The organism is Marinobacter vinifirmus, from assembly GCF_002258215.1.
GTDB classification, from domain to species: Bacteria; Pseudomonadota; Gammaproteobacteria; order Pseudomonadales; family Oleiphilaceae; genus Marinobacter; species Marinobacter vinifirmus.
Map to the genome: position 1 here is coordinate 1 of NZ_NEFY01000007.1, position 114,204 is coordinate 114,204.

Sequence of the window (114,204 nt, forward strand, 5' to 3'; positions counted from 1 at the left end):
GGCCTGAATCAACACGCCGGTATCCAAAAGCACTTCAAACGCCAGGCCCGCCATCTCCAACTTGGTGTCCACAAAATCCCCAGGCTGTCCGGCCAAAACAACGGCTACATCGGCATCGCTTTCGTCGTGATAATCACCACGGGCCCGGCTACCAAACAGGATCAGCTGAACTGCATCGAACCGGCCAGCCAGTTTTTCGCCAAAAACCAGCACCGCCTCCCGAATATCCACTTGGTCACCCATAACGACCTGTTCCAGGCCAACCGGCGCAGCCAGATCCCACTCTCGGAGCGTCTCTTGTATGGGCGCCTCGGGGTTACACTGGGCCACCAAGTCACTCAAGCTGTACGATTTCTTATCCTTCATCATTTTACCTTCGAGAGCCTCTGCAACCCCGGATCACCGCAGCTTGCAGCACTCCGGTTTCTGGGTTGGAGAACCTGTCTGGCGCCTGGTATTCGCCATCCCACTCCTGAGCATGCCGGTACCGGACAACCTGTTCGGGTGTGAGCTCGACAATATCATCAAAGCCGGTTTCGTAGCCCTCGACCAGCACTGGCGTCTCCGGCGGCAACTTTTGTAGTTGCGTTATCAGCTCTTCTGCTGTCATTTCGACTCCCCGGTCAAATTTGACCGCTTCAAACTTCTATCACAATCGGTGCGTTCCGCGGCTCATACCGAGCGGTGCAGGTGCTGGCATTGATCAACGTCGTTTGCCCCTTCTGGTACTCCCCATAGCCTTCGTGGATATGGCCAAAAATGTGCGCTTTGAGTGAGAGTTGCTGGATTCGGTCAAGCAAGTCAATGCAGCCAACATTCTGGCATTTGAATCCAAGGTTTGCCTCATCGCCGATACCTTTGGGTGGGCCGTGGGTAATGAGCACATCGGTATCGCTCGGTATAAGCTGCCATTTTTTGTGCAACTGCTGGCCACGCTCCAGCATAAATGCCCAATCCATAAAGGTGGGCGTCCAGGGTGAACCCCAGAACCGAATACCCTCAATCTCCACGCCGCTGTCTTCCAGGTAAATGGCATTCGTTAGTGCCTGCCGTGCTAATTCCGGCGTTTCCTGGAAGGCCCAGTCGTGATTACCGGCAATCACAATCTTATACCGATGCGGTAGCGTTCCGAGCCATTCATTGAGCTCTTCTATGTTTTCCAGCGTGCCCAGGCCCAGGCAGTCACCGGCATGGATCAAGACATCGCCATCTGGAATATCTGGTAGGCGATGGTGCAGACTGTGAGTGTCGGAAATACAGACCAGTTTCATACTGGCACCTCCGGTGGCGTCAGCAACTCGGGTTCCAAAGACCAATCCATATACGGGAGGACTCGGGCCATATTTCGCGCATCGTCCACACCACGATGGTGATGGCCCTCAAAGTCCAATCCGTGAAAAGCTAGCGCGTGGGCAAATCCATTCTTTCTCTTCTGCCCCGTGGTGCGTCGCCAGATACGTTTCAAATTCAGGTGCGGGCGAGCCAGGATGACCGGCCAAGCACCATCCAGCTGGCTTTGGGCTTCCAGGTGCAGGCGGTCGTAGTTGCCCCAGCTGCACCAGATGAAGTCGTCCGGCAGATCACCCAGCCAGGCATTCATGGCCTCAATCGCCTCGGGGAGTGTGGGTGCGGCATCCACCATCGACTGGGTGATCCCGGTCAGCTCCATGCAGAAGTCGCTCAGCACAGGATTCCGGGTTGGTCTGACCAGAAACGAGCGGGCATCCACCAGGTTTCCTTTCCGAGTGGCGAGGGCACCACCGACTTCAATGATCTCCATGTTGTGGATACTCTGAGCATCACCTGCGGGTGTCGTCTGGTCTTCCCAACAGGTCGCCTCAAGGTCGACAACCAGGATTGTGTCGTCACGCATTTTACTCGCCCGGGCACTCGGCTTGGCATCTTAAAAGCGGATATTCCGCTCACCTAGAGTTTCACTTTTCTTGATTCGTAGATCTAGTTTACCGGAGTTATTGGCGCTTGAGGGCGACTCCTCACAAACGATGATTTTTCTGATTTCTTGCTCGATTTTGCTGGACGGGAGAGCTGCCTTTGCGGTCACTTCGCCTTTGTTTTGCTCCAAAGTCGAGATTAAAAGCGGGCTTTTTCGTACGCATTTTCCAGTACGACGCCAATGCCTGTTCCAGGTCCTTCCCAGCTTGGTGAAATAAACGGTTTTTTCTTGGGTAAAACATAATCATAAAAATCAGTTACTTACATATAATATTTTATGATTCGGTGGTCATTTATGGTTACATGGTAGGCGTTAAGCCTACCTAACTTGCTGAAAAGGCTCGGTTTTTTGACGGCCTGCGTGCTTGCGCACTTTCTGGGGCAGTGATACTCCTAAAAAAGGATTTTTGAGGGGCAAAGGTCGAACGCCCCTGATGTCGATTGAATTCAGTTAGGAGCAGAACGTGACCGGAACCAAAAGAACCCTAAAATTTTTACGCGTTGCGCAACTAAGAATTGAACGGTTAGATACCGAGGTTGAGGACGTGATCCTCGGCTCCTACTCTGGACTACGTAGGCCAGAACTCCTCACTGAAGACGCGCTTCTAGCTGTGGCCAGTCACTATCCTGTTTCGGTTTGCAAGACCAGGAATGGCGATTACCGTGTCGTCGGAAACGCGCACGTAGCTGCACTCCTGAAAGTGTTCGCTCCGGATAACAAGGTTCAGGTTCTCGTGTGGAAGCACCGAGAAGCTGAAAGTCAGCAGGTTTCGCGGTTACTGGCAGCATTGTTTTTCGGGCTGAGCTCGCAAAATGCTTTTCTTCGGTTGTGGGCCAGTCTGTCCGAGGACGAGCGCCGTTGGATTTCATCATCGCTCAACACTCGAGTGGGGCTGGAAGAGTTCGCCGGCATCAGCCGCAAGCTCAGAATCCAGGATGAGGAACCGGTTCTCGTTCCCGGGCTTGCACGGCACTTACTTCCGCCGGACGAGAGCGAGGAGCCTGAAGTTGACCATCATGACGCGCTGAGTGAGGTTGATCACCCCGATCTGGTAGAGGGCGCTTCTGAGGCGGTGGCTAGAATCTCAAGTGCCGATATCAAACCTGTATTTCTGGCCCCCCGCACCCGCTCAATTTTGGAATACCTACTAGCCTCCAGCTCTGAACAGCCAAGCCGCCAGAACTCATCGCCAGCTGTCCCTTACTACCTGAGCGATGCCCTAAGCCAGGTAGGGCTGCTGGGTCAGGATAACGATGGAACTGTTCAACCAGATGATGTAGCTGACGATGCCCCAGCATCGAAAATCCTCGACGCGGTCAAAGCTCATTTCACGGTTATGTGGCAACAGGCTGCTGAAGAAAGAGAGTCGGGGTTACGTCTACAGCTCTGCGCGACGCTCACCGCTTCTTGTATCGAGTGGCTGAATGATCTCCATAGCGACAGTCTCCTCAAACAGTTTTCCAATCCGAAGAATGCCTGGGCCGCTATTTCGGCGTTGTCACTCGACACCATCGGACAGTTAGCGCCGTTCTCACCCAACGCTGAAAGTCTGCTCCACAAAGTTCAGGACACATCTCAAAAGTGTGACGACGGTAACCCTGACAGCAAGGCCGAACGGCGGCACCTCAAGATTCTGGCGAAATACCTCAAAGGCTATTTAACGGCGAAGTCTCAACTCCGCCTTCCCCTCAACGACGCGGAGGTCGCGTGATGGCATTGAAATTTAACTCAGGAAACCCCGAGGCGCTTCTTAATGAGATCGTGCAACCTCGACCCGATTGGTTTGCGATGGACCTCATCGCAAACTTGTTGCCACGCCTGGTAAGCGCATTTGACCAAATTTCGCAGCCGATCGACGGTGCAGATGCCTTCCTGGAATGGTTGGAGTCTGGCGCCGTAGAAACAAAATACGAGGAACTTGCCCCTGACCGTCAGGGAATTCGGGGGCTTGTTGGTGAGTATCCCCGGCATGCGGGGTTGCGTGACCTCGCGGAGCGTGAGGAGTGCTCGGACAAAAGGCTCCAAGTTGTCGCATACGTCATCAACACCACCAGTGCCTGGCGACAGGAACTGGTGCCCTCTGAAAAAACGTTTTTCGAAAAACGGGTAGACGGCGCGTGGCGCGCCTTGAGGCTCTTATCGGAGCCGGCTTTGGCGAAGGTGCCGAAGTGCGCGGACGATGTAGAGCGCTTTGAAAAGCACTTTGCCCGAGTAAATGAGCACCTGGATCAACGGCAATTTGAAGAGCAGGACAGGCGTTACCTCGATGAACTGCACCGATTTTTCAAATTTTATTTGGGTGAAGGGAAATTCGTTACTTACCAATCCGACAAACCAAAGTTACAACGCAGGGAATTGCAGAAAATCGGTGACTGGAAGGGCTTAGACAGCGATGTTGACTCGGAGATAGAAAGCGTTCAAGGGCTGGTTCACATTACGCTGCCGCAGGACTCGGAACGTGCGCGTCAGGAGCACCACGACGCTGGCAATGCGCCAGAGGAATTGATGAATGAGAGCGTTCTGATCTCACAGCGCGGAGCCGCCCTGAATACCGAGCGTGGTGAAACCCCCTCCATCGGACTCAGAAAACAGCAACCGAAGCGCGCAGCATACCGGCGTGCAAACAGTTTTCTACCAGGTCGTTGGGAAAGCCTCAACGACTATGAGCGAGGGCTGGTTTTGAAAGCCCTGTTTGAGAACAAGATGGGCTCTGAGAATACGCGCCTACATGTCCTGTTGATCCTCCTCACCGGGCGCTCTCTGGAATCTATATCGGAAACTGTGGTCGTCCAGAACCGCTCTCAAGTACCGGATAATCCGCAAAAAAATAAACCGGGATGTATCTACCTCGTCAGAGACGATCAAGCTTGGGCAGGCTTTGTTGCGGAGCCTCCGGAGCGTCGAAAATTAGCGAAAAAATGGGCGCCTCATATGGAGGTCACAAATAAGCTGTTTATCGGTCCGATTCCGGATGTTTTTTGGCAAATACTCAGGCCGCGGGTAGAACCGGTTGCAAGGCGGGCTCGAAAGAAGGACCGGATTCTTTTCGCGAATAATCTTTCGACTGAGTCTGTGGCTGAGGAGATTGCGATTGAGATCAAAAAAATCAATAAGAGCACTGGTTCGAGGATTACCCTGAAACGAATTCAGACCTGCGTGTTTGAGGGGTTGATTCATCAAACCACGGATACGGTGGATGCGAGCCTGGTGACTGGGCGCACGCTACCCACCGGGCAATCGGCAAACCTCTACTACCACACCCGGGCGGTTGAGACGTTGGCGGCGGATTATGTCGATGTCGTGAATACCTGGCTGGTGAACCTGGGGCTCTCGTCGCCGTCGATGGCTCCTGCCAACCTCGATTTCGGTTTGCCGAGAGTGGGTTCTCCATTTTGCGTGCGTCTGGAGGTCATGCGAGACGTCGTAAGCCGATTGCGAGCGCAGATTGCCGAATACCGTAAAACGGCCTACTCCAGGGCCAACATCCGAAGATTTCATAATCTGTTTACAGCGTACGCCATCCTGCAGGTTATGTGGTCGACCGGTTTTCGGGCCGTTCGCGATCCGATCGCCCATCCATACGAGTTCAACGAGCGCCGGGGATTCGTAATTATTGCTGACAAAGTGGATGACAATCTCGGCCACTCTCGCCTGGTTTACCTGCCGGAGGTCGTTATCGATCAACTTCGCCGCTATGAGACGCACCGGCAGCACATGAAGCTGCGCCTGAATGAGGTAGGTGTCGAAGCTCCCATTGCAACCTTCTTCGTCTTTCTCGATGCGAAACTCCAGTCAGAGTTCGCGACCCCAAAACGACTGGCGGATGAAATTCAATGGACGTTTCCGTGGCCCCTGAACGTCAGCCGGCACACCCTGAGAGGCTTCCTGCGTGACCAGGGGGTTCCAGGTTATCTGGTGGATGTCTTCATGGGGCACTGGGGCGTGGGGACTGAGCCTCTCGCCAAGTTCTCATCGCTCGATCTTTTCGAGATGAAGAATCGGATTGTGCCGGCAACAGCGGCGTTTTTGGATGAGTTGGGATTCGAGGTGGAGATAGGTCTTGATGCGTGATGATAAAGCAGTGTTTGAGCCATTAAATAAACCGATTGATGCGTTGAAGAAGAGGCTGTCAGCGCGAAACCAAGGACCCTCAGTGGGCTCCGAGTACCGGGCCAATAATCGAAACGCCGAGAAACTCGGCCACCTGGAGGCGGTCCGGGATTATCTGCGAGAGCACCACCCGGAGCTGGCAAGCGGCCAGCGAGGATTGACGATGACAGCCGAAGAGGTTGCCCTGCTGATCGACAATACCTGTCAAACCGTTGAAGGTCGGGCGGTCAAGGACCGGCAGTACTACCTCGTGAAACTGTTGGAGGAAGGGGTGAAAACCCGGGGTTGGCAGCTCCCTGTCCCGATGCCTGTGCAGAGCGTCCAGATGTTTTCCTCGTTTACCACCCCTGACATGGGAGCCCGATTGGCCGACTACGATCAGATCAATGATGCGTTCCTGGCCAGCCTGGAAAGTGCCGCTCCTGAGCTGCAAGCCGAAGAGGCCATGGAGAGGGACGCTGGTGAGTTACTGTACAGCCTGGTTTTTCATAGTGGCGTTACCGCGCGCCGATGGTTCAACCGGCTGAGTGAGGCGATCCGGCAGGGTGCCGGTAGCGCCGGTGATTACACATGGCTGGAATTGGAATCGACCTCGCTTGGCGGGCGTACCCGTCCCTCAACCGACACCTGCCGTCGGGTCATTCTGGCGCCTATCACCGAGCTGCTGCTTCGACGCTGGTACCTGCGCTGGGGCAGCAATTGGCCAGAGGTAAATGAGGTAAAAGGTAAGGCGTCTCCGGATGAGGAACTGCTGAAACGCTTTGTCGGTGGGCTCATTGAGGCAAACCGGATTACCTTGAACCGGCCGTTGCATGTTTTTGCGGTTGCCGAGGCAAACCTGGTCATGGTCGCGCCAGGTTTCCTGGTTCACTACGCCCGAACACCTGACCTGGGCGCTTCTTTGCCACTGTCTAACTGGATGCGATTGTTGACCGGTGGGACGGTGGTCCAACCTGCACCGCAAGCATCTCAGGATGAGCGTGAGAACGAGATGGTCGGCTCTCCGGCTCTCATCATTCCTGAATTCCCGTTGATCGACCAAAAACCATTTTTCAAACGTCTGATGAAGCGGGTGCGGTTCCTGGCATCTGAAGCGTTGACCGCCCAGGGGGCCAGAGACCCTATAGGGACGGACAGGCAACGGAGGGATGTATTGGCAACCAAGGCGGAGGTGTTTAAAACGCTCGACAAGATTGCAGAAGAGAAGGGCTGCTCCATTCTGGTGCAGTTGATGTGTCACTACGTTCGAGCCCTTCTGAGAACTGACGAGAGTGTGTCACCGGCCTTGCAGCAAAAGATTTGCAATCTTCAACACCTGGAACTTTTGCTGCCCTATGCAACTGACATTCCGAACCCTGAAAGCCTGGACTCGGATGAGTGGCAATCGATCTATGAGACGGTGGTGAGCGGCTTTCCCGGTAACGGTGGAGCACTCAGACAGACATTATCCGAGTGGCACGAATTTCTTCACCGATATTACGGAATGCCTCGTATCCCAATGGAGGAGGGCTCAGGCTATGGCGTCGACGCGGCAATACTGACGCCTCTGGAGTATCACCGGGCAAAGAGCTTTTTGTTGGCTCGTGCCGACGATGAGCTGGCGGGAATACAGCTGGCCCTGTTGATTATGGGGTTCCGTTGTGGGCTTCGGCGAACCGAGTGTTGGGCCCGGCAATACGGAGATTTCCATGGCCTCGGGGATCCTACCGTTAACAATCCCGAGCTGCTCGTACGTCCCACCAAAATTGCCGGCGTAAAGTCGGACGCGGCAATCCGCCGACTTCCTTTACGCTTGCTTTTAACCGGAGATGAACTGGAGTGGTTGACCGGGTTTGTGAATGGGCGCAAGTTGCGGCGCGCCAACGATGAGGCGCGTGACGCCTTGTTCGAAGATCCAGTCAGCGGAACCTTTCGAATCCAGGAAAAATGGGCGTTTGATGGGCTGACGGCCCTGCTCAGGTCCGTGTCGGGTGATGAAAGTATACGTTTTCACCATCTGAGACACAGTTTTGCAACGCTGACCTTGCTGCGATTGCTGGAGCGCAAACCTTTTGACCTCTTGCCGGAAACTTGGGTTCGGTCGAATGACGTAGAACTCATGCCAGCCGTGCACGGCTCAGGCAACACGGTAAATGCTGGAGTCGCTAATGCCTGGCGGCCGCTTTCTCAGCTGGCTCAGTGGATGGGCCATTCGAGTGAAAGGGTGACCCTAAAAAGCTACACCCACCTGCTGGATCTCGCACTTCGCCAGTACTTGCTTAGCGATGATCGGTTTTACACGATTGCACAGCAGCAAACGCTTCTAGACAAAACTTCAGGTGCACTTGAACGATTCCGGCACCGTGCACAGCTAAAGGACCGAGTGACACCCGGAATAACATTGGCAGCTGTGGCTCGAATACCTGCGAAAGGCCTGATGGCGCTTCCGAAAATCAGCGATAAAAAGAAGGAATTTCCACCCGTTGTAAACCGGGTGTCTGAAGACGTCAATCCGCTGCTGCCGTATCGGGTTTCGTGCCAGGTTTTCATTCGGACGCAGGCGCAGCTTCATGAGCCCCTGCCTGTGGCATTGGAGAAAACGGCGGCCCAGTTGGATCTGGATTTGCCGATCGTGCAGCAGTGGTATGAGCGCTCGGCGTTGCTGATGAACAGCTCTACTGGCATGACCGGAACACCCTCACCGACTCGAAAGCTTGGCATTCGGTTGAGTTTTTCGTTGAGACCGAAATCAGAGCTAGCTAACACAGAATTGTATAAGGCCTTTACGCTGATCTTTCGGGCACCGGAATTGCCGACCTACATCAGCCCTCCCCAATCGAAATCCGCGTTTCAGGAGTGTATGCAGTTCTTCAAATGGTTGTCTGACTGGATGGCCGAAGATCCGGAGTCTGGGCGACGAGCGCTTATCGCAGCAGCCGAGAGCGTGCAGCGGAGTAAGGCTCCGCTCCGGCCCCTGGGAAGGTCAAGGCAGATTGCCTTTATGGCTCTGATGAAGAAGTTTCGCCTCGGAGCAAGGGCTACTATTACGCTGACGGTCAAAGAAGAGAACAGAAAAGCAGCTTTAAAGTTCTGGGGACAGAGCTTGGGTGTTGCGCAAAATGCCATCATTATCCGGCCGGCCGAGGACATAAGAATCCCTAAGCATGGCAATGTCAGCTTTGATTGGAAAGCCCCCCACAAGCTTGGCAAATATCTTTGGCCCACCATTCGGTTTGTGGTGTTCACCGGGTGTGTGCTCTATGACGCAGTGCCTGAGAGTTTCCGAGACGGGAGCTTTGATGCTGACACGCTGGAAGATGAAAGTGAGAAGGACGCCGTCCCTGGCTAAGATGTTCACGCTATTGAGTGTTTGAGGAAAGATCTAACGATTCCACGATCAGGCGGCCTCCCGAAGGAAATCTCAGCAGCTTTAGGCTGGCGGTCACTCGGTTGCCTAATACCGGTACGCCAGTCTGAACCGCCTGAGCCTGCGCGAGATAAGCCATCACCTGTCGTCCGCGACAGTGCAGGGTTAGTTGATAAATGGTTTTCTGAGTGCGAGCTGATTGGAAGGGATGCACTCCAAGAACCGTAAACTGATCTCTCCAAAACGCTAGGTGAAGGCCTGCTGGTTCAATCGCTGGGTTGGCCATTAGTATGTCCTCCATTCATGCTCCAGCTCCTGGAGCCGGTTGATCAGCATTGGAAGAGAGTCACGGCCCGCTTCCAGATTCTGCTTAACGAGTTCGCAGTACACCCAGGTTTCCATCGCCTCCTGGTTGGTGCGTTCTCCTCCCAGACCAAGGATGGCCACCAGATGACAGCCCTCTTGCAGGATGCCCATGGCCACACACAGGCTGCTAGCCAGATTACGAACGGTGCGCCGTTCGGCAGGTATCAGACGGTTCAACGGCATGGCCGCCAATAACATCAGCTCAGACCTCATCGCTTGCTGCCTCCTCTTCCGGTGTTACCTTGGCCTCGAACTCATTGATCAACAGCCGCTCAAACGCAGACCCATCCCGACGGGTCAGGTTCGGCACATACCGGCTATACACCCGGAACAGCATTTCGGTCGTGGTGTGCCCCATCTGCCGAGCAATCCATTCCGGGTTCTCACCCGCCGCAAGCCACAACGTGGCGGCAGTGTGGCGAGTCTGATACGGCCGGCGCTTTCGTAGGCCCAGATGGCTGAGCAGGGGGTACCACACCCGCTTGGTGACGTTGTTGTGCTCAAGCGGATTGCCTGCCCCATTACAGAACACAAAGGTGTTGTTGCCGGTGGCCTTGCGCTGATCCTTCAGGGCGTCGTAGACCAGTTGTGGCATTTCAATGTGCCGGTAGCTGCCGTCGGTTTTGGTCTGCTCGATTTCCCCATTCACCAGTGCCTGGCGAACCAGAATCTGCCGCCGCTGAAAATCGACGCAATCCCACTGCAGCCCGTCGATCTCGCCGGTCCGAAGACCGGTAAAGAAGCGAACGGTGTAGTAGTTCCTGAAATCTGCCCGAACCGTGGCGAGAATCAGCCGAACCTCCTCCAGTGAAAACGGCTCCACATCGGACCGGGGCACCTTCAGTGATTTGATCCCCTGAAAGGGTGAGGTAAACTCGAACCGGTTGGCTGCCTCTCCCAGAATCATGCGCAATGGCGTCATGATGCGGTTGATACGGCTGGCGGAAAGCGGCTTTTTGCTCCGGGTCTGAACTTTGGCGAGGGACGCCCGGAACGAAAGAATTTCCTGCCTGGTGATGTGGCCAACCTCCTTCTCCCCGAACTCCGGGATCAGGTAATTCTTCAGAGTGCCTTCGATGGTGGTGATGTGCGACTTTCGCCACTGCACCCGCATCTCATCCATCCAGGTTTCACAAAACTCACTGAACAACGGCGTGTCGTGAGCTTCGCGAGACCGCTGGAGCTCTGCTTGGCGGGTGAACTCCTGAGCACGAGGGCTGTTTGGGAAATACTTGTGGTACTCGAAAGTACCCAGTGTGATTTCCGCTTCGATTCGTTTGAGAATCGCCTGGAGTTTTTTCCGATTTATGGGCGTGTTGTCCAGAGCCGTTTGCTCTCGGCAGCGTTTGTCCCGGTAGCGGAAGTCAAAGAACAATTTGCCAGTCTCTGGCCGTTCTACAATCTTACCCACGACACACGCCTCCCCGTGCCATCGGCACGGCAAACACAGTGCTGCTGGCCTGGTCAAACATGTCTTGCTCGACTTTCTCCCAGATATAGAGAATCTTCCGGCCGCCAAAGGGGCGGAAATAATGGATGCCCTCAATCAGCACGGAATCCTTCAGCCGTTCACGGATGGTCCGAGCATCGTATTTGATGCGTTGAGCGAGCTCTTCAGTGGTCAGATACTCTTGTGACATAACAATTCACCTCTGCTATGGTTTGGTGCTGGAGAACATGGTGCGCTGCTAGCGCCTCAAAATGTCCTCCTGAAGATCATTATGCACTCATAAAGACCTTATGCAAGTCTTTTTGATCTCCTGCGGGTTAATTTGTTCTTTGGTGGGCCAAATGATTAAGTGCCATCTGTCCAAACTGATGGGTGAGAAGAAGCTCAAGATTGTTGATGTGGCGAGGGATACGGGGGTGAACCGGGGGACAATTACCCGGCTTTATCACGAGACTGCGAGCCGGGTAGAGCTGGAAACAATTGATGCTCTTTGTCGCTATCTGGGTTGCGATGTAGGCGATCTGTTCGAGTTTAAAGCAGATCAGTAAGCGAGTTCTGGTGAGGAGCAGTCCAGAAAATGGCAATTCCAGATTTCCAATCGGTCATGCGACCTGTCCTTTTGGCCGTCAGCGACGGTGCAGCAAAATCTTTGGGGGATGTGCGAGAAGCAGTCAAAGATCATTTTGGGTTGTCGGAGCAAGAGCGTAAGGAGCTCTTGCCGTCGGGCAACCAAACGGTGATCAATAACCGGGTTGGGTGGGCCAGGACTTACCTTAACAAAGCTGGGCTTTTGACCATTCCTGAAAGGGGAATGGTGCAGATCACCGAGCGTGGTCAAAACGCGCTACAACAGGGGCCAGACCGCATAAGTGTCGCTTGGCTTAAGCAGTTTCCGGAGTTCCATGATTTTCACTCCCATAAGTCGAAACCCGCCCCGAACAAGTCTGAAGACGAAGAGGAAAGCCTGGAAGAGGCAACGCCTGATGAGCAGCTTGCTTCTGCACACCAATCCTTGATGGCAAGTCTTGCTGACGAAGTGCTGGACAGTATTCGGCAGGCATCACCGGCTTTTTTCGAGAAGTTGGTAGTCGATTTAATGATCTCGATGGGGTACGGCGGCTCGAGGCGAGAGGCCGGTCAGGCTACGCAGTCCACGAACGATGATGGTATCGATGGAATCATCAAGGAAGACAAGTTGGGGCTGGATACCATCTACCTGCAGGCGAAGCGCTGGAGCAATACGGTCCACCGCCCCGAGATCGATAAGTTCATCGGAGCATTAACACGTCAGAGAGCACGAAAAGGGGTATTCCTGACGACATCAGACTTTTCTGCTGGAGCTCGTGATGCAGCGGCGGGATTGGATATGAAGGTGGTGTTGATCGATGGTCGCGAGCTAGCCCAGTTGATGATCGAGAATAACCTCGGGGTTAACGTGAAAGAGGTTTATGAGGTTAAACAAGTGGATACAGATTACTTCGTTGAAGAGTGAAATCAGCTTCAATGCGACCGTTCATGTCGTGGTCAAAGATCACAATGACATAAAGCGAGCCTATCGGGGCGTAAATCTTAGCAGTCTCCAAGCCTGATGCTTGGGTAAGTGAATAAGGAAGTTAACATGGTCAACCAAAATCCAGAGCAAAAGGCCCGTGACGAGATAGATGAGCTTCTCTGCCAAGCTGGATGGGCTGTGCAGGACAAGAAGAAAATAGATTTTTCTGTGTCGATTGGCGTGGCCGTGCGTGAGTACCAAACGGACGTTGGTCCAGCGGATTATGTTCTCTTCGTCAATAAACAAGCTGTTGGAGTAATTGAAGCTAAGCCGGAATCCTGGGGAGAGAAGATCACAATCGTAGAGGATCAGTCTCAAGGTTATGCAGCCGCCACCTTAAAATGGATAAATAACAGTCAGGTGCTTCGGTTTGTGTATGAAAGCACAGGCGTTATCACCCGCTTCACGGATGGCAACGATCCTCATCCTCGGTCACGTGAAGTATTCAACTTTCATCGCCCGGAAACACTGGCCAAGTGGGTCGTGGAACCCAAAAGTTTCCGTGGCCGGCTCCAAGATATGCCGCCCTTGAACGAGGATGGGCTGCGTAAATGTCAGATTAAGGCCATCACTAAACTAGAGGGCTCATTCAAGCAGGACAAGCCCCGCGCCTTGGTGCAGATGGCCACGGGGTCAGGCAAAACGTTTACCGCAATTACTGCCAGCTATCGTTTACTGAAAGAGCCGGTGAGCGCTAGTCGTATTCTGTTCCTGGTGGATACCAAAAACTTGGGCGAGCAGGCCGAGCAGGAGTTCATGAGCTTCGTACCTAACGACGATAACCGGAAGTTCACCGAGCTATACACAGTCCAGCGGTTGAAGAACCAATACATCGCGAAAGATGCCCAGGTTTGTATCAGCACCATCCAACGGATGTATTCGATATTAAAAGGTGAGCCGTTAGACGAATCACTCGAAGAGCAAAACCCGGCAGAGCAAATCACTAAACCCAAAGATCCGCTGCCGGTGGTTTACAATGAAAAGATCCCGCCCGAGTTTTTCGATGTCATCATCATAGATGAATGTCATCGCTCCATTTATAACCTTTGGCGGCAGGTGTTGGAGTATTTTGATGCCTACCTAGTTGGCCTGACTGCCACGCCAGACAACCGCACTTACGGCTTCTTCCGCAAAAATATCGTCAGCGAATACGACCATGAGAAAGCCGTCGCCGACGGTGTTAACGTCGGTAACGAGATCTTTGTCATCGAAACCGAAAAGACCACGCAAGGCGGTAAGATCGAGGCCAAACAGCAGGTAGAACGGCGCGAGCGCACAACTCGTCGCAAACGCTGGGAGCAACAAGATCAGGACGAAGCCTATACGGCCAAACAGCTCGATCGCGACATTGTTAACCCTGACCAAATCCGCACCGTCATTAGAACCTTCAGGGACGCACTACCGAGCATATTCCCCGGTCGACAAGAAGTGCCCAAAACCCTGATCTTTGCCAAAACCGACAGCCACGCCGATGACATCATTCAAACCGTGCGTGAGGAGTTTGGCGAAAGCAACCAGTTTTGCAAAAAGGTCACCTACCGCGTTGCCAATGACAAAACCGATGCCGAAGGTAACGTCATTCAAAAAGGCGAAGACCCAAAATCCGTGCTCGCCCAGTTCCGCAATGACTATTACCCACGCATAGCCGTCACCGTCGATATGATAGCCACAGGTACCGACGTCAAGGCACTGGAATGCCTACTGTTTATGCGCGATGTCAAAAGCAAAAACTATTTCGAACAAATGAAGGGGCGCGGTACCCGTACCCTAGATAAAGACAGCCTGCAAAAGGTCACACCATCGGCCCAAAGCGCCAAAACCCACTATGTCATTGTGGATGCTATTGGCGTTACCAAGTCGGTAAAAACTGCGAGTCAACCGCTGATCACTAAGCCAAGCGTGCCGCTGAAAGACCTGGCTATGGGCGTGATGATGGGGGCGAGTGACAGCGACACGGTTTCATCACTGGCCGGGCGCCTGGCACGACTAGACAAACAACTGGATGACAAAGAACGTGCCCGCATTGCGGAAAAAGCTGGTGGTACGCCACTCCTGATGATTGTGGGTGAACTCTTCAACGCCATCGACGGCGACCGCGTAGAGCAAAAAGCATTGGAAATGGTCGGCCAACCTGTTGGAACTGACCCCGGTGACGATGCTCGCAATAAGGCTCAGCAACAACTGGTCAGTCAGGTAGCCAATGTGTTTAACGGCGAATTGATCGAACTGATTGACTCTATCCGCCGCGATAAAGAACAAACCATCGTTCACGACGATCTGGATACTGTACTCAAAGCCGAGTGGGATGGTGAAACCACTAGAAATGCCAAGGTGCTTACCCAGGAGTTTGCGGACTACTTGAAAGAACATGCAGATGAAGTTGATGCGCTTGCCATCTACTTCAACACACCTGCACGCCGTAGCGAAGTAACCTACCCGCAAATCAAAGCCCTGTTGGAAAAGCTCAAGCAGGATCGCCCCAAACTGGCACCGCTACGCATCTGGCAAGCTTACGCTCACCTCGATAACTACCAAGGCGAAAACCCGCTGACCGAACTCACCGCCTTAGTCGCATTGGTTCGCAGGGTGTGCGGCATCGATGGCGCAATCACGCCCTTTGGCAGCACGGTAAGAAAGAATTTTCAGGATTGGATCATGAAGTACCACTCAGGTAATTCCGATAAATTTAATGAACAACAAATGCAATGGCTGCACGCCATTCGCGACCATATCGCCAGCTCCTTTCACTTTGAACGCGATGATTTGGATATGACACCCTTTGATGCCAAAGGTGGCTTAATGGGTATGTATCAGCAATTTGGCGACAAGATGGACTGGGTGATTGAAGAATTGAATCGGGAGCTAGTGGCCTAATGGAAGTTGAAGCGTTATGGCTCATCCCTGCCAATTGGGAATGGTCAAAAATATCAAGCCTTGGTGAGGTTGTAGCGGGAGGCACTCCTTCATCAAAAGAACCAAAATATTGGGGGGGAAGTGTTAATTGGATTTCCCCAGCAGATTTAACAGGCTATAACAATAAAACGATTAGTAAAGGTAATAAATCGATTACAGAAGAAGGATTGAAGAATAGTTCGGCGAAAGTGATGCCTGCAGGGAGTGTGCATTTTTCATCAAGAGCGCCGATTGGTTATGCCGCTATTAGCGCTGAGCCTTTAGCAACCAACCAAGGATTTAAAAGTCTGGTACCAGTACAAGGTATCTTAAATGAGTATGTCTACTACTATCTGAAAGCTTCGAAGCAACTCGCTGAAAAACGTGCTAGTGGAACAACCTTTCTTGAACTTTCGGGAAAGGCATTTGGTCTGTTACCCATTCCAATTCCCCCACTCAACGAACAAAAACGTATTGTCGCCAAAATCGAAGAACTCTTCTCCGAGCTGGATAACGGCATTGCCGCACTAAAAAACGCCCGCGAGCAACTCAAAGTCTACCGCCAGGCCGTGCTCAAACACGCCTTTGAAGGCAAACTCACTGCAAAGTGGCGTGAAGAAAATGCCGATAAGCTGGAATCTCCTGAGCAACTCCTCGCCCGAATTCAACAGGAACGCGAAGCCCGCTACCAGCAGCAACTGGAAGAGTGGGAAGCCGCTGTTAAAAAATGGGAAGAGAAAGGTAAAGAAGGGAAAAAGCCGGGTAAACCAAAAGAATTCACAAAGCAAGGTGAAATAGGCGCAGGCGCCGAAATAGGTTTCGATATTCCCGATACATGGAAATCTATGCTCTTGGGGCACGTTTTTTCGGTTCACGTTGGTGCAACCCCAAGTCGGAAAAAGAATGAATTCTGGAATGGCGATATATTTTGGGTGAGCAGTGGAGAAGTGGCTTTCTGTGAAATATATAAGACAGTTGAGACTATAACCGAGGAAGGATATGAGAACGCCTCAACTGAAATACACCAAGAAGGCACCGTTTTGTTAGCAATGATTGGTGAGGGTAAAACCAGAGGTCAGGCTGCCATTCTTCGAGCTCCAGCAGCTCACAATCAAAACACTGCAGCGATTAGAGTATCTGAGGTTGGTTTGCCGCCAGAGTATATCTATTACTTTCTCCAGTATCAGTATGAGCAGACCAGACGAGTAGGTTCCGGCAACAATCAAAAGGCACTGAATAAAAACCGGGTAGCAAGCATTCAGTTTCCACTTTGTTCCACCAAAGAGCAAATGGCGGTAGTACAAGCACTATCCGAGAAACTATCTTTTGTCGAAAACTTAGATAATGAATTAAATATTCAGTTAGCGAAAGCCGAAACCCTCCGTCAATCCATCCTAAAAAAAGCCTTCTCCGGCCAGCTGGTACCCCAAGACCCGAACGACGAACCTGCTAGTGAGCTGTTGGCACGTATACAAGCTGAAAGAGAAGCCATCAAGACAAAGAGCACTAAAAAGACAAGGAAGGCAAAATGACTATTGTCTGTTTACGTGGCGACACCGCTTTAGACGAGCAGGATTTACGGGCGCACTTGGCGGCTATGCTGCGCCTGGAAAACACAGCAGTGCTGCTTGGCGCAGGGGCGTCCGTTGCCGCTGGCGGCATGACCATTATGCAGCTATGGAAGGACTTTATTCGAGACTATGCAGATACCGCTCTGCGATTTTCAAATGACGGGTTTATCACTCAAGAAGATACCGTTCTAGACAACTTTGAAAGAGACAACCCCAGAGCGCTGCCTAATATAGAAATTCTTCTGGATCAGTTGGAAATGGCGCAGATTGACTGGCACCGCCGCAAACCCGCTAGTAGGAATTTAAAAACCCTCAAGAGCGATATAGCCCTACTACTTAAATGCGTGGTTAAAGCAGCCGTACTGGATGAAGATGCATGGGCAAAACCACCGGCATTTGATCGTTTTCCTTATCACGTTAAATTGTTGCAACGCTTGATTGGCGCTCGACAGCCTGGACAGGCAAGCCCATGGGTGTTTACTACAAACTATGATCTCGCGGTTGAGTGGGCAGCAGAATCCGTAGGGATACACACGCATACCGGGTTTGTCGGCATTCATAATCGCACATTCTCGCCACAATCCTTCGACTTGGGATATCGGAACATCAATGCCAAAGGTGAGGCCCGGTTTGGCTGTAATGATGTTTACTTGGCAAAACTACATGGCTCGCTAACCTGGCAATGTACTGACGGCGAATATCGTGAGTTGGCTGCACCTGAAGCTTGGCCGAAACTCAAAAAAATCGCTGATGGCGTGGAAGCAGTAGATGAGTCGCTGATGGTTTTCCCCAGGGCAGCGAAATATTTGCAGACCGTTGGTTTTCTGTCTGGCGAGCTGTTCCGCCGATTCTCCGACTTTCTGGCCAGGCCACAAAGCTGCATCATTTTGACAGGCTATTCGTTTGGCGATGACCATATCAACCGTCTTCTACGTTCCGCGCTGCTTAATCCAACGTTGCAAGTCATTGCGTTTTTGCCAGAATTTATAGGCACTGACCCAGCACAGATTGAGGCGCTAAAGCCTGAAGTGAAGCGCCTAATCGCTCTGAAATCTCCCCGCCTGACTTTTGTCGGCGGTGGCGCGAATGCATATTTCAATCACATGGTCGATTTTCTGCCGGACCCTATGCTCTACGATCTGAAAGAGCAGGAATTTCGCGACCGAATAAAAGCGATAAGTGGTGACGAAAATGCTGAGTAGAACCGCTATTGGCTATGTCGTTCAGATTGATGGCGGACAGGTCACCCTTAATCTGCTCGATCACCATCGCGGACAAATGGCGAGTCACTATCAAGGCGTCACTCCGGTAGGCGAAGTTGGTGGCCTGTTGGTTCTCGATGGGGGTTATCGGCTTTTTGTACTGAAAATTTCCGGCCTCAATTTTTCAGAGCCGAGAGAGATTCATCGCCCTTCCGCAAGCAACCAAGGTCAGAATGGCCAGCCATTGCGGCATTTGCACGGCACAGTAATTGGTTGGGTAGAGGCAGGAAGATTTGTATCCGACAATTTGGCATCGCCGCCTCTTGGAGCGGAAGCCTTTCCACTAACAGGTGAGGAATCGCAAATTGTACTTGGGGGGCCGGAGCCTGGCGGGCCCATTACACTTGGTACCGAGTATAAAACAGGGAATAGTGTTAGGACTGGTCTAAACCGACTCCTGGCGCAGCATATTGCTGTTCTAGGAAGTTCAGGCCAAGGTAAAAGTTGCTTTACTGCCGCTGTTTTACAGCAACTTGCAGATATGCCGAATTCCCGCATTGTTATATTCGATATCAATGGGGAGTACGATCGGGCTTTCAGAAAATCCGAGAGTGCGATAGCTGCGGGCGACATGGGTTGCAGACTGCCAGAAGGTGCCTATCAGCATACCGTTATAGGCGAAGATGCCGATGGTGCGGAAGGGTATCGTATTCCCTATTACGCGCTAGGCAGACAGGGCCTCAATCGACTTTTGTTGCCAAGTGAAAAAACACAACGACCTGCATTGTCATTTGCCATCGACAACTTGAAATATGTCCATTGGCATGCGGCCCAGCGAGGTGCGTCGATCGATGGCGTTAACCCTGTTCTTTTTGATGATTGTCGCCAAAATGGTGCTGCGGACGCTGATCGTGCAATCAATGCCCTGAGAGAACGCCAGGGCCAGCTCGCTCAAAATTGGCCTCACATGGCTGCTCTATCGGCTTTAGTTGCAGAAAGTCATAGCTTAGCTCCTAACAATAGAGGCGCAATCGAGCGAAATGGCTTTCAATATGGCAACGTCTCACCTCTTATCACACGAATCCATCGTTTGGTCGACGATGAAATGCTTCGAGCGGTCGTTGACGTAAGCGGTGGTGCTTCAGTCAATGGCGGCAACCTTGATATGCGGGCGGAGGGAGAACACCTGGTCGACAAAATCTTTGGCTGTGCGGATAGTCAGTGGCGTGTACACGTTGTAAATCTTCGCCAAGTACCGCAAGACTTAATGCCCCTTGTGCTAGGTTCGATGCTAGAGCTTTATTCTCAAGTCCTGTTCCGACGCGGACAGGGAAACAACCCTGCTACATTGCTTGTGCTTGAAGAGGCGCATCACTATCTGCGGCCCGTGCCTGATGGGGATTCAGGCACCTCATCGCTCGCTTACGAGCGACTGGCGAAAGAAGGTCGTAAGTTTGGACTTGCCCTATGGCTTAGTACACAGAGGCCGTCCGAGGTCTCGCCAACGGTTCTTTCTCAGTGCAACACATGGGTTTCCTTCCGTCTTACATCTGAGCAAGACTTGCGTGTGATTTCATCTGCTTGCGAATGGGCAGATAAGCGTGAGGTATCTCGTATTGCAGGTTTACCCAGGCAGCATGCCCTGGTAATGGGAGGAACTGTGGCCTTGCCAACCTGTATACGGTCCAAAAATGCAGAGCCAACTCCAAAGTCAGAGGATGGAAGATTTGACTCTTGGGCATTAAACGGCGAGCCAAATCACTATTTAATGTGAAAGCCATATTGATGCGCTTTCAACCTATTTATCAAGCTAGGAACATGTAACAGTGAATACCTCAACAATTATCTCCAGAGTCTGGAGTTTCTGCACTACCCTTCGTGACGATGGTGTGGGCTATGGCGACTATCTTGAACAACTGACGTATCTGATCTTCCTGAAAATGGCAGATGAATACTCCAAGCCACCTTATTCCCGTGATGTGGGTATTCCTGCAAAGTACAACTGGCAGGCGCTGACCAGTAAGAAAGGCGCGGAGCTAGAGGTGCTTTATGTGGAGTTGTTGCGTGAGCTGGGCAAGCAGAAAGGCATGCTTGGCCAGATTTTCACCAAAGCGCAAAACAAGATTCAAGACCCAGCCAAGCTGTACCGCCTGATTGATATGATCGATAGCACCCAGTGGATCATGATGGGGGCAGATGTTAAGGGTGACATCTATGAAGGGTTGCTGGAAAAGAATGCGGAAGACACCAAATCTGGTGCGGGTCAATATTTCACGCCGAGGGCATTGATTCGCACGATGGTGGAGTGCGTTCGCCCAGAACCAGGAAAAACCATCGCCGACCCTTCATGTGGTACGGGTGGGTTTTTTCTGGCCGCTTATGACTTTCTGACAGATCCAGAGAACTATTCACTCGATAAAGAGCAAAAGCAGTTTCTTAAGCACAGCACGTTCTATGGTAACGAAATCGTCGCCAATACCCGCCGCTTGTGCTTAATGAATATGTTCCTGCACAACATCGGTGAAATTGATGGAGACAGTCTGGTATCCCCCAATGATGCGTTAATCGCCGCCAGCCCTGTAAGCGTTGACTATGTGCTTGCCAATCCACCTTTCGGCAAGAAAAGCTCAATGAGCTTTACCAATGATGAGGGTGAGCAGGAGACGGACGAACTCACCTATAATCGGCAGGATTTTTGGGCAACTACGTCAAACAAACAGCTTAACTTTGTTCAGCATATCCGCAGTATGCTGAAAACGACCGGTAAGGCTGCCATCGTAGTACCGGACAATGTGTTGTTTGAGGGAGGGGCAGGAGAAACTATCCGCAGGAAACTTCTGGAAAACACAACACTGCATACCATTCTACGTTTACCTACAGGTATTTTTTACGCACAGGGGGTAAAGGCGAACGTTTTGTTTTTTGACAACCAACCAGCCAGTCCAAACTCCTGGACAAAGGAGGTCTGGTTCTATGATTACCGCACCAATACTCATCACACGCTGAAGAAAAAGCCGATGCGGTTTGCAGATCTGGCAGACTTTATCGAGTGCTATAACCCTAAAAATCCAAGCCGGCGCGAAGAGACTTGGGACCCGGAAAAGAATCCGGATGGTCGCTGGCGGAAATACAACGTTGATGAATTGCTTTCTCGCGATAAAACCAGCCTTGATGTTTTTTGGCTTAAAGATAAAAGTCTGACTGACTTGGATAACTTGCCAGAACCAGATGATCTGGCTGAAGAGATTATCGAAAATCTAGAGGCTGGGTTGAGCAGCTTTAGAGAGGTCCTGAGCGGCCTTTCAAAAGCATAGGTTAGGCTATTACTGATGGCGACCAGGAGATGCTATAGCTCTTGGTTGCCTACAGACGCGCATGACGGTTCGTTTTTCTGACAGTTTTTGTGTCCATTTTCGAAGTTTTCGGCTTCAGGGCAACGGTCAAAATTCCATGACTGTAAAAAATGCCCTGAAAACCGTGGACACACCATGGACACAATTTGGACACAGGAAATAAAAAAGGACCTGCGCTTTCACGCAAGTCCTTGATATTCATGGCGCGCCCGAGAGGATTCGAACCTCTGACCTCTGCCTCCGGAGGGCAGCGCTCTATCCAGCTGAGCTACGGGCGCATTCGAAACAGCGAGTTGCTCGTCAATTTCGAGTGCGCAATCTTACGTGCGCAGGGGGCGTCTGTCCAGCCCCCGAGCTCAACTCATCCCTCAGATTTTCGGCATTTTCTGTTCGGGAGTAATGCTCACCAGATTGCTGTCGTTGCTGAAGGTCACTTCTCCGTCCTGTACGGATACCTGAAAGGTCATGGAGCGCTCTGCCAGGGCGGCCAGCTGGCTGGTCTGTTCGGCTGCCAGGTCGACGATGGTGAGGTTGCCAAATCGTTCCAGCTTGTTATGGTGCTTGTCCCACCACACAGGCACGCCGCGCCCGCCGTAGGTGTACAGGATCACCCTTTGTGAGCGGTTGCAGGCTTTGCGAATGCGGTCTTCTTCCGGGAGCCCCAGGTCTATCCAGAGCTCGATTTCATCGCTCAGGGATTTCTGCCACAGCTCCGGTTCGTCATCGGTGCTCAGGCCTTTGGTAAACTCCAGAGTGTCGCTGGCGTTCAGCGCGAAGGCCAACAGGCGTATCATCATGCGTTCATCGGTTTCTGACGGGTGGCGTGCCACGGTCAGGTGGTGGTCGGCATAATAGTGCCTGTCCATATCGGCAATATGGAGCGTGGCTTTGAAGATGGTGGCTTTCAGTGCCATTGAGCGTCCTGTGATTTTGGTGAGCAGGGCATTAGTGTAAAGCAATTTCAGCGAGGCGGTGCATAGCGGCATGGTGTTGTTGCGGGGATTTCTGGTTTTGGTGGTGTTCTTCCTGCTGGGTGAGGCGCTGCGGGTGCTGGCGGGTTTGCCGGTCAGTGGCGGGGTGCTGGGGATGGTGATGGCCACCTTTACCCTGATGCTGCGTGGCCAGGTCAGTGATGAGCTGGCAGAGGCCAGTCGGGGTCTGATTTCGGTGCTGGTACTGCTCATTACACCGGGGGTGGTGGGCGTATTTTTTATTGTCGACCAGTTTTACGGCCACTGGACAACGGTCATTGTTGCCCTGATTGCCGGTACGCTGCTGAGTGTACTGACCACCTTGTGGCTGATGAAGAAGGTGTCGGAGAGCAGTGCAGGGGAGAATAGCCATGAATAATGCCTTTGCCGAACTGCTCTCGGTCTGGACGGCGGGCCCGATGCTTTCCATCGCGCTTACGCTGGCGGCGTTCCTGGCGGCGAACTGGCTGTTTGCCCGCTTCCGTCGCCCGTTGTGGATGCCGCCAGTGCTGATTGCTGCGCTGTTGCTGGCGGCCGTGGTGGCCCTCAGCGGCATCGGCTTTGAAGAGTATGAACAGGGCGCCCGCTGGCTCACGGTGTTGCTGGGCCCGGCCACCGTGGCGCTTGGGGTGCCCCTGTATCAGCAAATGCACCATATTCGTGCGCTCTGGAAACCCATCCTGGTCACCTTGCCCCTGGCGGCCACCCTGGCGGCGGTCTATGCCCTGGGGATCGCCTGGTTGATGGGGGCGTCGCCCCTGGTGTTGTCTTCCCTGGCACCAAAGTCGGTGACGGCACCCATAGCCATGGGTATTGCCGAGCAGCTGGGTGGCTCTGTGTCGCTCACCCTGGGCGGCTTGCTGATTACCGGCGTACTGGCCTCGGTGTTTGTAGACTGGTGTGCCCGCTGGCTCAACATCAAGGACGACCGGATTATCGGTTTCGCACTGGGCCTGAATGGCCATGCCATTGGTACCGCCCGGGCGTTTGAAATCAGCCCTACAGCCGGTGCTTTTTCGTCTCTCGGTATGGGGCTGACGGGGGTGTTTACGGCTTTGTTCCTGCCGTTTACCTTTCCGTTCTAGGAGTTCTGCTTCATCTATGCCAAACCAAGACATCCTCGACCTGCAGCCCACCCACATCCAGGAGCTGCAGAACCGGTACGACCAGGCGCTGACTGAACACGGATACGACAGCCTGCTGATTGCCTCCGGCGCTGCCCCCTACCGGTACCGGGATGATCAAACCTACGTGTTTCAGGGCTTCGGGCCGTTTCTGCACTGGACCGGCCTGGCCGGTCAGGAGCACAGCTGGCTGCTGATTCGCCCCGGCCACAAACCGGTGCTCTGGCTGTACCAGCCGGTGGATTTCTGGCATGCCAACCCGGCGATGCCTGAAGAACCCTGGCAAGAGGTTGTTGAAGTGCGCAGCCGGCAGCAGCCCGGCGCTCCGGAGCTGGACAACCCGGGCCGGCTGGCGGTGATCGGGGACCCGCTGGTGCTGGACGGCGTGCCGGGAGAGCATAACCCGGCGGCACTGGTCGCCGCCGTGGAAGAAACCCGGGTGCGCAAAACACCCTATGAAATCGAATGCCTGGCCCATGCCAACCGGATTGCCCTGGCTGGCCATAATGCCGCCCGGGATGCCTTCCTGGCCGGCGACAGCGAATTCGGGATCAACCTCGCCTACCAGCAGGCCACCGGCCAGCGTGAAGCCGAAGCGCCTTACCACAGCATCATCGGCCTGAACGAACACGCGGGCACCCTGCATTACCAGTATTACGACGTTCAGCCGCCGCGCCGGCCCCGCAGCCTTCTGATCGACGCCGGTGTGCGTTATCGGGGCTATTGCTCTGACATTACCCGCACCACGGCCGGCCCCGGAGAGTCGAGGTTTGCGGCACTGGTACACGGCCTGGAAAAACTGCAGCTGCGGCTGTGCGAGATGGTGGCTCCCGGCGTGGATTACGTGGATATCCACCGCAAGGCCCATCAGGGCATCGCGGCCTTGCTGTCTGCGTCCGGGCTTGTTTCCGGGTTGAGTGACGAGGCGATCGTAGAACAGGGCATCAGCCGGGCCTTCTTCCCCCACGGCATCGGGCATTTTTTGGGCATCCAGGTGCACGATGTGGCCGGTAAGCTGACGCCGCCCCCGGAAGATGCGCCGTTCCTGCGCCTGACCCGCACCCTGGAAGAGGGCATGGTGGTCACCATCGAACCCGGCCTCTATTTTATTCCGTCACTGCTGGAGCCTGTGCTGAACGGGCCGCAGGCAAAGTACCTGAACCGGAGCCTGCTTGATGAACTGCAAGGCTGTGGGGGCATTCGTATTGAGGACAACGTGGCGGTCACGGCCTCCGGCACCCGCAACCTGACCCGGGAGTGGGTGTAGTCACTTTCTGCTACAAAATGTTTCGCAAAAGGGTTGCAATGTCGTTTGGTAATGACAATAATTATCACTAACTTTAACGCGGTTAGTGAGAGCGCCCTATGTACGTTTGCCTGTGTTTCGGCGTAACAGACAGAGAAATCCGCCAGGCCGCCGATAACGGAGTGTCGTCCATGCGCCAGCTGGGCAAAGAGCTCGGTGTCGGCCGGCAGTGTGGCCGCTGCGCCTGCATGGCCCGGGAAATCCTTCGGGAGTCCCGTACTCCGGACTACCTGGCCCTCGCCAATATGCTCGCCCAGCCGGCCTGAACCGGCGCCGCTGGGCAGAGTCTTTCCTCTCGGCAATTTTTTATCGGCCCCAAACCGTCTATCCTTGTAGCCTGAGACATTCGTTAAACAAGGACTCCGGTTATGAAAGGCGATAAGAAGGTCATCCAGTATCTCAACAAGGTTCTTGCCAACGAGCTGACCGCCATCAACCAGTATTTCCTGCATTCCCGCATGTACAAGGACTGGGGCATCAGCAAGCTGGCTGCCAAGGAATACGAAGAATCCATCGACGAAATGAAGCATGCCGACATGCTGATCGAACGGATCCTGTTCCTCGAAGGCCTGCCCAACCTGCAGGATCTCAACAAACTGCTGATCGGCGAGAATGTGGAAGAAATGATCCAGTGCGACCTGAAACTGGAAGAAATCGCCCACACCGACCTGAAAGAAGCCGTCATCTACTGTGAGCAGGTACAGGATTTCACCAGTCGTGAGCTGTTCCGCACTATCCTCGACAGCGAAGAAGAGCACATCGACTGGCTCGAAACCCAGCTCGAAATGATCTCCCAGATGGGCATCCAGAACTACATCCAGCTGCAATCCTCGGCTGCGGAGTAAGCATCGACAATGGATCTTTCCTGCTTCAAAGCCTATGACCTCCGGGGCCGGGTTCCAGACCAACTGAACCCGCCCCTGGCAGAAAAAATCGGCCGGGCCTATGTGGAAATCACCGGTGCAAAAAAAGTCATCGTCGGCTATGACATCCGCCTGTCCAGCCCGGAAATCTCCGAGGCGCTCAGCTCCGGCCTGATGGCGGCCGGTGCCGACGTTTACGACATCGGCCTGTGTGGCACCGAACAGGTGTACTTTGCCACCAGCCACTACGGCATGGACGGCGGCATCATGGTCACCGCCAGCCACAACCCGAAAGACCACAACGGCATGAAAATGGTCGGCCCCCAGTCCCGGCCCATCAGCTCCGATAACGGCCTGAACGACATCCGGGACCGCGTGCGCGAACCCTTTTTTGATGCGCCGGAGCAGGGCAGGTACGAAACCCTGGAAGTGATGGCCGCCTACACAGACCACCTATTGGGCTACATCGACGCCAGCTCCCTCAAGCCCATGACCATCGTCTGCAACGCCGGCAACGGCGGCGCTGGTCTGGTGATTGATGAACTGGAACAACACCTGCCGTTCGAATTTATCAAAGTGCACCACCAGCCGGACGGACACTTCCCCAACGGCGTACCCAACCCCATCCTGCCGGAAAACCGCACCGCCACGGCAGATGCCGTCATCGAACAAGGCGCCGCCATGGGTATCGCCTGGGACGGCGACTACGACCGCTGCTTCTTCTTCGACGAAACCGGCCGCTTCATCGAAGGCTACTACATCGTCGGCCTGCTGGCGGACCAGTTCCTCAGAAAAACCGGCGGCGGAAAAGTCATCCACGACCCCCGCCTCACCTGGAACACCCAGGACCTGGTAGAAGCCGCCGGCGGCGAAGCCATCGAAAGCAAAACCGGCCACGCCTTCATCAAACAAAGAATGCGCGACGAAGACGCCGTCTACGGTGGCGAAATGAGCGCCCACCACTACTTCCGCGACTTCGCCTACTGCGACAGCGGTATGATCCCCTGGCTGCTCATCGCCGAACGCCTGTGCCAGAGCGGCCAAACCCTGTCGTCCCTCATCGACGCCAGAATAAAAGCCTACCCGGCCAGCGGCGAAATCAACCGCACCATAGCCGACCCCGCCAAAGTCCTCGCCGCGATGGAAGCCCTCTACAGCCCCGGCGCCAAAAACGTCAGCTACGTAGACGGCCTGAGCGTAGAGTTCGACAACTGGCGCTTCAACCTGCGCATGTCCAACACCGAACCGGTGGTTCGCCTGAACGTGGAAGCACGGGCGGACAAGGCCCTGATGGAAAAGAAAACGGAAGAACTTCTGGCGGAAATGGAAAGGTTAAACAGGGCCTGACTCTAGGCCTCTGTCACTTCGGAAGGCACGCGGCCGCAGGAAGGCCTAGTGTATTGTTCGGGGGCTGGGTGAGGGTACCCCTTTATGAAACTGTGCGGAGCCATGGATGGCGGAGCTCAAGCGTCACAAGGACGTGCCGCAAGGAGCGTGTTTCAGAAAGGGGTACCCTCACCCAGACCTTGCACCCAAGCCTAGCGTGACAAAGGCTTTGCACCCCACTCAAAGCCAGTCATTCAACATAATGCCGATACCAAACCGCTCAATCCGCTCATTGTAGTCAATCAAACTCTCCCCATACCCGTTGTAATACTGGAAAAACCCCTTCAACGTCTCCCCGATAGGAAAGCTGTACCCAAACTCCACCGACGTCCGGTTATCCGACCGCAAATTATTCAGCAACTTCAGCGAAAACGTCCGATCCTCCGTCAGCTTGTACACCGCGTTATAACTTGCGTGCCCAAGATACCGCTCGATATCCGCATTATCATTCTCGCTGGAACTCTCCGGCAGCCGGTACCACGGCTCCACCTGGAACAGCCATCGGTCATAGCTGTAGGCGGCGGACGCCTTAATCCGGTTCCAACTCCGGGACCGGGGGTCCGCCTGGCCGTTGGACTGGTGGTTGAAGCCGATGGTGATCCCGTTCAGGGTACCCGGCCCGATATCCCAGTCCAGCTGGTGCCGGAAAAACAGCTCGGGCTCGTAATTGGTCTCTCGGAAAGGCGCTGATTCGTCCTGGTTGTACACCTGCCAGAACGACTTCTGGGTATAGCCGAACCAGAACGTGGTGCGCTTATCAAAGAAGCCGGTCAGCAACGGTACCTTGAAACTGATCTGGTACTTCGCTTCCTCATTCTCCAGGAAGTAGTCGTAGCCAGTGGTGCCCAGCCGCGGGCTGACCGGGTTCGGGTTGGGGTGGTCTACCCAGGTCAGCGGAAGGATGTAGTTGGGCTTGTGGGTTACCAGGCTACCGGCAAAGGAAAACACCGCCTGCTCGGCCGCCAGGTAATTATTCACCAGTGACTTCATGACCCCTTCGTCCGGGTCATCCTCCAGGGCGTTGCCGACAATCTCCGCGCGGGTCTCCTTGTCGGCAGCCAGTTGTTCCGCCTGTGCTTCAGAGGTTTCCAGTGCCTCTTCGCTGGCGTTATCCCGGGCTGTCTGGGGATCATTCCGGGCGTCGTAGCAGGCCAGCCGCTGCACGCCGTCCCGGATCAGGGCGCAGTTTACGGAGCTGTCGCCGGTATCCTGGGCGAAACTCACCGGGCTTGCCGTCAGCGCAAATACAACGAAGGTAAGGGGAAAACGGGCGGTCAGGTGCATGGTGTGTCCTTACTGGCTGGCGGTCAGGCTGAGCCAGGTGTTGGCAATGCCATACACCCAGACGCCCAGCAGGGTTAAGGTCAGAAGCGCAAAAATAATCCGGTGCCGGGTGCGGCGGTCATCGCTGACCGAGGCTACCCAGCGCAGGTACATCAGGCCGATAAAGCTGAGAAAAACACCCAGGCTGGCCACCGCAGGAACCAGCAGCCAGGCCGGATGCACCGGGTTGCCGGCGCTGGACAGGTTGCTGAACCAGCCCATGGACACCAACAGGACAGCCAGGCTGGAGAATTCCAGGATCAGCAGGGATTTGCGTCGTTTATCCGGGCGTGGGGCGGGCGTCTGTGGCATGGTCGGGCTCTAGGTACCTGGTGGAGGAATGTCGGATGGCTATGGTAACCGGAAACGGTAACAGTTCAGATACACCCTACGAAACTGTCACTAAAATGGTTGAAATCAATTTCTGATTCTGCCAATTGGTTTTTTTGCCGGGGCACAGTCGCTATAATGCGGCGACCGAAAGATTATAACGCTCAAATGCGAGGTGCATTGTGAAGATGAAGAGAGTCCTGGCTGTAGTTCTGCTTGGTTTTGGCCTGGCCGCCGGCGCCGCAGTAGCAAGTGTTGAAGACGAAATCCGCGACCGCATCAAGCCCGTTGGTGAAGTGTGCCTGCAAGGTGAAGAGTGTGGTGAGGCGGTTGCCGCCCCTGCCCAGGCTGCCAGCTCAGGCCCGCGTTCCGGCAGCGACGTTTATAACTCCGCCTGTACTGCTTGTCACGCTACCGGTGCTGCCGGTGCGCCGATTGTGGGCAATGCCGACCAGTGGGCGCCCCGCATCGAGCAGGGCCTGGAAACCCTGATCAGCCATGCCATCAACGGCTTTAACGCCATGCCGCCGAAAGGTGCCTGTGCCAGCTGTTCTGATGAAGAAATTGTTGCCGCCGTTGAACACATGGTGGAATCAAGTCAGTAATCCCTGGCTTGTGACACAAAACCCCGCTCGTGCGGGGTTTTGTCGTTTTACAGGCCCAGGTCGCCAATCAGGGCGCTGAGAGTGGCCTTGCCCTTTTTCTGGTTGGCCTGCTGGTCTGATTCGCCCAGCCCCTCCCATTTCACATCGTCTTCCGGCAGTTCATCCAGGAACCGGCTGGGAATGGTCTCCAGTTTTTCCCCGTATTGCTTGCGTGAGGCAGCATAGGTCAGCGCCAGGGTTTCCCGGGCCCGGGTGATGCCCACATACATCAGGCGCCGTTCTTCCTCCACATTGCCTTCCTCGATGCTGCTCCGGTGCGGCAGGATCTCTTCCTCCAGGCCCATAATGAACACATGGGGGAACTCCAGCCCCTTGGAGGCGTGCAGGGTCAGCAGCTGAACCTTGTCGCTGTCATCTTCCTCTTCACGCTGCTCCATCATGTCCCGCAGTACCAGCTTGGCGATGGCATCCTCGATGCCGATCTCGTCGGCCGTGCCCTTGCCGTCGTCCAGCATGCGCTGGATCGACTCCACCAGGTACCAGATGTTCTCCATCCGCCGTTCGGCCTGCTTCGGACTGCCGGAATGCTGGTGCAGCCACTCCTCGTATTCGATGTCGGTGAACAGCTGCTTGATCACCGGAATCGGGTTCTCCGAAAACAGCCGCTCGCAGGTCTTGTCTACCCAGTGGGCGAACCGGCGCAGCCGGTCCAGGCCTTTTTCGGTGACATGGGTTTCCGCACCCATATCCCCCAGCGCCTTGAACAGGCTGACGTTGCGGGAGCGGGCATAGTGGCTGAGTTGCTCCAGGGTGCGCGGGCCGATTTCCCGGCGCGGCACGTTCACCACCCGCAGGAAGGCGGCATCGTCGTCCGGGTTGATCATCAGCCGCAGGTACGACATCGCATCCTTGATCTCGTTCTTGGAGAAGAACGACTGGCCGCCGGAGATGCGGTAGGGAATCTGGTAGGCCTGCAGCTTCATCTCCAGCAGTCGGGCCTGGTGATTGCCCCGGTAAAGAACGGCGAAATCCTTGAAATCCAGGCCGTTCTTCAGCTTCTGGTCGAGAATTTCGGTGGCCACCCGCTCGGTCTCGGCGTCTTCGTTGCGGCAACGTATGATGCGGATTTCGTCACCCACGGTGTGGTCGCTCCACAGGGCTTTCTCGAACACGTGGGGGTTGTTGGCAATCACCGTGTTGGCGCAGCGCAGGATTCGGCTGGTGGAACGGTAGTTCTGTTCCAGCTTGACGATTTTCAGGCTCGGGAAGTCTTCCTTCAGCTGGGCCAGGTTTTCCGGCCGGGCGCCGCGCCAGGCGTAGATGGACTGGTCATCATCGCCCACCACGGTGAAGGCCGCGCGCTCGGCCACCAGCTGTTTCACCAGCTCGTACTGGCACACGTTGGTGTCCTGGTACTCATCCACCAGCATGTAGCGGATTTTCCGGCGCCACTTGGCCAGCACCTCCGGGTTGTCCCGGAACAGCTGCACCGGCAGCAGGATCAGGTCGTCAAAATCTACCGCGTTGTAGGCTTTCAGGTATTCGTTGTAGTGCCTGTAAACGATGGCAATGCGCTGCTCACGCTCGTCTGCCGCCTTGCTGTAGGCCTCGGAGGGGCTGCGCATGGCATTCTTCCAGGACGAGATGGTCATCTGCACATCGTTCAGCTCGTCACCGGCCTCGGCGCTGGCTTCGCGCAGCATCAGGTCTTGCAGCAGGGCCTTGGCATCTTCGGCATCGAAGATGGAGAAGCCGGGGTGATAACCCAGGTGGGCATGCTCCTCCCGGATCATGTTCAGGCCCAGGTTGTGGAAGGTGGAGACAATCAGCCCCCGGGTCTTGCCCCGGTCAACAATGCGCCCGACCCGCTCTTTCATCTCCCGGGCGGCCTTGTTGGTAAAGGTGACGGCGGCAATGTGCCGGCCCGGGATGCCCAGTTCTTCAATCAGGTAGGCGATCTTGCGGGTGATCACGCTGGTCTTGCCACTGCCGGCGCCCGCCAGCACCAGCAGGGGGCCGTCGGCGTAGCGAACCGCTTCGCGCTGTCTGGGGTTGAGCTTGTTCACGATAAAGACGCCAGAGAATAAACCGGGGTGAGTGTTGCGTCCGGCTATTCTACACCACCACGCAGCATCCAGCTTGCCTGCAACACCAAGCCGCTGTACCTTTGCCCATTAATTTTGTAAGCAAGATAACAGAGGTCGCATGAACAGTATCTCCCGGCGCATTGCTGATGAACTCGGCGTACGTGAGCAGCAGGTAAACGCCACCGTCGCCCTGCTGGATGAAGGTGCCACCGTTCCGTTTATTGCCCGTTACCGGAAAGAAATCACCGGCTCCCTGGACGACAGCCAGCTGCGTACCCTGGAAGAGCGGCTGCGTTACCTGCGGGAGCTGGAAGACCGCCGGGGCACTATCCTCAACAGCATCGAGGAGCAGGGCAAGCTGACCGACGAGCTGCGCACGGCCATCGAAGCGGCAGACACCAAGAACCGCCTGGAAGACCTGTACCTGCCCTACAAGCCCAAACGCCGCACCAAGGCCCAGATTGCCAAGGAGGCGGGGCTGGAACCGCTGGCGGACGCCCTGTTTGATGACCCCACACTGGACCCGGAAGCCACCGCTGCCGGCTACCTGAATGCCGAAGCCGGTATTGACGACACCAAGGCTGCGCTTGATGGCGCCCGCTACATCCTGATGGAGCGCTTTGCCGAAGATGCCGAGCTGCTGGGCGCGCTGCGGGATTTCGTGTGGCAGGAAGGCCAGCTGAAAGTCAGCGTGGTGGAAGGCAAGGAAAACGAAGGCGCGAAATTCCGCGATTACTTCGACCACATCGAGCCGTTGAAGAAGGTTCCCTCGCACCGGGCCCTGGCTATTCTACGTGGCCGCAATGAAGGTATCCTGGCCTACAGCCTTGTGATGGGTGATGCCGAAGACGACCGCCGCCAGCCCCATCCGGCGGAGCAGCGCATTGCCGCCCACTGGCGCATTCGCGACAACGGCCGTGCTGCCGACAAATGGCTGGGCGAGGTGGTGCGCTGGACCTGGCGGGTGAAGCTCTCTACCCAGATTGAAACCGACCTGATGTCCCAGGTACGCGAAGCCGCTGAAGCCGAAGCTATTAACGTGTTTGCCGCCAATCTGAAAGACCTGCTGTTGCTGGCTCCCGCCGGCCCGCGCGCGACCCTGGGCCTGGACCCCGGCCTGCGTACCGGTGTGAAGGTGGCGGTGATTGACGGCACCGGCCAGGTGGTCGACCACGGCGCCATCTTCCCCCACGCGCCCAAAAATCAGTGGGAGCCCTCCATTGCTCAGCTGGCGGCCTGGTGCCAGAAGTACAGGATTGAACTGGTGGCCATCGGCAACGGCACCGCCTCCCGGGAAACCGAGAAGCTGGTGGGCGACCTTTGCAAGCGTTACCCGGAACTGAAGCTGGCCCGCATTGTGGTGAATGAATCCGGGGCGTCGATTTACTCGGCTTCCGAATTTGCCTCCAGGGAACTGCCGGACCTGGACGTCACCATCCGGGGTGCAGTGTCCATTGCCCGCCGTTTGCAGGACCCGCTGGCAGAGCTGGTGAAGATCGAACCCAAGTCCATTGGTGTAGGGCAGTACCAGCACGATGTGTCCCAGGTGCAGTTGTCCCGCAGCCTAGATGCGGTGGTGGAAGACTGTGTAAACGGGGTGGGGGTCGACCTGAACACCGCGTCTGTACCACTGCTCACCCGGGTGTCCGGCCTGAATCAGAGCATTGCCCAGAACATCGTCGATTTCCGCAACCAGAACGGCAAGTTCGTCAGCCGCAAGCAGTTGATGAAAGTCTCCCGTCTGGGCGAGCGCACCTTCGAACAGGCCGCCGGCTTCCTGCGCATTGCCGGTGGCGATAACCCGCTGGATCGTTCGTCTGTGCACCCGGAAGCCTATGGCGTGGTGGAAGCCATTGCCCAGCGCAATGGCAAGAAAGTCGACGAGGTTCTTGGCGACTCTGCGTTCCTGCGCAGCCTCAACCCGCAGGATTACGTGACCGAGCAGTTCGGCCTGCCCACAGTGAAAGATATCATCTCCGAGCTGGAAAAGCCGGGCCGGGACCCGCGTCCGGAATTCCGTTTCGCCCACTTCGAGGAAGGGGTGGAAACCCTGAACGACCTGAAGCCGGGCATGGTGCTGGAAGGCTCCGTCACCAACGTGACCAACTTCGGCGCGTTCGTGGACATCGGCGTGCACCAGGACGGTCTGGTACATATCTCTGCCTTGTCCCATACTTTCGTCAAAGATCCGCGCGAAGTGGTGAAGGCGGGTGATATCGTTAAGGTTAAAGTGATGGAAGTGGACATTCCCCGTAAACGGATTGCCCTGTCCATGCGTATGGATGACCAGCCCGGTGCCGAGGCGTCGTCCAAGCCGGCCCGTGGCGCCGATCGCAGTGGTGGCCGCGGTAACGAGCGCAAGCCCCGTGGCGGCCAGGGTTCCCAGCCTGCGCAGGGTGCCATGGCTGGCGCGCTGGCACAGGCACTGGCCTCTGCCCGTAAAGGCGGCCGTTAAACTACTTCCTTGAATCAATGGCGGCTGCCCCACGCAAGGGTAGCCGCTTCAACAGGAGCCAATCATGGCAGATTCCCGCCATTCCCTGCTTCAGCAGTTTGCCGCCAGTGACTGGAACGGTTTTCTGAAAGGTGTCGAGAAAGAAGGTCTGAGGGTGGATGCCAACGGCTTCATCGCCCAGACGCCCCATCCGGAGGCTCTGGGCTCTGCCCTGACCCATGGGCGGATTACCACCGACTACTCCGAAGCCCTGCTGGAGCTGATTACCCCGGTGTTCAACAGCACCGGTGCCATGCTTGCATCCCTGCGGGACACCCACCGTTATGTGCAGCAGAACCTGGGTGACGAAGTGTTCTGGGCCGCCAGCATGCCCTGCGAAATCGATGGCGACCAGAGCATTCCCATCGCCGAGTATGGCCGTTCCAACATCGGCCAGCTCAAGCATGTTTATCGTCAGGGGCTGGCGGTGCGCTATGGCCGGGTGATGCAGAGCATTGCCGGTGCCCACTACAACCTGTCGCTGCCCGACAGCTTCTGGCAGAAGTGGCAGGAAGTCACGGGCAATAGCGATTCCCTGCAGGATTTCAAATCCGACCAGTACTTCTGGCTGATCCGCAACTTCCGCCGCCGCAGCTGGCTGCTGATGCTGCTGTTCGGGGCGTCTCCGGCGCTGGATTCCAGCTTCGTTGCCAACATGAAGCACGATCTCAGCCGCTTCGACGACCGCACCTGGTACGGCCAGCATGCAACTTCCCTGCGCATGGGCGATCTGGGCTACCACAACAATGCCCAGGCCTCCCTGAATATCTGTTTCAACGAACTGGCCACCTACACCCGCACCCTGGGCCGCGCCATCCACACCAACTGGCCGGCCTATGAGGCCATCGGCACCCAGCGCGACGGCGAGTTCATCCAGATCAACACCAGCGTGCTGCAGATCGAGAACGAGTATTACAGCGCGGTGCGCCCGAAACGCACCACCGAACGGGGCGAAAAGCCGATACAGGCGCTGGATGCCCGGGGCGTGGAGTACATCGAAGTGCGTTGCCTGGACCTCGATCCGTTCTCGCCGGTCGGCGTGAACCAGGCGCAGGTTGATTTCCTGGACCTGTTCCTGCTCGATTGCCTGCTGACCGACTCGCCGCGTATTGGCGACGAAGAATGCGAGCGGCTGGATGACAACTACAAGGATGTTGTGGCTTCCGGCCGCTGGCAGGAACTGGCCCTGTGCCGGGCAAACGGCGAACGGGTGCCTGTCGGCAACGCCGCCCGGGAACTGCTGGACCGGCTGCAGCCGCTGGCGGAACAACTCGACGGCTGGGAGCAGGGTGAGACCTACCGCAACGCCCTGGCCGCACAGCGCGACAAGCTGCAGGGCTCAGACTGGGCGGTACCTTCTGCCCGGGTGCTCGATGCTATGTCTGCGTCCGGCCTTGGCCACCGGGACTGGACCCTGGAAATGTCCCGCCAGCATCAGCAAACCCTCCGTAATGAGACTCTGGCGCCGGATGTGCTGTCGGCCTACCAGGCCATGACCCGGGAATCGCTGGCGGAGCAGCAGGCGATGGAAGCGGCCGATACCCAGCCGTTCTCCGAATTCCTGGAAGACTATCTGAAAGCCTGAAAGCGACCTGACTCACAGAAAGTGCTTTTGCCGCTTGCCGCCTCCCTTACCTGTTGTTACGTTTATTAACATCAGGTAAGGGAGGCTGTACCGTGGCAAGAGACATCAAACTCGGATGGGACGTGGAAGCCTTGAACAAGGCGTACCGGCAGGGCTACATGGCCGGCTCCATGGGTATGGACAAAACCCGCTGCCCCTATCGCGGTGACGTTGTGATTGCGGCCTGGGAGGCCGGCTGGGACGACGCCGGTGAAGCCGTGCAGGCCGGTGGCCAGCAGGGCGACGACGATCTGTTTGCCCGCATCGCCTGATCCCCGATTTTTCTTCCCCTTTTGTTTTAACCGCTTATGCTCTGCCCGCGTCATGGGGTAGGATTGCTCACTGAGTTTTCGTGCAGTCCCTAACTGTGATGCGGGGTAGTGTTTTGACGAGCAGATGGATTTTCGGTCTTGTATTTCTGGTGTGCGCCGGGTTGCTTGCGGTGGCCTTTTACATGGAGCACGTGATGGGGCTTGAGCCCTGTCCCTTGTGCTGGTTGCAGCGCTTCGGCTTTATGGGTGCCGGACTGGTCAGCCTGCTGGCATTCCTGCATGGCCCCAAAGGCTTCGGTAACCGGGTTTACGGCTTCCTGATGGTGCTCAGTGCCGGTGCCGGGCTTGGCGTAGCCGGACGGCAGTTATGGCTTCAAAGCCTGCCGGAAGACCAGGTGCCAGCCTGCGGCCCCTCGGTGGATTATATGCTCGAAGTCCTGCCCTGGTTTGAAGTGCTGCAGACCGCCCTCAAAGGCACCGGAGACTGTGCAGCCGTGGTCTGGCGTTTTCTGGGTCTGAGTATTCCGGGCTGGACCGCTGTGTTCTTCAGCCTGGTCATTCTGGTTGGCTTGTTTGTCATGTTCCGGAGCTACCAACCCAAAAACTGGGTGAATAGCTGAAACAGTTGCGGCAGGCTGCAGCCATGGGGTAACTTGGTTGCCTGACGTAAAGACTGAGGGGAGACAGGCGTCATGTTGGAGAATTGCCGGAATGCCAGGGAGCGTTGGGGTGGCGTCAGTGAGCTGATCGACCGTTGGCTGAAAGAGCGCCAGGAACTGCTGGTTCATTACTGTGAGCTGTCAGCGCTGACGGATTACTCGCAAACCGACATGCTCCGGGAAAAGTTTATTCGCCTGTGCGAAGTGCTGGTGGACTATGTATCGACCGGCCATTTTGAAATCTACGAACAGCTGATCCGCGAAGCCCGGGAATTCAACGACGGTGGCGAAGAACTGGCGGCCAAGGTGTATCCCCGCATCCAGGAAACCACGGAAGTGGCGCTGAACTTCAATGACAACGTGGATGGCCGCATCCTGACCGAGCAGGATGTGAGCTTCCTGTTTGAAGAAGTCTCGAAGCTTGGCGAAGTACTTGAGAGCCGGTTCGAGCTGGAAGATTTCCTGATCGAACACCTGCACAACGCCCACGCCGGCAAAATGGCATCCGCCTGATCCGGGCAGGGGCGACAACCGAATCATAAAAAACCGGCCTGGGCAATCAGGCCGGTTTTTTGCTGTTCAGGGCCTTTGTTTATTCCTGGCCCGGATTCACTGCCAGCAGTTCCACATCAAACACCAGCACTTCGTTGGGGCCGATCGCCTGGTTGCCGCCCGGGCCGTAGGCCAGGTCTGACGGGATGTAGAGCTTGTAACGGGCGCCTTCGCTCATCAGCTGCAGGCCTTCGGTCCAGCCCGGAATAACCTGGTTCAGGCCGAAGGTGACAGGCTGGCCGCGCTCACGGGAGCTGTCGAAAACCTCACCATTGATCAGCTCGCCGGTGTAGTGCACCTGCACCTGGTCTTCGGCGGTCGGCTGGCTGCCATTGCCCTCTTCAATGACTTCGTACTGCAGGCCGGACTCGGTGGTCTCTACGCCGTCACGCTCGCCGTTTTCAGCCAGGAACGCCTCACCGGCTGCCTGGTTCTTCTGGGCCAGTTCCTCGACCTGCTGTTCCTGCTGGGCCTGCATATCCTGCTGATACGCCATCAGAGCTTCCTGGATTTCCTCGCGGCTCAGGCGCTTGGCATCTTCATCGCCGGCGTGGCCGTGCTGGATGCCCTGAAGAAACTGTTCCATCTGCAGGTCTGGCAGGTCGTTGCCCATGCGCTCGCCCAGTACCAGGCCCATGCCGTAGCTGACCTTTTCCGGAGTGGACTCCAGGGCGGGATCCTTGGCCGGTTCCTGGGAAGTGGAGCAACCGGCAACCAGGCCGGTCATGGCAACAGCTAACAGGGTTTTCTTCATATTTCCGTCCTTTATACGTGTATCAGGGCGCCGGGCCCTATTGGATTTGTTAAGAAAGACAAGGTAACGGGTTCGTCGCCAGTATGCCACTGAACATGTGGTAAGGGAGTTGTCCGGGGAGGTCAGGAACCGTTGCTGCCGGTGGAGCCGTTGAGGCTGAACGGCGCGCGGTAGGGTGCCTGCCAGTCGTTGGCGGAATCGGCGCCTGTGGCCTGGGGTGTCTGGCTCGGCCGGTCGATGGTCAGGGCGTTCCAGGAACCTTGCTCCGGAGGCTGGTCGGCGTAGTGCCAGTTGCCTTCGGTATCCTGCCACTTGAATACAATGTCGGGGCCCTCTACCGGAATGGGCGAGGGCAGCAGGCCCTCGAAGCGGGGCACCTCTTCAGTTTTTTTCTCTGCCGTGGGTTCGGATACCGTCTCCGGGTCGCCCAGGCCGAAAAACATCAGCAGCAACAGCAGGCCCAGTGCCGGAAACGCCAGGCGAATCAGCCATTTCATAAACATGGCTGGCTGTCTCCCCGGGCAGTATCGGCCAGATGTGCAGCCAGCGTATGTAATTGATTCATCTGATCGGGCTCCGGTGTCCGGGCCGGTGCTGCCGCATCCAGGTTTTGCAGGATGGCAGCGGTGGTGTCTTGCATGGTGCCGGTCTCCGGATTCAAGGTCATGATGGATTGCCAGGCCAGGGCCAGTTCTGTTTGTTCCGCCTGTAATTCGGCGCTGGCCAGGGCTTCCCGCAGTTGCCGGCAGTCTTCATGGTGCCGGGGAATGGATTTTCGCGCCGACCGGATGCTACCGGTTACACGGTCGCGCCACTCTGTTACCTTAGCGTCCTCGATACCGGTGAACACGCGCCCGTTCACGCCCAGCCACGCGGCGCATAAAATTCGGGTAACACTCCAGCCCTGTTTCTGAAGCTCCAGGCAGCCCTGTGCCAGCCCGGGGTTTCGCCAACAGGCCAGTGCATAACGCCAGAGTGGGTTATCCGGTTCCATTGTTACCGGCAGATTCAGCGGTTCAGGCTGGCAAGCGGTCATGGCAGGGCGCGTTCCGGCAGAATTCCATGGATAAAGTAAATCTATGTTAACGATAACCGATCTCAGTTTACAACGAGGCGGCGTCTGGTTGCTAGAAAACGTCAACCTGACAGTTCAACCCGGCCAGCGGGTGGCCATTGTGGGCGCCAACGGCGCCGGTAAGTCCAGTTTATTCAAGCTGTTACTGGGGCAGCTGGCGGCGGAGCAGGGTGGTGTATCCTTGCCCGGCGGTTGCCGGATTGCCCATATGGCGCAGGAAGTAGAAGCCTCGGCCCGCTCGGCCCGGGATTTTATCCTGGATGGTGATTTCGAACTGCGCCGGCTGGAACGGGAACTGGCCGAGGCCGAAGCCCGGGGCGATGACCACGCCATCGCCCACGCTCACGGCGATCTGGACCTGCACGAAGCCTGGTCTGCTCCACGGCGAGCAGAAGCCCTGTTGCGGGGCCTGGGCTTTGCGGACAGCGATGCGGAGCGTCCGGTATCGGCATTTTCCGGGGGCTGGCGCATCCGGCTGAACCTGGCCCAGGCGCTGATGCGCCCGTCAGACCTGTTGCTGCTGGATGAGCCCACCAACCACCTGGACCTCGACGCCTGCCTGTGGCTGGAGAACTGGCTGCGCCGCTACTCCGGCACCCTGCTGTTTATTTCCCACGACCGGGATTTCATGGATCGGGTGGCCACCCACCTGGTGCATTTCGACCAGAAGAAACTGGTGCTCTACACCGGCAACTATTCCGCCTTTGAGGTTCAGCGCAGCGAGCGGCTGGCCCAGCAGCAGGCGGGCTTCGAGCGCCAGCAGGCCCGGATTGCCGAAATCCAGCGCTTTATTGACCGGTTCAAGGCCAAGGCCACCAAGGCCAAGCAGGCCCAGAGCCGGGTCAAGGCACTGGAGCGCATGGAACGGATTGCCCCTGCCCATGTAGATTCGCCGTTCAGCTTCGAATTCCCCATGGCCGACAAGGTATCGAACCCCTTGTTGTCGATTCGACACGGCGTAGCGGGCCATGGCGATACCGCCATCCTGCGGAACATTAACGTCACCCTGTTGCCGGGGTCCCGGATCGGCCTGCTGGGCCCGAACGGCGCCGGCAAGTCCACCTTTATGGATGCACTGCGTGGCACCGGTACGCTGCTTGCCGGTGAGCGAACCTGTGGCGAACACCTGGCCATCGGTTACTTCGCCCAGCACCAGCTGGAATCGCTGGACCTGGACGCCAGCCCGTTCCTGCACCTGCAGCGCCTGGCCCCAAGGGCCTCCGAACAGCAGGTAAGAAATTTCCTGGGCGGCTTTGATTTCCACGGTGACGAGGCCCTGAGCCCGATCCGTTCTTTCTCCGGTGGCGAGAAGGCACGGGTGGCGCTGGCGATCATTGCCTGGCAGAAACCCAACCTGTTGCTGCTGGATGAGCCCACTAACCACCTGGACCTGGAAATGCGCCAGGCCCTGACCATGGCCCTGCAGAACTTCGACGGAGCCATTGTGGTGGTGTCCCACGACCGGCATCTGCTGCGCAACACCGTGGACCAGTTCTGGCTGGTGTCAGACGGTGCGGTGCAGGAATACGACGGCGACCTGGAAGACTACGAGCGTTGGCTGGCGGAACGCCGAAAGGATGATGATGAGCCTCCGAAACGTGAGGTGGTCGAACAGGAGGCAGAAAACAAAGTTGCCGCCGGGGCCAACGCCCTGACCGCCGATGAGCGCAAGGCCCGCAAGCGTCAGGAAGCCGAGCTGCGCCAGAAGCTGAGCCCCTGGCGCAAGAAGCAGGGAAACCTGGAAGCCCGGATGGAGCAGCTTCAGCAGGAGCTGGCCGGGGTCGAACAGCAGTTGTCCGATCCGGCCATCTACGACGACAGCGCCAAGGTGAAGCTGAAGGAGCTGCTGGCACAGCAGACAGGCCTGAAGCGGGAACTGGACGATGTGGAGGCCGAGTGGCTGGACGTCAGTGAAACCGTGGAAAACCTGGAGGCGGAACTGGTCGGCTGAGTGCCGGCCTCAGCGGGCGCTGATCTCCAGCACGAAATCCTGCCGGGCCAGGTAATCCCGCTCGTTTTTCAGGTCTGCCAGGGTCAGCGGCCGGTTGTCCAGCCAGCCCTGGGGCAGCTCCACCACCAGTTTGTTCTCGTGGCCATGCAGGGAAAATTCCGGCGGTTGTTCCAGGTTGCGGGGGTGCTGGATCAGCACCGCAAGCCGGACCAGTACACACAGGTAACGCAGCCGGGGCTTGTCTTCCGGCTCGATGCCTTCAAATACCGCCGCTGAAAATTTACGCCGGTGGCCGCGCACCAGGGTAGCCAGGTCTTTCTGGAACTGCTGGGTAAAGCCCGGCAGGTCAGAGTAACGCAGCAGGTAGGCGCCGTGTTTGTGGTACTGGCTGTGGGAAATGGTCAGGCCGATTTCGTGCAGCCGGCAGGCCCAACGCAGTACATCTTCGTCGGCATCGGTGCGCAGGCCCCACTGGTCGGCTACCTGCTCCCAGGCAGCCATGGCGGTCTGCTCAACGGCGGCACCGTGGGCCTGGTCGACATGGTAGCGTTCCTGCAGTGCGGAAATGGTCCGCTCCCGCACATCTTCATGCTGGATACGCCCGACGATGTCGTACAGCAGGCCTTCTCGCAGGGCGCCATCGGCGAAGGTCATCGCGTCGATATCCAGAGACCGGAAGGCAGCCAGCAGAATGGCAAAGCCGGCCGGGAAAATGCTCTGGCGATCCTGCCGGACACCCAGCTCGGCCAGTTTTTCCACCTTGCCCATATCCACCAGCCGCTTGCGCAGCTCTTCCATGGCGGTGCGGGTAATGGTGCCATCGGTAATCTTCAGGGCGGCCAGCACATTGGCGATGGCCTTGATCGAACCGGAGGAGCCTACGGCGCTTTGCCAGCCCACCTGCCGGTAGTGCTGGCGGATATTCTGCAGTTCCTGCTCGGCGTGGATGATGGCCTTGTCCATTTGCCTGCGGCTGATCTTGCCGTCCGGAAAATAGCGGTTGCGGAACGATACGCAGCCCATGTGCAGGCTTTCCAGTTCCTGGGGCTCGAAGCGCTGGCCGATAATAAACTCGGTGCTGCCGCCGCCGATATCAATCACCAGCCGTTTACCGGAATCGTCCGCCAGGGTGTGGGACACCCCCAGATAGATCAGGCGGGCTTCTTCCCGGCCGGCAATCACTTCCACCGGATAACCCAGAACGTCCTCCGCCCGGGCAATAAACTCGTGGGCGTTGCGTGCCACCCGCAAGGCGTTGGTGCCGACAATCTGCACCCCCGCCGCAGGCATGCCCTGAAGCCGCTGGGCAAACCGGCTCAGGCACTCCAGCGCCCGTTGCTGGGCGGCCTCGGTCAGGCGGTTGTACTGGTCCAGGCCAGCGCCGAGCTGAACCTTCTCGCCCATTTTTTCCACCGTGCGGATTTCGCCGTGCACCAGGCGGGCCACGACCATGTGAAAACTGTTGGAGCCCATATCAATGGCTGCCAGCATGTCCGGTGCGGTTGTTGCGTTCTCGGCGTTGGAGGTGGCCGTCACGTTGGTAGGAATCCTGTGTCGTGTGAACTTGGTCGTACTATAAGTGAAGAAACAGGGGTGTGTCAGTAACGGACTGCGGTCATTACTGACACGAATCAACCCTGAGCGGGATACTTCCCGCTTCACATTCAGGCGGCCAATCGCGTAAAGTATCCGTCTAACGAAATCCGGGCAGGCGGGATTTTCCCTTTCGGAAAAGTTCGTTTGCTACAGTCAACAGCGACTCCGCCGGGGCCGGCAAGAACGGCCCGGGAGCGCCTGAATCAGGAAAAGGTAATGAGCGGAAATATCGTTAATGTCACCGACGCTTCCTTTGAACAGGACGTACTGAAATCCGACGTTCCGGTACTGGTAGATTACTGGGCCGAGTGGTGTGGCCCGTGCAAGATGATCGCACCGGTTCTGGAAGAGATCGCCGACGAATACGAAGGCAAGCTCAAAGTCTGCAAGCTGAACATCGACGAAAACGAGCAGACCCCGCCCAAGTTCAACATTCGTGGCATTCCGACCCTCATGCTGTTCAAGAACGGCAATGTCGACGCCACCAAGGTAGGTGCCCTGTCCAAGTCACAGCTGGCCGCCTTCCTCGACAGCAACCTCTGATCTGCTGTTGAAAAAAACCGCCCCTGAACAGCGCTTCACGGGCGGTTTTTTTGTGCTTTGAGCTCGTCAGTCTGAAGACCAGGCCTGGGTCCGTTCACGATCAGACGCCTTCTGTTCCACCCAGTGCTCGCCGTCAGAGGTCATCTCTTTCTTCCAGAACGGAGCGGAAGTTTTCAGCGCATCCATGATGAACGAGCAGGCGGCGAAGGCATCGCCCCGGTGGGCGCTGCACACGCCAACAAATACGATCTGGTCGGAAAGCGCCAGCCGTCCGACCCGGTGAATCACCCGGGCATCACGGACATCCCAGCGGCGGGAAGCCTCGTCTATCAGCCCCTGAATAACCGCTTCTGTCATCCCCGGATAGTGTTCCAGAAACAGCCCCGTTACGCCGGACAGGTCTCCGGAATCCCGGACCAGTCCGGTGAAGGTGGCAATGGCACCGGTGCCTGAACCGCTTGCTCTCAGCGCGGCATATTCCGCGCCTGTATCAAAATCCCCGGTCTGCACAGAAATCATCTCAACCTCCGGTTACCGGCGGGAAAAACGCGACCTCATCACCGGCCTTCACCGCCGTGGCGGGTTTTGCCATGGCCTGGTTGACCGCCACCATGACCGGCTGGTCGCCCTTAAGCTGGGCCCACCGGCCGCCACGGCTGGCCAGTTGGGTCAGGAGGTCGTTGACGGTTTGCCCGTCATTGGCGGGCAGGCTCAGGGAATCGGTATCCAGCTCTTCCCGCAGGCGGGCGAAGAAACGAACGGTCAGGGTAGGCTCGGTCATCATCAGCTCAGCAATTCATTAAAGGAATAGAACGTAACCAGGTCGCCCCGGGCCACCTGGGTATTCTCGGGCACTATTGCCAATCCCGAAGCCCAGCAGGCGGAACTCATTACCCCGGAACTCTGGTTGGGGAAGGCCGCAACCTGCACTTCGGAGCCGGCATTCTCCTTGCGGGCCCTGACAAACTCGCGGCGCACCGATGTCTCGGTAATCTCGAACGCGGCAGGCAAGCGCTCACCGGTCAGCGCAACATCGGAGCGGCCCTGGCGCTTGCGGATGTAGGGCAGGGCCACGACCATAAAGGTAACCAGTACCGACGCCGGGTTGCCGGGCAGTCCGATAACCGGCGTGCCCGCCACTTCGCCAAACGCCAGCGGCTTGCCCGGTTTGATTGCCAGGCGCCAGAGTGACAGCTTGCCGGATTCCTCGAGCGCGGCCCGCACATGGTCTTCCTCGCCCACCGATACCCCGCCACTGGTGATGATCAGGTCGGCCTCTGCCGCAGCCCGTGCAAGGGTCTGGCGGGTGGCATCGCGGGTGTCTTCCAGGCTCTCACACAGGGTTACGTCGCAGCCAGCCTCGGCCAGCAGACCCAGCAGGGTATACCGGTTGGTGTTGTAGATCTGCCCCGGTGCCAGTGGCTGGCCCGGGTCTACCAGCTCATCGCCGGTGGTCAGGATGGCCACTTTCAGCTTCGCCAGCACCGGTACCCGGTTGATACCGGTGGACGCCAGCAGGCCCATTTCCTGTGGCCGGATTCGTGTACCCCGGGCCAGGGCCAGGGCCCCCTTGGTAAGGTCCTGCCCGCGCTGCCGGATGTTCTGGCCAGAGCTGACCGTAGCGTTGATCACGATGCTGTCGCCGGTACGCTCTACCCGCTCCTGCATCACCACTGCATCGGCGCCTTCGGGGATCTCCGAGCCGGTGAAGATGCGCACTGCCGTGCCCGGCTGCAGCGGCGCCGGGGCGGTGCCGGCGGGAACCCGGTCAGACACGGTCAGCGCTTCGCCATCACGTACATCACTGTGGTAAACCGCGTAGCCATCCACCGCGCTGTTGTCGGCCGGCGGCACATCGGCCGGTACATAATGGTTTTCCGCCAGGATCCGGCCCAGACATTCTGTCAGGTTGACGGCCTCGGCACGGGTAACCGGAGTGGCCCGGTCAAGCAGGTGGTTCAGGGCATCGTCCAGGGAGATCAGGTTCTGGCCAGCCATAACGTCTCCTTATCGCTCGGCCCGGGAGCCGATTACTTCGTGCAGCCGCTGGCAGGCACGATCCGGCTTGCGCAAGGTCAGCCCTGAGAAATTGCAGGGGCCGTGGCGGCTGTCGAGCTGGCTTTTCAGAATGCCTTCCCAGCCGGTGCGGCAGGCGCCGGTGGAGCCGGGCAGGCAGAAAATGACTGTATTATTGGCCATGCCGCCGAAGGCCCGGGACTGAATGGTGGAACTGGCGATCTCGGCGGCGGACAAACGGCGGAACTCTTCGCCGAAGCCGACAATTTCCTTGTCGAGCAGCGCACCAACGGCTTCCGGGGTGCTGTCCCGTTCCATAAAGCCGGTGCCGCCCGTGATAATGATTGAATGAACTTCCGGATCGGCAATCCACAGGGACATCAGCGCACGGATCAGGTAGACGTCGTCCGGCAGGATACGGCGGGCCAGAAGCCGGTGGCCGGCTTCAATAATCTGGTCTTCCAGGTACTGGCCGGAGGTGTCTTCGGCGGGGCCGCGGGTGTCTGATACGGTTAACAGAGCGACGTTCAGGGGGTTGAGTTCGCTGGTAAGGTCACTGCTCATGGAAAGACTCCAGAAGGCTGTATCAATAATATAGTCAGTATCCGGATTGGCGCTGGTAAATGGAAGAGGGTGCCTGCCAGAGAGATTTCCGGTGTCGACATTGGTCTGATGCAGGGCAAGCCACTGGTTTAAATTTGGTCACAGGTCTTGACATCAGCCTTCAAGGTGGTCGATTATGCCGCTTGCCCGGCGAACGATTGTTCCCACTCTCTGGCTTCAGCATACTTAATCCGGATTTCATCTGCACCGGTAGCTCCATCGAGCCAGCACCTTGTTTCAGCTTAATCAGATCAATGCGTTCAGGGGCACCCCTGTCATTCCAACTGTCGTTTACTTCCATTCCTGAAAATCCAACAAACTATGAATCTTACTGAACTCAAGCAGAAATCCGTGCCCGAATTGCTCGATATTGCGCAAGAAATGGGTCTGGATAACCTGGCTCGCTCGCGCAAGCAAGACGTGATCTTCACCATCCTGAAGAAACACGCCAAAAGCGGCGAAGACATTTACGGTGATGGTGTACTGGAAATTCTGCAGGACGGTTTCGGCTTCCTTCGTTCCGGCGATGCCTCTTACCTGGCCGGTCCGGACGATATCTACGTCTCTCCCAGTCAGATCCGCCGTTTCAACCTGCGTACCGGCGATACCGTTTCCGGCAAGATCCGCCCGCCGAAAGATGGCGAACGTTATTTTGCCCTGCTGAAAGTTAACGAGATTAACTTCGACAAGCCGGACAACGCCCGTAACAAGATTCTGTTCGAGAACCTCACCCCGCTGTTCCCCCAGGAGCGTCTGACCCTGGAGCTAGGTAACGGCAGTACCGAGGATCTCTCTTCCCGGGTACTGGACCTGGTAGCTCCGATCGGTAAAGGCCAGCGTGGCCTGATCGTATCTCCGCCCAAGGCCGGTAAAACGCTGCTGATGCAGGGCATCGCCCAGTCCATCACCCGCAACAACCCGGAATGTCACCTGATGGTGTTGCTGATTGACGAGCGCCCGGAAGAAGTGACGGAAATGCAGCGTACCGTGCGCGGCGAGGTTGTGGCCTCTACCTTTGACGAGCCGCCGGCCCGCCACGTTCAGGTAGCCGAGATGGTGATCGAAAAGGCCAAGCGCCTTGTGGAGCACAAGAAGGATGTGATCATCCTGCTGGACTCCATCACCCGTCTGGCCCGTGCCTACAACACCGTGATTCCGTCTTCCGGCAAGGTGCTGACCGGTGGTGTGGATGCCCACGCCCTGGAAAAACCCAAGCGCTTCTTCGGTGCAGCCCGGAATGTAGAAGAGGGCGGCAGCCTGACTATTCTGGCCACAGCGCTGGTGGATACCGGTTCCAAGATGGACGAGGTTATCTACGAGGAGTTCAAGGGCACCGGTAACATGGAAGTGCACCTGGACCGCAAGATTGCCGAGAAGCGGGTTTACCCGGCCATCAACATCCGTCGTTCCGGCACCCGCCGCGAAGACCTGCTGATGAGCGAAGCGGAAATCCAGCGCGTGTGGATCCTTCGCAAGCTGCTGCACTCCATGGACGATGACACTGCGTCTCTGGAATTCCTGCTCGACAAGCTGCGGGATACCAAGACCAATGACGAATTCTTCCAGTCTATGAAGCGTCGTTGATGCGAGTTCCTATACTCGGCTGAACTGTCGGAGGTTCACTCCGAAAGTTCAAAGAACAAGGCCGGGAGGGGGTGTCAAAACAATCAGGAAAACCACTGTTTTCCGTTTTGACACCCCCTCCCGGCTTTGTTCCAACACCGAACAGAAAAAGTATCAAGACCAACTACAAGGGCAGTCCGGAAAAGCCCGAACTCCGTAGTACCGTAGATCAGAAGCGGAGCACAGCATGAAATACAACGACCTGAGAGACTTCATCGCCCAGCTGGAAAAGCAGGGCGAGCTCAAGCGCATCAGCGCAGAAGTCGACCCCCACCTGGAAATGACCGAAATCTGCGACCGCACGCTGCGGGCCGGTGGGCCGGCGTTGTTGTTTGAGAATCCCAAGGGCTATGACATGCCGGTGCTGGCCAACCTGTTCGGCACGCCAAAGCGTGTAGCCATGGGCATGGGCCAGCAGGATGTTTCGGCATTGCGGGAGATCGGCAAGCTGCTGGCGTTTCTGAAGGAGCCGGATCCCCCCAAGGGCTTCAAGGATGCGATCGAGAAGTTGCCGCTGTTCAAGCAGGTGATGCGCATGAGCCCGAAGGTGCTCCGTTCCGCGCCCTGCCAGGACGTGGTGATCGAGAAGGACAAGGTCGACCTGTACCAGATTCCGGTGCAGCACTGCTGGCCCGGGGATGCCGGCCCGCTGGTGACCTGGCCGCTGGTGATTACCCGTGGCCCGAACAAGGAGCGGCAGAATCTGGGTATTTACCGGCAGCAGCTGATCGGCCGTAACCGGTTGATCATGCGCTGGCTCAGCCATCGCGGTGGCGCGCTGGATTACCAGGAGTTTCGCCGGGCCAATCCGGACAAGCCTTATCCGGTTGCGGTTGCCCTGGGGGCTGATCCTGCCACCATCCTGGGCGCTGTTACGCCGGTGCCGGATACCCTGTCTGAATACGCCTTTGCCGGGTTACTGCGGGGCAGCCGTACCGAGCTGGTGAAAGCCGGCCTGAGCGACCTGCAGGTTCCGGCCAGTGCCGAGATTGTGCTGGAAGGTTTTATCTATCCGGATGATATGGCGCCTGAAGGCCCGTTTGGCGACCATACCGGTTATTACAACGAGGTGGACCAGTTCCCGGTGTTTACCGTGGAGCGTATTACCCACCGCAAAGACCCGATCTACCACAGCACCTACACCGGCCGCCCGCCCGATGAGCCGGCGGTGCTGGGTGTGGCGCTGAACGAAGTGTTCATTCCCATCCTGCAGAAGCAGTTCCCGGAGATTGTGGATTTCTACCTGCCCCCGGAAGGTTGCTCCTACCGGCTGGCGGTGGTCACCATGAAGAAGCAGTACCCGGGCCACGCCAAGCGGGTGATGATGGGCGTTTGGTCGTTCCTGCGTCAGTTCATGTACACCAAGTTCGTGATTGTGACCGACGACGATGTGAACGCCCGCAGCTGGGAAGATGTCATCTGGGCCATCACCACCCGTATGGACCCGGCCCGGGACACCACGCTGGTGGAGAACACCCCCATCGATTACTTGGACTTCGCGTCGCCGGTGTCTGGCCTTGGCTCGAAAATGGGGATGGATGCCACCAATAAATGGCCCGGCGAGACCGACCGGGAGTGGGGCACTGCCATTACCATGACCGATGAGGTCAAACAGCGGGTGGATGAGATCTGGGACAGTCTCGGTATTGAAAATCGTGACACCCGCCCCGACTGACAAGGCACAGGCTGCATACCGGGTTGAGTTGCAGCCGGCCGGGTTGGGCTACGGCGTAGCGGGCAATGAGGATTTGCTGTCCGCTGCCGCGGCTGCGGGTATCCAGGCGCCGGCAGCCTGCCGCAACGGTGTCTGCGAGATCTGTGAGGCAACCCTGATAACGGGGCAGGCCCTGAATACCCGGAACCAACAAACCTTATCGGAGGGTGATCGGCTGATGATGTGCCGGACGCTTGCCCTGACCGACCTGAAACTGGAGATACCTGCCATTATGGCAACTGCGAACCATCTGCCCCGTCAGTATGCAGCCAAAGTAGTTGATGTGCGCTCGATCAGTCACGATGTGTTCCGGGTTGAGCTGAAGCTGCCGAGGCGCCGCGATGTGGCCTTCCATGCCGGTCAGTATCTTTCGGTCATCCTGCCGGGGGAAGATCCCTGTTATTTCTCCATCGCCAGCAGCCCCGCCGCCGAGCATATCGAATTGCACATCCAGGCTTCCCCGGACTGGGTTTCAGCCCGCAAGGTGATTGATGCGCTCACCTCCGGCCAGGATGTGACGGTGGAACTGCCCAATGGCAAAGCCTGCCTGGCTGCGGCGCCGGACAAGCCTTTACTGCTGGTAGCGGCCGGAACCGGCTTTGCCCAGATGAAAAGCCTGGTGGAATTCCTTCAGGAAACCCGGTACAGCCACCCCGTGACCCTGTTCTGGGGCGTGCGCAAGCACGAGGACATGTACCTGAGGTCGCTGGCGCAACAGTGGCATGAAGACTGGAGCAATTTCAGCTTTGTGCCTGTCGTCGGGGATGACGAGGATAATGACTGGGGTGGTCACCATGACCAGTTGGTGCGGGCTGTACTGGCGTCCGGGGCCGACTGGCAGAACGTGGAAGTTCATGCCAGTGGCTCGCCCACCATGGTGTATACCCTGATGGATGCGCTGCTGGAAAAAGGCCTGCCTGTGCAGGCGTTTTTCTCGGATGTGCTGGAGTACGCCCCCAGGGCCTGATTGCTTGGCCTGACTCTCTCAGAGTGTGGCGCTGATGGCTTATGTTGTGGCGCTGAAGGCTCATGTTGTGCGCTGAGGGCTCAGGCCCGGGGCATCGGCAACTCGGGCAGGCCGTTGTCGGTCTCCAGCCCCTGCATCAGCAGCTTGATGCTGGCTTCTTCATGGCCCATATGGGCGCTCAGGCGGCTCAGTTCCGCCAGGGTTTCACGGCTGCGTTTCAGGCGCAGGCTGGTTTCGAAATATTCCCGGGCCTTGCCCCACAGTTCGTTGCGCAGGCTCAGGCGGCCCAGTGCCAGCAGCAGTTCCGGATTGTTGGGGCGGTCTTTCAGCCACTGTTCGGCAATGATTAACTGCTCATCCGGCTGGTGGCCCTCAAGCCGCCCGTAGAGGTTGATCAGCTCGTCGCTCCAGTGGTTACGCAGCACTTTTCTCAGCAGGGTTTCGGCCTGCCCCTCATCGCCCAGACGGGCCAGTAACCCCGCGTAGTCCCGGATGGTGTACTCTTCGCGCCGAACGAACCGGGGCAGTTCGTCCCATAGCCGGGTCAGCGGTTCCAGGGTCGCTTCCGGATCTTCCTTGCGTCGGCGCTCGCAGTCGGCGGCAGCCTGTTCCAGCAGGTTGTGCCATACCTGTCGTTCCAGGTCATCCAGTTCTTTTTCCGTCAGCACGCTGCGCTTGCGCAAGTCCGGCAGGAGTTTTGACAATTCCCGCCAGTCTTCCAGCCGCAGGTAGGTGTTCTTCAGCAGCTTGAGCACGAACGGATGGTGCGGTGCTTCTTTACGCAGGCGCAGCAGGGTGGCTAGGGCCTGTTCCAGCCGGTTGCCCGCCAGCTGCAGCTGGGCCTGGGTCAGGCCGACCGCCAGGCTGGAGCCGGGGGTGCTTTCAAAGGCCTGGCGCAGTAATTGGTCGACCGAGTCGTGGTCACCGGATTCGAACGAGGCCTGTGCTGCCGCCAGGTAGTTGATCAGCGGTGTATCGGCATGGTTGGCGGAGCTCACCAGCAGTTTCCTGGCTCGTGGCCAGTTGCCTTCGGCCAGTGCCAGCAGGCCCTTGGTGGTGCGCCGGCGGGCACGGCGTTCGTTGCCGCGGCTGACCCAGGTGGCCATCAGGCCGGTACCCTGGCGGAACCGCTTCAGCAGGCCGATCAGGAACAGGCTCAGCATCACCAGGACAACGATCAGCCCGAGGCCAACCCAGAAATTGGTTTCGATCAGATAGTTGCCGAGGCTGACACGGATATAGCCGAGATCATAGGCCAGCCCCAGAGACAGCCCGGTGCCCACCAGCAGGGCAATCAGCAGGATCAGCAGTAGGCGGATCATGATTCATCGCCTCCGTTGCTGCCGGCAGCGGTGCGTCCTGCCAGGCGCTCTTTCAGCAGGTCCAGGGACTTGCTGATATCGGGCAGCTGGGGATCCACATTCCGGTCTGCCAGTTCGGTCAACGTGCCGCTGATGCCCTGGATAGCCGGGTTGGTGTTGTCATACCAGTCTTTGACGGTGCTGATAGCTTTGTTCAGCGCCCGTTCGTACAGCGGTTGGTTGCCCCGCAAGACCGCCATTTCGGCTTCTTCCAGCATCAGTTGCAGGTTCAGCCGGGCCCAGGCGCTCTGGTCAGGAGACAACAGCGGCTTGACCGGCTCGTCCAGCCGGCGCACCACAACCACCTGTTTCATGGTATCGGCGAACCGGTTCCAGCCGCGGGTGAGCATATTGCTGCCGTCTTCCGGGGCCTGGTCGTCTCCGACCATGCTGAACCCGGGCGCTCGGTCGTGGATCAGGGCCTGGTCGGTCAGGTCATGCAGGCTGGCAATGGCGGCTTCCAGTTTCAGGTACAGGCCGGTGCGGTCGACCCCCTCGATACCTTTCAGGGACAACACTTCCTTAGCCAGTTGCTGTCGCACCGGGAACACGCCGATGTCGTCAGACTCTGCCAGCACTTCGTCAGCAGACTCCAGGGCCGACAAGGCACCCTTGATGTCTTTTTCAATCAGCAGGCGCTGGTTGGCAATGCGCAGCAGGTATTCGGCCTCGGCCAGCAGCCAGTCGGTACGGGTGCGGTTCCCCGCTTCCAGCAGTTCCCGGGCGTTGTGGTCAATCTGGCGCTGCTGGGTGGCAATCAGCTCACGCTGTTCGGCCAGCTTCTGCTCCATGGCCTGCATGCGCTGGCTCTGCTCGCTGCCCCGGCTGCCGTAGAGGTCTTCCAGCTGGGCGGTATCCTGGCGCAGGTCGGTAATCACCTGCAGGGTGGCCTGGTGGTTGTTCCACTGCTGCCAGCTCCACAGGGCCAGTATCAGCGTAATGAGCAGGGCAATACCGGCGACCACCCAGATTGGCCAAAGGCGCGGTTTTTCGGCGGTGTTGTCGGGCTCGACGGTGGCGGGTAGTTGTTCTGTTGTTTCAGTCACGGGCATCCTTACTTGGTTATCCGTTGTTACCGGCCTGCGGCCCGAGCCGCACAGCCACGCAATTCACCAGTTCCCGGTCGGACAGGCCATCCGGAACCACCGGGTTGCTGAATCCGGCTGCCCTGGCCTGCTCGGCCACCCGGTTGGCCGGGACAACCACCAGGGCAGTGTCCAGGGCATGCGGGTATTCCCGGGCCATGTCTTTGAGATTGTTCAGGGTTTCGCCGGACAGGGCGATCACCGCTTCGGGCCGGAACCCGGTAAAAATCTCGCTTAGCTTATCTGCAGGATAGTACGGCTGGAGGCGTCGGTACAGTGGCAGAACCGTTACCCGGGCTCCCCGTTGCTCCAGGGTCTGGCGAATCAGCTCCCGACCCTGCTCGCCCCGGGCCAGCAAAACCTTTTCGTGTTCCAGGTGCTGCAGCGACGGGTGCGCCAGCAAGGCTTCGCTGGTCCAGCCGTCATCCGGCTTCTCGGCCGGCAGCCCTGCTTCGGCAAACGCCGCCGCAGTGCCGGCGCCTACGCCATACCAGTGCACGCCAACCGGTGGCTGCGGCCACCACTGATCTACCTCATCCAGCAGCAGCCGTGCGGCATAGGGGCTGACGGCAATGATATGGTGGAAATTATCGAGTTCCTGCAGCAGGCTGCGGCGTTCCGGGGTTTCCGGCAAGGGTTCGCGAACCACGGTGGGCAATACCCGAACCCGCGCGCCGGCCGCCCGGAAAGCTTCGGCCAGCCTGTCGGCTTCCGGCTCCGGCCGGCAGATCAGTATCCGCCGGCCAGCAAGTTCCGGTTGAGCCAGGTGGGCTTCAGCTCGGGGTGTGGCCATAGACTTCAGCCAGAACCTTGTCGGCACCCATGGCCAGCAGCTGTTCTGCCAGTTCCCGGCCCAGGCGTTCACCTTCAGCGCGGGGCGCACGGCCTTCCACCCGGAAAATCCGGGTGCCGTCGACTGCACCCACCAGGCCTCGCAGCCAAAGGGTGTTGTCGTCTTCCAGCAGGGCATAGGCCGCAATGGGTACCTGGCAGCCACCTTCCAGCCGGCGGTTCAGGGCGCGCTCGGCCTTTACCCGGTCTGCGGTGTCGGTATGGTTCAGTGGCTCCAGCAGGCCCAGCAGTTCGTCATCGCTCAGGCGGCATTCGATGCCCAGTGCGCCCTGGCCGACGGCCGGCAGCGAGACGGTATCCGGCATGCAGTAGCGGATGCGATCGTGGAAACCCAGACGCTTCAGGCCGGAGCTGGCCAGCACGATGGCGTCGTATTCTCCGGCATCCAGCTTGGCCAGCCGGGTGTTCACGTTGCCTCGCAGCATCTTGATTTCCAGGTCCGGGCGGTTGGCCCTGAGCTGGGTTTCACGACGCAGGCTTGAGGTGCCAACCACGGCGCCCTGGGGCAGCTGGTCCAGGTTGTCGTAGTGGTTGCTGACGAAGGCGTCGGTGGGGTCTTCGCGCTCACAGATGGCGACCAGCCCCAGGCCTTCCGGGAACTCCATGGGTACGTCTTTCATGGAGTGCACGGCAAGGTCGGCGCGGCCGTCCAGCATGGCTTCTTCCAGTTCCTTCACAAACAGGCCCTTGCCACCGATCTTGGCCAGGGGAACGTCGAGGATCTTGTCGCCCTGGGTCTTGATCTTGACCAGCTCCACGGTGACGTTGTCGTGCAGCCGCTCCAGCTCGGATTTGATGAATTCTGCCTGCCACAGCGCCAGTGCGCTGCTACGGGTTGCGATGCGAAGGGTTCGTTTGGACATGGCACTCACTGTCGTTCGGGAAAATGTGCCCCAAGGTTACCTTGTGGCAGTAAAAAAGTCCCGTGGTTGCCCCGGCATACCCCGTCAGGGGGAGGGCTGGTGTTCCTGTAACCACTGGCGCACGTGGCCGGTATGGCGCCGGCTCACCGGCAGTTCCGCAGGCAGCCCTTTCAGCGCAAGGCTATGGTGGCCGTCGCTGCTGCGTTGCAGCCCACGGATAAAGCGCACGCCCACCAGGGTATTGCGGTGAATGCGCAGCAATTGCTGCGGATAGGCCTGCTCCAGTTCCTTCAGGGTGTAATCGCACAGGGTTTCACCCCGGGTATGGTGCAGGGTGACGTACTTCTGGTCGGCTTCGCAGTACAGGATGGTGTCCAGGTCGATCAGCTCGGTACCCCGGTGGGTGCGAACCGCCAGCTGGCTGGAGTCCTGGCCGGTCTGTCCGGCCAGGCTGCGGCGCTGCACCCGGTTGGTGCGCCCGGCCCGGGCGAGGGTCTGGGCCAGGGCTTCCTTGCGTACGGGTTTGAGCAGGTAGCCGCAGGCCTGTACGTCAAAGGCCTGGATGGCAAAGTGGTCGTAGGCGGTGCAGAAAATCACCGCGGGCGGATTGTCCAGCTGGCTGATCTGGCCGGCCGCCTGCATGCCGTCCATGCCGGGCATGCGGATATCCAGCAGCAGGATGTCCGGTTCCAGTGCGGCAATTTTGTGCAGGGTGTCGCGGCCGTCTGTGGCCTCGCCACACACCCGGTAACCGGGGAGGTCTTCCAGCAGCCTGCGGATCCGTTGCCTGGCCAGGGGCTCGTCGTCGGCAATCAATATGGTTTGCTGCGGTTGCGAATCCATCGTCTCACCGTGAAACAAGGCGTTTGTACTGGTTTACCGTCTGCCTGGGCAGCCTCAGTGTAACGGTATAAATGTCATTTTGCCGGCTGCGCTTGAGCACGGCGGACTCCCCGAACAGGGCCCGGAGCCGGGCCAGGGTGTTGTCCAGGGCGATGTGGTTGCCGCTGTGCCGGCTTTCGCCAGCCTCCGGGGCCGGGTTCTGTACCAGCAGATAGACAAACCGATCCTTGGCGGAAACTTCAATCCGCACGGTGCCGCCCTCCGCCCTGGGTTGTATGCCGTGGTAAATGGCGTTTTCCACCAGGGGTTGCAGGGTTAGCGGCGGGATTGCCTGTTGCTCCAGCCCGGGCTCGATGGCCCAGTCCAGTGCCAGCCGTTCGCCCAGCCTGAGCCCTTCAATGGCAAGGTAACGCTGGCACAGTTCCAGTTCACGGCTCAGGGGGACCAGCTGTTCGGTGGTTCTCAGGCTGGCCCGGAACAGTTCGGACAAGTCCAGCACGGCTTCTTCGGCCAGTTCGGGGTGGCTGTCGATCAGGCTGGCGATGGTGTTCATGCTGTTGAACAGGAAATGGGGCTGGATGCGGGCCTGCAGGGAGGTGAGCCGGGCCTGCATTTCGGCTTCCTGCTGTTGTTGCCACTGGTGTTGCAGATAGAAGTAGCGCAGCACCATCAGGGAGATCAGCAGTGCCAGCAGCAGTTTCTTGGCGATGCTTTGCCACAGGATGCCGCCGGGTTGCGGGTTGAGAACCTTGTCGGCAAACAGGCTGAACGCCAGTACATCGAGCATGACGATGGTGACGATGGCCAGGGTGGCGCCGGCTATGCCCATGTGCGCCAGCCGGGGCCGCAGCAGGCAGATCAGCGCTGCGCTGGTGAGGGTGGTCCATTGCACAAACAGCGACAGCAGCCCGAAGTAGTTCCAGTCAATCCAGCCCTGTTCCGCCTGGACAATGGATAACACCAGCACGAACAGTTCGCTGGTGACCAGCATCAGGAACACCGCCCGCACCCGGCACAGATCGGGAACGTAAAAGCTGCCAGGCTGTTGCTTGCCTATGCCATGGTCTGGTTTCAGGGGTGTCTCCTTAACTGGGGTCAGAATGCTATACTGCGGCAACTTTTTACCGATTCACTGCCGGCACGATGATGCCGGGCTGTCAGCAGGAAAGATAGACCATGACGGATCAGAAGAAATCTGACCAGGCCACATCCTCCGAAAAACCCTGGGGTGGCCGTTTCAGCGAGCCTACCGATGCCTTTGTTGAGCGCTTTACCGCGTCAGTCGGTTTTGACCAGCGCCTGTACCACCATGATATTACCGGCTCTATCGCCCATGCCACCATGCTGGCCAAGGTGGGTGTGCTCACCGACGCCGAGCGGGACCAGATCATCGAAGGCCTGAAAGGCGTGAAGGAAGACATCGAAGCCGGTCGCTTCGAGTGGTCCGTCAGCCTGGAAGACGTGCACATGAACATCGAAGCCCGGCTGACCGATCGCATCGGCATCACCGGCAAGAAGCTGCACACCGGTCGCAGCCGTAACGACCAGGTCGCTACCGACATTCGCCTGTACCTGCGCGATGAAATCGACGTGATCGCCGAAGAGCTGGCTCGCCTGCAGGCCGGCCTGCTGGACCTGGCGGAGCGCGAAGCCGACACCATCATGCCCGGCTTTACCCACCTGCAGACTGCACAGCCGGTTACCTTCGGCCACCATTTGCTGGCCTGGTACGAAATGTTGGTACGCGATGCCGATCGTCTGCAGGATTGTCGCAAGCGGGTGAATGTGATGCCCCTGGGCGCCGCTGCCCTGGCTGGTACCACCTACCCGATCGACCGTAACCTGACCGCCGAGCTGCTGGGCTTTGACCGGCCGACTGAAAACAGCCTGGATTCCGTCTCTGACCGGGACTTCGCCATCGAATTCTGCAGTTTCGCTGCGCTGCTGATGACTCATCTGTCCCGGTTCAGTGAAGAGCTTGTGCTTTGGACTTCCGCCCAGTTCGATTTTATCGACCTGCCGGATCGTTTCTGCACCGGTTCTTCCATCATGCCCCAGAAGAAAAACCCGGACGTACCGGAACTGGTGCGAGGTAAGACCGGCCGGGTGAACGGCCACCTGATCAGCCTGCTGACCCTGATGAAGAGCCAGCCGCTGGCCTACAACAAGGACAACCAGGAAGACAAAGAGCCGCTGTTCGACACCGTCGATACCATCAAGGGCTGCCTGAAGGCCTATGCCGACATGATCCCGGCCATCAAGGCCAAGGCGGACAACATGCGGGTGGCGGCCAAGCGGGGTTTCTCCACCGCCACGGATCTCGCCGATTACCTGGTCAAAAAAGGCGTGCCGTTCCGGGATGCCCACGAGATTGTCGGCAAGTCTGTCGCCTTTGGCGTGGCTGAAAGTCGTGACTTGTCCGAGATGACCCTGGAAGAACTGCAGCAGTTCTCTGACGTGATTGGCGAGGACGTGTTTGACGTGCTGACCCTGGAAGGTTCCGTGCAGGCCCGTGATCACCTGGGTGGCACCGCGCCGAACCAGGTTCGTGCCGCCGTAGCCCGGGCCCGCGCCGCCCTGAAGTAATCCTGCCCTGATCATCCGCCGGCACTGTGGTGACCCCTGTGCCGGCGGAACTCAGCCTCCGATACGCCCGGTACTCAGCTCCACCACCGCCGGTTTCAGTTGTTCCAGTGGTTGGGGTTCTGCCAGCCGGAAGCCCTGGCCGAAGTGAATTCCCAGTGTGCGTACCTTGCGCAAGGTTTCATCGTTTTCGATGAAGGTGGCTACGGTTTCCTTGCCGGCAGCCTCGGCAATGCGGTGCAGGGCATCCACCATAATTTGTTGTACCGGATCTTTTTCCAGGTGCTTCATCACCCGCTGATCCAGCTTGATGATGTCGACCGGCAGGTTGGCGGCCAGGCTGTAACTTTCCACCGAAGCACCGGCCCCTTCCAGGGCGACCCGGAAGCCGGCCCGGTGCAGTGCATCGCACAGCACCGCTACTTCATCCGGATACTGGGTGGCATGGGCCTCCCGTATTTCCAGGCAGAAACACTCCGGCTTGTAGGCCAGCGGCGCCACTGCCTGTTCCATGAATTCCGCAAAACTGTCATCCAGGATGCTGGCCAGCGACAAGTTGAAACCGCAGTACTTCAGCCGCGGCTCCAGCAGTGGATGCCGGTCCAGCCAGTCGAGGGTCTGGCGGATGACCTGCCGGTCCAGGCGTTTTACCAGGTCAAAGCGTTCGGCGATGGGCAGGAACTGGTTCGGTGTCAGTGGCGTGTCGTCAGGGTTGGCACCCGGAACCCGGCACAGGATTTCAATGTGGTCGCCCCAGGTTACGCTGGCCACCGGTTTCATGGACTGGAATTCCAGCAGCAGGTGGTTGTTGTCGAGGGCGTTGCGAAGCTGCTCCAGTTGCTGGTCGGAACTTCCCGCCGGTTGTTCACCATGCCTGGCGTGGGCCGCGTGAATCCGGTTGCGTCCGGAGATCTTGGCGGTGTGGCACAGGTTTGCGGCCTGGCTCAGCAGCTGTTCCGGTTGTTCCGGCTGCTCGCCGCCCAGAATCAACAGCCCGCCGCTGGCGGTGGTTTGCAGTTGCTGGCCCTGCCAGTCGAACTGGAAGCGGGCTATCTGCTCGCGGATTTCATCCGCCAGTTTGCGCACCCTGGGTTCCGGGCAGTTCTCGATGTACAGCGCAAAGGTATCGCCGGCCAGCCGGGCGAGGGCATCCCGTTGCCGGACCCGCAACCCCAGCGTGGCCGCCAGCTCCCTCAGATAACGGTCGCAGGCGCCGCTGCCGGTGTTTTCCTGGCATTGCTCGAAGTTGTCCAGGTCCAGCAACAGAAGGCTGTCGGTGAACTGGCGCCGGTGCTGGTGGGTAAGGGCCCGTTCCAGGTGTTCGAGAAACGCGCGACGGTTAAGCAGGCCGGTGACCGGGTCAAACTGGGTGCGCCGGTCATCGTCCAGGTTGCGTTTCAGGCGGTCACTGATATCCCTCGCCACATGAGTTGCGCCAACCACTTCGTTATGGGGACCGCGCAGGCTCTGGAAATGGAATTCGTACACCGGAAAGCCTTCGCCCTGACGGTTCAGCGGCATCTCCGCAACAAAGCTGTCCCGCTCCAGTGCCCGTTGCCACAGGCGTTCGATCAGCCGACGCTCATTCGGGAAGTCGCCCAGCAATTTGCTGAGGTTGTCGCCGACAGAAGGGGCCAGTCCGAAGGCTTTATAAAACTGGCGGGCCCAGGGCTTATTGAAGTGCAGCAGGTCCAGCCGGGTATTCACAGCCAGTACCAGGTCTTCGGTGGCGTCGCCGGTGGCTTCCAGAATGCTCTGCACCCGTTGTTTTTCGTCATCGTGGCGCATGGCTTCGCTGTGATTGACGATGACGCCCCCCAGCCGCTGCGGTTCCCGACTGTCGCCAAGAGGGCCGCCGGCGAGGGTGACGGTTTGCTGGCTCTGTTTGCCGGTGAGGATGGACAGGTCAATCCGGAACGGCTTGCCGGTGCGGATGCTGCGGCGGAACAGGGCCCGAACCCGGTTCTGGCCGGCCTGGCAGTAGAACAGGGCCTGCTCGGGCGTCAGCCCGGTGCCGGGCTGCAGTTCCAGTAACCGGTAAACGCCTTCGGTCCAGCCGATCTCGTTGCTGGCGATATTCAGTTCCCACAGGCCGAAGCCGGCGCTCTGCTCCGCCAGTGTCAACAGGCTGCTGTCCATGGCGATGCTGTCCCGCAGCGTAATCGCGGCGCTGGCGGCCTGGTCGGAATCCCGCATTTCGGTGTGCAGGCCCAGCCGGGCCGTGAAAAAGAATCCCTCCTTGTGGCGGAAGGTCACCAGGACTTTCTGGCCGTCATTCAGCCGGTGCCGGTTGGCCGGTGCAAAGGGGTCGTCCTGGCGCGAGGCGAGAATCTGTTGCACCGGCTTGCCGATCAGTTCCGCCGGTTCGTAGCCGAACATGGTATCGGTATGGCGATCGGCCCGGATAACCCGGCCGGTGTCATCGATCTGTACCAGCGTAGGCGGAATGGCGGGGCCCAGCGGGTCCTGGCGATAGCGTTGGATCAGGAATTCTTTCACAGCGGTTGTCCCTTGCGGGTCTCCGGATTGTCGTTATGGCTGTAAATGACAGAATGGCTCCCATGATACTGGCTCTTCACCCGAAAAGAAGTGGATGGCGTCCCGGTTATCGGATTGCCCCGGGCGGAGCCGGTTCCCTCGCCGTAAAGGCCGGGTGTCGGGTATACTTCGCCCATTATTCACTCAGGGGATTGGGTATGCAGGTCAAGCAGGTGCGCTGGCCGGGGCTGGCGGCCCTGGTGCTGGTTTCGCTGATGGTTTCCGGTTGTGGCCAGAAAGGCCCCCTGTACCGGGAAGCGCCGGTGCCGGCGGTTGAAAACAGTGCTGAAACACAGCAAAGCGACGACAAGCCAGAAAGCTGACCACTCAACCCGATTCTGCCCGAACAGTCAGGAACAGCATGGATCATTTCAATTACCGTGACGGCGAACTCTACGCCGAAGACGTCCCCGTAGCACAGATTGCCGAGCGCTTCGGTACGCCCGCCTATGTCTATTCCAGGGCTACCCTGGAGCGCCATTACAAGGCCTACGACAACGCCCTGGCTGGCCGGCCGCACCTGGTGTGCTACGCCGTGAAAGCCAACAGTAACCTGGCTGTACTCAATGTGCTGGCTCGGCTTGGTGCCGGTTTCGACATTGTCTCGGCCGGTGAGCTGGAGCGGGTGCTGACGGCCGGTGGCGAGGCCGGGAAAGTGGTGTTTTCCGGTGTCGGCAAGCAGGAATGGGAAATGAAGCGGGCGCTGGAAGCCGGCGTTCGTTGTTTCAACGTGGAATCCGACACCGAACTGGATCGCCTGAACAAGGTGGCCGGCGAGCTGGGAGTGAAGGCACCGGTTTCCCTGCGGGTGAACCCGGATGTTGATGCCGGCACCCATCCCTATATTTCCACCGGCCTGAAAGAGAACAAGTTCGGCATTGATATTGCCGAAGCTCCGCAGGTCTATGCCCGGGCGGCCAGCCTGCCGAACCTGGATATACAAGGCGTGGACTGCCACATCGGCTCCCAGCTGACCTCTGTGTCACCGTTCCTGGATGCGCTGGACCGGGTGCTGGCGTTGATTGATTCGCTGGCGGAGCAGGGCATCCGCATTCGCCACCTGGATATGGGCGGTGGCCTGGGCGTTACCTATGACCAGGAACAGCCGCCCCAGCCGGCGGACTATGTGAAAGCCCTGGCCGAGCGTATGGGCGATCGTCAGCTGGAGCTGATCCTGGAACCGGGCCGTTCCATTGCCGCCAATGCCGGCATCCTGGTGACCCGGGTGGAATTCCTGAAGTGCACCGAACACCGGAACTTTGCCATCATCGATGCGGCCATGAACGACCTGATCCGCCCGGCCCTGTACAGCGCCTGGCAGGCGATCATTCCGGTCCAGCCGCACCGGGAGGGCGAAGAACAAGCCTGGGACCTGGTGGGCCCGGTGTGTGAAACCGGCGACTTCCTGGGCAAGGATCGCAAGCTGCGCCTGCAGGCCGGTGACCTTCTGGCCGTGCGCTCTGCCGGTGCTTACGGCTTTGTGATGGCCTCCAACTACAACACCCGAAACCGCCCGCCGGAACTGATGGTGGATGGTGACAAGGTGCACGTGGTCCGGCGCCGGGAAACCCTGGAAGACCAGTTGGCTCCTGAAAGTTGTCTGCCGGAATGAGCGGGGAACCGGAGATGAACCAGCAAAGACGGAATCAGGGGCCGCTGCTGAGGTTCACCAAGATGCACGGCCTGGGCAACGATTTCATGGTGGTGGATGCCATCAGCCAGCCGTTTCGCCTGCGCCCGGAAATGATCCGGGAGCTGGCCGACCGCAACTTTGGCATTGGCTTTGACCAGCTGCTGGTGGTGGAGCCGCCCGGATTACCGGATGTCGACTTCCGCTACCGGATCTTCAATGCCGACGGCTCGGAAGTGGAACAGTGTGGCAACGGCGCCCGCTGTTTTGCCCGCTTTGTGCGGGATCAGCGCCTAACCAACAAGCGGGTGGTGCGGGTACAGACCGCCAAGGGCGTAATTGAACTGAAAATCGGCAAAGACGGCATGGTGATGGTGAACATGGGTGTGCCGGAACTGAACCCGCCCGCCATTCCCTTTGCCGCCGACCGCCAGAAAACCGTGTACACGGTGGAAGTGGACGGCCAGCAGATTGAATTGTCGGCGGTGTCTATGGGCAACCCCCATGGTGTGCTGGTGGTGGACGACGTGGATACCGCGCCGGTCGCCAGCCTGGGGCCTGCGCTGGAGAAACATCCGCGGTTCCCGGCCCGGGCCAATATCGGTTTCCTGCAAATTGTGGATCGTAGCCATGCCCGGCTTAGGGTGTTCGAGCGGGGCTCCGGTGAAACCCTGGCCTGCGGCAGCGGTGCCTGTGCCGCCGTGGTTGCCGGCCAGTTGCGTGGCTTGCTGGATGCCCGGGTAGATGTGGAACTGCGTGGCGGGCGCCTGGTGATCGAATGGCAGGGTGAGGGTACCCCTGTTATGATGGAAGGCCCTGCGACAACAGTATTTGAAGGCCAGTTACGACTGCCGGGCGAGGCTCTGCCGCGCCGGCGCAAAGGCCCTCGCAGCCCTAAAACAAGGTCCTGACAGCTCAGGAGAACACGATGACAGAACAAACGGCCCGCCAGAAGGTCGCAGAACTCACCCGTGAGCAGGTAGCGGATTATCTGCGCGACAACCCTGATTTCTTTGTCGACCAGGATGAACTGCTGCGCACCCTGACCCTGCCTCACGACAGTGGACGTGCGATTTCCCTGGTGGAACGCCAGGTTCATCTGTTCCGAGAGCAGCGGGATACCCTGCGCCGGGAGCTGGTCGAGCTAGTCTCGATTGCCCGCCACAACGACCGCCTGTTCGAGAAGAGCAAACGCCTGCTGCTGCAGGTGATCGAAGCCCGAAACCTGAACGACATGGCGGCGGCTATCGATGACAGTATCCGCAGTGATTTCGGGCTGGATGCCGCGTCTGTCTTGCTGTTCAGCAATGATGAACTGCCCGGCTCCGGCCAGGGTGCCCTGCATGTTGTCAATGCCGACCTGGCCCAGGAACGACTGGGTAGCCTGCTGGATGGTGAGCGGGCGGTGTGCGGACAGTTCCGGGAGAATGAGCGGGAATTCCTGTTCCCGGACCGGGACGAACCGATCGCCTCCGTGGCCCTGATGCCACTGCGCCATGAAGGCCTGGTCGGGGTGTTTGCGGTGGGTAGCTGTGAGCCGGGTTATTTTGACCAGAGCATGGGATCGCTGTTCCTGAGTTATATCAGCGATACCCTGAGCCGCCTGCTGCCGCCCATGCTCAAACGCCATGGCTCCGGCGCATCGGTGTCTGACCTGGCGGTGGAAAGCGGTCAGGGGTGACCTTGGAGGTTGACCCCGGCGCCCTCGACACCCCCGGCACGCCGCCCGAGGCCCTGGCGGCGCCGCTGTCGGGCTTTATCCGCCACCTGCAATCAGAAAAGCGGCACTCCGCGCGCACCTGCGATAATTACCAGCGTGACCTGCAGCGCCTGGCGCTCTGGCTGACAGGAGTCGGTTGCGATTGCTGGGCGGACCTGTCCAGCCACGACGTCCGCCGGTATGTCGCCCACCTCAGTAAAGGCGGCCTTGGCGGCCGCAGCATTGCCCGCCATCTATCTTCTATTCGTCGCTTCTACCAGTATCTGCTCAGGGAAGGCCTGGCCCGGGATAACCCGGCGCTGGATATCCGGGCTCCGAAAACCGGTCGCCGGTTGCCGAAAGTGGCCGATGTTGACCAGATCAACCAGTTGCTGGAAGTAAACCCGGACGATCCGCTGGAAGTCCGGGACCTGGCCATGTTCGAACTGATGTATTCCTCTGGCCTGCGGCTGGCAGAATTGGCCGGGCTTGACCTGCTCTCCCTGGACCTCAAAGGCCGGGAGGTGAGGGTGCTGGGTAAGGGGAACAAGGAGCGGATTCTGCCGGTAGGCGGCAAGGCGGTAACGGCCCTGAACAACTGGCTGGCAATGCGGTCGTCCGTGGCGCCGGAAGGCGAGCCCGCAGTGTTTGTCAGCCAGCGGGGTGACCGCCTGAGCCGGCGCAGCATCCAGGCCCGGCTGGCCCGCTGGGGTGTGTTGCAGGGGGCCGACCAGCGCCTGCACCCGCACCTGCTCCGGCATTCCTTTGCCAGCCACATGCTGGAATCCAGTGGTGACCTTCGGGCCGTGCAGGAATTGCTGGGCCATGCCGATATCGCAACCACCCAGGTGTATACCCACCTGGATTTTCAGCACCTGGCCAGGGTCTATGACCAGAGCCATCCCCGGGCCAGGCGCCGGCGCGGGGGGTCGGGTTCCGGCGAGAGTTGAAACCGGGCGTCAGTGCCTCAGCATGGCATCGAGCTCGTCAATGATTTCTGCCCAGTCACTGTCTTCTTCCAGGCCTTCCTCCAGGAAGTGGGACTGGGCCTCGGACCAGAACGGGGCATCCTGCAGTGCGATTTCCGAGGGCAGTGGCGAGTGACGGCCAATGAAGTCTTCGATGCTGGCTTTGTCTGCCGGCATGCCAAGTTGTTCGAACAGGGTGCTCAGGCTATGTTTGCTGGTGTCCATGGAAGTGCCCTCTGTGATGGGTTGGCAAAATGCAATGTACCCCGTTTACGGGTATGGTTTCCTGAAATGTAGTGGACCCGCCGAGGATATCCAGTGAAGTCTGTTTCACAGTTATTGTTCTGCCTGCTGTTTCTGGTATTTCAAGGGGCCGCGCTGGCAGATCCGCCACTGGCTGCGCCGGACCCGGTGCTGGGCGTGGAAGACCTGGAGTGGCTGGAGCAGCAGGACAGCTTCCGGGTGGGCATCCGCCACAGCCAGGTACCCCTGGTGTTCGATACCGGCGATGGCCCCCTGGCGGGTATCTGGATCGATTACCTGCAGCGGATTGAAAACAAGCTGGGGGTGCTGGTAGAGCCGGAACTCCTGGATGGCTCCGGTAACCAGCCCGAGCCGGATATCATCCTGACGACCCGCATTCCCGATGCCCCGGTGATTCCGGGCGTGCGCCATACGGCGCCGCTGATGTCGCTCACCTATGGGGTCTTTGTGAACGCCGGAGCGGCGGCAATCCGCGGCCCGTCAGACCTTGAAGGCAGCCGGGTGGCCATTGTCGGTGACGACCCCAACCAGTACCCGCTGCTGGACCCGGTAAACAACTTTACCCCGGTGCCGGCGGCCAATCTTGGCGAAGCTGTCAGCCTGCTGCTGTCGGGCAAGGCGGATGCGTTTCTGGGGCCGGTGCCGGTGGTGTCCGACTACCTGGAATCGGCAATGATCAACGGCGTTGGCCTGTCCTTGCTGCTCGACCACCGGGAGGTGGATGTCGTGCTGCAGGTGCCCATCGAAGAAGCCAACCTGTTCCGGGTGTTCGACCGCGCCATCACCGCCCTCGGCCACCAGGAACATCGCAGCATCCGGCAGTCCTGGCTGCAGGCCAGCGCACCGGAGATGGACGCCGGTAACCAGTCCCTGAGCAGCTCCGAGCGGGCCTGGCTGAAAGCCAATCCCGGGCTGAAGGTGGGCGTCCGGTCAGACTGGCCGCCCTTCGAATTCCAGCAGGACGGCCGGCCGGCCGGGCTGGTGGTCGACCTGCTCAAGCGCCTGGAGCAGGACCTGGACATCCGCTTTGAATATGTTCCGGTGGATAGCCGCAGTGCCTCGGAAGAACAGCTGAAATCCGGTGAAGTGGATGTCCTGCCAGGCATGTCCCGAACACCCCGTACCGAGCAGGATTTCCTGTTTACCCGGGCCTATGTGAACGTGCCCATTGCCCTGGCGATTCGGGACACCGGGCGGTTTATCGGAGATTTGCGGGAGTTGCGTGACGAGCGGGTAGGGGTGGTCAATCGCCAGGCCAGCCATGATTACCTGCTGATCAATCATCCGAACCTCGACATTTATCCGCAGCAAACTGTAGAAGAAGGCTTGCTGGCGCTGTCTAACGGCGACCTGGACGTGATGGTGACCCACATCCCGGCGGTCAGTTACACCGTCGCCCGGTTGGGGCTGACCAATCTGCGTATTACCAGCATTACCCCGTACCAGTATGACCTGAGGCTGGCCGTGGGCCAGTCGGCCCAGCAACTGCACCGGATACTGAACAAGGCCCTGAGTGGTTTGCCGGCATCGGAAACCGAGGCAGTTTACAACCGCTGGATTCACCTGGATATCGAGCAGGAAGCCGACTACACCGTGGTGCGCCGGATTATCCTGATTGCCATCGTGGTGGTGCTGATCTTCCTGTACTGGAACCGAAAGCTGTCGCTGGAAGTCGACGAGCGGATCCGGTCCGAGAACGCCCTGAGGCGCAGTGAAGACGAGCTGCGGGCAGCCAAGCTGGAGGCGGAGCGGCTGGCGCGGCAGGCCGAAGCTGCAAGTCGCTCCAAAAGCGAATTCCTGGCCAATATGTCCCATGAAATCCGCACGCCGATGAACGCGGTGATCGGCTACAGTGACCTGCTGTATAACTCGGTTACCGACCCCCAGCAGCGCAACTACCTCAACGCCATCCGTGCCGGCAGCCGCAGCCTGCTGATGCTGATTAACGACATCCTGGACCTGTCCCGGATTGAAGCCGGTAAGATGCGCCTGGACTTTGGCCCTGTGTCGCTGCGCCGGCTATTGAGCGATGTCCGCCACATCTTCGATCTGCGTGCCACCGAGCAGGGCATTACCCTGGAAGTGAGCGTGGGCAAGAAGATGCCGGCAGCCATGATGCTGGATGAAACCCGGCTGCGGCAGGTGCTGTTCAACCTGGTGGGTAACGCCATCAAGTTCACCCACGAGGGTGGGGTTACCGTTCGGGCCGTGGCCAGCGAGCTGGACGAACCGGGCGGGGAAGACTCCGAAACCCGGTATTACCGGCTGGTGGTGACGGTGGCCGATACCGGCATTGGCATTGCACCAGACCAGCAAGAACGCATTTTTGACGCCTTCGAACAACAGGAAGGCCAGAGCTCCCGGCGTTACGGCGGCACCGGGCTTGGCCTGGCAATCAGCCGTAAACTGGTGGAAATGATGGGCGGCGAGCTGACGGTGGAGAGTGAGTCGGACGTGGGGTCGACCTTCTCGGTGGTATTGCCCCGGGTGGAGGCTACCGTTGAACAGGTGGAAGACGACGGTACGCCGAAAGAATCGGAGCGGTTACTGGCCCAGACTATGAGCATTCAGGAGCGGGGCTGGTTGCGGGAAAAGCTGGCGGAAGACTTCGGTAACGAATGGCAAGACGTTCGAGAGAGTGGCGACCCGGAACAGATGAAAGACTTTGCCCTGAGAGTGGTCGAGTGGGGCCAGCGCTATCGATCCCCGTCGGTGACCCAGTACGGTGAGAAGTTGCTGTCGGATGTGGAAGCCTTCAACCTGGACGCTGTTAATACCGCGCTGGAAGCCTTCCCGCACCTGCTGGGCCAGAGCTGAGGCAGCTCTGGCTTACAGGCAGTCGAACTGGGACTGGCGGTCGAAGGCAACCGACACCATGTCGTAACCGGAATCCGACAATGAGCGGATCAGGTCGCGGTCTTTAAGCAGGGTCATGCAGACTTTGTGTACGCTGGCCTGAAGCTGTTCGCTGGCCGGCTCCTGGCCGGTGAAGCGGAAGTCCACCACCAGGTATTTGCGATCCACTGCCGCAAGTTCAGGAATGTCTTCCCGCTCGATGCTTTCAAAGCCGATGTAGGTGGCTTCGTTGTCTGCGAAAACGCCGCTCATCAGAACATCCAGGTTTTCTGCCTGAGCTGCGGGTGCCGTCAGTGCGATGACCGCGGCAGAAGCAAGGGATGGCAACAGGGCACGCATGGTTATTCTCCTTGGGTCGCGCCTTAAATCCGTGTAACGCAATGTAACAGATTATTAAGTTAGATTGTTGCAGAGGATTTGGCAATTTTCCTCCGGTGAGCTCCGGATTTTTCAATTGTTTGCAATCTTCAGGCATTTTTGCGGTTCACCAGGCTGGCCTGTTCCGGCAATGGTTTTCAGCTATCATTGGCCCATTGGTCTGCGAAAAATAACGAGGCATAACTATGTTCCAGCTTGTGTTCAAAGGGGAGTGCGTGCCGGGCACCGACCCTGCTGCGGTTCGTAATAACGCAAAGGCCCTATTCAAGGCCAGTGTCGAGCAGCTTGACCGCATGTTCAGCGGTCAGCCGGTGGTTATCCGCAACAAGCTTGAGCAGGTGCAGGCTGAAAAATACCAGGCGGTTCTGAAAAAGCATGGCATGGTGGCCTATGTGCAACCGATGGCCGGTGCAGCGCCATCCAGGCCGCAGCCACGGCAGGAACCGGCACCGTCGGCACCGGAACGCCCTGCCAGCCCGGCGCCGGCAGCTACCGGCGCTGCGCAGGACGCTCCCGTCCGAACCGGTAAAACGCCCGAACCGGAGCCCGGTGACCGACTGCCCGTTGCGGGTGAAAAAGTGGATGACATCCTGGCCGGTTCCGGCCTGAGCCTGGACCCGCCCGGAGTCACGTTGGTGGAACACCAGGAAGCCGAAGCCCCCATGTTTGAGCATCTGGACGACTGGACCCTGGCGCCGCCCGGCACCGACCTTGGCGTAGACCGGGTGGTTCCGCCGCCGGTTGTGCCGGATATCTCCCACCTTTCCCTGGCCGACGATGACAAGAAAAAGCACTGATCGCCCGATCTTGAGCCCCCCGAAGCTGTTCGCCATTGCGCTGACGTTGCTGGCCATGCTGGCAGCGCCAGCCTGGGCCCAGTCGCGGCCCGAGGTTCGCCCCAAGGTGGGTCTGGTGCTCAGTGGCGGCGGCGCCAAGGGCATGGCCCATGTAGGTGTGTTGCGTGCGCTGGAAGAAATGAAGGTGCCGGTAGACCTGGTGGTGGGCACCAGCGCGGGCTCCGCCGTGGCGGCCCTGTATGCGTCCGGCATGCCGGTGGAGGAAATAGAACGCCGGTTTATCGAGCTGGACTGGCTGTCCAGTTTCCGGGACGACCCCGGCCGTGCCTACAAGCCGGTGCGGCGCAAGCAGGATGACTGGCGTTTGCCGCTGGCCCCCGGCCTGGGGGTGAGCATGGACGGTATCCGGCTGGGTGGCGGCCTGGTGACCGGCCAGAACCTGGGTTTTATCCTGAACGAACTGACCCGCAATGCCGCGCTGGTGGAGGATTTCGATGAGCTTTCGATCCCGTTCCGGGCGGTGGCCACCGACCTGGAAACCGGGGTGGAAGTGGTGATCGGCAGTGGCGACCTGGCGGAAGCCATCCGGGCCAGTATGAGCATACCGGGAGTCTACGCGCCGGTAGAACGGAGCGGCCGGCTGCTGGTAGACGGTGGTGTAGCCAACAACCTGCCGGTTAGCGTGGCCCGGGACATGGGCGCCGATATCATCATTGCCGTGGATATCACCGACCCGCTGCTGACCAACGAGGAAATGCAGGAAGCCTTTTCGGTGGTTGGCCAGCTGACCACCATGATGACCCGCCGTAATACCGACGATCAGCTGGCCCGGCTGACCGACAGCGACATACTCATCCGGCCGGACCTGGAAGGGCACTCCTCTGCCAACTTTTTTGACGGCCCGGTACTGTTCGAGCTGGGCGCGACCGCTGCCCGCGAACATGCGGTGGCGCTGAACCGGCTGGCGGTTTCCGGCCCGGCCTGGCAGGCCTGGCGGGATTCGGTCGAAGGCGGCATGTGGCAGCCGGGGCCGATCGCCCGGATCGAGTTCACACAGGGTGACCGCCTGGCCAGTGAATTCCTGCGCGAGCGGATTCGCCAGCAAGCCGGTGAGCCACTGGATGTCGAACAGCTGGAAGATGACCTGAAACGCATCTACGGCCTCGGCTATTACGAGACAGTGTCCTGGTCGATGCGCCCGTCTGAAGAGGGACCGGTGCTGATGGTGCGGGCCCGGGAGAAAAGCTGGGGGCCGAACTACCTGTCGTTTGGCCTGAACTACGAAGACAACTTTGACGGCGACACCCGTTTTAACCTGGCCGCGGGCCTGCGTATGACCGAACTGAACCAGCTGGGGGCCGAGTGGCAGACTGCCCTGCAGCTGGGGACCCAGCCCTGGGTGCGCACCCAGTGGTACCAGCCGCTGGATTACGGCTATGACCGGTTCGCGGTGCTGGGCGTGGAATACCGCCAGGATGATTACAGCGTGTACCAGGATGGCGAGCGGATTGCCGAGATTGATGTAGGCTTCCGCCAGATAGACCTGGCAGTAGGTATGGAGCTGGGCCGCAACGGTGAGGTGCGCCTGGGCTACGTGCGCGGGCTGGCGTCAGTGGACGATGAGTTGGGTGCGTCGGTGGCACCTTCTGACCATGTTCATCAGGGCTACGCCAGTGTGCAGTTGGTTCACGACTCCCTGAGCGATACCTTTTACCCGAAATCCGGTGCCTTTGCTGGTATCCGGGGCCGTTTTGAGCGAGACGGGCTGGGCTCTGACCGGGAGTTCGATTCGGTGACCGGCATGCTCCTGGGCACCGGCACCTGGGGCCGGTTCAACCTCACTGGCCTGGCGTACACCCGTCAGGTGGTCAGTGGTGAGCCGGGTATCGAGAATGCGGCCCGCCTGGGTGGCTTCCGGCAGCTGTCGGCCTATGCGCCGGGTGAAATCACCGGTAACGATGCGGCACTATTGTCGGCCTATGCCCGGCGGGAATTCGGCGGGCCGGTGATGCCCTGGTTCGCCGGCGTGGGCTTTGAAACCGGTAACGCCTGGGACACCATGGACGACGCGCGCTGGTCTGGCCTGGTACGATCCTGGAGCCTGTTTGCCGGGGTGAATACCTTCCTGGGCCCGGTGCAGCTGGCCGGCGCCTATAATAATGAAGATGACTGGACCGCCTACTTGAACATCGGCTTCTCGTTTACCCAGCTGTTCTACTGATCCAGCGCCGTCAGTACCTGGTCGCTTTGCTGTTGTGCGTAGCTGTGCAGCAGCGAAGCCAGAGCCTCTTCGTCCCGGTCACGAATGGCCTGGATCGACTCTTCCATATGCTTCAGGTTGTCTTCCAGCACCTGCTTCCCGCCCTGGCGGAAGGCCACAAACGCGCAGCGCTTGGCCGATGGCCACAGGTCTTCAATGGCAGAGACAATAAAGTAATTGTCTGCGTAGGCCAGCGAGGCCTTGGTGTACTCGATGCCCAGCTCCAGGAACGCCATCAGGTCGTTGCTCTGGTAGCAAGCCTGCATCTGGCTGTGCAGTGATTCCAGCCGGGCCATGTCTTCGGGCTGCCACTGCCGTACCAGTTTGCGGCCGGTGTGGGTCAGGTACAGCTCCAGGGTTTCGTACAGGCTTCTGACGAAGTGCTCGTCCAGCGGGGTTACGAAGGCGCCTTTGCGGGGTACGTTCCTGACCAGGTGGCGTTTTTCCAGAAGCAGCAGGCCTTCGCGGATGGAGCCGTGGCTTACGTCCATTTCCTTGGCCATGGCGCTTTCGTAGATGCGCTCGCCGGAACGGAGCTGGCCAAAGGCAATCAGGTTTTCAATGTGGCGGGCAACCTGCTCGGTCAGGGTCTCACGGGGTTTGAATGCGGTCATGGAGTATCGGTTGTTGTCTTGCCGGTTTTCGGGCGGTCATATTGGCACAAGCCTGCACTGAGAACCAGTTCAAAGAAGCGGTGCCAGCAACCGTACGGCACGACAGCCCAGGCGGAACGGAAGTGAGCGGTCCTGGTAGTCGCTTTCGGTCATCAGCCGGCACTGTTTCAGGTCGTCTTCCAGCATTTGCTCTACCTGCCCGATGAACTCCGGGTGGGTGTTGATGGCCATGATCTCGAAGTTCAGGCGCATGGAGCGGTTATCCATGTTGGCGGTGCCCAGGGCCGCATAGCGGTCGTCCACCAGTACCACCTTCTGGTGCATGAAGCCCGGCTGGTAACGATAGATGCCGATACCGGCCTGGCTGGCCTGCACCAGGTAGGAATAGGCCGCTACCCGGATCAGCGGGCTGTCGGATTTCTCCGGAATCAGGATGCGTACATCCACGCCACGAAGTGCCGCCAGCTGCAGCGCGTTCATAATCTGGAAATCCGGCACGAAGTAGGGCGAGGCGATCCACAGCCGGGTTCGGGCGTTGTTGATGCAGTTCAGGAAAAACAGGGTGCAGGTTTCCCAGGTGTCGGCCGGACCGGAGGGCAGTACCAGCACTTCCTGCTGCCCCGGAGGTGGCTCTGCCGGCGCCCATTCCAGCTCGGGACGGTCGTTGCTGGCCCAGTTCCAGTCTTCCAGCCAGGCCAGTTGCAGGCCGATGACCGCCGGCCCTTCGATACGGCAGTGGGTATCCCGCCAGGGCTCCTGGTCCATGGCAGTTCCAAGATATTCGTCGCCCAGGTTGATGCCACCGACAAAGCCGGTGTGGCCGTCACACACCAGCAGCTTGCGATGGTTGCGGAAGTTGATCTGGAAGCGCCGGCGGCGGATGTTGCCGTCGCCAAAGGAAGCAACCCGTGCCCCGGCTGCGCTCAGTTCGTTGAGCCAGCGGCGGGACAGGGAGAAACTGCCGATGTCATCGTACAGAAACCACACCGACACACCTTCCGCCAGCTTGCGCTCCAGGATTTCCTTGATCCGGTGGCCCACCTTATCGGAGCGCACCATGTAAAACTCCAGCAGGATGTAGTGGGTGGCCTGCTCCATGGCTTCGAACAGGGCCTCGAAGGTGGCCTCGCCATCCCGCAGCAGTGTGCAGCGGTTACCGCTGGTAAACGGCTGGCGGCTGAGTTTGCACAGCACCTGCAGTTCATCGCTGAAGTGCCGGTCGCCGGGCTTGGCAATCGACGTACTCTGGTTCTCAAAGGTATCCAGCAGGTCAGACAAATCCTTGTTGCCCATGCGCCGGGCCTTTACGTAGCCGCCAAAGCGGATGCGCCCGAACAGCAGGAACGCCGGCACGGCCAGGTAGGGCAGGCCCAGCAGGGCAATGATCCAGGCAATGGCGCCCTGGGAGGTACGGTAGGTCAGCAGAATGCGATAGATGCAGGCGATGGCTGCCAGGTACAGCAATGCCAAGGGGATGGCGAGCCAGGACAGGGTATCACCGGTCATGCGCTTGCCTCCTGGTGCTTGGCCCGGTATTGCGCGGGGGCCGTGCCGGTCCAGCGCTTGAAGGCGCGGCTGAAGGCGCTGAGTTCGGAGAACCCGAGCAGGAAAGCAATTTCGCCCAGGGCATATTGATCGTCGGCAACATAGCGCAGCGCCTTGTCTTTGCGGACCTGTTCCACCAGGTCGTGGAAGCTCAGGCCTTCTTTTTTCAGCCTGCGGTACAGGGTTTGCCGGCTCATGTGGCATTGCCTGGCCAGGGTGTCGGCGTCAATACGGTCGGTCGCCATTTGCCGGGAGATCAGCCGGCGTACTTTGCGGCTGAATGACCGGCGGGTTTGCAGCCGGGCCAGTACGGCGTTTACCTGTTTCAGTACCGCCGAATACACATAGGGGTTGCGGTGCGGAATGCGGTGCCCCAGGTGCTTGCTGGCAAAGGCCATGCGGGTAATGCCACAGCCGAACAGGACCTGGCCGCCGAACAGCTTCTGGTATTCCGCGGCGTAATCCGGTTCCGGGTGGGCAATTTCCACCCAGTCTGCCTCGATGCCCCGATGAATAAAGTGCCGGGTGCGGCACAGGGCGGCGGCCAGGGTGCGGTCCATGTCCTGCCGGCAGTAGTGGGCCGGGTTATCCGGTTGCCAGGTCAGAATGGCCTGCTCCGGCGTCTGCTCGAAGCTGAGCGTCACCGATTCATTGATCAGCCGGTGCAGCCGTACGTATTGGACAACAGCTTCTCCCAGGGTGTCGCAATTGAAGAAGACATGGCCTACCAGCCCCATGCGTTCCGGGTCGATCACCTGGCCGGCGTGCAGGCCCACGCCGGGGTCTGCGGTCAGTTGCTCGGCCAGTTCCCATAGCTGGTAGTGAATGCCGGCGGGAATGCGCAGGTCCGGGTCATCCAGTTCTTCCAGGCGCACGCCTGCGATGTCTTCCACCCGGGCACGGTCCAGCAGCCCCCGTTTTTCGAGGTAATGCACCAGCGCAAGGGTGCTGGAGGCCGCCACATGGGGCGTTGTTGCTGGATCCGCTTGGGGATGCATGGTGTTCGCTGGCTCCGCGGTTCGGTTCAGGCTGATACAAAATGTCAAACGATTGGCACAGCTGGTCAACGGGTATCAACACCTTAAACGATAGCATGTGTGGCAACAGGTTGAAGTAGCCTTAACGCCAATTGGAGGTGTTGTATGACACAGGAAATCTTTGTTCCCCGTACCCAGAGCGAGCGCGAAAACATTGTGGCGCTGGCTGAGTATCTGGACAGCATCTTCTATTGCTGATTTCTCAGTCGTAATGTCTGTGACCATTTAGCCGGGCCTTTGCCCGGTTTTTTCTGCCTGAAATTCCCCTTGCCCCGTGCACTGGCGGTGGTAGTGTATCCGGTTCATTCAGATAACCGGAGGTTGCCTGCGTATGGGCGTTGAACTGAATCACCGTATTTCCGGCCAGGGAGAGCCGCTGATCCTGTTGCACGGATTGTTCGGATCCCTCGAGAACCTGGGCGGCATTGCCCGCCGGCTGGAAGATAACTGGCAGATTCACGCGCTGGACGAGCGCAACCACGGCAGTTCTCCCCACAGTGATGAAATGAACTATCCGGCCATGGCCGCCGATATCATCGCCTACATGGATGCCCAGGGGCTGGGTCAGGCCACTATTCTGGGCCACTCAATGGGTGGAAAGGTGGCCATGCAGGTGGCCCTGAGTTATCCGCAGCGGGTGAAAGCCATCATCGTGGCGGACATTGCCCCGGTGACCTACCACCCCCGCCATGACGACATCCTCGAAGGTATGAAAAGCCTCGACCTGAACGGGGTCAAATCCCGCAAACAGGCAGACGAGCGGCTGGCAGAATTCGTGGAAATCCCCGGTGTGCGCCAGTTCCTGCTCAAGAACCTGGAACGTATTCCGGCTGAAGAGCAGACCGACAGCGATATCATCTTCCGCTGGCGCCTGAATCTGCCGGTAATTGATGCCCATTACCAGAACCTGGCGGACGCACCGGAGGGTGATGGCCCGTTTGAAGGGCCGGTGCTCTTTATCAAGGGCGCAGACTCCGCCTACATCCAGGAAAAACACCAGGACACCATCCGCCGCCTGTTTCCGAACGCCGAACTGAAAATCATCGAAGGCACCGGCCACTGGCTGCACGCCGAAAAAGCCGATACCTTCGCCACCCTGTGCCGGCGGTTTCTGGAACAGTAAGGTGTGATGCGGCCATTGCCGGTAACCGGTGGATGTCTGCTAAGGTGAGTGGTCCCAAACGAAGAATCATAAAACGGATCGGGCGTGCATGATGAAATGGTTACTGGCCGCAATATTGGTGCTCTTTGTGCTGGTGGGCAGTTTTCTGCTGACACCATCTCCTGTCGACAGCAAGGCCTGGGAGCCGCCCGAACCCCCGGCCCTGACCGGAATCCTGGCGCCCAATAACCAGCTGCGACAGGCCGATCTGCTGGCCCGGGGCCAGGTGTACGGCCCGGAAGACACCACGGTGGATGCCAACGGCGTGCTCTATACCGGCACCCAGGACGGCAAAATCGTTCGGGTATTTCCTGACGGCCGGGTGGAAACCTGGCTGCAGACCGAAGGCCGGCCACTGGGCATGGTGTTTGACCGCCAGGGTAACCTGATTGTGGCGGATGCCTGGAAGGGCTTGCTGTCGATAGCGCCGGACGGTGAGATTACCGTGCTTACCCGGGAAGCTGAAGGCACACCGTTCCGGTTTACCGACGATGTGGTTGTCGCCACGGATGGTCGTATCTACTTTACCGATGCCAGCTCCCGCTTCCGCCAGCCGGATTACATCCTGGACCTGCTGGAAATGCGCCCCCACGGTCGCTTGCTGCGCTACAACCCGAAAACCCGCAGAACCGAAGTACTGCTGCGTAACCTGTATTTTGCCAATGGCGTGGCGGTGTCTCCGGATGGTGACTACCTGCTGGTAAACGAAACCTGGAAATACCGCATCCTGAAATACTGGATCAACGGCCCGAAAGCCGGCCGTACCGAAGTGTTTGCAGACAACCTGCCCGGTTTCCCGGACAACCTGGCCGTGGATGAGCAGGGCCGTTACTGGGTTGCCTTCCCGACCCTGCGCAACCCCCAGGTGGACGCCATGCACCGCCGGCCCTGGATGAAGAACCTGGTTGCCCGCCTGCCTGCCGGCTTCCAGCCCGAGCCGGAGGAATACGGCCTGGTAGTGGCCTTTGATGACCGCGGCCGTATGCTCACCAGCCTGCACGACACGACCGGCAGCCATTTGCAGGAAATCACCTCGGTGAACCCGCACAACGGCTTTCTATACTTTGGTTCACTTCACAATGACCGCATCGGCCGGCTACCTTTGCAGGCTATTTCCGGTCTGGGGGAGCAGCCTTGAGCGATGAAACAGCCATGAGTGAGTCACAATCACACAACTGGGATCTGCCGGATCCGTTCATCCTGCCCATCACCGTGCGGGAAGAAGACACCGACCGCCTCGGCCACGCCAATAACGTGGTCTACGTGCGCTGGATGGAAGACGTCAGCTGGGCCCACATCGAAAGCCTGGGGATGACCTGGGCCCTGCACGAAGAAACCGGCAAGGCCATGGCCATCACCCACACCGAGGTGGATTACCTGTTGTCTGCCAATGCCGGCGACGAGCTGGTGCTGGGTACCTGGCTGACGGACTGGGACGGCCGGTTCCGCTCGGCCCGTCAGTTCCAGCTGATTCGCGTGGCCGATGGCAAAACCCTGCTGCGGGGGCTTTCAATCCATGCCTGCGTGGATATGAAGAGCCAGCGGCCGTCCCGGGCACCGAAAGCCTTTGCCGAAATCCTCTCCGGTGCCCTGGTGCCGGGTGGTCGTGGTTTGCCCCTATAAAGCCTGCCGGGTGAAATTCTGCTAGTCTGAAGCTGAAACTGCGCGCCTGTTCAGGCGCTTGACTCATTGTTGTCTGGAGACACCCATGGAATCCTCTGAAGCAACTGACGCTGTGCCGATGCGCCACGTGGTCTATGACCGGTTTGGGGGCAGTGATGTTCTGCAGGTAACGGAGTCTCCGGTACCTGTGCCCGCCGGAGGCGAAGTGTTGATTCGAGTCCACGGCGCCGGCCTGAACCCCATCGACTGGAAAACCCGCAAAGGCCTGGGCTTTGTCGCCACTCAGATCGAAGGCCGCATGCCGTGGACCCCGGGCTACGATGCCGCCGGTGAGGTAGTGGCCGTGGCTGATGACGTGACCACCCTGGCTCCAGGGGACCGGGTGATGGGCATGATCGGCTTTGCCGAATCTGGCGGGGCCTATGCCCAGTATGCCGTGGCCCGGGCTGACGAACTGGCCATCGTGCCGGAAGAGCTGGACCTGGTTACCGCAGGGGGCGTGCCGCTGGCGGCGCTGACGGCCTGGCAGGCGTTGTTTGAAGTGGCCGGGCTGGAGTCCGGGCAGAAGATTCTGATCCACGCCGGGGCTGGAGGCGTTGGCCACTTTGCCGTGCAGTTCGCCCTGGAACGCGGTGCCCATGTGATTGCCACAGCGTCTGCCAGCAACCGGGATTTCCTGGCCGAGCTGGGCGTGCATGAAGTGATTGATTACCACACCACCGACATTGCGGACGAGTGCTACGGGCTGGATGTGGTGCTGGATTTGATCGGTGGTGAAACCGGCAAGCGGTCATTGCAGACCCTGTCGGAATCCGGTGTGCTGGTGACCATTCCCACGGTGACCGCCGATGAGGTGGTCAGTGCCGCGGAAGCCATGGGCGTAAGAGCCCATGGTATGAAAACCCGGCCGGACGTTTTCCACCTGGAAGAAATTGCCGAGCTGATCGAAGACGGCGATGTGCGGGTGCACGTTGACCGGGTATTCCCGCTTGAGCAGGCCCGCGACGCCCACGACCTGCTGGAAGCAGGCCACGTGCGGGGCAAGCTGGTGCTCGACTGCCGCTGATCTGTCCCCGCTGGATTCAGCAGGCCGTCAGGCCTGCTGCTCTCCGTTGTCGGCGGGTTTCTGGTCGTCGCTATCGGATGCCCGCTCTTTCCGTTCTTTCTGGGGCTGTGGTGGCACCAGGCTGATCAGAACCCAGTCGTCTTCCGGTTCCAGGTCATCCATCGCTTTCACCGGATGTATGTGTTCCCTCCCGTCCATCACAAACAGCACCAGGGCTTCGTTCTGGTACTGGTTCAAGAACTGCTCGTAACTGAACTCCTCGCTCAGCTGGGTGGTCTTCACCGTATAGCCCTGGCTCACCAGGCTGGCCAGCTTGGCATAGCTCACACCGTCAAACAGACCCCGGGTCTGCTGCACCTTGCCGGCGGTTTGCAGGCGGGCGCGCTGGTCCTGATCGCCTTCTGTCAACCCGAATACCGAGTGCTCCCCGAACCAGTCCAGGAAGTGATAAGTGGCCAGGCTGTTCATCTGTTTGTACGGCGACAGGATCAGCAGGTTGCCGATGCCGGTCAGGTCCATATGTTTTGCAGCATGTTCCGAGGCCGGGTTGCCGAAATACACCGGCAGGTTCTCCATGCGGGCCTGGCGCACGTTTTCCCAGTTGGTATCGGTCAGCATGGCCGGAATTTCGTGTTTTTTCAGGGCCTGGGCAATCAGGCGGGCTACCGGGTTGGCACCCAGAATCAGGAAGCCATGGGCCGGCGGTTCCTGTACGCCCAGCAGCTTGGCGACCGGCCGTGCCGTCAGGCTCTGGATCACCACCGTGGTAATGATCAGCATGAACACCAACGGCACCAGCACGCCGGCGCTCTCATAGCCGATCCGTTCCAGCTGGAAAGCGAACAGGGCGGAGACAGCAGCTGCCACGATACCCCGGGGCGCAATCCAGCTCAGGTAAAGTTTGTCTCGCCATGTGAGGGACGTACCGATGGCCGACAGAAAGATACTGGCAGGCCGGGCCACCAGCATCAGGCAGGCCAGCACTGCCACCAGGCCCCAGCCCAGGTCGGCAATGGCGGTAAATTCTACCCGGGCGGCAAGGATGATAAACAGGGCCGAGATCAGCAGTACGCTGAGGGATTCCTTGAACTCCAGGATGCTGTCGATCGGCACCTGTTTCATGTTGGCCATCCAGATGCCCATTACCGTCACGGTCAGCAGGCCGGACTCATGGGCCATCTCGTTGGAAATGGCAAACACGCCGAGCATGAAGGTCAGGGTGCCGGCATTGTGCAGGTACTGGGGAATCCAGTGCTTGCGAAGCACCAGGCCATTCAGGTAACCGGCAGCCGCACCGATCAGGAAACCCACCAGCAGGGTTTTGCCGAAAATATACAGGGAGTGGCTGAAGACATTGCCCTGGCCCCAGGACACAATTCCTTCGAACACCAGCACCGCCAGCAGGGCGCCGACCGGGTCAATGATAATGCCTTCCCAGGTCAGGATATTGGCCAGCTTGGAGGTGGGCCGCACCGCCCGTAGCAGCGGTGCAATCACCGTTGGCCCGGTTACCACGGAAATGGCACCAAACAACAGGGACACTTCCCACGACACCTCCAGGATCCAGCGGGCGGCCAGGGTGCCGATAATGCAGGTAACAATGGTGCCGACCGGGATCAGGTTGCGCACCATCTTGCCGTGGCCTTTGATTTCCTCGTACCGGAGCGTCAGGCTGCCTTCGAACAGAATGATGGCCACCGCCAGCGAAATCATCGGAAACAGGATGTCGCCAAAGATATCTTCCGGATGCAGAAAGCCCGTTACCGGGCCGGCGATGATGCCGCCAGCGAGCAGAAACAGGATGGCCGGCATACGAACCCGCCAGGCAGCCCATTGGCAAATCAGGGAGGTAACGCCGATACCTGCGAGGATCAGGGTGGTGCTAATGGCCATAAGCGGGTTCCGGTTGGTTAATTAAAGGTTGGCTTTGCGTGCAATTCTGTTCAGCAGCCGGGACGCGGCAAAGAATCCGAAGCTGGCGGTTACCGGGCTGGCGGCGCCAAAACCCGAGGCACAATCCAGCCTTACCGGGCCGTCTGTGGCCGGCTTCTGCAGGCACACTTCGCCATCGGCCGCCGGATAAGTCAGCTGCTCCAGAGAGTATACGGCCTCAATGCCAAAACGCCGCTTGGGATTTCGCGAAAAGCCGTATTCCCGACGCAGCATATTACGAACCTTGGCCAGCAATGGATCCTGGGTGGTCTTGCTCAGGTCCGCCACCTGGATCTGGGTCGGGTCCATCTGCCCCCCGGCACCGCCGGCACAGACAATCGGAATCTTGCGCCTCTGGCAGTGGGCAATCAGCGCCGCTTTTGCCTTCACGCTGTCGATGGCATCCACCACGCCGGTCATGTCTTCTGTGATCAGCTCACCGACATTCTTCACCGTGAGAAAGCCGAAATGCACCCGAATGTCCGCCTGGGGATTGATGGCCCGCAACCGCTCCGCCATGGCATCGGTTTTGGTGCGACCATACTGGCCCTCCAGCGCGTGTAGCTGCCGGTTAGTGTTGGAGACACAGATGTCGTCCATATCAATCAGGGTGATCGTGCCAATACCGCTGCGCGCCAAGGCCTCCGCCGCCCAGGAACCGACGCCGCCGAGACCGACAATGGCGATGTGAGCATGGCGGAAGGCATTCAGGGCCTTGCGGCCGTAGAGGCGTTCTATGCCTCCGAAGCGGAAAGCGTAGTCGTCGGTCTGTGCAGGGTCTGATGCCATTGAGGCTTTCCGGTAGGCAGAAGAGTTCAACATGAATTTGGCGCAGATTGTACCGCAGCGAGCCTCCTGACGACCATGTGGGTTCAGAACAAAAAGGCGGGCTCATGGGAGCCCGCCTTTTTGCCGCTGCTTGGTTGCGGGTCAGGTCTTAGTTTGTCTCGGTCAGAATCACGAGCCCCAGTTCATCCGGATCGCCCTCGGTGGGTTCCCAGCGCAGTGCAAACAAGCCAAGTGAGGCGTCTGCATTGAAGAACCCATCCAAGGTTGTTGAACCCTCAGAGCTACCGACGGTTATCGTCGTTGCACCGTTGGCACTGATGCTGGCAGAGGCCTCTGCACCATCCACCATGTCGGTAGAAACAGATAGCTGCCCACCCAGGGTGGTCTTTTCTACTTCCAGGAAGCTACCGCTGATTGCGCCTTCGGTTTCACTTGCCATGGTCAGGAAAGTATTGAACTTGCTGCTGGAAAGCAGGAAACGCTCCTGAGTATCCAGTTTCATCGAAATAAGTTGTAACCGGTATTGCTTGCCTGCCACGCTGGGCCCACTGTCTGTGGGCAGCTTGGTCATCAGGGTCATGTCGAGCTCAGAGTAACTGCCAAGCTCGCCATCGCCGCCAGACATGACAATGAAGTCGCCGGTATCGTTAATAAAACCATCGGCAGGCTCACCACCGGCCTCTGTGATATCACCGGAACTGTCGACAACAAAGGTGCCAGTGTCCGCTGGGTCTGTAATCGGCACATAGCCCGGGCCACTTGCTGAAAGACTGATCTGGTGACCATGTCCTTCCATGACCTCTGCGTAGTTGAAGTTTCCATTGCCGTCGAAGGTGATGGTGTTGACTTCGGTTTTCAGTATCAGCTCACCGGTCGTGATTTCAGACGCGATATAAACCCGGCCAAACTGGCCTGACAGGTCGCTGCTCTGAAAGTTGGTTGGTTGCCGTGCAAAGACCTCAAAAGACCGGGAGATCTCGTCGCCCAGTTTCTGGGAGGGGTCTAGCGCATCGGGTGTGCCGTCGTCGTTGGTATCGATCACGGCGTAACGAACGCTGGCTTCATTGGGTTGGACAAAAAACAGGCCTCGCTCACCAGCCTGCACCAGATTGTAGGTTACTGCAGGCCAGCGCCAGCCTTCCTCCTCTTCGATTTCCTCTTCGAACTCGCCCTGGATAGCGAGGATGCCCGATTGGGTCAGAATGCCGTCGAAGGTTTCATTAACCTCTTCGAATTCGAACTCATGGTTGAGCCATTCAGCGCTGGACAAGGATGGGCCTCCCCGGCTTCCGTAGAGATCATCTTCATCGACCAGGGTGACGTTGACGACGTTTTCGCCACCGTCTGCCAGCTGAAAACTGGATGCCCACAAACTGTGGGCATAGGTGCCCGAACTGTGATTTTCAGCGTCGTGGAGTTCAAGTGCGAAGGCGGCGCTCCGGTAATCGCCAGCGACTGTGCTGGCCTCACCCTTGCCACCGGCTACCACGGCAACCTCGCTCTCTACGAAATCGCCGACTTCGCTCTCCAGTGTGCTGAACATTTCATCAAGATTGGCCCCGGCAGTCAGATCAAACTCTTCAACCTTGCCACTGAGTTTGACCACATCGGTGACAACCAACTGATCTAGGTCGGCACCCGTCTCGATGAACTTGCGAAGAACAAACTCGGACACCGGGTTTATATCGACGTCTTTTTCGACAACCTGTGCGCGCAGTTGCTTATTGTTTTGCCCGGTAATTCGAACCACGAGATTACCTGCAAGGTTAACGCCTTGCGGCAGTGTTAGCTTGTAGTTTCCTGTTGTTGACGTGGCGGTTTGAGCGAGCACGTCGCCGATTTGGTTGCCCTCATCATCCACGCGAATGAGTTCTACCGTGGCACCTTTTACGGGGTTGAGCCCGGTAATGGCTGCAGCGACAGGAGCTACAACAAAGTTCAATGCGACTTCAAAAATACTCGGCTGGGTAAAGCTGGCTATAGTACCTTCTTCACCAGGAGCGGTGGCGGTACCTGAAATAGTTTCTCCGGATACTGTCTCGCCCCCGGTACTCCCTCCACCGCTACTTCCTCCACATCCCGCAATACCAACAACCGAAGAGACCGCTGCGGCCAACGCCAGTTTTTTAAAACCGTTCATAACAACTCCTTGATTCAAAAAAGTACCCTGATTCGCCGGATGAACCAGGCTCTGCCCGAAGGCTCCCTGAGGAAGGGTTATTGAGATATAGCAAGGGTGGTCGGGGGGCGCCCCACCCGTTTGGGGAGTGCGGGCCGGCTATTTGTATGAAATGTGTAACTATGAGCGGTTGGAATATCTTTGAAACCTACACTAAATTGTGTAGGAAACATCGATACAAGAGTGGTCTGCTGTGCATTTCTCCGACCGGGAAAACTTTTTCAACCACGACTTCCATGAACTGATTGGCCTGATCTACGATTCGGTCACCTCGGAACAGGGTTTCTTTCCGTTTCTGAAGCGGTTTATCCAGGTGTTTAACGGCCACAGTGCATCGTTTGCAATTTATAACACTGCGGCAAATTCTCTTCTCGGTGCCTGGACCGTGAATATTCCCGAAGAGGCTCTGCGTTTCTATTCCGAACATGTTTCCCACCGGGACGTACTGGTTGAAAAAGCGATATCGGTCAACCGCCAGGGTAGCTGCAGGTTTGTCGCCAGTAACCTCGATCTTGGCCCCGATGTTAAGCGCTTGCGGCGCGATACCCGGGCCGAAGAGTGGTTAGAGAGCTACGGGGCTTGTGAAGCGGCCGGAGCGATTGCCTATATGGATGGGCACTACCTGAACTTTTTCGGAATGCAGCGCTCTCCGGATCAACCTGAATTCAGTTATGAAGAACTCACTGTCTTTGATGGATTCTTACCCCACCTGCATCGAGCTGTGGGCCTGTATACCCGGCTGATGCAGCGGCGGTGTGGTCCGGCGGTTGAGCGGTTGGTGCTCGAGCGTGTCAATCGAGGCATCATCGTTTGTGATGCATCTTTCCGGGTGGCCTTCAGGAATGGCAAAGCGGATGACACCCTGAAACGCAACGCCGGTTTAAGGGTAAACAGTGATGGCATGCTGGTGGCTCATGGAAACGAGAGTGCGCGGCAGTTTGCCGTCCTCTTATCGGCTGCTGTTGAAGCGTCAATTGCCAGGCGGGAGCTTGAGGACCAGGTTTTCAGCCTTGAACACGGACAGCAGCGCATCACGCTGGTGGTGACTCCGCTGCAGGGAACGGCTGAGGCAGGGAGCCTGGCGCAGGGGGCGCTCGTTACATTGCACGATTGGAGCTGGAGCAACGAAATCAGCGACGACCTGCTGAAGAGTCTGTTCGATCTGACGGATGCGGAAGCGGTGGTTGCGGCTGAGCTGGTTGGTGGCCAGAGCTTGTCGGATATTGCGCAAACCTCGGGGCGGTCACGGGAAACCGTGAAGTATCACCTAAACAATATATTCCGTAAAACCGGCACCCGTCGTCAGGGCGAGTTGGTGTCACTGTTGTCCCGGGCCTGCACCTCTGTTTGATTATCTGTCCACAAAAAAAGCCGCGCAAAGCGCGGCTTCAAGAAGGTACCAACCTCACAAGGAGGCGGGTTGGACTAGTTCAGAGACACTAATCAACGCATTCATTATTGACCGGAAACATGTCTTGATAAAGGTCATGAATGGACATTTACCGGTCATTTCCGGCCAGATTTTTGGTCTGGCCGGCATTTGTGGCCGCTCAGGCCACCCAGTGCTCATCGGAAAGCGACATCAGGCTGTCCTTTCCGCTCTGGATGTCTTTCAGCAGCCAGTCGGTTTCCGGCATCAGCTTTTCGAAGTAGAAGCGGGCCGAGGCCTGCTTGCTTTCCAGTAATGGCTTGTTGCCTTCGCCGGCTTCGAGTTGCTGGCCGGCAACGCCCGCCATCCGCGACCACAGGTATCCGATCACGGTCAGGGCCATCAACCGCAGGTACGGGGTGGCTGCGGCGCCGGCCTGCTCCGGGTCTTTCGGGGCGTTTTGGGCCAGCCACAGGGTGGCCTGTTCCAGGCCCTTGATGGCACCTTTCAGTTCTTCCCGGTAGGGTGCTTCCGGGTTGTCCTTCAGGTAGCCGGTCAGCTCGGCAAACAGGGCGCGTACCAGCTGGCCACCTTTCAGGGCCAGCTTGCGGCCCACCAGGTCCATGGCCTGGATGCCGTTGGTGCCTTCGTAGATGCGGGCGATCCGGCCATCACGCACCAGTTGTTCCAGCGGCCAGTCCTGGGTAAAGCCGGAGCCGCCCAGCACCTGCTGGCCCCAGTTGGCGTTGTTGTAGCCTTCGTCGGTCAGGAAGGCTTTGACCACCGGTGTCAGTAACTGAACCAGGTCGTCGGCGTTTTCCCGCACGTGTTCGTCCGGGTGCGCCACTGACAGGTCCAGCTGGTGGCCGGTAAACAGGGCCAGCGCACGCATGCCTTCGTTCAGTACCTTCTGGCGCATCAGCATGCGGCGTACATCCGGATGTACGATGATCGGGTCTGCCGGGCCGTCGGGATTCTTCGGGCCACTCAGGGAGCGGCTTTGCAGGCGCTCTTTGGCGAAGGCCAGGCTTTCCTGGTAGGCCATTTCAGCCAGCCCCAGCCCCTGCATGCCTACCATCAGGCGGGCCTCGTTCATCATGGTGAACATGGCGCTCATGCCCTTGTTGGGCTCGCCCACCAGCCAGCCCTTGGCGCCTTCGAAGTTCATCACGCAGGTGGCGGAGCCCTTGATGCCCATCTTGTGCTCCAGGCCACCACAGAAGGCCGGGTTGCGTTCGCCGGAATCCGGCAGGAACTTGGGCACCACAAACAGGGAAATACCCTTGGTGGTATCCGGTGCGCCCGGCAGCTTGGCCAGTACCAGGTGCACAATATTGTCGACCAGGTCGTGTTCGCCGCCGGTGATCCAGATCTTGGTGCCCTCGATGGCGTAGCTGCCATCGTCGTTCGGGGTTGCCCTGGTGCGGATCAGGCCCAGGTCGGTGCCGCACTGGGGCTCGGTCAGGCACATGGTGCCGGTCCACTCGCCGGAGATCAGTTTCTCCAGGTAGGTCTGCTTCAGCTCGTCGGAGCCGTGGGCATGAAGGGCGCTGATGGCGCCATGGGTCAGGCCCGGATACATACCCAGCGACAGGTTGGTGGAGCAGACCATTTCATCCACCACGAATTTCAGGGTGTGGGGCAGGCCCTGACCACCGAACTCGATGGGTGCGTCCAGTGCTGTCCAGCCACCTTCCACGAATTTGTCGTAAGCGGCCTTGAAGCCGTCCGGGGTTTTGACCAGCTTGGTCTCCGGGTCGTAGCTGCAGCCCTGGCGATCGCCAACCTGGTTGGTGGGCTGGATCACTTCCGCGGCCAGTTTGCCGGCTTCGTCGATCACGGCCGAGATCAGGTCGGGCGTGGCATCGGCGTATTTTTCCAGTTCGTGCAGCTTGTCTGCACCAAGGACATCAAACAGCAAAAAGCGAAGATCATTGGCAGGTGCCTGATATTGCATGGACTCTCTCCTGTTATCGGTGGGTAGCTCGGGCTACCGGTATTCGCCTTGCACGGTGGGTACAAAGTCGATGTGGTCATTCATACGGCTGTTTGAATGTTTTGGTTTGCTGCAGGCGAGCCCGATTGGATGGTTTTTTCGTATGGTTGGAATGAATCGGATTGATCACAACCTTCATCACAATTCTGATCACAACTGGGGAGAGCAGAATGGCAACCATCATTGCCGGTATATCGGGCGCGATTGGCCAGGCACTGGCCTTGAAGTATCTGGATGAGTTTCCGGGGCAACCGGTGATTGGGCTTTGCCGGAATCCGGACAAGGCAACGGAAGCGATGGGTAAGCCGCCAGGACTGCACCTTCGGCCCTGGGACGCGGAGTCTGCAGTGCCGCTGGAGGTGGATGATGAACTGGCACAAACGCTGGCGGATTCCGGAGGCATTCACCGGCTGGTCTACGCCGCCGGGTTGCTGCACGACGACCGCATGTTTCCGGAGAAGCGCCTTGAGGACCTGACGGCGGATAATCTGGCCAGGGCCTTCCAGGTGAACTGTGTCGGGTTCGGGCTTCTGGTGCAGGCGTTGTCGCCCTGGTTCCGGGGGCCGCAGCTAACCCGTGTGGCCGCCATTTCAGCCAAGGTGGGCTCCATCAGCGATAATCACCTGGGTGGCTGGTATGCCTACCGCTGCTCGAAAGCGGCGCTGAATATGCTGGTGAAAAACCTGTCGGTGGAGCTGCCCCGGCGTTATCGGCCTGTAGCCTGCGTGGCGCTGCATCCGGGAACCACCCGGTCGGGGCTGAGTGAACCGTTCAGCCAGTCTCTGGCGAACCTGACGGTGCACGAGCCTGAGGGCACGGCAGACAATCTGTTCCGGGTTATTGAAGCCTTGCAGGAGCATGATAACGGCCGCTTTATCAGCTGGGATGGCAGCGACTTGCCTTGGTAAAAGCGGGGAAAAAGCCGCCGCAGACGGGCTGCGGCGGTAAAGGTCATCGAATAAACGGGTTCAGAAGGCGGGTAAAGGTGCCGGTAAGCTTCAGCGGTGCGCTCAGAACCGACAGGGTAATGCAGTCTTCGCAGCCAACGGCTACCGGTTTGTGTTCGTCTTCCTCGTTCAGCACGACGAAGTCCCACTGATTGAACACGCCCTTCTGGTCCGAGAAAGCACCCTGCAGCACGATGGTGGTTTCAGTACCACGGTGGGTGTGGGCCGGAGCCTTGCCACCTGCTACCAGTTTTTGCAGCACCACACGCTCGCCCTGGCCGGGGAACTTCTCGGTGATGTCCAGCACGCTGACATCACCCAGCTGACGTTTCCAGGGCAGGTCGTTGATGTCGTCGCCCAGCAGCTTCTGCAGCGGGCTCATGCGCGGCGCTTCTGCGATTGGGGAAACCGGCTCCGGCGCGCTGTCGATACGGGACATCAGCTGCTCGAAACTGGTATCAGACACACTGACTTTGGGCTGTTCGGCCATCATCACGGCGCCCAGGCTGTTCAGGGTGTCTACCCGGCTTCTGCAGTGAGCACACTGGTCCAGGTGCAAACGGATGCACAGGGCGTGGGGCTCCGTGAGGTTGCCCGCACTGTACTCCATCAGGCTCAGGCTGTCGGGGTGGTGCCGTGTCATACGTTCTGGTCCTGCAAAATCACTTTCAGCTTGTTCAATGCCAGGCGTACCCGGCTCTTAACGGTACCCAGCGGGATATCGAGCTCGTCGGCCACCATCTGGTGCGATTTGTGCTCCATGTATACCTTGGCAATCACGGTAATCTGCTCTTCCGGTAACTGGCTGAGGGATTCGCGAATGCGCCGCTCAGACATCAGACGATGAAGGGAGGTTACCGGTTCATCTTCGTTTTCGCCGGGAATCTGCCACAAATCTTCGGTTTCCACGGCCATTTCAGCGCTGGTGCGCTGCATTTTACGCAGCATGTCGATGCGCTGGTTACGGGCGATGGTGAAAATCCAGGTAGACGCGGCGGCCTTTTTCCAGTCGTACAGGCAAGAGCGGCGCCAGATCGAAATAAAAACTTCCTGTACCAGCTCCTCGGCATGGCTGGCCAGGCCGTTGGAGATGGCGTAGTACTTGATCTGTGGTGCAAAGTGCTCGAACAGGGCGTGATACGCGGCCCGATCCTGGCTCTTGCCGACTTTTTCCAGCAGGGCGCCCCAAGGGTCCTTGCTGCGGCCCTCGGCTTTGGCGGGTTGCTTATCCAGTGTCGTCACCGGACGCTCCTTGACGGTCGCATGATTTGAGCTGGCTAATCTGATCATTCTATGCACTCACCACAGTGTTGTCAGTGAGTGTTTTTACGCCAGCCCGAAAGGTTCGGATTGCTCCGGGCGAAATTAATGCTGAAAGTTATTCTTCCAGGTAGGTGTAACCTTCCAGACCTGCTGTCAGCTCATCCAGCAGCTGTTGCTGAAGGCCGGGTTCGAGAGTGCTGGCCCGGAATTTTTCCCGGTAGGCCTGCAACAGTGTGTCCGGCTCGAAGTTTACATAGCGCAGCACCTTGGCCACGGTATCACCGGTGATGGGTTTCCCGATCCGGTAGTTTCCTTGTTCGTCCAGCCGAACATCCACCGAATGGGTGTCGCCGAACAGGTTGTGCATGTCGCCCAGAATTTCCTGGTAGGCGCCGGTCATGAAAAAGCCCATCAGCAGGGGCTCATCCGGATTATGTTCCGGCAGGGGCAGGGTGGTTTCGATGCCCTGGCCATCCACGTACTGGTCGATGCGGCCATCGGAGTCACAGGTAATGTCCTGGATAACCGCCCGCCGGTTCAGGGGCCGGTTCAGGCCGTTGATCGGCATCACCGGGAAGATCTGGTCGATGCCCCACACGTCCGGCAGGGACTGAAACAGGGAGAAGTTTACGAACAGCTTCTCGGCCAGCTTTTCGTTGAGTTCGTCGATGATTTCCCGGTGCGCACGGTTGGCACTGTCCAGCTGGCCGCGCAGCAGGCGGCAGCAACTGGTATACAGGGTTTCTGCCTGGGCCCGTTCCTGCAGTGACAACAGGCCATGGGCGAACTGGGCGTGCACGTCGGTCATGGCGTGCAACACGTCGTGGTAGATCTCGGCCAGGGAGCGGGGGGAATCGTTGTCGTTAAGGCTTTCCAGGTCCCGCCACAGATCCTGCAGGGGCGCCGGTGCTTCCTCGGCGGGTGCTGCGGGTTCACGGTGGTCCGGTTCTTCCCGGTCGATCACGTTGGTCACCAGCACTGAATGGTGGGCGGTCAGGGCCCGGCCGGACTCACTGATCAGGTCCGGATGCGGCAAACTCTGGCGGTCGCATTCTGCCTGCAGTACGTGCACCACGTTGTAGGCATACTCGAACACCGTGTAGTTCATGGAGCAGCTGCTGCGGGAGCGGGTGCCTTCATAGTCCACACCGAGGCCGCCGCCGATATCCACGGTGCCGATGGGCGCGCCCAGCTGGCGCAGCTCGCTGTAGAAGCGGGCGCATTCCTTCAGGCCGGTCTGGATGTCGCGGATGTTGGCAATCTGCGAGCCCAGGTGGAAGTGCAGCAGCTGCAGGGTGTCCAGGGCGCCGGCCTGTTTCAGGGTGTGGACTACATCCAGCACCTGGCTGGCGGACAGGCCAAACTTGGATTTTTCACCGCCGGTGTTCTGCCAGTTACCTTTACCAATGGTTGCCAGCCGGGCCCGCACACCAATCAGCGGGGCCACATCGAGTTTTTTGGCTTCGTCCAGGATCAGAGGCAGTTCGGATTGCTTCTCTACCACAATGAATACCCGGTGCCCCAGCTTCTGGCCGATCAGCGCCAGGCGGATGTATTCCCGGTCTTTGTAGCCGTTGCAGATAATCACCGAACCACTCTGGCGCGATAACGCCAGCACCGCCATCAGCTCCGGCTTGCTGCCGGCTTCCAGCCCCACCTGGTTGGCCGAGGCGGCAGGTTCAGCCGCCAGCAGTTCTTCCACCACCCGGCGCTGCTGGTTTACCTTGATGGGATACACTGCGGTGTAACGGCCCTGATAGCCGTGTTCTTCGGTCACCTTGTTGAACGCGCCGCACAGTTTGTTGACCCGGTCGTGCAGGATATCGGTAAAGCGGATCAGCACCGGCAGGGCAATGCCGGCGTCGGCCAGTGAGGCAGTGAGGTCTGGCAGGTTGATACTGGCCTCGCTGCGGCCCCGGTCCGGGCGTATCTCCACCTGGCCCTGCGGGTTGACGGAGATATAGCCGTCGCTCCAGTGGGCGATGTTGTAAACCTTGTGGGCCGGCGATGCGGTGGTTTCAGCCATTGTTGCTATCCTGTCAGGAAACCCGGGGTGGCCGGCAAAGCGGCGTCAGGCTGCATTGTAGGAGCTGACCGCTGCCCCTACAATACGCCTCTTTTCAGATGCCCGGGCGCAATGCAGTGGCACACAGTGGGAGACAGACATGACAGCATTGAACGAAGGCTGGTTTACCGAGGTATTCCAGGACCAGGGCACCGCCTTTTCCCTGCAGGTTAAAGGTAAGCTTCACGAGGAACAGACCCCGTTCCAGAAGCTGGAAATCTACGAAACCGAAACCTTCGGCAACCTGATGGTGCTCGATGGCTGCGTGATGCTCACTACCCGGGACAACTTTCTGTACCACGAGATGATGACCCACCCGGCCCTGTTCACTCACAAAGACCCGAAAAAAGTGGTGATTGTGGGAGGTGGCGACTGTGGCACCCTGAAAGAAGTGCTCAAGCACCCGGGTGTGGAAGAAGCCTGGCAGGTGGAAATCGACGAGCGGGTAACGCGCATGTCGGAAAAATACTTCCCGGAGCTGTGTGAAGCTAATGGTGACCCCCGCGCCAATTTCTTCTTTGGTGACGGTATCCAGTGGATGCGGGACATCGAGCCCAACAGCATCGATGTGTTGATTATCGACAGTACCGACCCGGTCGGCCCGGCCGAAGGCCTTTTTGCCCTGGATTTCTATCGCGATGCCATGGCCGCGTTGCGTGATGGCGGCATCATCGTTCAGCAAAGCGAATCGCCGTTGCTGCACACCGGCAGCATCATCAAGGATATCCACACCGATATGCGCAAGGCCGGTTTCGGCCACGTGCAGACTTTGCCGTTCCCGCAACCGGTTTACCCCACCGGCTGGTGGAGCTGCACCATGGGCAGCAAGGATAACCCGCTGAAGTATTTCCGCGAGGAAGACGCCAGCAACCGCCCGTTCGTCACCCGTTACTACAATGCCGGTATTCACCACGGTGCCCTGGCTATGCCGCAGTTCATGGTGGATGCCCTGGAAGACGAGGTGCACCCGGAAGAGGGTTGATTAAAAATTGGACAGGCTCCGGGGTTGGTCTAAACTGGTTGCAATGGTCATCTAATGGCCAGTCTTCCGTTTAGCAGTCAGAAGGAGTTGTTATGGATGTCCGTAGCGGTGAACAGGAACGTCACTGGTTCCGGAGCGAGCGGTTTTCGTTGGTGAACGGGCAATGGTATTTCCAGACCCGGGAAGGGACCGTAGAAGGGCCTTTCGACGATATCCACGAAGCGGAAATGGAATTGCTGCTGTATCTTCGCCATGCCGAAAATGCCCTGTTTCAGGGGGTGGGTTAGTTCCGTCAATCATCCAGTAAAACAAGAGGGGCGCCAACCGGCGCCCCTCTTGCGTTTGGGTTTGCAGCGGGATTACTGCTTGCCGCTGACAAACTCCGGATAGGCTTCCATACCGCATTCGGAGAGGTCGACACCTTCGTACTCTTCCTCTTCGGTCACACGGATGCCCATGACAGCCTTCAGGATACCCCAGACGACCAGACTGGCTACGAATACCCAGATAAAGATGGTCAGGGCGCCGATGATCTGGCCGCTGAAGCTGACATCGCCGTTGGTAACCGGTACCAGCAGCAGGCCCAGCAGACCACAGACACCGTGGGCAGAGATGGCGCCGACCGGATCGTCGATGCGCAGCTTGTCCAGAGTGACGATGCTCAGTACCACCAGGATGCCGCCCAGGGCGCCCCAGATAGTGGCTGTCAGCGCGCTCGGGGTGGATGGCTCGGCGGTGATTACCACTAGACCGGCAATCGCACCGTTCAGCAGCATGGTCAGATCAGCCTTGCCAAACATCAGGCGAGCGGTGATCAGGGCGGCAATAGCGCCACCGGCAGCGGCTGCGTTGGTGTTCAGGAACACCATGGCCACGGAGTTGGCACTGGCGACGTCGCCGAGTTTCAGTACAGAACCACCGTTGAAACCGAACCAGCCCATCCACAGGATGAAGGTACCCAGAGCGGCCAGCGGCATGTTGGCGCCCGGGAAGGCACGGATTTCACCGTTGGGGCCGTATTTGCCTTTACGCGGGCCAAGCAGCAGTACACCAGCCAGGGCCGCAGCGGCACCTGCCATGTGTACGATGCCGGAGCCGGCGAAGTCACTGAAGCCAAGATCACCGAGGTTGTACATACCGAACACATCGGCGCCACCCCAGGTCCACGCGCCTTCCAGCGGGTAGATAAAGCCAGTCATGAAGACCGCGAATACCAGGAACGCCCACAGCTTCATGCGCTCAGCAACCGCGCCGGACACGATGGACATGGCGGTGGCCACGAACACGACCTGGAAGAAGAAGTCAGAGGCCGCTGAGTAGATGGAGCCGCCGGTGAAGCCGTCTTCACGGGTGGCGAAGTCACCCAGTACGCCGTCCACGTCCACATCGGCGATGCCGGAGAGGAAGATGTTACCGCCGTACATGATGGCGTAACCGCACACCAGGTACATGGTGCAGGCCACGGCAAAGAGCGCGACGTTCTTGGTCAGGATTTCGGTGGTGTTTTTAGCACGCACCAGGCCGGACTCGAGCATGGCAAAGCCTGCGGCCATCCACATGACTAATGCGCCACACACGAGAAAATAAAAGGTATCTATTGCATACTGCAGGTGAAAGAGATTGCTTTCCATAGGAAGCCCTCCGCACAAGGCTCTTCAGGTTATAAGTTTTTTGCGTTGGCTAGGTGTCAGTTCTGGATCAGACCGCTTCTTCGCCGGTTTCGCCTGTCCGGATCCGGATAGCCTGTTCCAGTTCAGTCACGAATATTTTGCCGTCGCCGATCTTGCCGGTATTGGCTGCCTTGGTGATGGCTTCGATGACCTGGTCCAGCAGGTTGTCGCCAATGGCGATCTCCACTTTGACCTTGGGCAGGAAATCCACCACGTATTCCGCGCCACGATAGAGCTCTGTGTGGCCTTTCTGCCGACCGAAGCCTTTGACTTCAGTGACGGTTACGCCTTGTACGCCAATCTCGGATAGTGCCTCACGGACATCATCCAATTTGAAAGGCTTGATGATCGCTGTCACAAGTTTCATTGCTTTCTCCTTGGTAAATGCTGCCACCTCGCACATCAATTGTGCGGATTGCGTACGAGGTCTATAGCATCGGGTGTGCCAACGCAAAAAAGGTATTTGTTATCAGTAAGTTAAAAATACCTGGTTCCAGAATGGCGCAAGCGCCTGCACCGTTGTGGTGCGTGCTGCAGGGCTGCGGTCCAAAAATGCGCAGGCCCGGTGGCCATCCGGCGGCCATTATAATGCCGACCGGGTACAGTATGGCAGGGCCTGCGGTGTGATACACTCCCGCAAACCCGGTTACTGCCATGGCCAATAGTCTGAATTGGCCGGCAATCCGATTTGAATGAAGTGTTATTTGCGAGGTTTTCTATGAAAGGGCCGCAGGATTTCTTTGCACAGTTGCAGGGCCAGTTTGGCCAGTTTGTTCCCGACATGGCCCGTGCCGCCCGGGAAGATTTTGAGACCCAGGCGCGGGCTACCGTTATGACCGTGCTGTCCCGCCTTGAGCTGGTGACCCGGGAAGAATTCGATGCCCAGCAGGCGGTGTTGATGAAAACCCGCGAAAAAGTCGAAGCGCTGGAAAAACGGGTAGCCGAACTGGAGCAGAAGCTGCAGTCGTAAATGAAACAGCCGGGCGCAGGATGCCTGCCCGGCGGCCCCGATTCGTAACCGGGGGCCATTTGTCTGTTACCAAGGAAGGTTGTCATGCTAGCTATTGTCCATTCCCGCGCCAGCATTGGCGTGTCTGCCCCTGCCGTTACCGTTGAAGTTCACCTGTCCGGTGGTTTGCCGGCGTTGTCGATTGTTGGCCTTCCGGAAACCGGTGTGCGGGAAAGCAAGGACCGGGTGCGCAGTGCGCTGCTCAATGCCGGGTTTGAATTCCCCGCCCGCCGTATCACCATAAACCTGGCCCCTGCCGACCTGCCCAAAGAAGGCGGCCGCTTCGACCTGCCCATTGCTCTGGGTATCCTGGCGGCCTCCGGCCAGGTTCCTGCCGAAAGCCTGAAAGATCTGGAGTGTATTGGCGAGCTGTCCCTTGATGGTGCGTTGCGGCCGCTCAAAGGGATATTGCCGGCGGTGCTGGCGGCCCGGGAGGCGGGGCGTTCACTGCTGCTGCCCCAGGACAACGCCGATGAAGCCGCGTTGGCCAGTAACGGCGATGTGCTGGCGGCCAGTCACCTGTTGACGGTGTGCGAGCATTTGTCGGGCCGGGCGCGGCTGGTACCGGTGCCCCGGGCAGAAGATCCTGAGCCGCAGGGGCAGTATGCCGGCGCCGACCTGGCGGATGTCCGGGGCCAGCAGGTACCCAGGAGAGCGCTGGAAGTGGCCGGAGCCGGTGGTCATAACCTGCTGTTCTTCGGCCCGCCGGGCACCGGCAAAAGCATGCTGGCCAGCCGGCTTCCCGGCATTCTGCCCGCGCTCGATGATGCCGCGGCCATGGAAGTTGCCAGCGTGCATTCCGTTGCGGGCTTGCCGGTGAAGCCCGGTGGCTGGCGCCAGCCACCGTTCCGGGCGCCGCACCATACTGCCTCGGCGGTCGCCCTGGTCGGGGGCGGCTGTCAGTTATTGAAATAGATGAGACAGTTTTAAATTAGGTGAGACAGAGGTATGGTACTTAGCTGGTGCCGCCACTGAAAGCGGTTCAGTTTGGCAGGCAAAAGCCTTCACGTGCTATCTGTACCCGATGAAAAATAAACTATCCTATCGTGTCAAAGTCCTAGAAAGCCCCGTCGATCTTAGTGAGCAATTCACGAAAAACCATTCACCGTTAGTTGTCTGGTGGTACGGCGGTGTGACGAAGAACAAAAAATCTACTCAGCCAAAAGCTACAGTGGTCGTTCGTGAGATATTTTCAGACAGAACTTTAGGGGATTTTTCGCTTCGAAAAGTGCCCATAACTCTATTGGGACAAGTAAGAGTTGGCACGATATGGGAAAACGGGATTTGCACCGAAGAAGTTGAATTCGAAACGGCAGAGTTTGAGGTAAGCTTCAACAGAGATGATTGGCGGTTTACATCATTTTTCAGCCAGCATCAAAAGTCTGAAGAGCTTCCATATCCTCCACATGTTTACCCTCTTATGTACCATAGAGATCGAAATTATTCTCTTGAGTTTCCAGTCTCGGGTGGCGGGAACCTGCTAATCCCGTGCCTAGAATTCTTTTCTAGGTGCTATGGGTCTTCGCAAGAAGTAAAAAGGATCCTGACAACTTACCCCTTTAGGAATGCAGATGACCCATATAACCAATTTATTGTGAATATTGGGATTCCGGAAACAGAAAGCTATTGGCAAGTTGCTATAAATAACAAGTACAAATTTTCTGATGCCGATGCGAGATTTATAGCGTGGCTTAAGTATAGTAAGTACACACAGCTATGGGCTAAGGATATTTATGCCCAAATGGATGAAGCAGTAAAGGGTATTTCTGATAATAGAAAGGAAAGACTAGTACAACTTAAGATAAGGCCCTGGCATGAACAAAAAGCCCGAATTCGTGTTAGCGGGATATCTTTCAATAGCGGTCGGTCTTTTCTCGCTTTAAATATTCTGGGATGTAGCTCACCTTCCAGTCCACAAATAAAAGTTTTCACTCAAAAGAATGATCCGAACTCTGAAACAGGTTGGAGCGGTCATATGATCCCTGTGCCTATTGGGAGCGGAATGCGAGACAACTCCTCTCATCAAGAGAGGCTCGCTATTACAAGTGACAGTGACCCCGACCACTCAGGACCAAGGAAGTCTGTCAAGGATCCGGAGTTCGTTGAACTGGCTCATCCAGATAGTGATGTTTTGCCAATTTTAAGCGAGAAGATTAATTCTAATTCTCGATCCGTGCATGGTGTTTTTTCAAAGGGGGAGGCCTTTGCTGACAGATATTCTTCCGGCGACCGCTATGGGAGTAATAAAGGTGTTGGTGAGATTGAATTGAACGCACCGCTTAAGCTTGAATCGAATGGAGTATTGCTGGATATTTGGAATGCATTTCTGTACCTGAGAGATAGCTTCCCGCTTAAAATCCTAAAAGTCGAATGGTTTACGTTCGCTACGGGATTTTGTGACCGAAACCCCCCTGAGTTAATAGAGATTAAACCATTCAAAAAACACGAGGTTGTTCTTGGCTCAGTTCGTAGTTGGCCATATTTATACCCCAGAAATTCGGCCCTTCGTGGTGCGCTTGTTATTAAGGTTACAGCTAAGAATAAGCCAATCTATGTGGTGGAGATCCAGCGTAGGTGGGTTAACGATGGTAGTGATGATGGTGAGCATAAAGAGGAGTCTATGAGTGGTCTTTGCTTTACGATAGATAGCCAGGGAGATTTTGAGAGGTTCTTGAACGATGTCTTTTCCAAAATTCGACATAAGCGCGGAGTTTTTAAATCACTTATTGACGATTGTTCGGGCGAAGCCGACTATTTCACACATAAGCACTCAGTTTTGGATAAGGTTAACTATGAATCGGCAGCCAGAAATGCCTTGCGAAAGATGGGCTTGAGATTATGAATTGTCGTTTCAAGATGGCACTACCCCCTCAAGTAGCCGAGACACGGAAATACTGTGCCAACTTGCGCCTCATTTTTCGAACTCAAAGCTGTCAGGGGATAAATTATATGCTAACTTTATGGTGGGTCGGGGCAATATCAGCTTTCCCGATCAAGTCCGACATCGGATGTCAGGCATACGCGACACCTGCTTAGTGGTGTGACCGGTCAGGGAGAGACTTGGCATCCTTTTTCTCCCCATTTCCCTTGTCAATTCAGTGGCTTTTATACTCTGAAACTTCTTGCATCAGATTGGTGCACTAGCCCAGCAGTTAATCCTCAGTGATCTCACCATAAGTCGGGATCCCTTCGGCGCTCAATGTTGGCTTGCTAGTCGATATGCCCACCGTTAAGTAATTTAATGGAGAGATTGCGGTTTTGATGATGCGAAATCGCACTGAGTGACTTCAGTCCAAAGGACAGTGCAGCTATGTTGCCCGCTTCTTGTAATCGTATAATTGGTTTAGAAATTTGCCGATCATGCAATCAGGTCTCAAGTCCCCAGAAATAGCGTCGATCACAATAGAAAGCAGTACCAAAGCTGCCTAGCTTTAATAGATTTCCATCACCCTGCGCTCAAATGAACAAATATAGTTTTAACCTGAGTTCAGATAATAACCGCAGCATTTGGTCGTAACCAGGTGGAGGAAGGAGGGCCGTTGCCGGTACCCTCATTCGCTTTACCGACCAAAGTGAAGCACAGATGGGATACCGACAACTGACCCAGGCACAACGATACCAGATTTCAGCCCTGCAGACGGTAGGGAGAAGCCAACGACAGATTGCCCAGATGCTGGGGTGTCACAACACAACAATCAGCCGAGAGATAAAACGCAATAGTGGTGCCAAGGGATATGACCCCGACCAAGCCCAGCGCCACAGTGACCAGCGGCGTGCATCAGCCTATAAGGCACATAAGCGGGCATCGTCACTCATCCACTGGGTCAGCGATCTGATTCGCAAACGCTGGAGTCCGGACCAGATTGCTGGTGTGATGGTGCGTATAGGCAGCGGAGTCCGAGTCAGTCGGCAGTGGATTTACGAGTTGATTCACAGAGACCGACGTTCCGGTGGCGATCTTTGGACGTTTTGCCGTCAGCCTAGGTCCCGCCGTGATCAACGCGAGAAAGCCAAACAGGCAGGGCTGGGCAAAATCCCAAACCGCACCGGTATTGAGCAGCGCCCGGCGGAGGTTGATACCCGGCTCACCATCGGTCATTGGGAAGGCGATACCGTCCTTCATGGACACAAGCAATCAGGCATTGCGACTCTGGTAGAGCGCCGTAGTGGCTACCTGCTTGCAGGTCGGCTACCACGGGTTAAATCGTCATTGGCGGCGGATGCCATTATTCGACTACTGAGACCGATTCGGGGAGCCGTCAAAACCCTCACCCTGGACAACGGGAGCGAGTTCGCAGAGCATCAGCGAATGGCGGGTGCGCTCAGTATGGCAACTTACTTCTGCGATCAATATTGCTCAGGACAGCGCGGGACGAATGAAAATACTAACGGGTTGATACGCCAGTACTACCCCAAAGGCACGGACTTCTCGAAACTGAGTCAGTCCGAACTCAACCAAACGGTCGATGAACTGAATAACCGTCCCAGAAAGCGACTGGGATATCGCACACTGGCAGAGGTATTCTGGGGCGAGTACTCAGGGGTCCTCAAGACAGGTGGTGCTGCACTTATTACTTGAACTCAGGATGTAACTGATAACATAATGCCTTCTTTAGGGGAGTAGTCTCTCAGTACAATCTGAGTTGGCCGTCAACAGTCTCCGAACCCATAGGTTCGTGGCGGTCATGTCCTAAGTGGATTGACAAGACCTAAGGCATTGACAGCGTTCCGGGGTGGGCGTTGCCGTGTGCCTTGGTATGCATCGTCCACCCCTGAGGATTTTATGTTAGTGATTTACACCCCGACCGGTGCTTCTGCTGTTGAAAAGGAGTGCTGATGGATTTGTTGCATTCTCTCTTGTTAGGCATTCTTCAGGGCATAACTGAATTCCTGCCGATTTCCAGCTCAGCTCACCTGATTCTTGTGCCAGCTTTAGCTGGTTGGGCGGATCAGGGCGTTGCCTTTGACCTAGCTGTTCATGTTGGCACTCTGCTGGCAGTTGTTCTTTACTTCCGCCAGGATGTAACTGCACTGACGCATGATGGCTTTGCCTCTGTGATGCAGCGGCGATTTATTGGACAAGGTCGGTTAGCCCTGTTTCTTGTCATAGGCACTTTGCCGGCAGCTGTGGCTGGCTTGCTAATGCTCGACCTGATTGACAAGCAGTTACGTTCGATCCAAATCATCTTTTTCACCACGCTGATCTTTGGTCTCTTACTGGGGTGGGCCGATTGGCGGCGGCCTGACCGACCGCGGGAGCTTACAACCTTAAGTTGGTGGGATGCGATTGTGGTTGGAGCGGCTCAAGCCGTCGCTCTGATCCCGGGCACGTCGCGCTCTGGCGCTACCATCACTGCTGGGCTGTTGCTTGGCCTTAGCCGAGAGGCTGCATCACGCTTCTCGTTCCTGTTAGCGATTCCCATCACTGCACTAGCGGCTAGCGCAAAGCTGCTTGAATTGGCAACTAGTGAGACGAGCGTGGATTGGCTCGCCTTCCTGACGGGTGGCGTGACTTCTTTCATGATGGCACTGACCGCCATTCACTTTTTCCTGAAATGGCTAAATCGTTTCGGTATGTGGCCCTACGTGATCTACCGCGTAGTGCTTGCCGGAGTGATCTTTCTGGTTTTGATGAAATAAGGGGTTAATAATGATAATGGCACTTCTGGCCATCCTCGGTGGCTTTGTATTACTGGTCTGGAGCGCAGACCGTTTCGTGGAAGGTGCAGCGGCAACGGCCAAACATGCCGGCATGCCTTCCTTGCTGATTGGTATGGTGATCGTGGGCTTTGGTACGTCTGCTCCGGAGATGGTGGTATCCGCCATGGCGGCGCTGGATGGCAATCCGGACCTGGCACTAGGCAATGCCCTTGGCTCCAATATTGTCAACACTGGCCTGATCCTCGGGATCACTGCATTGGTGGCGCCCATAGCCGTCCATTCGAAAATCGTGCGCAAGGAGTTGCCGCTCTTGCTCGTGATTGGAATGGTATCCGGTGCGTTGTTCTGGAATGGCGCACTCGGTCGGACTGAAGCACTGATCTTGTTAGCAGGTTTCTTCGGCCTGGTCGGATGGACTATTTTTGCCGCACTGAAGGGCCGAGGCGATGCGCTGGAAACTGAAATTGAACAGGAGATGATCGTACATCCCATGCCTCTGGGCCGGGCGATTTTCTGGCTGGTCGTCGGTCTGATATTGCTGATCGTCAGTTCACGTATTCTGGTGTGGGGCGCTGTGACCATCGCCCAGGCGCTGGGCGTGAGTGACCTGATTATCGGTCTGACGATTGTCGCGCTGGGCACCTCGTTACCGGAGCTAGCGGCTTCGGTAATTGCCGCCCGCAAGGGCGAGCATGACATCGCCATTGGCAACGTGGTGGGCTCCAACATGTTTAACCTTCTGGCTGTGGTTGGCATTGCGGGCATCATCGCGCCAATGCCGCATATTGCCCCCGAGGTGATGACACGGGACTGGCCGGTGATGATGGCGATGACTGCCGGGCTGTTTGTGATGGCCTATGGCTTTCGCGGTCAAGGGCGGATCAACCGGATCGAGGGGAGTTTACTACTGCTGGCCTTTGCTGCTTACAATACCTGGTTGGTGGTGTCGGTATTAGGTGGCACCTCATGATCAGGCGGGTATCAACCCATCATGATGCGAACTGGCTGTTTTTCCGCAAGTGGATGAGAACACCGCTCAGCGTCGCCTCAATCATGCCCAGCAGCAGTGACCTGGCCCGAGCCATGGCCTCGGCCTTACCCGAAACGGGAGGCATGGTAGTCGAGCTTGGTGGTGGAACCGGTGCCATTACCGCTGCCCTGCTCGAACGAGGCGTCTTGCACGAAGACATTCTGATTATTGAACGCGATCCGCAGTTCTGTGGCTTTCTGAAGCAGAGATTTCCCGGCATCCGTGTTTTGCAGGGGGATGCACGTTCACTCAAGAGTTTACTGTCAACGTCAAGCATCGAGTTACCGGTTCGGGCGGTAGTCTCGGGGCTGCCTTTACTTGCCATGCCCGCGCGTATGCAGGCCAGCCTGCTACATCAAAGCTTCGCGCTAACAGGAGGCAGCGGGCCTTTCATTCAATTCAGCTACAGTCTGTTGTCGCCATTAAAGAAAGCGGTTCGAGACCGCCTTGGCGTTAAAGAAGCCTGCGTCAGCCAGGTCTGGCGTAATTTACCCCCGGCCAAAGTCTGGCACTTTTACGGAACACCTAAATACCACACATCCCAATTCAATCCTCATCAAGAAGGAGAATCTGTAAATGCTGGATAATCTATCTGCATTCTGGAACAGTTATTCGGAAACCCTGATCAGTATTGGTTACAAGGGCTTGCTAGCCATAGTCATTCTGGTCGCCAGCGCGATTATCGCCAAGGCCATTCGGCGCAGCATTCACAATGCCAACGCTCGATTACAGAAGCTCGATGCCACCCTGATTCCAATACTTTCAACTGCTGCTGGTTATGCGGTATACGCCATCGGTGGCGTGTTCATTCTGGATATTTTCGGGGTCAACACTGCTAGTTTGATTGCCCTGGTTGGTGCGGCAGGTTTGGCTATTGGCTTGGCACTCAAGGACACGTTAAGCAATATCGCCGCTGGCATTATGCTGCTGATTTTGCGCCCGTTCCGAACCGGGGATTTCATCGAGGTGAGCAACACGACGGGAACTGTCCTCGAAATCAATTTATTCACCACTATTCTTGAGACGGTTGACGGTCTGTATATCGCCTCACCGAACAGTATTCTTTGGGGAGCCAGCATCAAGAATTTTACCCGTAACGGTAAACGCCGCATGGACATTATCGTTGGTATTGCTTATTCGGATTCCATAGATGAAGGGCTGGCAGTTCTGAAAAAAATTGCCTTAGAAGAGACTCGTATACTTCAAAACCCCGCACCTCAGGTGATGGTGGCTTCCATGGCGGAGAGCGCGGTGAATCTCCAGCTTCGTGCTTGGGCCAACAATGACGACTATTGGCAAACCTACTGGGATTTGAATAAACGAGTGAAGGAATCCATCGAGGTGGCAGGACTCACCATTCCCTTCCCGCAGCGTAGCCTTCATGTCATTACTTGTAATAACCAGGCAACTGAAAAAGAGGGTCAATGATGATCCGAACCGCACTGCTGATTATCACGCTTCTTTACTTGAGTGCCTGCACGCGTACTGATGAGGTGCAAACTCTGGGTGGTTCTGCTCAAGGCACCACCTGGCATGTGACTGTATGGCAGCCAGGTGGCGTCAATACCGATGCTTTGAAAACCAAAATTGACGCCGAATTTGAACGGCTGGATAAAGCACTCTCCAACTACCGTTCAGACTCCATGATTGAACAGTTCAACCAAAATAAAACAACAATAGCGATTACGGTGAGCGAAGAAATAGTCTCTTTGGTACAAGCCGCCCAGTTGGTCAGCGAGGCAAGCCATGGCTGTTATGACCTGACGATCAAACCCTTGTTCGATCTCTGGGGCTTTAAAGGCGACACGCTCACGCCGCCCACGACCAAACAGTTGGCCGAGGTGCGCCAACACATCGGTTTTGAACGACTCGCTATCCCCTCCGATGAAGCATTGCAAAAAACTGTTCCGAAACTACGGGTCGATCTTTCTTCTATAGCACAAGGTTACAGTGTCGGACGCATCGCTGCGGTAGTTGAGGCAGCCGGTATTTCTAACTATTTGGTGGAGATTGGGGGAGAGTTACAAACCCGTGGACGTAAACCTGATGGGTCTGCATGGCGAATTGGGTTGGAAAAGCCTTTGCCGGGAGGTAGAGCGGTACAAAAAACAATCGCCATCAATCAAGATAGTCCTACCGCGATTATGACTTCTGGCACTTACCGCCATTATTTTGATGATCAAGGCAAACGTTTTAGTCATGTGCTGGATGCCCGCACAGGAAAGCCGATAGTCCATAACACCGTTTCCGTCACAGTGATTCATGACAATCCAACGCAAGCGGATGCCTGGTCCACAGCATTGTTATGTCTTGGCGCAAAGGACGGTCTGGCAATTGCCCAGCAGAACCACATTGCAGCTCTGTTTATCAGCGAAGACGGCGATCAACTGGGCGAGATGCCAACCGATGCTTGGCAAGCCCTGAAAGAAAAAAATATTGAGGTGCACTGATGCTTAGACTGTTCAAAATCGAAGAAGGCCTAATCCGAGAGATCGAATTTACTGCTGACCAAATTAGTGGCTGTCTGCCAGAGGCTGAGTGGATCGATGCCCACGAGCCTGACGTGGATGAGCGCAGATTGCTGGAACGACTTCTACATGCAGATCTGCCGGAATCTGAAGAAGTAGAAGAAATTGAAGCCTCTGCTCGCTGCTTTGTGGACCAAGCAGGCATCCATGTCCACTCGTTATTTCTAGCTCAGAACGAAGGTCGGCATAATACCGTGTCTGTCGCTTGCATCTTACAAAAGGAACGGTTGATCACCATCCGCGAAGGTGATCTGGCGGATTTTCGGCTATTGCGCATGCGCGCAAGACGTGGGCAAGTAGAGGCAAAAACACCGCAGGAATTGCTGGTTACCTTGTTGGAGCAAAAAGTAGAAAACCACGCAGACACACTTGAAGACCTTCATCGCCAACTAGAACAAGTCAGCTACCTGGTGCTGGAAGATGAAAACGCTGAACTGGAAGAGGCTATTACTAGACTCGCCCGCCTAGAAGACAGCAACGGCAAAATACGACTCTGTCTAATGGATACCCAGCGTGATATATCTTTCCTGTTGCGTCACCTGAAAGCCCTGCCGGAACAGGCGGACACACTTCGCGAGATAATGCGCGACGTGGAAACCCTGATGTCTCACACCACGTTCTTGTTCGACAAGGTCAACTTCCTGATGGACTCCACTCAAGGTTTCATAAACATCGAACAGAACCAGATCATCAAGATCTTCTCGATTGCCGCAGTGGTGTTTCTGCCGCCAACTCTGATCGCCAGCATCTATGGGATGAACTTCGATTATATGCCGGAACTGAAATGGTTGTTGGGCTATCCCTGGGCTATCGGTTTGATGATTGCCTCAGGCATCGCACCGTACTGGTATTTCAAACGCAAGGGCTGGCTGTGAACTCTCGTTCATCGGTCATGGCTCATCCCGTATTCGATAGGCGTTTTCACGTAAAACACGTTGATATTCTCGTCGCGCAGACGTTGGAATATTGCGTTCGCCTCACCTTCGCTGAGCGCCATGGTCACCTCGACCGGCTGATCAGCCAGCTCAAAAAAATGGGCGGAATGAATCCGGCCGGAATGGCCATAGCCTTCCGCGGCAGTCAGCAAGGTCGCGCCGTGTATCCCTAAACGACGCGCCTCCTGCAGCAGCCATTCGGCCAGAGGCAGGCTGTGATGTTTGCGATCCTGTTGCGTGAAAAATGTCAGTTGGTAACCGTTCATAACTCGCTTCCTCCGTCAAAATCGTTTAATCAGCGCGACCGTGGCCATACCCAATACCGTCATGGTGACTGAACCCAGGTGTTATAGGTAGACCTGATGATTTCCCGCTAAGGGACTGCTGGCGTCTCGGCAATCGCGGACGCGCAGAGCTCTCTCTTTCTGGGTACCGATTCCGTTGCATAGAACTCCAATGCCTTTCGCGGATACACCCAAACGTTTGGAGGCCCTTCTTCATGAGAGGGTGTCTGGGTGGCAAGCCCCCGATTTTCTTGAGGACATAGGCTTTATTGGGATTTTGAGTCCTAAGGGGCAACTCGTTGGGTTGTATCTGCGTGTGTTTGGCACTACAAATGACGACAGTCAATATCGGTGTGATCGATATTGAGCAGGTATTGGTCGGCCTTTAATTGTATGGTAAAACTTTAAATCTATTCACTTGATTCACTTGTCATAAGGAAATGTAAATGTCCGGTTCCGGCGGTAGCTATCTGGCTCCATCCAATCCCGCTCCCTCATGTGCGACTCTTCAGCTTGATACCCAGCTTGCTTCTCCAAAAGTGTCGGTCGTCGCAAATCTGGCAGTCAACGATATTCTTGACATAGTTTTATCACAGTCTGCCGGACAGCAAACCGTCGTTGCGCTATGGAATGGCGCTGAGGCGGGCGGGATTGTCGATCCCCTCCTTAGTCAACTGCGTAACTGCATGAATGAGGGGGAACAGTACCAGGCGCGCGTGCTACATATTAGTGGTGGCCAGGTGCGTCTTCGGATCTATCACGTCTAATCAAGAGCAGGGAGAGCTTCATGATTACTATTGTTGGAGGAGTCTATCGTGAACGGTGCATGCGTCCTGCTTGGGATGATGTATATGGGTCAGCAGGTCGAGCAGCAACAGCGATAGCTCGATTCGGTGGTCAGGCTGAGCTGCATGCCTGTGTCGATAGTGACGCTGAGGTGGTTATAGATGCTCGGGCTGCGTATGAGGGGTTTCGATTCATTGCTTCTAATATAGATAGGAGCGTGAAATTTGATTACATCCATGGCCTTTCTACGCCAGAGATTCGGGGCGGCAGCGTTCGATCAAAAATGCAAGTTACTGCGGAGAAAGTGCTGCGGTTTGGCATGATCGATGGCACGGCTGTTGTTCATTCAGAGTATGCGGTCTTTGATCCACAAAATGCTGACGACCCTGAATTATTCAGGGTGAATGGCTCGACAGCTAAGCATCTGGCACTAGTCCTGAATCGTTATGAGGCCGAATTATTAGTGCCAAACTCCAGCGGTCTTTCTGTGCAGGACCTCGCCAATGCGCTCGCTAATCAAGAACGCGCAGAGGTGGTCGTTATCAAAATGGGCCCCCAAGGAGCGCTCGTGTACGACAAGGGGGCCATATCGACAGTGCCTTCATATCGAACGGAGCGAGTGTGGAAGATTGGCTCCGGTGATAATTTCGCAGCCCACTTTGCGCAGGGTTGGATGGATGGAGGTCTATCCGCGCCCGAAGCCGCAAAGATTGCGTCAATCGCTACTGCGTTTTACTGTGAGAACCAAGGCTTTCCTGACAGTTCTTTGCTCGCCAGCTTTAACCCGCAGGCTTTGCAGCTCTCTGCTCGTTACCGGGATGGTTATAGGCCAACGGTGTACCTCGCAGGCCCATTTTTTACTTTAGCAGAGCTGTGGCTGGTTGGGCAGGCTCGAAGAGACTTGCAAGCAATGGGGATGGACGTATTTTCTCCCTATCACGACGTCGGTATCGGCTCTGCCGACGACGTTGTTCAAAAAGACCTTGAAGGGGTGCGTGATTGCGATGTGCTATTGGCGCTTGGTGATGGACTTGATTCCGGTACGATTTACGAGGTTGGCTATGCCCGGGCGTTGAACAAGCCCGTCGTTTTCTATTCGGAGAACGAATCTGATCAAGACAGGAAAATGATGGAAGGCTCCGACTGTCATATCACCGATGATTACGTTAGTGCCATCTATCAAACAGTCTGGGAAGCGGTGGCTCTATGAAGAGCTGTCTCTTGCTGTCTGGGGGGATGGATTCCTTAACAATTGCCTGGTGGAAGCGTCCAGATATTGCATTGACCCTAAACTACGGTCAACTGGCGGCACAGGCTGAAGTTGAGGTGTCAAAGACCATCTGCAAACAACTGAATATTCCTCACCATGTCATTGAGATTGATTGTCGAAGTCTCGGATCGGGGGATATGGCCGGTGGGGAGGCCAGCGACTTGGCTCCCGCTTCAGACTGGTGGCCATACAGAAACCAGTTGCTGATCACTCTAGCCGCGATGAAGGCTATCTCTCTCGGAGTGACCCATCTGTGGCTAGGCACGGTGAAATCAGATGCCTCGCATAAAGATGGAGCGCCGGAATTCATTTCAGCGATCAGCCACTTGCTTTCCCAGCAGGAAGGTCAAATGGTGGTTGAGGCTCCTGCAATTGATCTTTCTACATCAGACCTTGTCATTCAGTCGGGCATCCCAGCGGAGCTTCTTGCGTGGGCTCATAGTTGTCATAGATCGCATCTAGCGTGTGGGGATTGTCGCGGATGCAACAAATATATGGAAGTATTTCAAGAGGTAGGGTATGACCTGGATCGACTTAGGTGATCCTCTGCCAAAATGCCAGCCTGACTTGTATGAGCCTGTCGAATGGGACCTGGGCGAAATCCGTCCTCTTCCAGCAGCGATGGAAGTTCTGGATCCTACTTTCGGCGAGATCCTGAATTCGAGGATGTCGCAGCGCCGTTTTGGCAGGGTGGACAAGTATCAGCTTGGGCGGTTTCTATGGCATGCCTGCAGGACCCGAGGGGTCGGAGCTTCTGAGCTTGGTTTCGACTTGGAGCATAGAGCCTCGCCATCTGCTGGCGCGATTCACCCGATTCACGTTGGGATGAGATGGCCAGGAGATGATCGATGGTGGTTGTATCGTCCCAGAACTCACGAGCTGGCCGAAATAAGGCGGGCAAGTGATGAGCTTTCAGGGCTCTATGAACATAGTCAAGAAGTCCTAAGAGCAGATGACGCAATCCGTATTCTCTTTTTGGCTGAGCCAGGTAAAACGTTGGGTAAATACCATGACGGATGTAGCCTAATTTGGCGCGATGCGGGCTCTTTGCTTGCTGTGATGGCATTTACTGCGACAGCCTTAGGACTCAATTTTTGTCCCTTAGGCATCACAGGCGAGCCTTGGGCTAGCAATTTAGGTGATCAAGGCAAGCTGGTTGGTGTCGGCCTTGCTCTTATTGGATCTCCGCCGGGAGCCTGACTTTGAGCTTTTATGCCCCATCCCCATGATGCTGTGCACCGTGGCGGGAGAAGACATCATCTCCAGCCACATTAGCGCATCAAGCTCGGATGCCTTCACGCCGAGTGCTTTGCTGAAGCGGATGAATTGCTCTTCAAGCTGCAAATAGTGGCGCTCAACGGTCAACTCGCTCTTGAAGAACTTGCCCAGCAATCCCGCCCGGAGGATGTGGATGTCGAGAATAGCTACGTCGTCCGCGTCCAACCAATTGCGAGCGATCCATGAGGCGGTCTTGTAGCCGATCCCGGGAATGTCTAGCAGCCAGTCACGCAGGGCTTTGCCCGTACTAAGTGGGGGGTGCTCAACAGAAAGTTTTTGGAGCGCTGCTGCAAGGTAGCGGGACTTCTGTTTGGCAAAACGGTATCGCACAAGTCTTCCGTCGACCTCTATAGGCTCTTTTAGCCACTTAAGCAGCGTTTCTTCTGACGGTGGCCGATCGTTAAAAGCACCACGTTCCTTGAGTTGATGGAAGGCAGCCAGGCCAATGTTAGAGGGGATGCCATGGCCGCCTAACAAGCAGGCGCCAATTTCCTCTTTAAGAGTTGCTCCAAGCTTATAGTTAATCCGATTGCCGGCAAGCCTGCGGGCATAAACCTGGTAAGCCCAGTAGGCTGGCGTTGGGAACGCCTCAATCGCTCCCCATGGGACGCCGGGGATAACCTCTTCATCCGCCTTTGGCAGCTCAACATTCAAGACTGCTTTGTCGAAAAAAATAGAACCTACTTGCATTATGCGGTCTCCGTGGCATTGCCGTAGTGTTCCTGCATCCAGAGCAGTAGTTCGTGTCGCTCGATCGGGTCTAAAGATTTGATGCGAGAACGGAGTCTTGATTTGCGGCGCTGGATTTTTTGACGATCCCGGAAGGTGTCGCCCAGATAGCGGCTATCATGCAAGCGCGTTGGCGGGTCAAAGTTCATCCACACAGTTTCGTTTCGCGTTCCTGCATGAGTTTTAGCTGAGAAACTTATCTTGCGCCATCCCGCTAACTCTCGGTTGTAGAGGTCACATTCGTAGCCGGATAGCATTACATTGCAGGGTAGTTCAGCCACGCACTGGAGTAAGCGCATGTGATCATCTTTCGAGTAATCGCAGCGATATACTTTCGCTCGGCGACGTGTTTCCGGGATATATGGAGGGTCAACATATACCAGTTCCTGACCTTCAAACGGGTAGCGCTCCAGAAAGGTCACTGCGTCATCTTGATAGAGCTCACAAACGCCAGGAAGCTCCGACTGCCACCGTTCAACGACCTTGGCATCCAGATCCACACCGATGTTCCGCAGCGCAGCTTTTTTGTTGCGCATAACGGCTCCGCCACCGAGGTGCGATTCAATGTATGTCTGATGCGGTGGCATCAGATTGATTAAGCGCTGGTAGCACTTACCTTTCCCGCCCGGATATCTCATGAATCAATCATCGTCAGAAATGACGATGATGTCAATCCCTGTTTTTGGATATCGCCATTAGGTTTTTATGACGCATGTGGGTTAACTATTCAGCAGCAGGGCGATGAGGCCGAGCACACCACACTTACAGGTTGTATAGTTGCTTTAACCCTTGCGCAATTGGGAAATGCCTTACTCTGTCGGGGTGTCTTTAACCTGCGAGTCTGCAGACCAAGCTGATCTCTAATGCCCCGCTGATAGGGCATCCGAAGGCGCTGGGAATGCAGGCAGCCAATAGATCTTCCCCTCTAAATGAGCATTGATGCCCTGACTTAGAGCTGGTTGTCGGGCCCCAGAGACCGCCTTTTGAGCTTTGCGAGCTGTAACGTTATGGAAATACCTCAGGCCCAAATATATCCATTCTTTTTTGGCCGTCTGACTCTTGACTCCTGTTTCAAGGAGCTCCAATAACCGCTTTTCAATGCGTTTGCGTTGGTTCGGTAGCGACGACTTGGCTGGCATGGTGAGTTCATAGGCATGCTGCTTTCTGAGATGGCTGATGAAGCCTGTAAGGGCCGCTCGTTGCCCCGGTTTGGCCTCTAGATAACGATTAAGGTGCCTTTGGCCCAGGATTGAATGTCCGGCAGCTTTGAGCAGAGCGATCGCGGGTGTTAACGCAAGCCTGACAGAACGGAGGCTGGTTCTGCCTGCGGCATGACGTTGCTCTAGAACACGAAGGTAGTCCTCTGCGAGCTGACGATAAGAGGAGTTTGCGGGTAGTTGGTCCATCAAGTTTTGAATTTGCCGACTCTCGGCTGCATGCCTAAACGCTTCAGTACTGACAGTCAACGAATGAACTTCGCCAAGCCACTGAGTGAAAAGTCGGTGGCGTCTCATGTATTCAGGACCAAAAGAGCGCACCAGACTGTCTGCCTCCGGGACGCACCTCCATTGACGCTCAATTTCCTGCAAGAAGCAGGCATAGCGATTTAATCGGAGTGCAGCATATTTGTAGCCTGATCTGAGGCTCATCCACGTCCCGAAGCTCCCAAAATCTTGTGCCACCTGCTTGGTCTGGAAAAGCGCAGAATTGATCTCCATCCTTTTCCGAAAGGCATCGTGCCAATAGCAATCTTCACAACGACTGCCATATCCTGCAGGCATCGTTTTTTTGCAGCTAGGGCACTCAAGATAGCCGTGCGTGAGGCATTCTCTGCAAAGTTGCTGCTCGGCCGGCCCCTCAAAAAGCTGACGATTGCGTCGACAAGCGGCACAGGTGCCGCGAAAGGTACCGGCGCAAGCAGGACAAATACGTTTTCCTCCGTGTACTCCGGTAATCCGACTCAATCGCCTGGAAAGAGTGCCGCAGGCTTCACAGGGCTCTTGGACACGAAAGTAAACTGAACACGCATTACAGACTGGCCCGTACTGTGAAATCCGACCAGTTCGATAACGAGTTTTGCCGCACCGAATACATGGCTTGTTTCTCTCGCAGGTCTGGCAAATAGCTTCTGGGTGAGTGCGAGGCAAGCGTGCGGGATTTTGACATTTTGGACAGTCAGATCTGACGAAAACCCGGGCGTAGCAAGTGCCGCAGTAGCGATGACCATGATAGATCCGATGAATTGTGACGGGACGCTTCCCGCATTCGTCACACTCGGTTTGGCGCGGTCGTTTTTTGGGAGCAGTCATCGTTGCCTCATTTCCAGCTTACGCTGGAGTCGGGCCATCATCCGCTCCACCTCTCTGCGAGGTCGAGGTCCAGGCTTGCGCGTAGTCGCCGTTTTCCTCGGCTTACGCTTCGCATCCGGCAGTTGGTGAAGAAGATCCTGAATAGCGGGCGGCACGGAATCTATGTCTTCTGTAAGACCTTGCTTCGATATGCCGGATTCGATCAGTTTTGACTTGAAGTCCTCCTGACTGACGGTGATGAAGCTCCAAACGGTTCTCAGGAGCGCTTGCCGGGAAGCTATGGGGAGCCACTCTGTATTGGTGCCGGAATGGAGAGGGAAGCCATCCGGTACATCAATGTCGAGGAGCTGAAACAGGTGTGACTGGGTATCAGTGTTCGTACAGGCAGACCGACGAATCAGCGACACGAAAAAGTTCAACAGTTGAAACCAGTCGAAGACAGTTCCTTCTGCAATTGGTTGCCTAAAGAATCCTGTCACAAGTGCCTGGTCAGTAGCTTGTTGGAGTGCAGCTGCGTAGGGATCAATTCCTTCCGTTAACGCATCAGCAAGAAGTTCACCGCAAGTTGGGCATGTAGTTGCATTAGGTGCGAGCTCTGTCAGACGATGGGGTTCGATTGGAGACTGGCAGTTCCAGCATCGATCTAGCAGCGTGCATTGATGTCGTTGGCATCCAGTGTGCCAGGCAAAACGCCAGTTGAGTCGAAAATACGGTGAGGCGTCCTCTTCCAGGCAAAGAGGGCAATACTGTAAGCCACTTCGACGTTTGACGTTACGAGCGCCAATGGTCAACGTCCAGGGCCAGGTGGCTTTTTTAGCTAAGGGGTTTTGCTGAATTTTGCTAATTGTCGGATGGAGTGTAGCGGCCCGGATCGCGTCCGGATCAATACCAGAACGCATCGAAAGAATCCTGAGTCGATCAAAGGACAGGGAACGGTCCGTGTCTAACGTCCACATTCTCCACCCGGGCCAGATCGTCGCAGCGAGGGTCATTGGACTGCACCCCTGCCTAAGAGCCGTGCGAACCAGCCAGGACGATAAAATCTCGTCCGGTAAAATCGGAGTTGGTACGGGCCATTGTGCCTTTAGAGCATGACTTCCCGAATGCCACGTGTAGGCTGCAGCCATTTATTCTTCCTGATGATCTCTTCTGTGATCTGCTCCTGCCCACTCCGTATGGCGTCTTCGGCACACTGATTGACGAGCCGGCGCAGGTTGCCAAGATTGCCTTCAGAAATTGAATATAGGAGCTTTGCGAGCTCTCGCTGGTGAAGCTTGGAGGGATTTCTGAGAGGCAAAACGGCCTCAAAGTCTACGAGCAAGCTTTGGAACTGTTTATTGAGCTCCCAGCGTGGGAGCTCTACAACATCGAATCGGCTGGCATGCTGAGGGTCGGTATGGAGAACTCTCACCGCATCTCGTGTCCCGATGCCTACGATAGGTATAGCCAACTCATTGCAGAGCATCTTGATCGCATTCATCACCTCTCGTTGTTTTATAGCGGAACCGGTCAGTAGTGAATGGAATTCATCAATGGCCAGTATTCTTACCCGGCATTCCCTGAGAAGGTGAATGACTTGATACAGAAGTTTTGTCGTGGGGTCAGTCGGACGGTACGGGGCATGGAATCGTTCCAGTATCGAACAGTAGAGTCGTTTTTCATCGGCGTTAGATGATGCTTCTGCAACAATGACCGGTTTGATCGGATCTGCTTCGTCATTGATGTAGGGAGTGCCACACAGTTCGTAAAAACGCCGAATCAGTGTTGTTTTTCCCTGATTCGAGTCGCCCACGATTAACAGGTTTGGCATTCGCGGTTGTTTTGGCTTCCTCATCAGTCCTTGAAGGGTGTCCAGGATCTGTTGTGCTGCCTGATAACCTATCCACCGAGGTTGGTCGAGGAACTCAAGTCGTTCCTCCATGCTCAGGCAGGCTATATGCCTGAATTCGGGGTGGATATGATCATAGAGTTGTTCGCTCATGAAATATCTCCAAAGCCACGAATTTCAGCTGAGTCGTCAAGAAGATCATCATCCCAGGATTCGTTAACAGCCGATTTGGGTGCTTCGGAAGGGATCGGTTCAGCGGGACTGATTTTTCGTTCATGCTCTTTGCGGCGCTGCGCCTGCCGGCGAGCTTTTTTGGTTCTGTGCTTGGCGTCGTCTACCTGATTCCGAAGATCTGTAATCGCTTCCAGTACCAAGTGTTCGTTGTATGATGTTTTTCCCTCAGCTTTCAATTTTTCTTTTGCTTGTCGCAGTTCCCACACGCTCATTGGCGGTAAAGACAGGTTCGCGAATGGTATTTTGAAATACTGTTTCAGATCGGGGTCAAAAAACCAGAGGTAACTGATGTCGCGAGGATCCCTGCGAAAAACCAGCTGACGTTTTCTCTTTGAGTTGTCTGGGTCCTTGGCGTTTATCCACGGCCGCAACGCTTCGTCGTAGTAATGCATCCCCTCAACGGTTACCCCAAAGCTTTGAACAGTCCGCCGGAATGCGGGTAGAAAGTTTAGCAATAGCGTCGTCTTGTCTCCTGGCTGGGGTGGGATACCTATACCTGGAGTGAATTTGTCCCCGAAGATGCCAATTTCCCATTGTTTTATTGGTGGGATGCCCAATCCGCTGTGGCGGTCATTATGGTAGTAGCGGGTGATCAGAGTTACCAACCACTTCTCGAACTCCGATCGTGTCATGGTTGCATGCTTTTCTGAATCGTATTCATCTCTTTCCGGAACCGATGAAAACGTAGTGCCTGGCAGCTCATGCACCTTTTTCATGAAGTTGCCAAGAAGCCGCTCAATGTGACCACCATATCGTGGCGCTCTTACCGGGCGATATTCCAGGTTGATGCCATACATCTGGCAAGATTTCCGGAACGTCTCAGAGCGAAAATCGGCACCGTTATCGACATGCACCGTCGAAGGAACCCCATAG

Annotated in this window: 105 protein-coding genes, 1 tRNA gene and 1 pseudogene (1 of these 107 only partly in view); 58 read left to right on the forward strand and 49 right to left on the reverse strand. The window is 57.3% G+C overall.

Going from position 1 to position 114,204, the window contains the following annotated elements; all coding sequences use genetic code 11:
- The 4 genes from B9Q17_RS10185 to B9Q17_RS10200 all read right to left on the reverse strand — a co-directional run.
- Nucleotides 1–342 (reverse strand): nucleotidyltransferase family protein (locus B9Q17_RS10185; RefSeq protein WP_244177366.1); only part of this gene is annotated, 342 nt, incomplete at its 3' end.
- Nucleotides 343–370: 28 nt separating this feature from the next.
- Complete coding sequence (locus B9Q17_RS10190; protein ID WP_094625146.1) at nt 371–610, reverse strand: hypothetical protein; 240 nt, start codon at nt 608–610, stop codon at nt 371–373.
- A gap of 28 nt (nt 611–638) precedes the next feature.
- Entirely contained in the window at nt 639–1,271 is a 633-nt protein-coding gene (locus tag B9Q17_RS10195) for a metallophosphatase domain-containing protein (protein WP_094625147.1), read from the reverse strand.
- Nucleotides 1,268–1,873, reverse strand: coding sequence for a 3'-5' exonuclease (locus B9Q17_RS10200; protein WP_094625148.1), 606 nt, complete (start codon nt 1,871–1,873; stop codon nt 1,268–1,270). Before B9Q17_RS10200 ends, B9Q17_RS10195 begins: the two co-directional genes overlap by 4 nt.
- Nucleotides 1,874–2,417: 544 nt before the next feature.
- Between B9Q17_RS10200 and B9Q17_RS10205 the strand changes: the two genes are divergently transcribed.
- From B9Q17_RS10205 to B9Q17_RS10215, 3 genes are read left to right on the forward strand one after another with little or no spacing between them, the layout of a single operon-like run.
- Nucleotides 2,418–3,665: a hypothetical protein gene (locus B9Q17_RS10205; RefSeq protein ID WP_094625149.1), complete on the forward strand. Its 1,248-nt coding sequence runs from the start codon at nt 2,418–2,420 to the stop codon at nt 3,663–3,665.
- Entirely contained in the window at nt 3,665–6,025 is a 2,361-nt protein-coding gene (locus tag B9Q17_RS10210; RefSeq protein WP_094625150.1) for a hypothetical protein, read from the forward strand. Before B9Q17_RS10205 ends, B9Q17_RS10210 begins: the two co-directional genes overlap by 1 nt.
- Nucleotides 6,018–9,392: a site-specific integrase gene (locus tag B9Q17_RS10215; protein WP_094625151.1), complete on the forward strand. Its 3,375-nt coding sequence runs from the start codon at nt 6,018–6,020 to the stop codon at nt 9,390–9,392. Before B9Q17_RS10210 ends, B9Q17_RS10215 begins: the two co-directional genes overlap by 8 nt.
- A gap of 303 nt (nt 9,393–9,695) precedes the next feature.
- Here the strand turns inward: B9Q17_RS10215 and B9Q17_RS10225 are convergent, their stop codons facing one another.
- Genes B9Q17_RS10225 through B9Q17_RS10235 form a run of 3 tightly spaced genes read right to left on the reverse strand, consistent with a single transcriptional unit; the run spans nt 9,696 to nt 11,416 of the window.
- Nucleotides 9,696–9,989, reverse strand: coding sequence for a hypothetical protein (locus B9Q17_RS10225; RefSeq protein WP_035232409.1), 294 nt, complete (start codon nt 9,987–9,989; stop codon nt 9,696–9,698).
- Nucleotides 9,979–11,187, reverse strand: coding sequence for an Arm DNA-binding domain-containing protein (locus tag B9Q17_RS10230; protein WP_094625153.1), 1,209 nt, complete (start codon nt 11,185–11,187; stop codon nt 9,979–9,981). The genes B9Q17_RS10225 and B9Q17_RS10230 overlap by 11 nt, the downstream gene beginning before the upstream one ends.
- Nucleotides 11,180–11,416, reverse strand: coding sequence for a hypothetical protein (locus B9Q17_RS10235; RefSeq protein WP_094625154.1), 237 nt, complete (start codon nt 11,414–11,416; stop codon nt 11,180–11,182). The genes B9Q17_RS10230 and B9Q17_RS10235 overlap by 8 nt, the downstream gene beginning before the upstream one ends.
- A gap of 151 nt (nt 11,417–11,567) precedes the next feature.
- Here B9Q17_RS10235 and B9Q17_RS10240 point away from each other — a divergent pair, with 151 nt between their 5' ends.
- The 7 genes from B9Q17_RS10240 (at nt 11,568) to B9Q17_RS10270 (ending at nt 21,757) form a co-directional block, all read left to right on the forward strand.
- Nucleotides 11,568–11,774, forward strand: coding sequence for a helix-turn-helix domain-containing protein (locus B9Q17_RS10240; RefSeq protein ID WP_094625272.1), 207 nt, complete (start codon nt 11,568–11,570; stop codon nt 11,772–11,774).
- 29 nt (nt 11,775–11,803) lie between these two features.
- Nucleotides 11,804–12,718 carry a restriction endonuclease gene (locus B9Q17_RS10245; protein ID WP_094625155.1) on the forward strand — a complete coding sequence of 305 codons (915 nt, stop codon included), beginning with the start codon at nt 11,804–11,806 and terminating at the stop codon, nt 12,716–12,718.
- A gap of 126 nt (nt 12,719–12,844) precedes the next feature.
- The gene (locus B9Q17_RS10250) at nt 12,845–15,652 is read left to right on the forward strand and encodes a type I restriction endonuclease subunit R (RefSeq protein ID WP_094625156.1); all 2,808 of its coding nucleotides are present in this window, start codon (nt 12,845–12,847) and stop codon (nt 15,650–15,652) included.
- The gene (locus B9Q17_RS10255; protein WP_094625157.1) at nt 15,652–17,202 is read left to right on the forward strand and encodes a restriction endonuclease subunit S; all 1,551 of its coding nucleotides are present in this window, start codon (nt 15,652–15,654) and stop codon (nt 17,200–17,202) included. The genes B9Q17_RS10250 and B9Q17_RS10255 overlap by 1 nt, the downstream gene beginning before the upstream one ends.
- On the forward strand, nt 17,199–18,443 hold the full coding sequence (locus B9Q17_RS10260; protein ID WP_094625158.1) for an SIR2 family anti-phage-associated protein: 1,245 nt from the start codon (nt 17,199–17,201) through the stop codon (nt 18,441–18,443). Before B9Q17_RS10255 ends, B9Q17_RS10260 begins: the two co-directional genes overlap by 4 nt.
- Nucleotides 18,433–20,217, forward strand: coding sequence for an anti-phage-associated helicase HerA (gene herA / locus B9Q17_RS10265; protein ID WP_094625273.1), 1,785 nt, complete (start codon nt 18,433–18,435; stop codon nt 20,215–20,217). The genes B9Q17_RS10260 and herA overlap by 11 nt, the downstream gene beginning before the upstream one ends.
- A 52-nt stretch (nt 20,218–20,269) precedes the next feature.
- Complete coding sequence (locus B9Q17_RS10270; RefSeq protein WP_094625159.1) at nt 20,270–21,757, forward strand: class I SAM-dependent DNA methyltransferase; 1,488 nt, start codon at nt 20,270–20,272, stop codon at nt 21,755–21,757.
- A 240-nt stretch (nt 21,758–21,997) separates the two neighbouring features.
- Here the strand turns inward: B9Q17_RS10270 and B9Q17_RS10275 are convergent.
- Nucleotides 21,998–22,074, reverse strand: a tRNA-Arg gene (locus B9Q17_RS10275).
- A gap of 90 nt (nt 22,075–22,164) precedes the next feature.
- Nucleotides 22,165–22,710: a YaeQ family protein gene (locus B9Q17_RS10280; RefSeq protein WP_094625160.1), complete on the reverse strand. Its 546-nt coding sequence runs from the start codon at nt 22,708–22,710 to the stop codon at nt 22,165–22,167.
- A 70-nt stretch (nt 22,711–22,780) separates the two neighbouring features.
- Between B9Q17_RS10280 and B9Q17_RS10285 the strand changes: the two genes are divergently transcribed.
- The 6 genes from B9Q17_RS10285 (at nt 22,781) to B9Q17_RS10310 (ending at nt 27,407) form a co-directional block, all read left to right on the forward strand.
- Nucleotides 22,781–23,146, forward strand: coding sequence for a CidA/LrgA family protein (locus B9Q17_RS10285; RefSeq protein WP_094625161.1), 366 nt, complete (start codon nt 22,781–22,783; stop codon nt 23,144–23,146).
- A complete protein-coding gene (locus B9Q17_RS10290; protein WP_094625162.1) occupies nt 23,139–23,852 on the forward strand; it encodes an LrgB family protein in 714 nt (237 codons plus the stop codon). The genes B9Q17_RS10285 and B9Q17_RS10290 overlap by 8 nt, the downstream gene beginning before the upstream one ends.
- A gap of 16 nt (nt 23,853–23,868) precedes the next feature.
- Complete coding sequence (gene pepQ / locus B9Q17_RS10295) at nt 23,869–25,158, forward strand: Xaa-Pro dipeptidase (RefSeq protein WP_094625163.1); 1,290 nt, start codon at nt 23,869–23,871, stop codon at nt 25,156–25,158.
- 98 nt (nt 25,159–25,256) lie between these two features.
- Nucleotides 25,257–25,463 carry a bacterioferritin-associated ferredoxin gene (locus tag B9Q17_RS10300; protein ID WP_036219702.1) on the forward strand — a complete coding sequence of 69 codons (207 nt, stop codon included), beginning with the start codon at nt 25,257–25,259 and terminating at the stop codon, nt 25,461–25,463.
- Between the two features lie 102 nt (nt 25,464–25,565).
- Nucleotides 25,566–26,042, forward strand: coding sequence for a bacterioferritin (bfr, locus tag B9Q17_RS10305; RefSeq protein WP_022989532.1), 477 nt, complete (start codon nt 25,566–25,568; stop codon nt 26,040–26,042).
- A 9-nt stretch (nt 26,043–26,051) separates the two neighbouring features.
- Nucleotides 26,052–27,407, forward strand: coding sequence for a phosphohexomutase domain-containing protein (locus B9Q17_RS10310; protein ID WP_094625164.1), 1,356 nt, complete (start codon nt 26,052–26,054; stop codon nt 27,405–27,407).
- A gap of 219 nt (nt 27,408–27,626) precedes the next feature.
- Here the strand turns inward: B9Q17_RS10310 and B9Q17_RS10315 are convergent, their stop codons facing one another.
- Both B9Q17_RS10315 and B9Q17_RS10320 read right to left on the reverse strand, forming a co-directional pair.
- On the reverse strand, nt 27,627–28,730 hold the full coding sequence (locus tag B9Q17_RS10315) for a phospholipase A (protein WP_022989530.1): 1,104 nt from the start codon (nt 28,728–28,730) through the stop codon (nt 27,627–27,629).
- Nucleotides 28,731–28,739: 9 nt separating this feature from the next.
- Nucleotides 28,740–29,081 (reverse strand): hypothetical protein, encoded by a 342-nt coding sequence (locus B9Q17_RS10320; RefSeq protein WP_022989529.1) that lies wholly within the window; start codon nt 29,079–29,081, stop codon nt 28,740–28,742.
- A 206-nt stretch (nt 29,082–29,287) separates the two neighbouring features.
- On the opposite strand from B9Q17_RS10320, the gene B9Q17_RS10325 reads away from it, so the two are divergent.
- Nucleotides 29,288–29,704 (forward strand): c-type cytochrome, encoded by a 417-nt coding sequence (locus tag B9Q17_RS10325; protein ID WP_022989528.1) that lies wholly within the window; start codon nt 29,288–29,290, stop codon nt 29,702–29,704.
- Between the two features lie 47 nt (nt 29,705–29,751).
- Here B9Q17_RS10325 and rep read toward each other — a convergent pair whose 3' ends face one another.
- Nucleotides 29,752–31,770: a DNA helicase Rep gene (gene rep, locus B9Q17_RS10330; RefSeq protein ID WP_058339973.1), complete on the reverse strand. Its 2,019-nt coding sequence runs from the start codon at nt 31,768–31,770 to the stop codon at nt 29,752–29,754.
- 139 nt (nt 31,771–31,909) lie between these two features.
- Between rep and B9Q17_RS10335 the strand changes: the two genes are divergently transcribed.
- From B9Q17_RS10335 to B9Q17_RS10355, 5 genes are all read left to right on the forward strand, one after another.
- Complete coding sequence (locus B9Q17_RS10335; RefSeq protein ID WP_094625165.1) at nt 31,910–34,246, forward strand: Tex family protein; 2,337 nt, start codon at nt 31,910–31,912, stop codon at nt 34,244–34,246.
- A gap of 64 nt (nt 34,247–34,310) precedes the next feature.
- On the forward strand, nt 34,311–35,870 hold the full coding sequence (gshA, locus tag B9Q17_RS10340) for a glutamate--cysteine ligase (protein WP_094625166.1): 1,560 nt from the start codon (nt 34,311–34,313) through the stop codon (nt 35,868–35,870).
- 92 nt (nt 35,871–35,962) lie between these two features.
- Complete coding sequence (rmf, locus tag B9Q17_RS10345; protein WP_022989524.1) at nt 35,963–36,181, forward strand: ribosome modulation factor; 219 nt, start codon at nt 35,963–35,965, stop codon at nt 36,179–36,181.
- A gap of 113 nt (nt 36,182–36,294) precedes the next feature.
- Complete coding sequence (locus B9Q17_RS10350) at nt 36,295–36,801, forward strand: disulfide bond formation protein B (protein WP_199456867.1); 507 nt, start codon at nt 36,295–36,297, stop codon at nt 36,799–36,801.
- A gap of 72 nt (nt 36,802–36,873) precedes the next feature.
- The gene (locus B9Q17_RS10355; RefSeq protein ID WP_058339969.1) at nt 36,874–37,353 is read left to right on the forward strand and encodes an Rsd/AlgQ family anti-sigma factor; all 480 of its coding nucleotides are present in this window, start codon (nt 36,874–36,876) and stop codon (nt 37,351–37,353) included.
- 79 nt (nt 37,354–37,432) lie between these two features.
- Here B9Q17_RS10355 and bamJ read toward each other — a convergent pair whose 3' ends face one another.
- From bamJ to B9Q17_RS10370, 3 genes are all read right to left on the reverse strand, one after another.
- The gene (gene bamJ, locus B9Q17_RS10360; RefSeq protein ID WP_094625167.1) at nt 37,433–38,146 is read right to left on the reverse strand and encodes an FKBP-type peptidyl-prolyl cis-trans isomerase; all 714 of its coding nucleotides are present in this window, start codon (nt 38,144–38,146) and stop codon (nt 37,433–37,435) included.
- 122 nt (nt 38,147–38,268) lie between these two features.
- A complete protein-coding gene (locus tag B9Q17_RS10365) occupies nt 38,269–38,649 on the reverse strand; it encodes a DUF4124 domain-containing protein (RefSeq protein WP_094625168.1) in 381 nt (126 codons plus the stop codon).
- Nucleotides 38,640–39,182 (reverse strand): TIGR02444 family protein, encoded by a 543-nt coding sequence (locus tag B9Q17_RS10370; protein WP_094625169.1) that lies wholly within the window; start codon nt 39,180–39,182, stop codon nt 38,640–38,642. The genes B9Q17_RS10365 and B9Q17_RS10370 overlap by 10 nt, the downstream gene beginning before the upstream one ends.
- Before the next feature lie 43 nt (nt 39,183–39,225).
- Between B9Q17_RS10370 and B9Q17_RS10375 the strand changes: the two genes are divergently transcribed.
- A complete protein-coding gene (locus tag B9Q17_RS10375) occupies nt 39,226–41,172 on the forward strand; it encodes an ATP-binding cassette domain-containing protein (RefSeq protein ID WP_094625170.1) in 1,947 nt (648 codons plus the stop codon).
- Nucleotides 41,173–41,181: 9 nt separating this feature from the next.
- Here B9Q17_RS10375 and ppx read toward each other — a convergent pair whose 3' ends face one another.
- Nucleotides 41,182–42,708 (reverse strand): exopolyphosphatase, encoded by a 1,527-nt coding sequence (gene ppx / locus B9Q17_RS10380; RefSeq protein WP_094625171.1) that lies wholly within the window; start codon nt 42,706–42,708, stop codon nt 41,182–41,184.
- A gap of 276 nt (nt 42,709–42,984) precedes the next feature.
- On the opposite strand from ppx, the gene trxA reads away from it, so the two are divergent.
- A complete protein-coding gene (gene trxA / locus B9Q17_RS10385) occupies nt 42,985–43,311 on the forward strand; it encodes a thioredoxin TrxA (RefSeq protein WP_014420340.1) in 327 nt (108 codons plus the stop codon).
- A 66-nt stretch (nt 43,312–43,377) separates the two neighbouring features.
- Here trxA and B9Q17_RS10390 read toward each other — a convergent pair whose 3' ends face one another.
- The 5 genes from B9Q17_RS10390 to B9Q17_RS18035 form a co-directional block, all read right to left on the reverse strand.
- On the reverse strand, nt 43,378–43,830 hold the full coding sequence (locus B9Q17_RS10390) for a molybdenum cofactor biosynthesis protein MoaE (RefSeq protein ID WP_022987534.1): 453 nt from the start codon (nt 43,828–43,830) through the stop codon (nt 43,378–43,380).
- Nucleotide 43,831: 1 nt separating this feature from the next.
- Entirely contained in the window at nt 43,832–44,092 is a 261-nt protein-coding gene (gene moaD, locus B9Q17_RS10395; protein WP_094625274.1) for a molybdopterin converting factor subunit 1, read from the reverse strand.
- A gap of 2 nt (nt 44,093–44,094) precedes the next feature.
- Complete coding sequence (locus B9Q17_RS10400) at nt 44,095–45,309, reverse strand: molybdopterin molybdotransferase MoeA (RefSeq protein WP_094625172.1); 1,215 nt, start codon at nt 45,307–45,309, stop codon at nt 44,095–44,097.
- Nucleotides 45,310–45,318: 9 nt separating this feature from the next.
- Complete coding sequence (gene moaB, locus B9Q17_RS10405) at nt 45,319–45,891, reverse strand: molybdenum cofactor biosynthesis protein B (protein WP_094625173.1); 573 nt, start codon at nt 45,889–45,891, stop codon at nt 45,319–45,321.
- Nucleotides 45,892–46,051: 160 nt separating this feature from the next.
- A complete protein-coding gene (locus B9Q17_RS18035) occupies nt 46,052–46,231 on the reverse strand; it encodes a hypothetical protein (RefSeq protein ID WP_152521743.1) in 180 nt (59 codons plus the stop codon).
- Between the two features lie 20 nt (nt 46,232–46,251).
- Between B9Q17_RS18035 and rho the strand changes: the two genes are divergently transcribed.
- The 3 genes from rho (at nt 46,252) to B9Q17_RS10420 (ending at nt 50,234) form a co-directional block, all read left to right on the forward strand.
- Nucleotides 46,252–47,514, forward strand: coding sequence for a transcription termination factor Rho (gene rho / locus B9Q17_RS10410; RefSeq protein WP_022987538.1), 1,263 nt, complete (start codon nt 46,252–46,254; stop codon nt 47,512–47,514).
- A 226-nt stretch (nt 47,515–47,740) separates the two neighbouring features.
- Nucleotides 47,741–49,228, forward strand: coding sequence for a 4-hydroxy-3-polyprenylbenzoate decarboxylase (gene ubiD / locus B9Q17_RS10415; RefSeq protein ID WP_058339961.1), 1,488 nt, complete (start codon nt 47,741–47,743; stop codon nt 49,226–49,228).
- Nucleotides 49,200–50,234, forward strand: a complete 1,035-nt coding sequence (locus B9Q17_RS10420; RefSeq protein ID WP_425268616.1) for a 2Fe-2S iron-sulfur cluster-binding protein — start codon at nt 49,200–49,202, stop codon at nt 50,232–50,234. Before ubiD ends, B9Q17_RS10420 begins: the two co-directional genes overlap by 29 nt.
- 80 nt (nt 50,235–50,314) lie before the next feature.
- Here the strand turns inward: B9Q17_RS10420 and B9Q17_RS10425 are convergent, their stop codons facing one another.
- The 6 genes from B9Q17_RS10425 to B9Q17_RS10450 form a co-directional block, all read right to left on the reverse strand.
- On the reverse strand, nt 50,315–51,556 hold the full coding sequence (locus B9Q17_RS10425) for a heme biosynthesis HemY N-terminal domain-containing protein (protein ID WP_094625175.1): 1,242 nt from the start codon (nt 51,554–51,556) through the stop codon (nt 50,315–50,317).
- Complete coding sequence (locus tag B9Q17_RS10430) at nt 51,553–52,647, reverse strand: uroporphyrinogen-III C-methyltransferase (protein ID WP_094625176.1); 1,095 nt, start codon at nt 52,645–52,647, stop codon at nt 51,553–51,555. Before B9Q17_RS10430 ends, B9Q17_RS10425 begins: the two co-directional genes overlap by 4 nt.
- A gap of 10 nt (nt 52,648–52,657) precedes the next feature.
- The gene (locus tag B9Q17_RS10435; protein WP_094625177.1) at nt 52,658–53,473 is read right to left on the reverse strand and encodes a uroporphyrinogen-III synthase; all 816 of its coding nucleotides are present in this window, start codon (nt 53,471–53,473) and stop codon (nt 52,658–52,660) included.
- Entirely contained in the window at nt 53,454–54,395 is a 942-nt protein-coding gene (gene hemC / locus B9Q17_RS10440) for a hydroxymethylbilane synthase (protein WP_022987544.1), read from the reverse strand. The genes B9Q17_RS10435 and hemC overlap by 20 nt, the downstream gene beginning before the upstream one ends.
- An 84-nt stretch (nt 54,396–54,479) precedes the next feature.
- Nucleotides 54,480–55,238 carry a LytR/AlgR family response regulator transcription factor gene (locus B9Q17_RS10445; RefSeq protein ID WP_094625178.1) on the reverse strand — a complete coding sequence of 253 codons (759 nt, stop codon included), beginning with the start codon at nt 55,236–55,238 and terminating at the stop codon, nt 54,480–54,482.
- Between the two features lie 4 nt (nt 55,239–55,242).
- Nucleotides 55,243–56,355 carry a sensor histidine kinase gene (locus B9Q17_RS10450; RefSeq protein WP_244177368.1) on the reverse strand — a complete coding sequence of 371 codons (1,113 nt, stop codon included), beginning with the start codon at nt 56,353–56,355 and terminating at the stop codon, nt 55,243–55,245.
- 59 nt (nt 56,356–56,414) lie between these two features.
- Here B9Q17_RS10450 and argH point away from each other — a divergent pair, with 59 nt between their 5' ends.
- Nucleotides 56,415–57,824: an argininosuccinate lyase gene (gene argH / locus B9Q17_RS10455; protein ID WP_058339956.1), complete on the forward strand. Its 1,410-nt coding sequence runs from the start codon at nt 56,415–56,417 to the stop codon at nt 57,822–57,824.
- A gap of 51 nt (nt 57,825–57,875) precedes the next feature.
- Here the strand turns inward: argH and B9Q17_RS10460 are convergent, their stop codons facing one another.
- Nucleotides 57,876–60,320 carry an EAL domain-containing protein gene (locus B9Q17_RS10460; protein ID WP_094625179.1) on the reverse strand — a complete coding sequence of 815 codons (2,445 nt, stop codon included), beginning with the start codon at nt 60,318–60,320 and terminating at the stop codon, nt 57,876–57,878.
- 197 nt (nt 60,321–60,517) lie between these two features.
- On the opposite strand from B9Q17_RS10460, the gene lptM reads away from it, so the two are divergent.
- The 5 genes from lptM to xerC are packed head-to-tail and all read left to right on the forward strand — an operon-like array spanning nt 60,518 to nt 64,638.
- Nucleotides 60,518–60,682, forward strand: a complete 165-nt coding sequence (gene lptM / locus B9Q17_RS18040; protein WP_145840232.1) for an LPS translocon maturation chaperone LptM — start codon at nt 60,518–60,520, stop codon at nt 60,680–60,682.
- Nucleotides 60,683–60,720: 38 nt separating this feature from the next.
- Nucleotides 60,721–61,971: a diaminopimelate decarboxylase gene (lysA, locus tag B9Q17_RS10470; RefSeq protein ID WP_094625181.1), complete on the forward strand. Its 1,251-nt coding sequence runs from the start codon at nt 60,721–60,723 to the stop codon at nt 61,969–61,971.
- 14 nt (nt 61,972–61,985) lie between these two features.
- Nucleotides 61,986–62,900, forward strand: coding sequence for a diaminopimelate epimerase (gene dapF, locus B9Q17_RS10475; protein ID WP_094625276.1), 915 nt, complete (start codon nt 61,986–61,988; stop codon nt 62,898–62,900).
- A gap of 17 nt (nt 62,901–62,917) precedes the next feature.
- Nucleotides 62,918–63,670 carry a DUF484 family protein gene (locus tag B9Q17_RS10480; RefSeq protein ID WP_094625182.1) on the forward strand — a complete coding sequence of 251 codons (753 nt, stop codon included), beginning with the start codon at nt 62,918–62,920 and terminating at the stop codon, nt 63,668–63,670.
- A 2-nt stretch (nt 63,671–63,672) separates the two neighbouring features.
- Nucleotides 63,673–64,638, forward strand: a complete 966-nt coding sequence (xerC, locus tag B9Q17_RS10485; RefSeq protein ID WP_208618776.1) for a tyrosine recombinase XerC — start codon at nt 63,673–63,675, stop codon at nt 64,636–64,638.
- Between the two features lie 9 nt (nt 64,639–64,647).
- On the opposite strand, the gene B9Q17_RS10490 is transcribed toward xerC, so the two are convergent.
- On the reverse strand, nt 64,648–64,881 hold the full coding sequence (locus tag B9Q17_RS10490; protein WP_022987559.1) for a DUF2789 domain-containing protein: 234 nt from the start codon (nt 64,879–64,881) through the stop codon (nt 64,648–64,650).
- A 93-nt stretch (nt 64,882–64,974) separates the two neighbouring features.
- On the opposite strand from B9Q17_RS10490, the gene B9Q17_RS10495 reads away from it, so the two are divergent.
- Nucleotides 64,975–67,737, forward strand: coding sequence for an ATP-binding protein (locus B9Q17_RS10495; RefSeq protein WP_094625183.1), 2,763 nt, complete (start codon nt 64,975–64,977; stop codon nt 67,735–67,737).
- 12 nt (nt 67,738–67,749) lie between these two features.
- On the opposite strand, the gene B9Q17_RS10500 is transcribed toward B9Q17_RS10495, so the two are convergent.
- Nucleotides 67,750–68,115, reverse strand: a complete 366-nt coding sequence (locus B9Q17_RS10500; protein WP_058339950.1) for a hypothetical protein — start codon at nt 68,113–68,115, stop codon at nt 67,750–67,752.
- A 224-nt stretch (nt 68,116–68,339) separates the two neighbouring features.
- Here B9Q17_RS10500 and B9Q17_RS10505 point away from each other — a divergent pair, with 224 nt between their 5' ends.
- Nucleotides 68,340–68,951: a hypothetical protein gene (locus tag B9Q17_RS10505; RefSeq protein WP_094625184.1), complete on the forward strand. Its 612-nt coding sequence runs from the start codon at nt 68,340–68,342 to the stop codon at nt 68,949–68,951.
- The gene (locus B9Q17_RS10510; protein WP_094625185.1) at nt 68,932–71,172 is read left to right on the forward strand and encodes a patatin-like phospholipase family protein; all 2,241 of its coding nucleotides are present in this window, start codon (nt 68,932–68,934) and stop codon (nt 71,170–71,172) included. Before B9Q17_RS10505 ends, B9Q17_RS10510 begins: the two co-directional genes overlap by 20 nt.
- Here the strand turns inward: B9Q17_RS10510 and B9Q17_RS10515 are convergent.
- The 3 genes from B9Q17_RS10515 to B9Q17_RS10525 form a co-directional block, all read right to left on the reverse strand.
- Complete coding sequence (locus B9Q17_RS10515; RefSeq protein WP_094625186.1) at nt 71,166–71,825, reverse strand: GntR family transcriptional regulator; 660 nt, start codon at nt 71,823–71,825, stop codon at nt 71,166–71,168. The genes B9Q17_RS10510 and B9Q17_RS10515 overlap by 7 nt on opposite strands.
- 69 nt (nt 71,826–71,894) lie before the next feature.
- Nucleotides 71,895–73,331: a cardiolipin synthase gene (gene cls, locus B9Q17_RS10520; protein WP_094625187.1), complete on the reverse strand. Its 1,437-nt coding sequence runs from the start codon at nt 73,329–73,331 to the stop codon at nt 71,895–71,897.
- Nucleotides 73,328–74,368 (reverse strand): AraC family transcriptional regulator, encoded by a 1,041-nt coding sequence (locus B9Q17_RS10525; protein ID WP_094625278.1) that lies wholly within the window; start codon nt 74,366–74,368, stop codon nt 73,328–73,330. The genes cls and B9Q17_RS10525 overlap by 4 nt, the downstream gene beginning before the upstream one ends.
- A 370-nt stretch (nt 74,369–74,738) precedes the next feature.
- On the opposite strand from B9Q17_RS10525, the gene B9Q17_RS10530 reads away from it, so the two are divergent.
- The 4 genes from B9Q17_RS10530 to B9Q17_RS10545 all read left to right on the forward strand — a co-directional run bounded on the left by B9Q17_RS10530 (nt 74,739) and on the right by B9Q17_RS10545 (nt 78,258).
- Nucleotides 74,739–75,530: an alpha/beta fold hydrolase gene (locus B9Q17_RS10530; RefSeq protein ID WP_094625188.1), complete on the forward strand. Its 792-nt coding sequence runs from the start codon at nt 74,739–74,741 to the stop codon at nt 75,528–75,530.
- 91 nt (nt 75,531–75,621) lie between these two features.
- Nucleotides 75,622–76,707 carry an SMP-30/gluconolactonase/LRE family protein gene (locus B9Q17_RS10535; protein WP_094625279.1) on the forward strand — a complete coding sequence of 362 codons (1,086 nt, stop codon included), beginning with the start codon at nt 75,622–75,624 and terminating at the stop codon, nt 76,705–76,707.
- 14 nt (nt 76,708–76,721) lie between these two features.
- Nucleotides 76,722–77,192, forward strand: coding sequence for an acyl-CoA thioesterase (locus tag B9Q17_RS10540; protein WP_094625280.1), 471 nt, complete (start codon nt 76,722–76,724; stop codon nt 77,190–77,192).
- Between the two features lie 85 nt (nt 77,193–77,277).
- Complete coding sequence (locus B9Q17_RS10545; protein ID WP_022987571.1) at nt 77,278–78,258, forward strand: NADP-dependent oxidoreductase; 981 nt, start codon at nt 77,278–77,280, stop codon at nt 78,256–78,258.
- Between the two features lie 27 nt (nt 78,259–78,285).
- Here B9Q17_RS10545 and B9Q17_RS10550 read toward each other — a convergent pair whose 3' ends face one another.
- The 3 genes from B9Q17_RS10550 to B9Q17_RS10560 form a co-directional block, all read right to left on the reverse strand.
- Nucleotides 78,286–80,151: a cation:proton antiporter gene (locus B9Q17_RS10550; protein WP_094625189.1), complete on the reverse strand. Its 1,866-nt coding sequence runs from the start codon at nt 80,149–80,151 to the stop codon at nt 78,286–78,288.
- A 21-nt stretch (nt 80,152–80,172) separates the two neighbouring features.
- Nucleotides 80,173–80,979, reverse strand: coding sequence for a tRNA cyclic N6-threonylcarbamoyladenosine(37) synthase TcdA (tcdA, locus tag B9Q17_RS10555; protein WP_094625281.1), 807 nt, complete (start codon nt 80,977–80,979; stop codon nt 80,173–80,175).
- A gap of 148 nt (nt 80,980–81,127) precedes the next feature.
- Complete coding sequence (locus tag B9Q17_RS10560) at nt 81,128–83,119, reverse strand: hypothetical protein (RefSeq protein ID WP_094625190.1); 1,992 nt, start codon at nt 83,117–83,119, stop codon at nt 81,128–81,130.
- Nucleotides 83,120–83,351: 232 nt separating this feature from the next.
- Between B9Q17_RS10560 and B9Q17_RS10565 the strand changes: the two genes are divergently transcribed.
- A complete protein-coding gene (locus B9Q17_RS10565; protein WP_094625191.1) occupies nt 83,352–84,509 on the forward strand; it encodes a helix-turn-helix transcriptional regulator in 1,158 nt (385 codons plus the stop codon).
- A gap of 199 nt (nt 84,510–84,708) precedes the next feature.
- Here B9Q17_RS10565 and B9Q17_RS10570 read toward each other — a convergent pair whose 3' ends face one another.
- Nucleotides 84,709–86,484: an acyl-CoA dehydrogenase C-terminal domain-containing protein gene (locus tag B9Q17_RS10570; RefSeq protein ID WP_094625192.1), complete on the reverse strand. Its 1,776-nt coding sequence runs from the start codon at nt 86,482–86,484 to the stop codon at nt 84,709–84,711.
- Nucleotides 86,485–86,693: 209 nt separating this feature from the next.
- Between B9Q17_RS10570 and B9Q17_RS10575 the strand changes: the two genes are divergently transcribed.
- The gene (locus tag B9Q17_RS10575) at nt 86,694–87,431 is read left to right on the forward strand and encodes an SDR family oxidoreductase (protein WP_094625193.1); all 738 of its coding nucleotides are present in this window, start codon (nt 86,694–86,696) and stop codon (nt 87,429–87,431) included.
- 43 nt (nt 87,432–87,474) lie between these two features.
- On the opposite strand, the gene B9Q17_RS10580 is transcribed toward B9Q17_RS10575, so the two are convergent.
- From B9Q17_RS10580 to speA, 3 genes are all read right to left on the reverse strand, one after another.
- A complete protein-coding gene (locus tag B9Q17_RS10580) occupies nt 87,475–88,113 on the reverse strand; it encodes a ChrR family anti-sigma-E factor (RefSeq protein ID WP_022987577.1) in 639 nt (212 codons plus the stop codon).
- Nucleotides 88,110–88,712, reverse strand: coding sequence for a sigma-70 family RNA polymerase sigma factor (locus B9Q17_RS10585; protein ID WP_094625194.1), 603 nt, complete (start codon nt 88,710–88,712; stop codon nt 88,110–88,112). Before B9Q17_RS10585 ends, B9Q17_RS10580 begins: the two co-directional genes overlap by 4 nt.
- A gap of 136 nt (nt 88,713–88,848) precedes the next feature.
- The gene (gene speA / locus B9Q17_RS10590) at nt 88,849–90,759 is read right to left on the reverse strand and encodes a biosynthetic arginine decarboxylase (RefSeq protein WP_094625195.1); all 1,911 of its coding nucleotides are present in this window, start codon (nt 90,757–90,759) and stop codon (nt 88,849–88,851) included.
- Between the two features lie 139 nt (nt 90,760–90,898).
- On the opposite strand from speA, the gene speE reads away from it, so the two are divergent.
- Nucleotides 90,899–91,780: a polyamine aminopropyltransferase gene (gene speE / locus B9Q17_RS10595; RefSeq protein WP_094625196.1), complete on the forward strand. Its 882-nt coding sequence runs from the start codon at nt 90,899–90,901 to the stop codon at nt 91,778–91,780.
- Nucleotides 91,781–91,872: 92 nt separating this feature from the next.
- Nucleotides 91,873–92,067: a DUF6316 family protein gene (locus B9Q17_RS10600; protein ID WP_094625197.1), complete on the forward strand. Its 195-nt coding sequence runs from the start codon at nt 91,873–91,875 to the stop codon at nt 92,065–92,067.
- A 72-nt stretch (nt 92,068–92,139) separates the two neighbouring features.
- Here the strand turns inward: B9Q17_RS10600 and B9Q17_RS10605 are convergent, their stop codons facing one another.
- Both B9Q17_RS10605 and glnK read right to left on the reverse strand, forming a co-directional pair.
- Nucleotides 92,140–93,411 carry an ammonium transporter AmtB gene (locus B9Q17_RS10605; RefSeq protein ID WP_094625198.1) on the reverse strand — a complete coding sequence of 424 codons (1,272 nt, stop codon included), beginning with the start codon at nt 93,409–93,411 and terminating at the stop codon, nt 92,140–92,142.
- 67 nt (nt 93,412–93,478) lie between these two features.
- The gene (glnK, locus tag B9Q17_RS10610) at nt 93,479–93,817 is read right to left on the reverse strand and encodes a P-II family nitrogen regulator (protein WP_011784068.1); all 339 of its coding nucleotides are present in this window, start codon (nt 93,815–93,817) and stop codon (nt 93,479–93,481) included.
- 351 nt (nt 93,818–94,168) lie between these two features.
- Between glnK and B9Q17_RS10615 the strand changes: the two genes are divergently transcribed.
- The 10 genes and pseudogenes from B9Q17_RS10615 to corA all read left to right on the forward strand — a co-directional run bounded on the left by B9Q17_RS10615 (nt 94,169) and on the right by corA (nt 104,553).
- A complete protein-coding gene (locus B9Q17_RS10615) occupies nt 94,169–94,420 on the forward strand; it encodes an accessory factor UbiK family protein (protein ID WP_022987582.1) in 252 nt (83 codons plus the stop codon).
- Between the two features lie 84 nt (nt 94,421–94,504).
- Nucleotides 94,505–95,356: pseudogene (locus tag B9Q17_RS10620) on the forward strand (YifB family Mg chelatase-like AAA ATPase); the annotation flags it as partial.
- Between the two features lie 235 nt (nt 95,357–95,591).
- Nucleotides 95,592–97,301: a hypothetical protein gene (locus B9Q17_RS18045; RefSeq protein ID WP_154707628.1), complete on the forward strand. Its 1,710-nt coding sequence runs from the start codon at nt 95,592–95,594 to the stop codon at nt 97,299–97,301.
- Nucleotides 97,302–98,042: 741 nt separating this feature from the next.
- Nucleotides 98,043–99,038, forward strand: coding sequence for an IS30 family transposase (locus B9Q17_RS10630; protein WP_094625201.1), 996 nt, complete (start codon nt 98,043–98,045; stop codon nt 99,036–99,038).
- Between the two features lie 257 nt (nt 99,039–99,295).
- A complete protein-coding gene (locus B9Q17_RS10635) occupies nt 99,296–100,099 on the forward strand; it encodes an undecaprenyl-diphosphate phosphatase (protein ID WP_094625202.1) in 804 nt (267 codons plus the stop codon).
- A gap of 10 nt (nt 100,100–100,109) precedes the next feature.
- Entirely contained in the window at nt 100,110–101,090 is a 981-nt protein-coding gene (locus B9Q17_RS10640; protein WP_094625203.1) for a calcium/sodium antiporter, read from the forward strand.
- Entirely contained in the window at nt 101,087–101,737 is a 651-nt protein-coding gene (locus B9Q17_RS10645) for a class I SAM-dependent methyltransferase (RefSeq protein ID WP_094625204.1), read from the forward strand. The genes B9Q17_RS10640 and B9Q17_RS10645 overlap by 4 nt, the downstream gene beginning before the upstream one ends.
- Complete coding sequence (locus B9Q17_RS10650) at nt 101,727–102,578, forward strand: mechanosensitive ion channel family protein (RefSeq protein WP_094625205.1); 852 nt, start codon at nt 101,727–101,729, stop codon at nt 102,576–102,578. Before B9Q17_RS10645 ends, B9Q17_RS10650 begins: the two co-directional genes overlap by 11 nt.
- Entirely contained in the window at nt 102,575–103,600 is a 1,026-nt protein-coding gene (locus tag B9Q17_RS10655) for an FAD:protein FMN transferase (protein ID WP_244177369.1), read from the forward strand. Before B9Q17_RS10650 ends, B9Q17_RS10655 begins: the two co-directional genes overlap by 4 nt.
- Nucleotides 103,600–104,553 (forward strand): magnesium/cobalt transporter CorA, encoded by a 954-nt coding sequence (corA, locus tag B9Q17_RS10660; protein ID WP_094625206.1) that lies wholly within the window; start codon nt 103,600–103,602, stop codon nt 104,551–104,553. Before B9Q17_RS10655 ends, corA begins: the two co-directional genes overlap by 1 nt.
- 8 nt (nt 104,554–104,561) lie before the next feature.
- Here the strand turns inward: corA and B9Q17_RS10665 are convergent, their stop codons facing one another.
- Nucleotides 104,562–104,879, reverse strand: a complete 318-nt coding sequence (locus B9Q17_RS10665) for a putative PII-like signaling protein (RefSeq protein WP_094625207.1) — start codon at nt 104,877–104,879, stop codon at nt 104,562–104,564.
- 464 nt (nt 104,880–105,343) lie between these two features.
- On the opposite strand from B9Q17_RS10665, the gene B9Q17_RS10670 reads away from it, so the two are divergent.
- From B9Q17_RS10670 to B9Q17_RS18050, 4 genes are read left to right on the forward strand one after another with little or no spacing between them, the layout of a single operon-like run.
- A complete protein-coding gene (locus B9Q17_RS10670; RefSeq protein WP_094625208.1) occupies nt 105,344–105,664 on the forward strand; it encodes a hypothetical protein in 321 nt (106 codons plus the stop codon).
- Between the two features lie 20 nt (nt 105,665–105,684).
- Nucleotides 105,685–106,893, forward strand: a complete 1,209-nt coding sequence (locus B9Q17_RS10675; RefSeq protein WP_094625209.1) for a PfkB family carbohydrate kinase — start codon at nt 105,685–105,687, stop codon at nt 106,891–106,893.
- Nucleotides 106,890–107,495 (forward strand): 7-cyano-7-deazaguanine synthase, encoded by a 606-nt coding sequence (locus tag B9Q17_RS10680; RefSeq protein ID WP_094625210.1) that lies wholly within the window; start codon nt 106,890–106,892, stop codon nt 107,493–107,495. Before B9Q17_RS10675 ends, B9Q17_RS10680 begins: the two co-directional genes overlap by 4 nt.
- Nucleotides 107,473–108,153, forward strand: coding sequence for a nitroreductase family protein (locus B9Q17_RS18050; RefSeq protein WP_154707629.1), 681 nt, complete (start codon nt 107,473–107,475; stop codon nt 108,151–108,153). Before B9Q17_RS10680 ends, B9Q17_RS18050 begins: the two co-directional genes overlap by 23 nt.
- On the opposite strand, the gene B9Q17_RS10685 is transcribed toward B9Q17_RS18050, so the two are convergent.
- From B9Q17_RS10685 to B9Q17_RS10710, 6 genes are all read right to left on the reverse strand, one after another.
- On the reverse strand, nt 108,088–108,921 hold the full coding sequence (locus B9Q17_RS10685; RefSeq protein ID WP_094625211.1) for an 8-oxoguanine DNA glycosylase: 834 nt from the start codon (nt 108,919–108,921) through the stop codon (nt 108,088–108,090). The genes B9Q17_RS18050 and B9Q17_RS10685 overlap by 66 nt on opposite strands.
- Nucleotides 108,921–109,496: a DNA adenine methylase gene (locus B9Q17_RS10690; protein WP_208618778.1), complete on the reverse strand. Its 576-nt coding sequence runs from the start codon at nt 109,494–109,496 to the stop codon at nt 108,921–108,923. Before B9Q17_RS10690 ends, B9Q17_RS10685 begins: the two co-directional genes overlap by 1 nt.
- A gap of 324 nt (nt 109,497–109,820) precedes the next feature.
- On the reverse strand, nt 109,821–110,678 hold the full coding sequence (locus B9Q17_RS10695) for a hypothetical protein (protein ID WP_094625213.1): 858 nt from the start codon (nt 110,676–110,678) through the stop codon (nt 109,821–109,823).
- Nucleotides 110,679–111,265: 587 nt separating this feature from the next.
- Nucleotides 111,266–112,396, reverse strand: coding sequence for a TniQ family protein (locus tag B9Q17_RS10700; RefSeq protein WP_094625214.1), 1,131 nt, complete (start codon nt 112,394–112,396; stop codon nt 111,266–111,268).
- A complete protein-coding gene (locus B9Q17_RS10705) occupies nt 112,354–113,250 on the reverse strand; it encodes a TniB family NTP-binding protein (RefSeq protein ID WP_094625215.1) in 897 nt (298 codons plus the stop codon). The genes B9Q17_RS10700 and B9Q17_RS10705 overlap by 43 nt, the downstream gene beginning before the upstream one ends.
- Nucleotides 113,247–114,204, reverse strand: partial view of a TnsB C-terminal domain-containing protein gene (locus B9Q17_RS10710; protein WP_094625216.1) — the 3' end only. It continues 977 nt past the right edge of the window; 958 of the gene's 1,935 nt are visible here — the last part of the coding sequence; its start codon lies beyond the right edge, outside the window; the stop codon is at nt 113,247–113,249. The genes B9Q17_RS10705 and B9Q17_RS10710 overlap by 4 nt, the downstream gene beginning before the upstream one ends.

Bases quoted from the DNA above. Each gene is read 5' to 3' on its own strand.
- B9Q17_RS10195 (WP_094625147.1), bottom strand. From the start codon at position 1,271: ATGAAACTGGTCTGTATTTCCGACACTCACAGTCTGCACCATCGCCTA.
- lptM (WP_145840232.1), top strand. From the start codon at position 60,518: ATGCAGGTCAAGCAGGTGCGCTGGCCGGGGCTGGCGGCCCTGGTGCTG.
- B9Q17_RS10530 (WP_094625188.1), top strand. From the start codon at position 74,739: ATGGGCGTTGAACTGAATCACCGTATTTCCGGCCAGGGAGAGCCGCTG.
- speE (WP_094625196.1), top strand. From the start codon at position 90,899: ATGACAGCATTGAACGAAGGCTGGTTTACCGAGGTATTCCAGGACCAG.
- B9Q17_RS10670 (WP_094625208.1), top strand. From the start codon at position 105,344: ATGTCCGGTTCCGGCGGTAGCTATCTGGCTCCATCCAATCCCGCTCCC.
- B9Q17_RS10480 (WP_094625182.1), top strand. From the start codon at position 62,918: ATGACAGAACAAACGGCCCGCCAGAAGGTCGCAGAACTCACCCGTGAG.
- speA (WP_094625195.1), bottom strand. From the start codon at position 90,759: ATGGCTGAAACCACCGCATCGCCGGCCCACAAGGTTTACAACATCGCC.
- B9Q17_RS10630 (WP_094625201.1), top strand. From the start codon at position 98,043: ATGGGATACCGACAACTGACCCAGGCACAACGATACCAGATTTCAGCC.
- B9Q17_RS10325 (WP_022989528.1), top strand. From the start codon at position 29,288: ATGAAGAGAGTCCTGGCTGTAGTTCTGCTTGGTTTTGGCCTGGCCGCC.
- B9Q17_RS10300 (WP_036219702.1), top strand. From the start codon at position 25,257: ATGTACGTTTGCCTGTGTTTCGGCGTAACAGACAGAGAAATCCGCCAG.
- B9Q17_RS10255 (WP_094625157.1), top strand. From the start codon at position 15,652: ATGGAAGTTGAAGCGTTATGGCTCATCCCTGCCAATTGGGAATGGTCA.
- B9Q17_RS10510 (WP_094625185.1), top strand. From the start codon at position 68,932: ATGACAAGAAAAAGCACTGATCGCCCGATCTTGAGCCCCCCGAAGCTG.
- B9Q17_RS10705 (WP_094625215.1), bottom strand. From the start codon at position 113,250: ATGAGCGAACAACTCTATGATCATATCCACCCCGAATTCAGGCATATA.
- B9Q17_RS10545 (WP_022987571.1), top strand. From the start codon at position 77,278: ATGGAATCCTCTGAAGCAACTGACGCTGTGCCGATGCGCCACGTGGTC.
- B9Q17_RS10225 (WP_035232409.1), bottom strand. From the start codon at position 9,989: ATGAGGTCTGAGCTGATGTTATTGGCGGCCATGCCGTTGAACCGTCTG.
- B9Q17_RS10505 (WP_094625184.1), top strand. From the start codon at position 68,340: ATGTTCCAGCTTGTGTTCAAAGGGGAGTGCGTGCCGGGCACCGACCCT.
- B9Q17_RS10400 (WP_094625172.1), bottom strand. From the start codon at position 45,309: ATGGCTGGCCAGAACCTGATCTCCCTGGACGATGCCCTGAACCACCTG.
- B9Q17_RS10290 (WP_094625162.1), top strand. From the start codon at position 23,139: ATGAATAATGCCTTTGCCGAACTGCTCTCGGTCTGGACGGCGGGCCCG.
- B9Q17_RS10560 (WP_094625190.1), bottom strand. From the start codon at position 83,119: ATGAACGGTTTTAAAAAACTGGCGTTGGCCGCAGCGGTCTCTTCGGTT.
- B9Q17_RS10500 (WP_058339950.1), bottom strand. From the start codon at position 68,115: ATGCGTGCCCTGTTGCCATCCCTTGCTTCTGCCGCGGTCATCGCACTG.
- lysA (WP_094625181.1), top strand. From the start codon at position 60,721: ATGGATCATTTCAATTACCGTGACGGCGAACTCTACGCCGAAGACGTC.
- B9Q17_RS10260 (WP_094625158.1), top strand. From the start codon at position 17,199: ATGACTATTGTCTGTTTACGTGGCGACACCGCTTTAGACGAGCAGGAT.
- B9Q17_RS10285 (WP_094625161.1), top strand. From the start codon at position 22,781: ATGGTGTTGTTGCGGGGATTTCTGGTTTTGGTGGTGTTCTTCCTGCTG.
- moaD (WP_094625274.1), bottom strand. From the start codon at position 44,092: ATGACCGAGCCTACCCTGACCGTTCGTTTCTTCGCCCGCCTGCGGGAA.
- herA (WP_094625273.1), top strand. From the start codon at position 18,433: ATGCTGAGTAGAACCGCTATTGGCTATGTCGTTCAGATTGATGGCGGA.
- B9Q17_RS10310 (WP_094625164.1), top strand. From the start codon at position 26,052: ATGGATCTTTCCTGCTTCAAAGCCTATGACCTCCGGGGCCGGGTTCCA.
- glnK (WP_011784068.1), bottom strand. From the start codon at position 93,817: ATGAAACTTGTGACAGCGATCATCAAGCCTTTCAAATTGGATGATGTC.
- B9Q17_RS10535 (WP_094625279.1), top strand. From the start codon at position 75,622: ATGAAATGGTTACTGGCCGCAATATTGGTGCTCTTTGTGCTGGTGGGC.
- B9Q17_RS10675 (WP_094625209.1), top strand. From the start codon at position 105,685: ATGATTACTATTGTTGGAGGAGTCTATCGTGAACGGTGCATGCGTCCT.
- B9Q17_RS10605 (WP_094625198.1), bottom strand. From the start codon at position 93,411: ATGGAAAGCAATCTCTTTCACCTGCAGTATGCAATAGATACCTTTTAT.
- hemC (WP_022987544.1), bottom strand. From the start codon at position 54,395: ATGTCCAAACGAACCCTTCGCATCGCAACCCGTAGCAGCGCACTGGCG.
- moaB (WP_094625173.1), bottom strand. From the start codon at position 45,891: ATGAGCAGTGACCTTACCAGCGAACTCAACCCCCTGAACGTCGCTCTG.
- B9Q17_RS10370 (WP_094625169.1), bottom strand. From the start codon at position 39,182: ATGACCGCTTGCCAGCCTGAACCGCTGAATCTGCCGGTAACAATGGAA.
- B9Q17_RS10600 (WP_094625197.1), top strand. From the start codon at position 91,873: ATGGATGTCCGTAGCGGTGAACAGGAACGTCACTGGTTCCGGAGCGAG.
- B9Q17_RS10515 (WP_094625186.1), bottom strand. From the start codon at position 71,825: ATGACCGCATTCAAACCCCGTGAGACCCTGACCGAGCAGGTTGCCCGC.
- B9Q17_RS10435 (WP_094625177.1), bottom strand. From the start codon at position 53,473: ATGGCCACACCCCGAGCTGAAGCCCACCTGGCTCAACCGGAACTTGCT.
- B9Q17_RS10250 (WP_094625156.1), top strand. From the start codon at position 12,845: ATGGTCAACCAAAATCCAGAGCAAAAGGCCCGTGACGAGATAGATGAG.
- tcdA (WP_094625281.1), bottom strand. From the start codon at position 80,979: ATGGCATCAGACCCTGCACAGACCGACGACTACGCTTTCCGCTTCGGA.
- B9Q17_RS18050 (WP_154707629.1), top strand. From the start codon at position 107,473: ATGACCTGGATCGACTTAGGTGATCCTCTGCCAAAATGCCAGCCTGAC.
- trxA (WP_014420340.1), top strand. From the start codon at position 42,985: ATGAGCGGAAATATCGTTAATGTCACCGACGCTTCCTTTGAACAGGAC.
- B9Q17_RS10695 (WP_094625213.1), bottom strand. From the start codon at position 110,678: ATGGAGATCAATTCTGCGCTTTTCCAGACCAAGCAGGTGGCACAAGAT.
- B9Q17_RS10365 (WP_094625168.1), bottom strand. From the start codon at position 38,649: ATGTTTATGAAATGGCTGATTCGCCTGGCGTTTCCGGCACTGGGCCTG.
- dapF (WP_094625276.1), top strand. From the start codon at position 61,986: ATGAACCAGCAAAGACGGAATCAGGGGCCGCTGCTGAGGTTCACCAAG.
- B9Q17_RS10640 (WP_094625203.1), top strand. From the start codon at position 100,110: ATGATAATGGCACTTCTGGCCATCCTCGGTGGCTTTGTATTACTGGTC.
- B9Q17_RS10200 (WP_094625148.1), bottom strand. From the start codon at position 1,873: ATGCGTGACGACACAATCCTGGTTGTCGACCTTGAGGCGACCTGTTGG.
- B9Q17_RS10320 (WP_022989529.1), bottom strand. From the start codon at position 29,081: ATGCCACAGACGCCCGCCCCACGCCCGGATAAACGACGCAAATCCCTG.
- B9Q17_RS10235 (WP_094625154.1), bottom strand. From the start codon at position 11,416: ATGTCACAAGAGTATCTGACCACTGAAGAGCTCGCTCAACGCATCAAA.
- B9Q17_RS10355 (WP_058339969.1), top strand. From the start codon at position 36,874: ATGTTGGAGAATTGCCGGAATGCCAGGGAGCGTTGGGGTGGCGTCAGT.
- B9Q17_RS10315 (WP_022989530.1), bottom strand. From the start codon at position 28,730: ATGCACCTGACCGCCCGTTTTCCCCTTACCTTCGTTGTATTTGCGCTG.
- argH (WP_058339956.1), top strand. From the start codon at position 56,415: ATGACGGATCAGAAGAAATCTGACCAGGCCACATCCTCCGAAAAACCC.
- B9Q17_RS10215 (WP_094625151.1), top strand. From the start codon at position 6,018: ATGCGTGATGATAAAGCAGTGTTTGAGCCATTAAATAAACCGATTGAT.
- gshA (WP_094625166.1), top strand. From the start codon at position 34,311: ATGGCAGATTCCCGCCATTCCCTGCTTCAGCAGTTTGCCGCCAGTGAC.
- B9Q17_RS10575 (WP_094625193.1), top strand. From the start codon at position 86,694: ATGGCAACCATCATTGCCGGTATATCGGGCGCGATTGGCCAGGCACTG.
- bfr (WP_022989532.1), top strand. From the start codon at position 25,566: ATGAAAGGCGATAAGAAGGTCATCCAGTATCTCAACAAGGTTCTTGCC.
- B9Q17_RS10245 (WP_094625155.1), top strand. From the start codon at position 11,804: ATGGCAATTCCAGATTTCCAATCGGTCATGCGACCTGTCCTTTTGGCC.
- B9Q17_RS10580 (WP_022987577.1), bottom strand. From the start codon at position 88,113: ATGACACGGCACCACCCCGACAGCCTGAGCCTGATGGAGTACAGTGCG.
- B9Q17_RS10615 (WP_022987582.1), top strand. From the start codon at position 94,169: ATGAAAGGGCCGCAGGATTTCTTTGCACAGTTGCAGGGCCAGTTTGGC.
- B9Q17_RS18035 (WP_152521743.1), bottom strand. From the start codon at position 46,231: ATGGAAGTAAACGACAGTTGGAATGACAGGGGTGCCCCTGAACGCATT.
- B9Q17_RS10690 (WP_208618778.1), bottom strand. From the start codon at position 109,496: ATGCGCAACAAAAAAGCTGCGCTGCGGAACATCGGTGTGGATCTGGAT.
- B9Q17_RS10280 (WP_094625160.1), bottom strand. From the start codon at position 22,710: ATGGCACTGAAAGCCACCATCTTCAAAGCCACGCTCCATATTGCCGAT.
- B9Q17_RS10665 (WP_094625207.1), bottom strand. From the start codon at position 104,879: ATGAACGGTTACCAACTGACATTTTTCACGCAACAGGATCGCAAACAT.
- bamJ (WP_094625167.1), bottom strand. From the start codon at position 38,146: ATGAAGAAAACCCTGTTAGCTGTTGCCATGACCGGCCTGGTTGCCGGT.
- B9Q17_RS10525 (WP_094625278.1), bottom strand. From the start codon at position 74,368: ATGCATCCCCAAGCGGATCCAGCAACAACGCCCCATGTGGCGGCCTCC.
- B9Q17_RS10680 (WP_094625210.1), top strand. From the start codon at position 106,890: ATGAAGAGCTGTCTCTTGCTGTCTGGGGGGATGGATTCCTTAACAATT.
- B9Q17_RS10430 (WP_094625176.1), bottom strand. From the start codon at position 52,647: ATGCCCGTGACTGAAACAACAGAACAACTACCCGCCACCGTCGAGCCC.
- B9Q17_RS10540 (WP_094625280.1), top strand. From the start codon at position 76,722: ATGAGTGAGTCACAATCACACAACTGGGATCTGCCGGATCCGTTCATC.
- B9Q17_RS10240 (WP_094625272.1), top strand. From the start codon at position 11,568: ATGATTAAGTGCCATCTGTCCAAACTGATGGGTGAGAAGAAGCTCAAG.
- B9Q17_RS10390 (WP_022987534.1), bottom strand. From the start codon at position 43,830: ATGATTTCTGTGCAGACCGGGGATTTTGATACAGGCGCGGAATATGCC.
- B9Q17_RS10635 (WP_094625202.1), top strand. From the start codon at position 99,296: ATGGATTTGTTGCATTCTCTCTTGTTAGGCATTCTTCAGGGCATAACT.
- B9Q17_RS10645 (WP_094625204.1), top strand. From the start codon at position 101,087: ATGATCAGGCGGGTATCAACCCATCATGATGCGAACTGGCTGTTTTTC.
- B9Q17_RS10570 (WP_094625192.1), bottom strand. From the start codon at position 86,484: ATGCAATATCAGGCACCTGCCAATGATCTTCGCTTTTTGCTGTTTGAT.
- ubiD (WP_058339961.1), top strand. From the start codon at position 47,741: ATGAAATACAACGACCTGAGAGACTTCATCGCCCAGCTGGAAAAGCAG.
- B9Q17_RS10650 (WP_094625205.1), top strand. From the start codon at position 101,727: ATGCTGGATAATCTATCTGCATTCTGGAACAGTTATTCGGAAACCCTG.
- B9Q17_RS10685 (WP_094625211.1), bottom strand. From the start codon at position 108,921: ATGCAAGTAGGTTCTATTTTTTTCGACAAAGCAGTCTTGAATGTTGAG.
- B9Q17_RS10655 (WP_244177369.1), top strand. From the start codon at position 102,575: ATGATGATCCGAACCGCACTGCTGATTATCACGCTTCTTTACTTGAGT.
- B9Q17_RS10550 (WP_094625189.1), bottom strand. From the start codon at position 80,151: ATGGCCATTAGCACCACCCTGATCCTCGCAGGTATCGGCGTTACCTCC.
- B9Q17_RS10190 (WP_094625146.1), bottom strand. From the start codon at position 610: ATGACAGCAGAAGAGCTGATAACGCAACTACAAAAGTTGCCGCCGGAG.
- B9Q17_RS10210 (WP_094625150.1), top strand. From the start codon at position 3,665: ATGGCATTGAAATTTAACTCAGGAAACCCCGAGGCGCTTCTTAATGAG.
- B9Q17_RS10490 (WP_022987559.1), bottom strand. From the start codon at position 64,881: ATGGACACCAGCAAACATAGCCTGAGCACCCTGTTCGAACAACTTGGC.
- cls (WP_094625187.1), bottom strand. From the start codon at position 73,331: ATGACCGGTGATACCCTGTCCTGGCTCGCCATCCCCTTGGCATTGCTG.
- pepQ (WP_094625163.1), top strand. From the start codon at position 23,869: ATGCCAAACCAAGACATCCTCGACCTGCAGCCCACCCACATCCAGGAG.
- B9Q17_RS10425 (WP_094625175.1), bottom strand. From the start codon at position 51,556: ATGATCCGCCTACTGCTGATCCTGCTGATTGCCCTGCTGGTGGGCACC.
- B9Q17_RS10375 (WP_094625170.1), top strand. From the start codon at position 39,226: ATGTTAACGATAACCGATCTCAGTTTACAACGAGGCGGCGTCTGGTTG.
- B9Q17_RS10335 (WP_094625165.1), top strand. From the start codon at position 31,910: ATGAACAGTATCTCCCGGCGCATTGCTGATGAACTCGGCGTACGTGAG.
- B9Q17_RS10700 (WP_094625214.1), bottom strand. From the start codon at position 112,396: ATGGCTGCAGCCTACACGTGGCATTCGGGAAGTCATGCTCTAAAGGCA.
- rho (WP_022987538.1), top strand. From the start codon at position 46,252: ATGAATCTTACTGAACTCAAGCAGAAATCCGTGCCCGAATTGCTCGAT.
- corA (WP_094625206.1), top strand. From the start codon at position 103,600: ATGCTTAGACTGTTCAAAATCGAAGAAGGCCTAATCCGAGAGATCGAA.
- B9Q17_RS10445 (WP_094625178.1), bottom strand. From the start codon at position 55,238: ATGGATTCGCAACCGCAGCAAACCATATTGATTGCCGACGACGAGCCC.